Annotated in this window: 120 protein-coding genes and 2 tRNA genes (2 of these 122 cut by a window edge); 84 read left to right on the top strand and 38 right to left on the bottom strand. The window is 62.6% G+C overall.

Annotation, left to right across the window (positions count from 1 at the left end; genetic code table 11):
* The 8 genes from WDB86_RS00510 to WDB86_RS00545 all read left to right on the top strand — a co-directional run.
* Positions 1 to 394: the 3' portion of an NADH-quinone oxidoreductase subunit J gene (locus tag WDB86_RS00510; RefSeq protein WP_339107703.1), read on the top strand. Its footprint begins 209 nt before the window's first position; 394 of the gene's 603 nt are visible here — the last part of the coding sequence; its start codon lies beyond the left edge, outside the window; the stop codon is at positions 392 to 394.
* 124 nt (positions 395 to 518) lie between these two features.
* Positions 519 to 824, top strand: a complete 306-nt coding sequence (nuoK, locus tag WDB86_RS00515; RefSeq protein ID WP_339107702.1) for an NADH-quinone oxidoreductase subunit NuoK — start codon at positions 519 to 521, stop codon at positions 822 to 824.
* A 3-nt stretch (positions 825 to 827) separates the two neighbouring features.
* On the top strand, positions 828 to 2,927 hold the full coding sequence (gene nuoL, locus WDB86_RS00520; RefSeq protein WP_406736290.1) for an NADH-quinone oxidoreductase subunit L: 2,100 nt from the start codon (positions 828 to 830) through the stop codon (positions 2,925 to 2,927).
* Positions 2,927 to 4,456, top strand: coding sequence for an NADH-quinone oxidoreductase subunit M (locus WDB86_RS00525; protein ID WP_339107700.1), 1,530 nt, complete (start codon positions 2,927 to 2,929; stop codon positions 4,454 to 4,456). The genes nuoL and WDB86_RS00525 overlap by 1 nt, the downstream gene beginning before the upstream one ends.
* A gap of 12 nt (positions 4,457 to 4,468) precedes the next feature.
* Positions 4,469 to 5,908: an NADH-quinone oxidoreductase subunit NuoN gene (nuoN, locus tag WDB86_RS00530; protein WP_406736291.1), complete on the top strand. Its 1,440-nt coding sequence runs from the start codon at positions 4,469 to 4,471 to the stop codon at positions 5,906 to 5,908.
* Positions 5,898 to 6,656, top strand: a complete 759-nt coding sequence (locus tag WDB86_RS00535; RefSeq protein WP_406736292.1) for a biotin--[acetyl-CoA-carboxylase] ligase — start codon at positions 5,898 to 5,900, stop codon at positions 6,654 to 6,656. The genes nuoN and WDB86_RS00535 overlap by 11 nt, the downstream gene beginning before the upstream one ends.
* A gap of 12 nt (positions 6,657 to 6,668) precedes the next feature.
* Positions 6,669 to 7,448: a type III pantothenate kinase gene (locus WDB86_RS00540; protein ID WP_339107697.1), complete on the top strand. Its 780-nt coding sequence runs from the start codon at positions 6,669 to 6,671 to the stop codon at positions 7,446 to 7,448.
* On the top strand, positions 7,445 to 9,118 hold the full coding sequence (locus WDB86_RS00545) for a ribonuclease J (protein WP_406721004.1): 1,674 nt from the start codon (positions 7,445 to 7,447) through the stop codon (positions 9,116 to 9,118). Before WDB86_RS00540 ends, WDB86_RS00545 begins: the two co-directional genes overlap by 4 nt.
* A gap of 192 nt (positions 9,119 to 9,310) precedes the next feature.
* Here the strand turns inward: WDB86_RS00545 and WDB86_RS00550 are convergent, their stop codons facing one another.
* Positions 9,311 to 11,419 carry a DEAD/DEAH box helicase gene (locus tag WDB86_RS00550; RefSeq protein WP_406736293.1) on the bottom strand — a complete coding sequence of 703 codons (2,109 nt, stop codon included), beginning with the start codon at positions 11,417 to 11,419 and terminating at the stop codon, positions 9,311 to 9,313.
* A 363-nt stretch (positions 11,420 to 11,782) separates the two neighbouring features.
* Between WDB86_RS00550 and WDB86_RS00555 the strand changes: the two genes are divergently transcribed.
* The 7 genes from WDB86_RS00555 (at position 11,783) to WDB86_RS00585 (ending at position 19,751) form a co-directional block, all read left to right on the top strand.
* Positions 11,783 to 13,720 carry a cation:proton antiporter gene (locus tag WDB86_RS00555; RefSeq protein WP_406736294.1) on the top strand — a complete coding sequence of 646 codons (1,938 nt, stop codon included), beginning with the start codon at positions 11,783 to 11,785 and terminating at the stop codon, positions 13,718 to 13,720.
* 107 nt (positions 13,721 to 13,827) lie between these two features.
* The gene (gene argS / locus WDB86_RS00560) at positions 13,828 to 15,570 is read left to right on the top strand and encodes an arginine--tRNA ligase (protein WP_339107694.1); all 1,743 of its coding nucleotides are present in this window, start codon (positions 13,828 to 13,830) and stop codon (positions 15,568 to 15,570) included.
* 54 nt (positions 15,571 to 15,624) lie between these two features.
* Positions 15,625 to 17,091: an SPOR domain-containing protein gene (locus WDB86_RS00565; protein WP_406736295.1), complete on the top strand. Its 1,467-nt coding sequence runs from the start codon at positions 15,625 to 15,627 to the stop codon at positions 17,089 to 17,091.
* Complete coding sequence (locus tag WDB86_RS00570) at positions 17,091 to 18,083, top strand: glycoside hydrolase family 3 protein (protein ID WP_339107692.1); 993 nt, start codon at positions 17,091 to 17,093, stop codon at positions 18,081 to 18,083. Before WDB86_RS00565 ends, WDB86_RS00570 begins: the two co-directional genes overlap by 1 nt.
* A complete protein-coding gene (locus tag WDB86_RS00575; RefSeq protein WP_339107691.1) occupies positions 18,083 to 18,862 on the top strand; it encodes a ScpA family protein in 780 nt (259 codons plus the stop codon). Before WDB86_RS00570 ends, WDB86_RS00575 begins: the two co-directional genes overlap by 1 nt.
* Positions 18,859 to 19,527: an SMC-Scp complex subunit ScpB gene (gene scpB, locus WDB86_RS00580; RefSeq protein WP_339107690.1), complete on the top strand. Its 669-nt coding sequence runs from the start codon at positions 18,859 to 18,861 to the stop codon at positions 19,525 to 19,527. The genes WDB86_RS00575 and scpB overlap by 4 nt, the downstream gene beginning before the upstream one ends.
* Before the next feature lie 11 nt (positions 19,528 to 19,538).
* Complete coding sequence (locus tag WDB86_RS00585) at positions 19,539 to 19,751, top strand: hypothetical protein (RefSeq protein WP_339107689.1); 213 nt, start codon at positions 19,539 to 19,541, stop codon at positions 19,749 to 19,751.
* Positions 19,752 to 19,933: 182 nt separating this feature from the next.
* Here the strand turns inward: WDB86_RS00585 and WDB86_RS00590 are convergent, their stop codons facing one another.
* The 8 genes from WDB86_RS00590 to WDB86_RS00625 form a co-directional block, all read right to left on the bottom strand.
* A complete protein-coding gene (locus WDB86_RS00590) occupies positions 19,934 to 21,010 on the bottom strand; it encodes a 2'-deoxycytidine 5'-triphosphate deaminase (protein WP_339107688.1) in 1,077 nt (358 codons plus the stop codon).
* Between the two features lie 93 nt (positions 21,011 to 21,103).
* Positions 21,104 to 21,181 (bottom strand) — tRNA-Pro (locus WDB86_RS00595).
* Positions 21,182 to 21,284: 103 nt separating this feature from the next.
* Positions 21,285 to 22,601 (bottom strand): MerR family transcriptional regulator, encoded by a 1,317-nt coding sequence (locus WDB86_RS00600; RefSeq protein ID WP_406736296.1) that lies wholly within the window; start codon positions 22,599 to 22,601, stop codon positions 21,285 to 21,287.
* Between the two features lie 85 nt (positions 22,602 to 22,686).
* Complete coding sequence (gene ihfA, locus WDB86_RS00605) at positions 22,687 to 22,986, bottom strand: integration host factor subunit alpha (RefSeq protein ID WP_339107686.1); 300 nt, start codon at positions 22,984 to 22,986, stop codon at positions 22,687 to 22,689.
* Between the two features lie 125 nt (positions 22,987 to 23,111).
* Complete coding sequence (locus WDB86_RS00610; protein WP_339107685.1) at positions 23,112 to 24,086, bottom strand: beta-ketoacyl-ACP synthase III; 975 nt, start codon at positions 24,084 to 24,086, stop codon at positions 23,112 to 23,114.
* Between the two features lie 4 nt (positions 24,087 to 24,090).
* Positions 24,091 to 25,131, bottom strand: coding sequence for a phosphate acyltransferase PlsX (plsX, locus tag WDB86_RS00615; protein ID WP_406721675.1), 1,041 nt, complete (start codon positions 25,129 to 25,131; stop codon positions 24,091 to 24,093).
* Positions 25,132 to 25,281: 150 nt separating this feature from the next.
* The gene (gene rpmF / locus WDB86_RS00620; RefSeq protein WP_339107683.1) at positions 25,282 to 25,488 is read right to left on the bottom strand and encodes a 50S ribosomal protein L32; all 207 of its coding nucleotides are present in this window, start codon (positions 25,486 to 25,488) and stop codon (positions 25,282 to 25,284) included.
* Between the two features lie 312 nt (positions 25,489 to 25,800).
* Complete coding sequence (locus tag WDB86_RS00625) at positions 25,801 to 26,361, bottom strand: YceD family protein (protein ID WP_406736297.1); 561 nt, start codon at positions 26,359 to 26,361, stop codon at positions 25,801 to 25,803.
* 230 nt (positions 26,362 to 26,591) lie between these two features.
* On the opposite strand from WDB86_RS00625, the gene WDB86_RS00630 reads away from it, so the two are divergent.
* From WDB86_RS00630 to proB, 10 genes are all read left to right on the top strand, one after another.
* Complete coding sequence (locus tag WDB86_RS00630; protein WP_339107681.1) at positions 26,592 to 27,071, top strand: outer membrane protein assembly factor BamE; 480 nt, start codon at positions 26,592 to 26,594, stop codon at positions 27,069 to 27,071.
* A gap of 267 nt (positions 27,072 to 27,338) precedes the next feature.
* Positions 27,339 to 28,076: a GNAT family N-acetyltransferase gene (locus tag WDB86_RS00635; protein ID WP_406736298.1), complete on the top strand. Its 738-nt coding sequence runs from the start codon at positions 27,339 to 27,341 to the stop codon at positions 28,074 to 28,076.
* 119 nt (positions 28,077 to 28,195) lie between these two features.
* A complete protein-coding gene (locus WDB86_RS00640) occupies positions 28,196 to 30,019 on the top strand; it encodes an ATP-binding cassette domain-containing protein (protein ID WP_406736299.1) in 1,824 nt (607 codons plus the stop codon).
* A 127-nt stretch (positions 30,020 to 30,146) separates the two neighbouring features.
* Complete coding sequence (locus WDB86_RS00645; RefSeq protein WP_339107678.1) at positions 30,147 to 31,250, top strand: histidine kinase dimerization/phosphoacceptor domain -containing protein; 1,104 nt, start codon at positions 30,147 to 30,149, stop codon at positions 31,248 to 31,250.
* A gap of 184 nt (positions 31,251 to 31,434) precedes the next feature.
* Positions 31,435 to 31,818 carry a 50S ribosomal protein L21 gene (rplU, locus tag WDB86_RS00650; protein WP_406720996.1) on the top strand — a complete coding sequence of 128 codons (384 nt, stop codon included), beginning with the start codon at positions 31,435 to 31,437 and terminating at the stop codon, positions 31,816 to 31,818.
* An 18-nt stretch (positions 31,819 to 31,836) separates the two neighbouring features.
* Complete coding sequence (gene rpmA / locus WDB86_RS00655; protein WP_339107676.1) at positions 31,837 to 32,106, top strand: 50S ribosomal protein L27; 270 nt, start codon at positions 31,837 to 31,839, stop codon at positions 32,104 to 32,106.
* Between the two features lie 267 nt (positions 32,107 to 32,373).
* Positions 32,374 to 32,913 carry a GNAT family N-acetyltransferase gene (locus WDB86_RS00660; protein WP_339109524.1) on the top strand — a complete coding sequence of 180 codons (540 nt, stop codon included), beginning with the start codon at positions 32,374 to 32,376 and terminating at the stop codon, positions 32,911 to 32,913.
* Positions 32,914 to 32,916: 3 nt separating this feature from the next.
* Entirely contained in the window at positions 32,917 to 33,939 is a 1,023-nt protein-coding gene (locus WDB86_RS00665; RefSeq protein WP_406736300.1) for a GNAT family N-acetyltransferase, read from the top strand.
* Between the two features lie 137 nt (positions 33,940 to 34,076).
* Positions 34,077 to 35,108 (top strand): GTPase ObgE, encoded by a 1,032-nt coding sequence (obgE, locus tag WDB86_RS00670; RefSeq protein WP_406736301.1) that lies wholly within the window; start codon positions 34,077 to 34,079, stop codon positions 35,106 to 35,108.
* Positions 35,109 to 35,119: 11 nt separating this feature from the next.
* On the top strand, positions 35,120 to 36,262 hold the full coding sequence (gene proB, locus WDB86_RS00675) for a glutamate 5-kinase (RefSeq protein ID WP_406737060.1): 1,143 nt from the start codon (positions 35,120 to 35,122) through the stop codon (positions 36,260 to 36,262).
* A 55-nt stretch (positions 36,263 to 36,317) separates the two neighbouring features.
* Here the strand turns inward: proB and WDB86_RS00680 are convergent, their stop codons facing one another.
* From WDB86_RS00680 to WDB86_RS00700, 5 genes are all read right to left on the bottom strand, one after another.
* The gene (locus tag WDB86_RS00680; RefSeq protein ID WP_406720994.1) at positions 36,318 to 37,736 is read right to left on the bottom strand and encodes a hypothetical protein; all 1,419 of its coding nucleotides are present in this window, start codon (positions 37,734 to 37,736) and stop codon (positions 36,318 to 36,320) included.
* A 61-nt stretch (positions 37,737 to 37,797) separates the two neighbouring features.
* Positions 37,798 to 38,604, bottom strand: a complete 807-nt coding sequence (gene xth / locus WDB86_RS00685; protein ID WP_406736302.1) for an exodeoxyribonuclease III — start codon at positions 38,602 to 38,604, stop codon at positions 37,798 to 37,800.
* Positions 38,601 to 39,032: a phosphohydrolase gene (locus tag WDB86_RS00690; RefSeq protein ID WP_339107671.1), complete on the bottom strand. Its 432-nt coding sequence runs from the start codon at positions 39,030 to 39,032 to the stop codon at positions 38,601 to 38,603. The genes xth and WDB86_RS00690 overlap by 4 nt, the downstream gene beginning before the upstream one ends.
* A 30-nt stretch (positions 39,033 to 39,062) precedes the next feature.
* Positions 39,063 to 39,602, bottom strand: a complete 540-nt coding sequence (locus WDB86_RS00695; RefSeq protein ID WP_406736303.1) for an NYN domain-containing protein — start codon at positions 39,600 to 39,602, stop codon at positions 39,063 to 39,065.
* Positions 39,603 to 39,742: 140 nt separating this feature from the next.
* A complete protein-coding gene (locus WDB86_RS00700) occupies positions 39,743 to 40,075 on the bottom strand; it encodes an iron-sulfur cluster assembly accessory protein (protein WP_339107669.1) in 333 nt (110 codons plus the stop codon).
* Between the two features lie 89 nt (positions 40,076 to 40,164).
* On the opposite strand from WDB86_RS00700, the gene WDB86_RS00705 reads away from it, so the two are divergent.
* Entirely contained in the window at positions 40,165 to 41,361 is a 1,197-nt protein-coding gene (locus WDB86_RS00705; protein WP_406737061.1) for a deoxyguanosinetriphosphate triphosphohydrolase, read from the top strand.
* 67 nt (positions 41,362 to 41,428) lie between these two features.
* On the opposite strand, the gene WDB86_RS00710 is transcribed toward WDB86_RS00705, so the two are convergent.
* From WDB86_RS00710 to puuE, 4 genes are all read right to left on the bottom strand, one after another.
* On the bottom strand, positions 41,429 to 41,980 hold the full coding sequence (locus WDB86_RS00710; RefSeq protein ID WP_339107668.1) for a VOC family protein: 552 nt from the start codon (positions 41,978 to 41,980) through the stop codon (positions 41,429 to 41,431).
* Positions 41,981 to 42,219: 239 nt separating this feature from the next.
* Complete coding sequence (locus WDB86_RS00715; protein WP_406736304.1) at positions 42,220 to 42,702, bottom strand: ureidoglycolate lyase; 483 nt, start codon at positions 42,700 to 42,702, stop codon at positions 42,220 to 42,222.
* Entirely contained in the window at positions 42,702 to 43,535 is an 834-nt protein-coding gene (locus WDB86_RS00720) for a bifunctional allantoicase/(S)-ureidoglycine aminohydrolase (protein WP_406736305.1), read from the bottom strand. Before WDB86_RS00720 ends, WDB86_RS00715 begins: the two co-directional genes overlap by 1 nt.
* Positions 43,535 to 44,950: an allantoinase PuuE gene (puuE, locus tag WDB86_RS00725; RefSeq protein WP_406736306.1), complete on the bottom strand. Its 1,416-nt coding sequence runs from the start codon at positions 44,948 to 44,950 to the stop codon at positions 43,535 to 43,537. Before puuE ends, WDB86_RS00720 begins: the two co-directional genes overlap by 1 nt.
* Positions 44,951 to 45,109: 159 nt before the next feature.
* Between puuE and uraH the strand changes: the two genes are divergently transcribed.
* The 5 genes from uraH (at position 45,110) to WDB86_RS00750 (ending at position 48,644) form a co-directional block, all read left to right on the top strand.
* A complete protein-coding gene (uraH, locus tag WDB86_RS00730) occupies positions 45,110 to 45,466 on the top strand; it encodes a hydroxyisourate hydrolase (RefSeq protein WP_339107665.1) in 357 nt (118 codons plus the stop codon).
* 257 nt (positions 45,467 to 45,723) lie between these two features.
* Complete coding sequence (locus WDB86_RS00735) at positions 45,724 to 46,353, top strand: ATP-dependent Clp protease proteolytic subunit (RefSeq protein WP_339107664.1); 630 nt, start codon at positions 45,724 to 45,726, stop codon at positions 46,351 to 46,353.
* Positions 46,354 to 46,479: 126 nt separating this feature from the next.
* Positions 46,480 to 47,745 (top strand): ATP-dependent Clp protease ATP-binding subunit ClpX, encoded by a 1,266-nt coding sequence (gene clpX / locus WDB86_RS00740; RefSeq protein WP_339107663.1) that lies wholly within the window; start codon positions 46,480 to 46,482, stop codon positions 47,743 to 47,745.
* Positions 47,746 to 47,877: 132 nt separating this feature from the next.
* Positions 47,878 to 48,252, top strand: a complete 375-nt coding sequence (locus WDB86_RS00745) for an NADH:ubiquinone oxidoreductase subunit NDUFA12 (protein ID WP_339107662.1) — start codon at positions 47,878 to 47,880, stop codon at positions 48,250 to 48,252.
* A gap of 8 nt (positions 48,253 to 48,260) precedes the next feature.
* A complete protein-coding gene (locus tag WDB86_RS00750) occupies positions 48,261 to 48,644 on the top strand; it encodes a DUF2155 domain-containing protein (RefSeq protein WP_406736307.1) in 384 nt (127 codons plus the stop codon).
* Here the strand turns inward: WDB86_RS00750 and aat are convergent.
* On the bottom strand, positions 48,608 to 49,246 hold the full coding sequence (gene aat, locus WDB86_RS00755) for a leucyl/phenylalanyl-tRNA--protein transferase (RefSeq protein WP_406736308.1): 639 nt from the start codon (positions 49,244 to 49,246) through the stop codon (positions 48,608 to 48,610). The two genes, WDB86_RS00750 and aat, sit on opposite strands and share 37 nt — an antisense overlap.
* Positions 49,247 to 49,318: 72 nt before the next feature.
* Between aat and WDB86_RS00760 the strand changes: the two genes are divergently transcribed.
* Complete coding sequence (locus tag WDB86_RS00760) at positions 49,319 to 50,029, top strand: hypothetical protein (RefSeq protein WP_406736309.1); 711 nt, start codon at positions 49,319 to 49,321, stop codon at positions 50,027 to 50,029.
* A gap of 90 nt (positions 50,030 to 50,119) precedes the next feature.
* On the opposite strand, the gene accC is transcribed toward WDB86_RS00760, so the two are convergent.
* Both accC and accB read right to left on the bottom strand, forming a co-directional pair.
* Entirely contained in the window at positions 50,120 to 51,466 is a 1,347-nt protein-coding gene (accC, locus tag WDB86_RS00765; protein ID WP_339107658.1) for an acetyl-CoA carboxylase biotin carboxylase subunit, read from the bottom strand.
* Positions 51,467 to 51,476: 10 nt separating this feature from the next.
* On the bottom strand, positions 51,477 to 51,968 hold the full coding sequence (gene accB, locus WDB86_RS00770; protein ID WP_339107657.1) for an acetyl-CoA carboxylase biotin carboxyl carrier protein: 492 nt from the start codon (positions 51,966 to 51,968) through the stop codon (positions 51,477 to 51,479).
* 266 nt (positions 51,969 to 52,234) lie between these two features.
* Between accB and WDB86_RS00775 the strand changes: the two genes are divergently transcribed.
* The gene (locus tag WDB86_RS00775; protein ID WP_406736310.1) at positions 52,235 to 53,578 is read left to right on the top strand and encodes an NAD(P)-dependent oxidoreductase; all 1,344 of its coding nucleotides are present in this window, start codon (positions 52,235 to 52,237) and stop codon (positions 53,576 to 53,578) included.
* Positions 53,579 to 53,581: 3 nt separating this feature from the next.
* The gene (preA, locus tag WDB86_RS00780) at positions 53,582 to 54,880 is read left to right on the top strand and encodes an NAD-dependent dihydropyrimidine dehydrogenase subunit PreA (RefSeq protein ID WP_406736311.1); all 1,299 of its coding nucleotides are present in this window, start codon (positions 53,582 to 53,584) and stop codon (positions 54,878 to 54,880) included.
* Between the two features lie 51 nt (positions 54,881 to 54,931).
* Here the strand turns inward: preA and WDB86_RS00785 are convergent, their stop codons facing one another.
* Positions 54,932 to 55,852: a hypothetical protein gene (locus WDB86_RS00785; protein WP_406736312.1), complete on the bottom strand. Its 921-nt coding sequence runs from the start codon at positions 55,850 to 55,852 to the stop codon at positions 54,932 to 54,934.
* A gap of 241 nt (positions 55,853 to 56,093) precedes the next feature.
* On the opposite strand from WDB86_RS00785, the gene WDB86_RS00790 reads away from it, so the two are divergent.
* The 11 genes from WDB86_RS00790 to WDB86_RS00840 all read left to right on the top strand — a co-directional run bounded on the left by WDB86_RS00790 (position 56,094) and on the right by WDB86_RS00840 (position 66,230).
* Positions 56,094 to 56,693, top strand: coding sequence for a TetR family transcriptional regulator C-terminal domain-containing protein (locus WDB86_RS00790; protein WP_339109520.1), 600 nt, complete (start codon positions 56,094 to 56,096; stop codon positions 56,691 to 56,693).
* A 275-nt stretch (positions 56,694 to 56,968) separates the two neighbouring features.
* On the top strand, positions 56,969 to 57,376 hold the full coding sequence (locus tag WDB86_RS00795; protein WP_406736313.1) for a hypothetical protein: 408 nt from the start codon (positions 56,969 to 56,971) through the stop codon (positions 57,374 to 57,376).
* A 116-nt stretch (positions 57,377 to 57,492) separates the two neighbouring features.
* Positions 57,493 to 58,353 carry an alpha/beta hydrolase gene (locus WDB86_RS00800; protein ID WP_406736314.1) on the top strand — a complete coding sequence of 287 codons (861 nt, stop codon included), beginning with the start codon at positions 57,493 to 57,495 and terminating at the stop codon, positions 58,351 to 58,353.
* 287 nt (positions 58,354 to 58,640) lie between these two features.
* Positions 58,641 to 59,891, top strand: a complete 1,251-nt coding sequence (locus tag WDB86_RS00805) for a Zn-dependent hydrolase (protein WP_406736315.1) — start codon at positions 58,641 to 58,643, stop codon at positions 59,889 to 59,891.
* Positions 59,892 to 60,066: 175 nt separating this feature from the next.
* Complete coding sequence (locus WDB86_RS00810) at positions 60,067 to 60,456, top strand: tautomerase family protein (RefSeq protein ID WP_339107650.1); 390 nt, start codon at positions 60,067 to 60,069, stop codon at positions 60,454 to 60,456.
* A 64-nt stretch (positions 60,457 to 60,520) separates the two neighbouring features.
* Positions 60,521 to 61,975 (top strand): dihydropyrimidinase, encoded by a 1,455-nt coding sequence (hydA, locus tag WDB86_RS00815; protein WP_406736316.1) that lies wholly within the window; start codon positions 60,521 to 60,523, stop codon positions 61,973 to 61,975.
* Between the two features lie 87 nt (positions 61,976 to 62,062).
* A complete protein-coding gene (locus WDB86_RS00820; RefSeq protein ID WP_406736317.1) occupies positions 62,063 to 62,842 on the top strand; it encodes an ABC transporter ATP-binding protein in 780 nt (259 codons plus the stop codon).
* Positions 62,843 to 62,926: 84 nt separating this feature from the next.
* Entirely contained in the window at positions 62,927 to 63,790 is an 864-nt protein-coding gene (locus tag WDB86_RS00825) for an ABC transporter permease (RefSeq protein WP_406736318.1), read from the top strand.
* A 44-nt stretch (positions 63,791 to 63,834) separates the two neighbouring features.
* Complete coding sequence (locus WDB86_RS00830) at positions 63,835 to 64,629, top strand: ABC transporter permease (protein ID WP_406737062.1); 795 nt, start codon at positions 63,835 to 63,837, stop codon at positions 64,627 to 64,629.
* Between the two features lie 44 nt (positions 64,630 to 64,673).
* The gene (locus WDB86_RS00835) at positions 64,674 to 65,657 is read left to right on the top strand and encodes an ABC transporter substrate-binding protein (protein ID WP_339107645.1); all 984 of its coding nucleotides are present in this window, start codon (positions 64,674 to 64,676) and stop codon (positions 65,655 to 65,657) included.
* A gap of 117 nt (positions 65,658 to 65,774) precedes the next feature.
* Positions 65,775 to 66,230 carry a hypothetical protein gene (locus WDB86_RS00840; protein WP_339107644.1) on the top strand — a complete coding sequence of 152 codons (456 nt, stop codon included), beginning with the start codon at positions 65,775 to 65,777 and terminating at the stop codon, positions 66,228 to 66,230.
* Between the two features lie 5 nt (positions 66,231 to 66,235).
* Here the strand turns inward: WDB86_RS00840 and WDB86_RS00845 are convergent, their stop codons facing one another.
* Entirely contained in the window at positions 66,236 to 67,474 is a 1,239-nt protein-coding gene (locus WDB86_RS00845) for a mechanosensitive ion channel domain-containing protein (RefSeq protein WP_339107643.1), read from the bottom strand.
* Positions 67,475 to 67,637: 163 nt separating this feature from the next.
* Here WDB86_RS00845 and WDB86_RS00850 point away from each other — a divergent pair, with 163 nt between their 5' ends.
* The 6 genes from WDB86_RS00850 to WDB86_RS00875 all read left to right on the top strand — a co-directional run bounded on the left by WDB86_RS00850 (position 67,638) and on the right by WDB86_RS00875 (position 75,850).
* A complete protein-coding gene (locus tag WDB86_RS00850) occupies positions 67,638 to 68,972 on the top strand; it encodes a short-chain fatty acyl-CoA regulator family protein (RefSeq protein WP_339107642.1) in 1,335 nt (444 codons plus the stop codon).
* Positions 68,973 to 69,071: 99 nt separating this feature from the next.
* Positions 69,072 to 69,485 (top strand): response regulator, encoded by a 414-nt coding sequence (locus WDB86_RS00855; protein WP_339107641.1) that lies wholly within the window; start codon positions 69,072 to 69,074, stop codon positions 69,483 to 69,485.
* The gene (locus WDB86_RS00860; protein WP_406720977.1) at positions 69,472 to 69,741 is read left to right on the top strand and encodes a hypothetical protein; all 270 of its coding nucleotides are present in this window, start codon (positions 69,472 to 69,474) and stop codon (positions 69,739 to 69,741) included. Before WDB86_RS00855 ends, WDB86_RS00860 begins: the two co-directional genes overlap by 14 nt.
* A 29-nt stretch (positions 69,742 to 69,770) precedes the next feature.
* On the top strand, positions 69,771 to 72,464 hold the full coding sequence (locus WDB86_RS00865; protein WP_406737063.1) for an ATP-binding protein: 2,694 nt from the start codon (positions 69,771 to 69,773) through the stop codon (positions 72,462 to 72,464).
* Between the two features lie 116 nt (positions 72,465 to 72,580).
* Positions 72,581 to 73,723 carry a FliM/FliN family flagellar motor switch protein gene (locus WDB86_RS00870; RefSeq protein ID WP_406736319.1) on the top strand — a complete coding sequence of 381 codons (1,143 nt, stop codon included), beginning with the start codon at positions 72,581 to 72,583 and terminating at the stop codon, positions 73,721 to 73,723.
* A gap of 192 nt (positions 73,724 to 73,915) precedes the next feature.
* A complete protein-coding gene (locus WDB86_RS00875; protein WP_406736320.1) occupies positions 73,916 to 75,850 on the top strand; it encodes an enoyl-CoA hydratase-related protein in 1,935 nt (644 codons plus the stop codon).
* A gap of 48 nt (positions 75,851 to 75,898) precedes the next feature.
* On the opposite strand, the gene WDB86_RS00880 is transcribed toward WDB86_RS00875, so the two are convergent.
* Positions 75,899 to 76,114: a hypothetical protein gene (locus tag WDB86_RS00880; RefSeq protein ID WP_339107637.1), complete on the bottom strand. Its 216-nt coding sequence runs from the start codon at positions 76,112 to 76,114 to the stop codon at positions 75,899 to 75,901.
* A 156-nt stretch (positions 76,115 to 76,270) separates the two neighbouring features.
* Between WDB86_RS00880 and WDB86_RS00885 the strand changes: the two genes are divergently transcribed.
* The gene (locus WDB86_RS00885) at positions 76,271 to 76,522 is read left to right on the top strand and encodes a DUF2312 domain-containing protein (RefSeq protein WP_339107636.1); all 252 of its coding nucleotides are present in this window, start codon (positions 76,271 to 76,273) and stop codon (positions 76,520 to 76,522) included.
* 143 nt (positions 76,523 to 76,665) lie between these two features.
* Here the strand turns inward: WDB86_RS00885 and WDB86_RS00890 are convergent, their stop codons facing one another.
* Complete coding sequence (locus WDB86_RS00890) at positions 76,666 to 77,541, bottom strand: hypothetical protein (RefSeq protein ID WP_339107635.1); 876 nt, start codon at positions 77,539 to 77,541, stop codon at positions 76,666 to 76,668.
* Positions 77,542 to 77,659: 118 nt separating this feature from the next.
* On the opposite strand from WDB86_RS00890, the gene WDB86_RS00895 reads away from it, so the two are divergent.
* From WDB86_RS00895 to WDB86_RS00905, 3 genes are all read left to right on the top strand, one after another.
* Complete coding sequence (locus WDB86_RS00895; RefSeq protein WP_406737064.1) at positions 77,660 to 79,321, top strand: ABC transporter permease; 1,662 nt, start codon at positions 77,660 to 77,662, stop codon at positions 79,319 to 79,321.
* Between the two features lie 51 nt (positions 79,322 to 79,372).
* Positions 79,373 to 79,448, top strand: a tRNA-Thr gene (locus WDB86_RS00900).
* A 175-nt stretch (positions 79,449 to 79,623) separates the two neighbouring features.
* Positions 79,624 to 80,553, top strand: coding sequence for a tyrosine-type recombinase/integrase (locus WDB86_RS00905; protein WP_406736321.1), 930 nt, complete (start codon positions 79,624 to 79,626; stop codon positions 80,551 to 80,553).
* Here the strand turns inward: WDB86_RS00905 and WDB86_RS00910 are convergent.
* From WDB86_RS00910 to WDB86_RS00965, 12 genes are all read right to left on the bottom strand, one after another.
* Positions 80,550 to 80,792, bottom strand: coding sequence for a helix-turn-helix domain-containing protein (locus WDB86_RS00910; RefSeq protein ID WP_406736322.1), 243 nt, complete (start codon positions 80,790 to 80,792; stop codon positions 80,550 to 80,552). The two genes, WDB86_RS00905 and WDB86_RS00910, sit on opposite strands and share 4 nt — an antisense overlap.
* The gene (locus WDB86_RS00915; protein ID WP_406736323.1) at positions 80,785 to 81,144 is read right to left on the bottom strand and encodes a hypothetical protein; all 360 of its coding nucleotides are present in this window, start codon (positions 81,142 to 81,144) and stop codon (positions 80,785 to 80,787) included. Before WDB86_RS00915 ends, WDB86_RS00910 begins: the two co-directional genes overlap by 8 nt.
* 315 nt (positions 81,145 to 81,459) lie before the next feature.
* Positions 81,460 to 81,630 carry a hypothetical protein gene (locus tag WDB86_RS00920; RefSeq protein ID WP_406736324.1) on the bottom strand — a complete coding sequence of 57 codons (171 nt, stop codon included), beginning with the start codon at positions 81,628 to 81,630 and terminating at the stop codon, positions 81,460 to 81,462.
* 23 nt (positions 81,631 to 81,653) lie between these two features.
* On the bottom strand, positions 81,654 to 81,845 hold the full coding sequence (locus WDB86_RS00925) for a hypothetical protein (protein WP_406736325.1): 192 nt from the start codon (positions 81,843 to 81,845) through the stop codon (positions 81,654 to 81,656).
* A gap of 42 nt (positions 81,846 to 81,887) precedes the next feature.
* Positions 81,888 to 82,136 carry a hypothetical protein gene (locus WDB86_RS00930; protein WP_406736326.1) on the bottom strand — a complete coding sequence of 83 codons (249 nt, stop codon included), beginning with the start codon at positions 82,134 to 82,136 and terminating at the stop codon, positions 81,888 to 81,890.
* 15 nt (positions 82,137 to 82,151) lie between these two features.
* Positions 82,152 to 82,331, bottom strand: coding sequence for a hypothetical protein (locus WDB86_RS00935; protein ID WP_406736327.1), 180 nt, complete (start codon positions 82,329 to 82,331; stop codon positions 82,152 to 82,154).
* 10 nt (positions 82,332 to 82,341) lie between these two features.
* Positions 82,342 to 82,761 (bottom strand): hypothetical protein, encoded by a 420-nt coding sequence (locus WDB86_RS00940; protein WP_406736328.1) that lies wholly within the window; start codon positions 82,759 to 82,761, stop codon positions 82,342 to 82,344.
* A 317-nt stretch (positions 82,762 to 83,078) separates the two neighbouring features.
* Positions 83,079 to 83,351, bottom strand: a complete 273-nt coding sequence (locus WDB86_RS00945) for a hypothetical protein (RefSeq protein ID WP_406736329.1) — start codon at positions 83,349 to 83,351, stop codon at positions 83,079 to 83,081.
* 53 nt (positions 83,352 to 83,404) lie between these two features.
* Entirely contained in the window at positions 83,405 to 83,563 is a 159-nt protein-coding gene (locus tag WDB86_RS00950) for a hypothetical protein (protein WP_339107127.1), read from the bottom strand.
* Positions 83,563 to 83,997 (bottom strand): tellurite resistance TerB family protein, encoded by a 435-nt coding sequence (locus WDB86_RS00955; RefSeq protein ID WP_406736330.1) that lies wholly within the window; start codon positions 83,995 to 83,997, stop codon positions 83,563 to 83,565. Before WDB86_RS00955 ends, WDB86_RS00950 begins: the two co-directional genes overlap by 1 nt.
* A 187-nt stretch (positions 83,998 to 84,184) precedes the next feature.
* Positions 84,185 to 84,460 carry a DUF2312 domain-containing protein gene (locus WDB86_RS00960; protein ID WP_406721646.1) on the bottom strand — a complete coding sequence of 92 codons (276 nt, stop codon included), beginning with the start codon at positions 84,458 to 84,460 and terminating at the stop codon, positions 84,185 to 84,187.
* A gap of 106 nt (positions 84,461 to 84,566) precedes the next feature.
* A complete protein-coding gene (locus tag WDB86_RS00965) occupies positions 84,567 to 84,836 on the bottom strand; it encodes a hypothetical protein (RefSeq protein ID WP_406736331.1) in 270 nt (89 codons plus the stop codon).
* Here WDB86_RS00965 and WDB86_RS00970 point away from each other — a divergent pair.
* Positions 84,835 to 85,050, top strand: coding sequence for a hypothetical protein (locus tag WDB86_RS00970; protein ID WP_406736332.1), 216 nt, complete (start codon positions 84,835 to 84,837; stop codon positions 85,048 to 85,050). The two genes, WDB86_RS00965 and WDB86_RS00970, sit on opposite strands and share 2 nt — an antisense overlap.
* A gap of 747 nt (positions 85,051 to 85,797) precedes the next feature.
* On the opposite strand, the gene WDB86_RS00975 is transcribed toward WDB86_RS00970, so the two are convergent.
* Entirely contained in the window at positions 85,798 to 86,160 is a 363-nt protein-coding gene (locus tag WDB86_RS00975; RefSeq protein ID WP_406736333.1) for a helix-turn-helix domain-containing protein, read from the bottom strand.
* Between the two features lie 141 nt (positions 86,161 to 86,301).
* On the opposite strand from WDB86_RS00975, the gene WDB86_RS00980 reads away from it, so the two are divergent.
* The 28 genes from WDB86_RS00980 to WDB86_RS01115 form a co-directional block, all read left to right on the top strand.
* Positions 86,302 to 86,472: a hypothetical protein gene (locus tag WDB86_RS00980; RefSeq protein WP_406736334.1), complete on the top strand. Its 171-nt coding sequence runs from the start codon at positions 86,302 to 86,304 to the stop codon at positions 86,470 to 86,472.
* Positions 86,473 to 86,551: 79 nt separating this feature from the next.
* Complete coding sequence (locus WDB86_RS00985; RefSeq protein ID WP_406736335.1) at positions 86,552 to 87,040, top strand: hypothetical protein; 489 nt, start codon at positions 86,552 to 86,554, stop codon at positions 87,038 to 87,040.
* Entirely contained in the window at positions 87,037 to 88,032 is a 996-nt protein-coding gene (locus tag WDB86_RS00990) for a hypothetical protein (protein ID WP_406736336.1), read from the top strand. The genes WDB86_RS00985 and WDB86_RS00990 overlap by 4 nt, the downstream gene beginning before the upstream one ends.
* Complete coding sequence (locus WDB86_RS00995; RefSeq protein WP_406736337.1) at positions 88,032 to 88,286, top strand: hypothetical protein; 255 nt, start codon at positions 88,032 to 88,034, stop codon at positions 88,284 to 88,286. Before WDB86_RS00990 ends, WDB86_RS00995 begins: the two co-directional genes overlap by 1 nt.
* 211 nt (positions 88,287 to 88,497) lie before the next feature.
* Entirely contained in the window at positions 88,498 to 88,956 is a 459-nt protein-coding gene (locus WDB86_RS01000; protein WP_406736338.1) for a DUF1937 family protein, read from the top strand.
* Positions 88,956 to 89,570 (top strand): hypothetical protein, encoded by a 615-nt coding sequence (locus tag WDB86_RS01005; RefSeq protein ID WP_406736339.1) that lies wholly within the window; start codon positions 88,956 to 88,958, stop codon positions 89,568 to 89,570. Before WDB86_RS01000 ends, WDB86_RS01005 begins: the two co-directional genes overlap by 1 nt.
* A gap of 260 nt (positions 89,571 to 89,830) precedes the next feature.
* The gene (locus tag WDB86_RS01010; RefSeq protein WP_406736340.1) at positions 89,831 to 90,409 is read left to right on the top strand and encodes a hypothetical protein; all 579 of its coding nucleotides are present in this window, start codon (positions 89,831 to 89,833) and stop codon (positions 90,407 to 90,409) included.
* A complete protein-coding gene (locus WDB86_RS01015; RefSeq protein WP_406736341.1) occupies positions 90,406 to 91,077 on the top strand; it encodes a hypothetical protein in 672 nt (223 codons plus the stop codon). Before WDB86_RS01010 ends, WDB86_RS01015 begins: the two co-directional genes overlap by 4 nt.
* A 99-nt stretch (positions 91,078 to 91,176) precedes the next feature.
* Complete coding sequence (locus WDB86_RS01020; RefSeq protein ID WP_406736342.1) at positions 91,177 to 91,887, top strand: hypothetical protein; 711 nt, start codon at positions 91,177 to 91,179, stop codon at positions 91,885 to 91,887.
* A 255-nt stretch (positions 91,888 to 92,142) separates the two neighbouring features.
* A complete protein-coding gene (locus WDB86_RS01025; RefSeq protein WP_339109258.1) occupies positions 92,143 to 92,805 on the top strand; it encodes a DUF1441 family protein in 663 nt (220 codons plus the stop codon).
* Between the two features lie 3 nt (positions 92,806 to 92,808).
* On the top strand, positions 92,809 to 95,025 hold the full coding sequence (locus WDB86_RS01030) for a terminase gpA endonuclease subunit (protein WP_406736343.1): 2,217 nt from the start codon (positions 92,809 to 92,811) through the stop codon (positions 95,023 to 95,025).
* A gap of 3 nt (positions 95,026 to 95,028) precedes the next feature.
* Positions 95,029 to 95,232 (top strand): phage head-tail joining protein, encoded by a 204-nt coding sequence (locus WDB86_RS01035; RefSeq protein WP_339109260.1) that lies wholly within the window; start codon positions 95,029 to 95,031, stop codon positions 95,230 to 95,232.
* Positions 95,233 to 95,235: 3 nt separating this feature from the next.
* On the top strand, positions 95,236 to 96,684 hold the full coding sequence (locus tag WDB86_RS01040; protein WP_406736344.1) for a phage portal protein: 1,449 nt from the start codon (positions 95,236 to 95,238) through the stop codon (positions 96,682 to 96,684).
* A complete protein-coding gene (locus tag WDB86_RS01045; protein WP_406736345.1) occupies positions 96,668 to 98,749 on the top strand; it encodes a head maturation protease, ClpP-related in 2,082 nt (693 codons plus the stop codon). The genes WDB86_RS01040 and WDB86_RS01045 overlap by 17 nt, the downstream gene beginning before the upstream one ends.
* Positions 98,750 to 98,842: 93 nt before the next feature.
* A complete protein-coding gene (locus WDB86_RS01050; RefSeq protein WP_406736346.1) occupies positions 98,843 to 99,175 on the top strand; it encodes a DUF2190 family protein in 333 nt (110 codons plus the stop codon).
* Entirely contained in the window at positions 99,172 to 99,498 is a 327-nt protein-coding gene (locus tag WDB86_RS01055) for a hypothetical protein (protein ID WP_406720717.1), read from the top strand. Before WDB86_RS01050 ends, WDB86_RS01055 begins: the two co-directional genes overlap by 4 nt.
* Positions 99,495 to 99,905, top strand: a complete 411-nt coding sequence (locus WDB86_RS01060; RefSeq protein ID WP_406736347.1) for a hypothetical protein — start codon at positions 99,495 to 99,497, stop codon at positions 99,903 to 99,905. Before WDB86_RS01055 ends, WDB86_RS01060 begins: the two co-directional genes overlap by 4 nt.
* Before the next feature lie 38 nt (positions 99,906 to 99,943).
* Positions 99,944 to 100,150, top strand: coding sequence for a hypothetical protein (locus WDB86_RS01065; protein WP_406720430.1), 207 nt, complete (start codon positions 99,944 to 99,946; stop codon positions 100,148 to 100,150).
* Between the two features lie 3 nt (positions 100,151 to 100,153).
* Entirely contained in the window at positions 100,154 to 100,600 is a 447-nt protein-coding gene (locus WDB86_RS01070) for a hypothetical protein (protein WP_339109267.1), read from the top strand.
* 106 nt (positions 100,601 to 100,706) lie between these two features.
* On the top strand, positions 100,707 to 101,159 hold the full coding sequence (locus tag WDB86_RS01075) for a hypothetical protein (RefSeq protein WP_406736348.1): 453 nt from the start codon (positions 100,707 to 100,709) through the stop codon (positions 101,157 to 101,159).
* Between the two features lie 80 nt (positions 101,160 to 101,239).
* Positions 101,240 to 101,503: a hypothetical protein gene (locus tag WDB86_RS01080; protein ID WP_406736349.1), complete on the top strand. Its 264-nt coding sequence runs from the start codon at positions 101,240 to 101,242 to the stop codon at positions 101,501 to 101,503.
* A gap of 350 nt (positions 101,504 to 101,853) precedes the next feature.
* Complete coding sequence (locus tag WDB86_RS01085; RefSeq protein ID WP_406736350.1) at positions 101,854 to 107,004, top strand: hypothetical protein; 5,151 nt, start codon at positions 101,854 to 101,856, stop codon at positions 107,002 to 107,004.
* On the top strand, positions 107,001 to 107,918 hold the full coding sequence (locus WDB86_RS01090) for a hypothetical protein (RefSeq protein WP_339109272.1): 918 nt from the start codon (positions 107,001 to 107,003) through the stop codon (positions 107,916 to 107,918). Before WDB86_RS01085 ends, WDB86_RS01090 begins: the two co-directional genes overlap by 4 nt.
* Positions 107,918 to 108,907, top strand: coding sequence for a hypothetical protein (locus WDB86_RS01095; protein WP_406736351.1), 990 nt, complete (start codon positions 107,918 to 107,920; stop codon positions 108,905 to 108,907). The genes WDB86_RS01090 and WDB86_RS01095 overlap by 1 nt, the downstream gene beginning before the upstream one ends.
* 10 nt (positions 108,908 to 108,917) lie before the next feature.
* Positions 108,918 to 109,259, top strand: coding sequence for a hypothetical protein (locus WDB86_RS01100; protein ID WP_406736352.1), 342 nt, complete (start codon positions 108,918 to 108,920; stop codon positions 109,257 to 109,259).
* 76 nt (positions 109,260 to 109,335) lie between these two features.
* Positions 109,336 to 109,722, top strand: coding sequence for a hypothetical protein (locus WDB86_RS01105; protein ID WP_339109275.1), 387 nt, complete (start codon positions 109,336 to 109,338; stop codon positions 109,720 to 109,722).
* Entirely contained in the window at positions 109,722 to 110,168 is a 447-nt protein-coding gene (locus tag WDB86_RS01110) for a hypothetical protein (RefSeq protein WP_406736353.1), read from the top strand. The genes WDB86_RS01105 and WDB86_RS01110 overlap by 1 nt, the downstream gene beginning before the upstream one ends.
* Positions 110,169 to 110,211: 43 nt before the next feature.
* Positions 110,212 to 110,573: the 5' portion of a glycoside hydrolase family 19 protein gene (locus WDB86_RS01115; RefSeq protein ID WP_406736354.1), read on the top strand. Its footprint extends 292 nt past the window's final position; the window shows 362 of its 654 coding nt (coding positions 1-362); it begins with the start codon at positions 110,212 to 110,214; its stop codon lies off the right edge, out of view.

Here is a 110,573-nt window from a genome sequence, read left to right on the forward strand (position 1 = left end):
TGTGGTGATGATGCTGGATGTCGACTTCTCGGCGCTTAAAAGCGGGATGGTCAAATATCTGCCCATCGCCGTGCTGATCGGCATCGTGATCCTCGTTCAGCTTGGCTGGGCGATTGGCACATGGAAGATTTCGGATCAGGCGACCTCGCTGCGGGCCGCTGTCGCGCCGGAAGGTGTGGATAACACCCGCGCGCTGGGGATGATCATCTATGACCAGTATCTGTATCTCTTCGAGGCCTCGAGCCTTGTGCTTCTGGTCGCGATGATCGGGGCGATCATGCTGACCATGCGCCATCGTGTGGATGTGAAACGGCAGGACCCGATGATGCAGATGCAGCGCGACCCCAAAGCACAGCTGAAGCTTGTTGATGTGAAGCCGGGGCAGGGGCTTTAAGCCTGCCGCGATAAAGATCGGGCGCGGGAACCTGCGCCCCCAAACGCCTGAGCGCGCAAGAATTCGGCAGGCAGGACCTGTCAAAGACGGATGGAGTACGGGACGATGACCCGGAGGGACAACGATGATCGGACTTGAGCATTACCTGGGGGTGGCGGCGATCCTGTTCGTCATCGGCATTTTCGGAATTTTCGTGAACCGGAAGAACGTCATCGTCATTCTGATGTCGATCGAACTGATGCTTCTTTCGGTCAATATCAACCTCGTCGCCTTCTCGACCCATATGGGCGATCTGGTGGGGCAGGTGTTTACCATGTTCGTGTTGACGGTGGCTGCCGCAGAGGCCGCGATCGGCCTTGCCATTCTGGTGGTCTTCTTCCGTAACCGTGGCTCTATCGACGTGTCCGACGTCAATATGATGAAGGGATAAGCGATGCCGACGATCATTCTGTTTGCGCCGCTTCTGGGCGCGCTTATCGCGGGCTTCGGCTGGCGGCTGATCACCGAGAAGGGCGCGATGTATGTCTCGACCGCCCTGCTGATCCTGTCTGCCGTGCTGAGCTGGGTCGTGTTTCTGGGCTTTGACGGTCCGACGCAGCATATCGAACTGTTCCGCTTTATTGAATCGGGCGATATCGACAGCTCCTGGGCGATCCGCCTTGACCGTCTGACCGCGATCATGCTGATCGTGATCAACACCGTCTCGGCGCTGGTGCATGTCTATTCCATCGGGTACATGGCGCATGACGAGAATTTCGGGGAGGGCGAGCATTATAAGGCCCGCTTCTTCGCCTATCTGTCGCTCTTCACCTTCATGATGCTGTCGCTGGTCACTGCCGACAACCTGATCCAGATCTTCTTCGGCTGGGAAGGCGTGGGCTTGGCCTCCTATCTGCTGATCGGGTTCTACTACAAGAAACCCTCGGCAGGGGCCGCCGCGATCAAGGCGTTCATCGTCAACCGTGTGGGCGATTTCGGTTTCCTGATCGGGATTTTCGCGCTGTTCTTCCTGACCTCCTCGGTCGATTTCGACACGATCTTCCAGATGGTGCCGCAACTGGCAGAGCGCCGTCTCGATTTCTGGGGCGTGCAGGTGAATGCAGTCGAGCTGGCCGCGATCTTCCTCTTCATCGGTGCGATGGGCAAATCCGCGCAGCTTCTGCTGCACACCTGGCTGCCCGACGCAATGGAAGGCCCGACGCCCGTTTCGGCGCTGATCCACGCGGCCACGATGGTCACCGCAGGCGTGTTCCTGCTGTGCCGCATGTCGCCGCTTTACGAATTCGCGCCGGAAACCAAATCCTTCATCGTCTTCCTTGGTGCAACCACCGCCTTCTTCGCCGCGACCGTTGGTCTTGTGCAGAACGACATCAAGCGCGTGATCGCCTATTCGACCTGTTCGCAGCTGGGCTATATGTTCGTGGCCGCGGGCGTGGGTGTCTATCCGGTTGCCATGTTCCACCTGCTGACGCATGCCTTCTTCAAGGCGATGCTGTTCCTCAGCGCCGGTTCGGTCATCACTGCGATGCATCACGAGCAGGATATGCGCAACTATGGCGGTCTGCGTAAGAAACTGCCGCTGACCTTCTGGGCGATGGTGGTGGGCACGCTGGCGATCACCGGCGTCGGCATTCCGCTGACCCATATCGGTTTTGCGGGTTTCCTGTCGAAAGACGCGATCGTGGAAAGCGCATGGGCAGGTACTGCGGGCGGTTATGCCTTCTGGATGCTGGTCATCGCCGCGCTCTTCACCTCGTTCTACTCGTGGCGTCTGATGTTCATGACGTTCTTCGGCACCGCACGCGGTGACAAGCACAAGCATGAGCACGCGCATGAAAGCAAAGCCGTTATGACCGTGCCGCTGGGCATCCTTGGTCTGGGGGCCATTCTGGCGGGGATGGTCTGGTATGGTCCGTTCTTCGGAAACGAAGAGAAAATGGCCAAATTCTTCAATATGCCCAGCCATGAAGTGGCCGCTGTCGAGGCGCCTGCCGTCGAGGCCGTGGCAACCGGCACCGGGACGACCGAGGCAGGTCAGGCCGCCGATGGCGCGCATGAGATGCCTGTTGCGGGTCCGACTGGCGAAGCGGCTGTGTATATCTCTCCCGCGAACCATGTGATCCACGAAGCGCATGAGGCCCCCGCATGGGTCAAGGTCTCGCCGTTCATCGCAATGCTGATCGGCTTCGTTGTGGCATGGGTGATGTATATCGCTCAACCCAAACTGCCCGCCAAACTGGCCGCGTCGATGTATCCGCTTTATAAGTTCCTGCTCAACAAGTGGTATTTCGACGAGCTTTATGACTTCCTCTTCCGCCGTCCCGCATTGGGCCTCGCACGTTTCTTCTGGAAGAAAATCGACGAAGCCACGATTGACGGTGCCATCAACGGGCTTGCGTTCAAGGTTATTCCTGCGCTGACCCGCCTCGCTGGCCGGATGCAGTCCGGCTACCTCTTCCACTACGCATTCACCATGGTCATCGGCATCGTGGTGCTCATGTTCTGGGTCGTTCTGGCCGGAGGGTCGCAGTAATGCAGAACCTGCTTTCCATCGTCACCTTTATCCCCGCGCTGTCGGCGATCATCCTTGCGGTGGTCATGCGCGGGGGCACCGAGGCGGCAGACCGTAACGCAAAATGGTTTGCACTGACCGCCACGCTGGTGACGCTTCTTGCGTCCTTCTTCCTGCTGGCAGGCTATGATCCGAAAAACACCGAATTCCAATTTGTCGAGCAGGCAAGCTGGATTCTGGGTATGAACTACAAAGTCGGTATCGACGGGATCTCGCTGATTTTCGTGATGCTGATCACCATCATGATGCCGATCACCATTCTGTCGGCATGGGTCAATGACCGCCGTGTGAAGGAATACATGATTGCCTTCCTCGTGCTGGAAACCTTCATGCTGGGCGTGTTCACCGCGCTGGATATCGTGCTGTTCTACCTCTTCTTCGAGGCGTCGCTGATCCCGATGTTCCTGATCATCGGTGTCTGGGGCGGGCGTCGCCGCGTCTATGCGACCTTCAAGTTCTTCCTCTACACCTTCACGGGCTCGGTGCTCATGCTGGTGGGGATTGCATGGATGTTCGCGATTACCGGCACCACCGATATCCCGAGCCTGATGAGCTACGACTTCTCGTCGGAGGCCTTCAGTGTGCTGGGCATCAATATTCCGGGCGGTGTGCAGACGCTGCTGTTCCTTGCCTTCTTTGCCTCTTTCGCGGTGAAAATCCCGATGTGGCCGGTGCATACATGGTTGCCTGACGCGCACGTGCAGGCCCCGACGGCGGGCTCGGTCGACCTTGCGGCGATCCTGCTGAAAATGGGTGGCTACGGCTTCCTGCGCTTCTCGCTGCCGATGTTCCCTGTCGCCTCCAACCTGATGTCGGATTTCATCCTGTGGATGTCGGTCATCGCGATCATCTATGCCTCGCTGGTGGCGCTGGCGCAGACCGATATGAAAAAGGTCATCGCCTATTCGTCCATCGCGCATATGGGCTTTGTGACGATGGGGATCTTCTCGTTCAACAAGCAGGGCATCGACGGGGCTGTCTATATCATGCTGAGCCACGGCTTCGTTTCGGGCGCGCTGTTCCTTGGCGTGGGGATCATCTATGAACGCCTGCATACCCGCGAGCTGGCCGCTTTCGGCGGGCTGGTCAAGCGGATGCCGACCTACGCGCTGTTCTTCATGTTCTTCACGATGGCCAATCTGGGCCTTCCGGGGACGGGCAGCTTTGTGGGGGAATTCCTCGCGCTGACCGGTGCCTTCAAGGCGCATACGGTTGTTGCCACGCTGGCGACGGTCGGGGTGATCCTTTCGGCGGCCTACGGGTTGTGGATGTATCGCCGGATCTTCTTCGGCGATCTGATCAAGGAGAGCCTGAAAGCGGTGCGTGATCTGGATGCGCGCGAATACGCAATGGTCGTGCCGCTGGTCTTCATCGTGCTGCTTCTCGGGATCTATCCCAGCTTCCTGACCGATATCATCGGACCGACCGTGGCCAAACTGGTCGCTAACTACCATGCCGAACTCGCCGCTGCCGGCGTGCTCGTGCAGTAAGGAGAGCCAACAATGACTTCTACGGATTTCACCACGGTGATACCGGAATTTATGCTGTCGCTTTACGCGATGGCGGCACTTCTGGGTGGCGTCTGGCTTGGCAAGGATAAGGTCGCGGGGTTCATCCTGTGGCTGACGGTGGCGATCCTTGCGCTGTTCGCACTGCTGATCGGCCTTTCCAACGTGAACAATGTGGCCTTTAACGGGCTGTTCATCGAGGACGGGTTCTCGCGCTTTGCCAAAGTGCTTATCCTGCTGTCGGCGGCAGGGGTGCTGGCGATGGGGGCGGATTATCAGGAGCGTCGCGGCCTGATGCGCTTCGAATATCCGGTGCTGATCACGCTGGCGGTCGTCGGGATGATGATGATGGTCTCGGCGGGCAACCTGATGTCGCTCTATATCGGGCTGGAGCTGCAGTCGCTGGCGCTTTATGTGGTTGCCGCGCTGCGCCGTGACAGCACACGGTCCTCCGAAGCCGGTCTGAAATATTTCGTGCTGGGCGCGCTCAGCTCGGGGATCCTGCTTTACGGTGCGTCGCTGACCTATGGCTTCGCCGGTACAACCGATTTCGCAGGGATCCTGTCGGTGGTCCATGCCGGCGAGATCCCCGTCGGCGTGCTCTTCGGGCTGGTCTTCATGATGATCGGTCTGGCCTTCAAAGTGTCGGCAGTGCCGTTCCATATGTGGACGCCGGATGTCTATGAGGGCTCGCCCTCTTCGATCACCGCCTTCTTCGCAACCGCACCGAAAGTGGCGGCGATGGCGCTCTTCGCGCGTCTGCTGTTTGACGCATTCGGCGGCGTTACGGCGCAATGGGGTCAGGTTGTGGCGCTGTTGTCGGTGGCCTCGATCATGCTGGGCTCCATCGGAGCGATCGGTCAGACCAATATCAAACGTCTGATGGCCTATTCCTCGATCACCCATATGGGCTTTGCGCTTCTGGGGCTGATGGCAGGCACGGAGCAGGGCGTCGCGGCGATGCTGCTCTATATGGCGGTGTATGTGACGATGAATATCGGCATGTTCTCCTTTATCCTGTCGATGGAACGCGATGGCCAGCCGGTGACCGATATCAAAGCGCTCAGCATGCTGGCGCGCCGTGGTCCGATGCGGGCATGGGCGCTGTTGATCCTGCTCTTCGCGCTGGCCGGTGTGCCGCCGATGATGGGCTTCTGGGCCAAGTTCTCGGTGCTCGTGGCCGCTGTAGAGGCAGGCTATGTCTGGCCTGCGGTCTTTGCGGTTGTCGGCTCTGCCATTGCGGCCTTCTATTACCTGCGCATCGTCTACTACATGTATTTCGGTGACGAGGAAGAGCTGGGCATCGACAAGCGTATCGCCACGCCGCAGCGCGTGTTGCTGATCGGTTCGGGGATCCTCATGGTGGCCGGTTCGATCAATCTCTTCGGCATCGAGGGCGTCGCGCAAGCGGCAGCGGCAGCACTTGTCCACTGACCTACCGCACTGGCCCGAGGCAGTGGCCCGCAAGACCCTGCCTCGGGTGGACAGCACGATGAGTGAGGCGTCCCGCATGGCTCCGCATCAAGCGGGGCCTGTGTGGATTCTGGCCCATGAACAAACCGCAGGTCACGGGCGGCGTGGTCGCCCGTGGATCGCGCCAGCGGGCAATTTCTCGGCCAGCTACCTGTTCCGTCCGGGCGTCGAACCGGCGCAGGCGGCCCTGTATTCCTTTGTGACGGCCTTGGCGCTGGACGAGGCGCTGTGTCAGGTTGCCGGTCCGCAAGCGCATCTGGCGATCAAATGGCCCAATGACGTGTTGCTGAATGGTGGCAAGGTCTCGGGGATCTTGCTCGAAACCATCGGGCTGGGACCGGAGGCATGGTTGTGCATCGGGGTGGGCGTCAATCTGGCAGGGGCACCGCCCGGCACAAGTGTCGAGCCAGGGGCCATTGCCCCCGTCAGCCTGCGTGAAACGCTGGGATTTGCCCCCACGCCCGACGAGTTCCTCGCCTATCTTGCCCCCGCGTTCGAACGCTTCGCGACCCAGTTCCGCACCTATGGCTTTGCGCCCATCCGCACGGCATGGCTGGCGCGCGCGGCACGGATCGGCACGCAGATCCGCGCCAGAACGGGCACCGAGACCCATGAGGGCATTTTTGAAACGATCGACGAAAGCGGCGCGATGATTCTGGCCGGTGCCGACGGGCGCATGGCCATCTCCGCCGCCGATATCTTTTTCTGAAAGGGGGGCGCGATGCTTCTCTGTATTGATTGCGGGAACACCAATACGGTTTTCTCGATCTGGAACGGCACCGAGTTTCTGAGCACTTGGCGCATCGAGACCAATCACAAGCGCACGGCGGACGAATACTATGTCTGGCTGACCTCGCTGATGATGCTGCATGATATGAAAGTGCGGATCGGGGCGGTGGTGATCTCCTCGACCGTGCCACGGGTGGTCTTCAATCTGCGGGTTCTGGCCAGCCGCTATTTCGATTGTCGCCCGCTGGTGGTGGGCAAGCCCGAATGCCTGTTGCCGGTTGCGCCGCGCGTGGATATCGGCACCACGGTCGGGCCGGACCGGCTGGTGAATACCGTGGCGGGGTTCGACCGGCATGGGGGTGACCTGATTGTTGTCGATTTCGGCACGGCAACCACCTTCGATGTGGTGGCCCCCGATGGGGCCTATATCGGCGGGGTGATCGCGCCCGGCGTGAACCTGTCGCTTGAGGCGTTGCATGCCTCTGCGGCGGCGCTGCCGCATGTCGATGTGACCATGCCGGAAAAGGCCGTAGGCACGAATACGGTCGCCTGTATCCAATCCGGTGTTTTTTGGGGCTATATCGGCCTTGTCGAAGGCATCGTGCGCCAGATCCGGCTGGAACGTGCCCGCCCGATGAAAGTGATCGCCACGGGTGGTCTTGCAGAACTTTTCGAGCAAGGGTTTGATCTCTTTGACAGTGTCGAGTACGACCTAACTATTCACGGGCTGCGACTGATACACGATTATAACAAGGGGCTGGCAACCGCATGAGCGACAGGCTGATCTATCTCCCGCTGGGCGGGGCAGGCGAAATCGGGATGAATGCCTATGTCTATGGCTATGGTCCCGAAGGGGCGGAACGGCTGATCGTTGTCGATCTGGGCGTGACTTTCCCTGATATGGACGGTTCGCCCGGGGTCGATCTGATCATGGCCGATGCGGGCTGGTTGGAAGACAATGCCGACCGGATCGAGGCGATTTTCATCACCCATGCCCATGAGGACCATATCGGCGCGCTGCCCTTCCTCTGGCCGAAACTGCGCAAGCCGGTCTATGCCCGTGCCTTCACCGCAAGCCTCGGCCAGCAGAAGCTGAACGAGAACGGGGTGAACACGCAGGTGACCGTGGTCGAGCCGCGCCCCGAGGTGATCGAGGCAGGCCCCTTCAAGGTGCAATTCGTGCCGATCTCGCATTCGATCCCCGAAAGCTCGGCGCTGATCATCGACACGCCTGCGGGCCGTGTGGTGCATTCGGGCGATTTCAAGCTGGATGCCAATCCCATCGTGGGCGAACCCTTCGATGTGAATATGTGGCACGAGATCGCGCAGGAAGGCGAGGGCATCAAGGTGCTCACCTGTGATTCCACCAATATTTTCAGCCATCTTCCGGGCAAATCCGAAGCCACGCTGATCGAGCCTTTGACCAAGCTGATCCAGATGCAGGAAGGCATGATTGTTGCCACGACCTTTGCATCCAACGTTGCGCGTCTGAAAACGCTGGCGGATGCCGGCGTGGCGGCAGGGCGTTCGGTCTGCCTGCTGGGGCGTTCGATGAAACGCATGGTGCAGACGGCGAAAGAGACCGGCGTGCTGAAAGGGTTCCCTTCGGTGATTCAGCCGGAAGAAGCCGCCGAGATCCCGCGCGAGAACCTGATGCTGATCGTCACCGGCTCGCAGGGCGAGCGGCGCGCGGCTTCGGCGGCACTGTCGCGCGGCAAATATCTGGGGCTGGAGATGAAAGAGGGCGATGCATTCCTCTTCTCTTCGAAAACCATCCCCGGCAACGAGATCGGCGTTATCAAGATCATGAACGCGTTTTCGGAGATGGGGGTCGAGGTGATCGGTGATCGCGGCGGCCTCTATCACGTCTCCGGCCATGCCAACCGCCCCGATCTGGAAGCGGTGCATGACTTGTTGCGCCCGAAGATGCTGATCCCGATGCATGGCGAACACCGGCATCTGCGCGAGCATATGAAACTGGCGCAGTCGAAGGGGATTGCCTCGGAAATTGCGACCAACGGCACCATGCTGGATCTGGCGGGCGACACTCCGAAGGTGGTGGAATATATCGAGACGGGCCGCCTGTATCTGGACGGCACCGTGTTGATTGGCGCGCTGGACGGGGTCGTGCGCGAACGGATCCGAATGGCGCTGAACGGCCATATCATGGTCAACGTGATCATCGACGAGGATGGCGGCCCGCTGGGCGATCCGTGGGTCGAAACGATGGGCCTGCCGCCGAAGGGCCGTTCCGGTATCGCGCTTGAGGAGGTGCTGGAGCAGGAGCTGACCGAGGCGCTGGACCGCGCGCCGGGTAAGGTGCTGGGCGATGACGACAAGATCGAGGATCTGCTGCGTCGTCAGGCCCGTACCTGCTCTTTGGAAGAGATCGGCAAGAAGCCCGAGGTGACGGTTGTGGTCTCGCGGCTGATGGACGAATAATCCCGCATCCCAAAGATGCCCCGCCCGTGCATGGCACGCGGCGGGGTTTTTTATGTCCGCGTGCCGCGCCTCTTTTACCGTTTTCGTAGGGTGGGCATGATGTGGCCTGGCCCGAGACGGCAGGTGCCTTTCCGCCATGAAAAAAGCGACCCCGAAGGGCCGCTTTCTCGTCGTTTCATATTGGGTCGGGCCTCAGGCCTCGCCCCCCGGCACTGTGGTTTCAGCGGCGGGAGCCTCTGCGCCTGTGTCCGTGGCAGGCTCCCCTGCCGCCGCCTCGTCCACTTTTTTCTTGCGCGTGCGCGTCGTGGTCGTTTTGGCCTTGGTGGTCTTCGGCTTTGCGGTTTTGGCGCGGGCACGGGTGGCACGTTTGGGCTTTTCGGGCGCTTCTGCCGCGGCTTCGTCTTCGGCAGTCGAGACGGCCGGAGCGTCGACAGGCGCGGGCTCCTGCGCTGTTGGCGCGTCGTCAGCGGGCACAGACGCCGTTTCGGCGACACCCTCGGGGGCAGGCGCAGCCGATGGCTCGGCTGCGGGCGCCTTGTCGTCCCCTGTGGCGTCAGCCGACACCTCTTCTGCGGGAGGCGCAGCGGTCGCGGCTGCCTCGGTCGAGGCGTCCTCGGCCTTCTTCGCCGGAGATTTGCGACGGCGCGAACGGGCGGGCTTTTCCGCCGGTGCCTCTTTGACCGTTTCGACGGTGTCGGTCGCAGTCTGTGCCACAACCTCGGTCTCGTCCTCGGCATCCTCGGGCGTCGGGCGCGAAATCACGAATTCCCGCAACAGGAATTCCGGCACATGATCGCCCATGCCCACCACATCGGGACCGTCATCCCGACGGTTGCGGCGATAGCGGTCCGAGCCATTGCGATCCGTGTTGGGACGGTCCTGCTCGCGGGGGTGTGCGCGGGGATGTTCGTGGCGCGGGGCGCGGGCCTGCGTATCCTCGATGCGGGGGGCGTCTTCCTTGCGCTCGGCCTTGGCGCGCTCCGGCTTGGCAGAGGCTTCGCCGGATTGCTTGATCGGCTCTTTCGAGGCTTCCTGACCGTGGTCAGGCACCGGACGCTTGCGGTCGCGATCACGTTCGCGGCGCGTGCCGGTGCGGCCCCCGCGGTCATTGCGCGGACGCGGGGCCTGACTTGCGGCTTCCGAAAGTTCGAACCCTTCGGGGATCTCTGCACGGGGCAGGGTCATCTTGACCAGTTCCTCGATCTGGCTGAGGAATTTCTCGTCATAGGGCGTTGCCAGCGACACAGCGGTGCCATGACGGCCCGCGCGGCCCGTGCGCCCGATGCGGTGCACATAGTCTTCGGCATGCATCGGCAGGTCATAGTTGAACACATGGCTGACGCTGGGCACATCCAGACCGCGGGCGGCCACATCCGACGCCACAAGGATCTTCAGCTTGCCATCGCGGAAATTCTCCAGCGTGCGCGTGCGCTGCGACTGGTCCAGATCGCCGTGGATCGGCTGTGCGTCAAACCCGTATTTCTGCAACGATTTCGACACGATATCCACATCTGTCTTGCGGTTGCAGAAGACGATGCCGTTATCCAGCTTATCGCCTTCAGCCGTGATCAGCGCACGCAGCAGCTCGCGTTTGGTCTTGGCGGATTGGTCCTTACGCGGCGGGGTGATTTCCACCAGCTTCTGGGTGATGTTCTGCGAGGTGGTGGCCTGACGGGCCACTTCCACGCGCACCGGCGCCTGCAGGAAGGTATTGGTGATCCGCTCGATCTCGGGGGCCATCGTTGCCGAGAAGAACAGCGTCTGGCGGGTGAAGGGGGTCAGCTGGAAGATGCGCTCGATATCGGGAATGAAGCCCATATCCAGCATGCGGTCGGCCTCGTCGACGACCATCACCTTCACATCGGTCAGAATCAGCTTGCCGCGTTCGAAATGGTCCAGCAGGCGGCCCGGGGTGGCAATCAGCACGTCCACGCCCTTGTCGATCAGCTTGTCCTGTTCCCCAAAGGCCACGCCACCGATCAGCAGGGCGCGGGTCAGTTTGGTGTGCTTGGCGTAAAGGTCGAAATTCTCCGCGACCTGAGCGGCCAGTTCGCGCGTCGGTGCCAGCACCAGCGAACGCGGCATCCGCGCGCGGGCACGGCCACGGCGCAGGCGGGTCAGCATCGGCAGGGTGAAGGACGCGGTCTTGCCGGTACCGGTCTGTGCAATTCCCAGAACATCCTTGCCTTCAAGGGCAGGGGGAATCGCTTTTTCCTGAATCGGGGTGGGCGAGGTATAGCCCGCCTCTTCGATGGCAAGAAGAACCTTGGGGTCGAGTTTCAGCTCGGAAAACTTGGTCATACGCGTCCTGATCACAGCAGAGGAGGTCTGCAGAAAAAAGGGACGCGGTTGTTCAGGCGCCCCGGCTACTGTCCCGCCGGATTGCGGGATGGCGCTGCACTAGCCGAATTTCTGCAAAAGGTCAATGTAAACGGGGTTTGGCATGGCAAATGCCCGCATTTTACCGCAAACGGGCGGCGCGACAGCCCCGAAGCGGCTTTCTTGCCGCGCGGATCGGGGCCGATATTGACCTTTGGCGGGGCGGGTTCAAATGTCGGAAACAGGGCGCGGGGCGGGGTTTACGGCTTTGACAGGGCGCGGCGGTTCTGTCAGCTGTGCCGGTTCTTCGGTTCAGGATGCTTCAGTTTGTAAAGGGCCTAGGGAATGGCGCAAGAGATCGCAACGCAGGCAGCGCATCAGGCCGCCGGTCTGGGGCCTGTCATGGCCTTCGCCCTTGTGGGGATCGTTGGAGTGGGGGCGCAATGGCTGGCGTGGCGTCTGCGCCTGCCCGCCATCGTGTTCATGCTGATTGCAGGGGTTCTGGTCGGGCCGGTGACAGGTCTGATGGACCCGATGCGCGATTTCGGAGACCTGACCGGCCCGCTGATCAGTCTAGCGGTGGCGGTGATCCTCTTTGAGGGGGGCATGTCGCTGGATCTGCACCGGCTGGGCGATGCCCGTGCGGGGGTGATGCGGCTGGTGCTGATCGGCGCGCCTCTGGGCTGGCTGATGTCGACGCTGGCGCTGCGCTTGGCGGCGGATCTGTCATGGGAAAGTGCAGCCGTGTTTGGGGGCATCATGATCGTGACGGGCCCCACGGTGATCGCGCCGCTCTTACGCTCGGCACGGCTGGCGCGGCGACCGGCGCAGCTTCTGCAATGGGAAGCCATCGTGAACGACCCGATCGGGGCGCTGGCGGCGGTGCTGGCCTATGGCGTGGTGCTGGTGTTCCATGCCGATCTGGCATTGTCGAAAGCCGCGCTGGAGACCGGTTTCGGCATTCTGTTCGCTCTGGCGCTGGGGCTTGCGGCGGGGCGCGCGACGGTCTGGGCGTTTCAGGGCGGGAGGGTGCCCGAATTCATGAAGGTGCCGGTGCTGTTTGTGGGGTTGCTGATGACCTTCGCGCTGGCCGATACCATCTTGCATGAAAGCGGGCTTCTGGCGGTGACGGCGATGGGGCTGGTGATCGGCAATGCCGATCTGCCCGCCTATACAGAGCTGCGCCGTTTCAAGGAACATGCCACGGTGCTGCTGGTGTCGGGGGTGTTCATCCTGCTGGCGGCCAGTCTGGACCTGTCGCAGCTGGCGATGCTCGACTGGCGCGCGGCGGGCTTTATCATCGCGGTTGTGGGGATTGCGCGTCCGGCCACGGTGCTTCTGTCGCTCATGGGGACGACGATCGCGTGGAAAGAGCGGCTGTTCATCGCGCTGACCGGTCCGCGCGGGGTGGTTCTGGTGGCGGTGGCGGGGCTGTTTGGCCAGCGCTTGGCCGATGCGGGAGTGGAGGATGGGGCCCTGATCGCGCCTCTGGCTTTCCTGCTGGTGACGGTCACGGTGGTGCTGCATGGCTTTACGCTGGCCCCGCTGGCGCGGTTTCTGGGGCTTGCGGACACCGATAAACCGGGGGTGCTGATCGTGGGCGGCTCGCGGTTTTCCACCCGTCTGGGTGAGGCGTTGCAAAAAGCCGATGTGCCGGTGCTGATTGCCGACCCGAACCACCAGCATCTGATCCGTGCCCGTGCGGCGGGGCTGAAGACCTTCTATGGCGATATTCTGGGCGAGGCGGCGGAAGACACGATTGAACGTCTGGCCTATTCCAACGTTCTGGCGGTCACCGATAACGATGCCTATAACACGCTGGTCTGCACCGACCTTGGCGCCGAGCTTGGCCGCGCCCATGTCTGGCAGGTGGCGCGGCAGAAAGAAGACCAGCGCCGTCATGCGCTGCCCACGCAACTGGGCGGGCAGCCCTTTGGCGGCGGGCGCAGTTTTGAAACCTTCCGCGATATGGAGCGCGAGGGCTGGAGCTTCCGTGTGACCCGCCTGACCGAGGAGTTCACGCTGGCGCAATGGCGCGAACGGCGTCCGATGGCGGTGCCCATCCTGCGGATTTCGCCGCGCGGCGAGATCGGGTTTGTCGATAATGGCGAGGAGATGAAAGCCGATGGGGGGATGCGGATTCTGGCGCTTCTGCCGCCCGATGCCGGATCGCCTGATGCCGGATCGCCCGATGCGGGATCGGAGGGCCCCGCGCGCCAGTCTTTACCCGAGGGGGGCGACCGGCCCGATGCCCCGCCCGGACCGGTGGCACCGTTGCCCTGAGGGCTGTGACGGCCTAAAGATCGCCGCAAAAGCCGCGCGGCCCAGCCGCAGCAGTTGACCTTATGCCCCGCCTCTGGCAGTGGAGAGGCAACCAGAGGAAGACCCAGATGAACCTGTTTGCCAATATCCGCGCGGTCGTGATCAACGCGCTGAACGAGATGTCGAAGGAAGGCACGCTCCCCGAGGGGCTGGACCTGAGCAATGTCACTGTCGAGCCGCCGCGTGATCCGCTGCATGGCGATATGGCGACCAATGCCGCCATGGTGCTGGCCAAGCCCGCAGGCGCCAAGCCCCGCGATCTGGCCGAGGCGCTGGCGGCCAAGCTGCGCGATGAGCCGCGTGTGAGTTCTGCCGAAGTGGCGGGTCCGGGCTTTTTGAACCTGCGTCTTGAGGGATCGGTCTGGGGCGATGTGGCGCGTGCGGCGCTGAAAGCTGGTGCCGATTTCGGGCGTGCCGATCTGGGCAAAGGTCTGAAGGTCAATGTCGAATATGTTTCGGCCAATCCGACCGGCCCGATGCATGTCGGCCATACCCGTGGTGCGATCTTCGGTGATGCGCTTTGCAGCCTGCTGGATTTCGCAGGCTATGATGTGACGCGCGAATATTACATCAACGACGGCGGCGCTCAGGTCGATGTTCTGGCGCGCTCCGCCTATGAGCGTTACCGCGAGGCCTGCGGTCAGGAGCCCGAGATCCGCGAGGGGCTGTATCCCGGCGATTACCTGATCCCCGTGGGGCAGGCGCTGAAGGACAAATACGGCGACAGCCTGCTGGATAAGGGCGAGCAGTACTGGCTTGAGGATATCCGCGAATTCGCCACCGAAGCGATGATGGAGATGATCCGCGGCGATCTGGCGTCGCTGGGTGTGAAGATGGATGTCTTCTATTCGGAAAAATCGCTTTATGGCACGGGGCAGATTGAAGGCGCGTTGAAGCGTCTGGAAGATCTGGGCCTGATCTATGAAGGCGTGCTGGAGCCGCCGAAAGGCAAGCTGCCCGAGGATTGGGAAGAGCGCGAGCAGACGCTGTTCAAATCGACCCAATTCGGGGATGATGTTGACCGTCCGGTGAAGAAATCCGACGGCAGCTGGACCTATTTCGCCCCCGATATCGCCTATCACTGGACCAAGGTCGAGCGTGGCTATGATATGCTGATCGACGTCTTCGGCGCCGATCATGGCGGCTATGTCAAGCGGATGAAGGCGGCTGTGGCCGCGCTGTCCGACCGCAAGGTGCCGCTGGATATCAAGCTGATCCAGCTGGTGAAGCTGTTCAAGAACGGCGAGCCCTTCAAGATGTCCAAACGTGCGGGCACCTTTGTCACCCTGCGCGATGTGGTCGAGCAGGCGGGCGCCGATGTGACCCGCTTCCATATGCTGACCCGCAAGAATGACGCCGCCCTTGATTTCGACTTCGACAAGGTGCTGGAGCAGTCGAAAGACAACCCCGTGTTCTATGTACAATATGCCCATGCGCGGGTGTGCTCGGTGCTGCGTAAGGCGCGTGATGCCGGTTGGGATCTCAATGATGCCAAGCTGGCCGAGGTGGATATCATGCTGGACGATGCCGCCCAGCAAGTGCTGGCGCGCAAGATCGCGGAATGGCCGCGTCTGGTGGAAATCGCGGCGCGTGCCAATGAGCCGCACCGCGTGGCCTTCTTCCTCTACGAGCTGGCCTCCGATCTGCACAGCCTGTGGAACCGTGGCAATGACAAGCCCGAGCTGCGTTTCTTCCAGGAGGGGGACGAGGCCGCAACCGCTGCACGAATCGCATTGGCACGCGCCACGGCGGTTGTGATTTCTGCCGGACTTGGTATCCTTGGCGTCACTCCGGCTGAAGAGATGCGCTAAAACGCACGCCGCCGGAATAGAAGGTAGTGGACCGGGAAACCGGCGGCGAGGCGGATGATGGCAGTCTTTCACAGACCCTTCGAGGGGGAGGATGCGTCCTTTGAAGAGGAGGCATCCGGCAATGAGGGGGGGCGCCCACGGCGGCGCTCGTCCAGCTATCTTGCGCCTTCGGTTGGCAAGAAGCGACGCGATTCCTCCGACCCTTCGGGCGAGTCGAGCTTTTTCATGCCCAGTCAGGCCTTTGTGCCGCGCGGTGATTATGACGTGGAGGACGAGGCACTGGAATTCGGGGCCTATCGCCCGCACCGCCAGCCTGACGATCACGATTTCATCGCGGAAGAAGATCCCGAGGCATGGGCCGAACCCGCACCGGCCTACACGCCAGAAGCCCCTGCCGCAGCGGCTGTTGCCTCCGGCGCATCGGTGGCCGGTTCCGCACGGGGCTTTACCCCGAATTACGCCAATCAGCCGCATCCCTCGACCGCAGGCGGGTTTGATCCGCGTTACGGGGCGGAGGTCTTTGACGATGACGAACCCGCCTTACGCCCCAATCCGTTCCAGCGCTGGGTCAATCTGGCGGGGGCGGCAACATCTGTCGCGCTGATTCTGGGCGTCGTCGTCTGGGGCTACAAGCTGGCGATGCGCGATATTCAGGGCGTGCCGGTCATCAAGGCGATGGAGGGTCCGTCGCGCGTGGCCCCCGAAGATCCGGGTGGCGAACTGGCCGAACATGTGGGGCTTTCGGTCAATGGTGTGGCGGGAACCGGCGTGGCCGCGCCTGCTCCCGAACGGGTGACATTGGCCCCCGCCGAGGCCGGTCTGAGCGATGATGACAAGGCGATGTCCGATCTCAAGCCCATTGATGCCGCGACCGCGCCGATGGAAACCGACGAGACGCCCGAGACCATTGTGGTGCCGGTGCCCGACAGCAATGCCCGGCCCACCCCCGAGATGCAGGGCGCGACTCAATCGCTTGCCGCCCCTGGGGCCGTGGACGAGGCCACTGCCGATAGCCTGACCAATTCCGACAGTAACGCTTTGGTCGTCGATGATGCCGATGGAACGGGCGACGATGGTGCGGTGGCACCGCCTTCGCCAGAGGCGATTTCCCAGACGATTCCGGGCGTGATCCGCTCGCCGCGTCCGATGTTGCGCCCTGCGCGTGATCTGGTGGCGGAGGCGGTGGCAGCCTCGTTTGGTGGCGGGGCCGATGCCTCGACCCCCAGCGAAAGCGAGGGGCCGGTGGAAATCGATGCGGCGAGCCTGCCGGCGGGGACGCGTCTTGTGCAGTTGAACACCTATCAAAGTGCCGATGAGGCGCGGAAGGACTGGGACCGCGTGGTGACCAAATTCGGGCCCCTAATGGATGGCAAGAAACGTGTGATACAGGAAGCGACAGCGGGGGGGCGTACCTTCTACCGCCTGCGTGTGCAGGGCTTTGAGGATCTGGCACAGGCCCGTCAGTTCTGTGCGGCCCTTGTGGCCGAGGGGGCATCCTGTATTCCGGCGACGGTGCGCTGATGAGCTCGGCAACGATTCTCGGTCTGTCGGGGCTGACCCTGACCGCGCGGGAGCGCGCTTTTTTCCGCGCCGTCCAGCCTTGGGGATTTATCCTGTTCGCGCGCAATATCGACACACCCGAACAGCTTCGCCGTCTGACGGCGGATCTGCGCGAGGCCGTGGGGCGGGACGCGCCGGTGCTGATCGACCAGGAGGGCGGGCGGGTGCAACGTCTGCGCGCCCCGCATTGGCGCGAATGGCTGCCGCCTCTGGAACAGGCGCAGCGGCCCGACCCCGAGCGCGGCTTCTGGCTGCGGGCGCGGATCATGGCCGATGAATTGCGCGCCGTGGGGATTGATGCGAATTGCGCGCCCTGCTGCGATATTGCGGGGCCGCAGACCCATCCTTTCCTGCGCAACCGCTGTCTGGGCGAGGATGCCGCAACCGTGGCCCGCAATGCCCGCGCGACCGCTTTGGGGTTTCTGGCGGGGGGCGTGTTGCCGATCATCAAGCATATTCCGGGGCATGGTCGGGCAATGGCGGACAGTCACAAGGATCTGCCGCTGGTCGAGGCCTGCGCCGAGGATCTGCTGACCCATGATTTCGCCGCTTTCCAGCCGCTGCGCGATATGCCGATGGCGATGACCGCCCATATCCGTTTTGCCGCCTTCGATGATGCGCCCGCGACCCAGTCGCCGGTGATGGTGGACCTGATCCGGCAGGTGATCGGCTTTGACGGGCTGCTGATGTCGGATGACCTGTCGATGCAGGCGCTGTCGGGCGGCATCCGCCAGCGGGCCGAGGCCACCATGGCGGCAGGCTGTGATGTGGCGCTGCATTGCAACGGGGATATGGCCGAGATGGAAGACGCCGTTCTCGGGGCGGGGGCAATGTCCGAAGCCGCCTCTGCACGGGCGGCAGCGGCGCTTGCGCGGCGGGGGCCGCCCGAGCCTGCCGATATCGCAGCCCTTGAACGGGAACTGGAAGGCGTATTGCAGGCAAGCGAGGTCTGATGGCCGATCGTCCGAAATCGCAAGATGGCCGCGTGGCTGACCGTCTGGCTGCCGAGGCGCTGATCATTGATGTCAACGGCTTCGAAGGCCCGCTTGATCTGTTGCTGACATTGTCCCGCAGCCAGAAAGTGGATCTGCGCAAGATCTCCGTGCTGGCGCTGGCCGAGCAATATCTGGCCTTTGTCGACCATGCACGCGCGTTACGGATCGAACTGGCCGCCGATTATCTGGTGATGGCGGCGTGGCTGGCCTATCTGAAATCGCGCCTTTTGCTGCCGCCCGAACCCGATGCCGAGGGCCCCTCTGCCGAGGATATGGCCGCGCATCTGGCCTTCCAGTTGGAACGGCTGGAAGCGATGCGCGATGCCGCAGCGCAGTTGATGGCGCGTGACCAACTGGGTCGGGACGTCTTTGCCCGCGGGATTTCCGAAGAGGTGGTGCGGGTGAAAAAGATCACCTATTCCGCCACGCTGATGGATCTGATGCGCGCCTATTCGCGCGTGCGCACCCGCGACGAATTCCGCCCCTATGCCTTTGACCGGCGCAATATCTTTACGATGGAACAGGCGCTTGAACAGCTCCGCGATCTGCTGGGCTATGCGGGCGAGTGGATGGATCTGTCAAGCTACCTGCCCGAAAGCTGGCGGGTGGACCCTGCGCGCAGGCGCTCGGCCACGGCGGCCACCTTTGCGGCGTCGCTGGAACTTGCCAAACAGGGCGTGGTCGAGCTGCGGCAATCCGAAACCTTTTCCCCCATCTCTATCCGGAAAACATCATGAGTGATCCTGTAGAAACCGTTTCCGCCGAAGAGCGCGAGCCGCAGCTGTTTTCCGCCCCCGCGATGGAGGCACAGGAGCGCATGGTGGAGGCGATGCTGTTTGCCACCCCCGAGCCGATCACCACGCGCGAGATGCAATCGCGCATGCCCGTAGGGTCCGACCCGCGCGAGGCGCTGGAAAACGTGCGCGCCCGTTATGAGGGGCGTGGCGTGCAGGTCGTGCGGGTAGGGGAAGGCTGGGCGATGCGCACCGCCCCCGATATGTCCTTCCTGCTGCACAAGGAAACGGTGGAGCAGCGCAAACTCTCGCGGGCCGCTACCGAGACACTGGCGATTATCGCCTATCACCAGCCGGTCACCCGCGCCGAAATCGAGGAGATCAGGGGGGTGGCTGTCTCGCGCGGGACCCTTGATCTGCTGCTGGAGCTCGACTGGATCCGTTTCGGGCGACGGCGGATGACGCCGGGCCGTCCGGTGACATTTGTGGTGACGCAAAGCTTCCTTGACCATTTCAGCCTCGAATCCGCCCGTGATCTGCCCGCTCTTGCGGAACTTCGCAGCGCCGGATTGCTTGATAGCAGACGGATGCCGGGCGAGGAGGTCGAGGATGACGAGGAAGATATCGCCACCGGACAGGCCGGACAAAGCGAGATGTTCGAGGAATAGGAGCCAGAGCGATGCAACAGATCCTGCGGATGATCTTCAACCAGCTTTTGCGGCGTGGCATAAACTACGGGATCAACAAAGGCATCGAAAGGGCGTCGCGCAAGGGCCGCAACGACGATACGCCGTTGACCCCCGAAGAGCGCAGGAAACAGCAACAACTGCGCAAAATGGCCGGAAATGCACGCCGTTTGGCACGCATGACCAAGCTGGGCCGCAGGTTTTAGGATGTTTCACCGCTAGGGGGCATCGCTAAGGGCGGCACCCTCTGTGTGTCATATCCGGTGTGGTACATCCTGCGTCGTTACAAGCGGGGTCGCCAGAGGCGCGCCGCGTGGCGCAAATAACGCGGCACACGCGATATGGAACGCCTCTTCTGGGGCGTGCTCGCTTAGGCCACGGGCCGGACTCATGACTTGAAATGCTTGGCGAGCTTCAGCCCTTGGCCTTGGTAGTTCGATTTCAGATCCGCGCCGTAAAGGCGTTTGGGGCGCTCGGCCATATGTTCATAGACCAGACGGCCCACGATCTGCCCGTGTTCCAGAACAAAGGGGGCCTCGTGGCAACGGACTTCCAGCACCCCGCGCGAGCCGATGCCCCCTGCCGCCCCATGTCCGAACCCCGGGTCGAAGAAGCCCGCGTAATGCACACGGAACTCGCCCACCATCGCCAGATAGGGCGCCATCTCGGCAGCAAAATCGGGAGGAATCGTCACCGATTCGCGCGAGACGAGGATATAGAACGCACCGGGGTCGAGGATGATACGGCCTTCGCTGGTGTGTAGCTCTTCCCAGAACTCGGTCGGATTATAGGCCCCGATCCGGTCCAGATCGATGACGCCGGTATGGGGCTTGGCGCGGTAGCCTACCAGATCGCCCGTCTCGGGACGCAGATCGACCGAGAAGCCCAGGCCGTGGTCGATGACCGCCTGTCCGCTGACCAGCGGCTCGACCATATGCAGCGCGCGCAGCTCGTCATCCGAAAGCGCCGCCTGACCGCCCGAGAAGCGGATCTGGTTGAGCCGCATTCCGGGCCGTACCAGCACCGAAAAACTGCGCGGGCAGATTTCGGCAAAAAGGGGCCCCTGATAGCCATCGGGGATACGGTCGAATTCGGTGCCATGATCGGTGATGACGCGGGTCAGCAGGTCCAGCCGTCCGGTCGAGGATTTCGCATTGGCCACCGCGCTGATGCCTTCGGGCAGGCTGAGCGATTCCATCAAGGGCACCAGATAGACGCAGCCCTTTTCAAGGACCGCTCCGTTGGACAGGTCCATCCGGTGCATCTCGAAATCCGCCAGCTTGTCGGTCACGCAGGTTCCGCGCCCCGCAAGGAAGGAGGCGCGCACGCGATAGGCGACATGGCCCAGTCGCAGGTCAAGGCTGGCGGGCTGGATCTGTTCGGGGATCACCGGCGTTGCGGCACGGATTTCCTGCTTGGAGATCATCGCCTCGATGGCGGTATCGGACAAAACACCAAGGGTCATGGGCGGCTCTCCATCGTCATGCTCGGGCAGGGGGTGGGCCCGTTCGGCAGATCCGGATAAGCGAACACCCACCCCGAAGGGTGGGTGTTTCGGTGGTCGGGCCAGCGAGATTCGAACTCACGGCCTTCCGTCCCCCAGACGGACGCGCTAACCAGGCTGCGCCATGGCCCGACATGAGGCGCATATAGAGGGAAAGCGGCGCGGGGCGCAAGACCGAAATCGAAGATTTTTTCGTCTTTTTTCATCTGCTTTCCCGAAGACGGCGAAAAACCCTTCAGGGCCGGATTTCGCGCGACAATTCACGCCGCAATGCATGCAGTTTATCGACCGCCCGCGACAGGGCGACCTGCTCTGTGCGGGTCATCCGGTCGGGCTTGATGGTCGAGATACGGGCCACCAGCACCGAGATTCGCGTGGGCGGCAAAGCTGCGACCCCGGCACCATCGCTTTGGGGCAGGGTGACCGTGGCAAGGGCTGCGGCGCTTTGCTCGGCACTGGGCCGCGGGGGGGCGGGAGGCTGTGCGATTTGCGGCTCTGCCAGCTCCGGTTCTGCCAGTTCGGGTGCGTCCTGTTCCGGTGCGTCGTGATCCTCGGCCTCCCCCTCCGGTTCCGAGGGTGCAGTTTCCATCGCCTCGGGAAGAACCGCGGGGGAAGAGATGTCTTCTTCGTCCTCGATCAGAGCCGAGATGTCGTCATCGTCATCCGCGTCGGTCTCGTCGGCGAAAAGCGGTGTCTGTTCCCAGACATCGGCAAAGCTCGGCCCGTCCGGCACCTCTGGCTCGGGGACGAGCGATGCGGCGTGCGCGGGCTGGGCAGGGGCGTCGGGAAGCGTGTCCATGACCTCTTCGCCCTCTGCCGGTTCCAGCTCGGGCAGAAAGTCATGCGGCTGCAGCGCGCCTTCGGACGCCGCTTGCGGCTCCGTCTGGCGGGGAGTGTCTGTAGCCGGGTTGAGGTCGGACGCGATAACCTCCGTCTCGGGGGGAGATATCGGGGCGTCCGGAGCCTCTTCTGCCTGCGGCTCCGGTGTGGACGGCGCGTCGTGATCCGGCTCTGCGGTCTTCTCGACAGAAACCGTATGTGCGGGCACCGCGAAGTCCGGGTCCGTCATCGCGTCCGGCAGGCTCCCTGCGGCGGCTGCCAGCGGCGGATGCATGGGGGGCGGGGCCTCGGGGGCAGAAAGCGGCTGCGTCCCGTGCACGGCGCTTTCATCCCACGGCAAGGGCGCATCTGAAGGCAGGGGGGGCGCCGCGCGCGGCATGTCGGAAAGGGGGGGCGCAGGCTGCGCAAAGGGCACGTCTGGGGCGTCGTCCGGCGGAAGATGGAGCCGCCCGAGATCGCAGACATGGCGCACGCCCTGCTCCTTGAGCACTTTTTGCACGCCACGTATGGTCAGCCCGTCTTCGTGCAGAAGCTGGCGGATACCTGACAAAAGCGCGATATCATCGGGGCGGTAATAGCGGCGGTTGCCAGCCCGTTTGGTTGGCTTGACCTGTGGGAATTTCCCCTCCCAAAACCGCAGGACATGCGATGGGACGCCAACGATCTCGGAAGTTTCAGAGATCGTCCGGAAGGCATCGGCAGCTTTTGCCATGACTCGTCAATTCCTTTCCCGGACGCTGCTGGGGCCGGGCTTGTCTAAAGGCACCCCATTCGGGGGCGCAGGTCACCTGATCGGATCAGTTCGAGTTGCCGTCGGCCACACGGTCTTTCATCAGATGGGAGGGGCGGAAGCTCAGCACCCGACGCGGGCTGATCGGAACTTCTTCGCCAGTCTTGGGATTGCGACCCATGCGCGAGGCTTTGTCGCGGATGGAGAATGTGCCGAAGGACGAGATCTTTACCGTCTCGCCTGCGACAAGCGCGTCGGAGATATGTTGTAGCACATCCTCGACCAGTTGGGCCGATTCATTGCGCGACAGGCCGACTTCGCGGAAGACAGCCTCGCTTAGATCCATACGGGTCAGTGTTTTGGACATATCGCCCCCTGAGAAGAATTTTCACTCAAGGATGGGGCTGTCGGTCAGCAAAGTCAATATCGCCAGTGCCTTGGCCGGTCTTTCCCCGGAGATAATGTCGGATTTTGCCGGATTTTGGGCGCGGCTTACCAGCGCAGAACCACCGAACCCCATGCCAGACCGCCGCCAATCGCCTCGACCACGACGATCTCGCCGGTCTTCAGCTTGCCCTCGGAGGCACCGACCGACAGGGCCAGCGGGATGGAGGCAGCCGAGGTGTTGCCATGATCTTGCACGGTGACGACCACGCGCTCCATCGGAACGCCCATTTTTTCCGCCGTAGCGGAAATGATGCGCAGATTGGCCTGATGCGGCACGATCCAGTCCACATCATTGCCCGACAGGCCAAGCTTGTCCAAGGCCGTATGCGCGGTCTGGGCAAGTTTGGTGACCGCATGGCGGAAGACCTGATTGCCCTGCATCCGCAGATGGCCGGTGGTGCCGGTGCTGGACACGCCACCATCGACATAAAGAAGCTCGCGATAGCGCCCATCCGAGTGCAGATCCGAGGCCAGAATGCCACGGTCATTGACCGTGCCGGTGCCTTCGGCCGCTTCCAGAATCAGCGCACCCGCACCATCCCCGAACAGCACGCAGGTCGAGCGGTCTTCCCAGTCCATAATGCGCGAGAAGGTCTCGGCCCCGATCACCAGCACGCGCTCTGCCTGACCCGAGACGATCAGCCCGTTGGCATTGGTCAGCGCGAAGATGAAACCCGCACAGACCGCCTGCACGTCATAGGCAAAACCGCGGGTCGAGCCGAGCCCCGCCTGCACCATTGTCGCCACGGAGGGGAAGGTGAAATCGGGGGTGGAGGTCGCCACGACAATCGCGTCGATATCCTCGACGCTCATGCCCGCATGTTTCAATGCGGCTTCGGCGGCCTTGATCGCCAGTTGCGAGGTGGTCTCGCCTTCGGCGGCGAAATGGCGCCGCTCGATGCCGGTGCGCGAGCGGATCCATTCATCCGACGTTTCAAGCTTGGTCTCGAATTCGGCATTTTCGACAATGCGCTCGGGCAGGTAATGCCCGACACCACGGACCACAGCTCTGATAGTCATTCGATTACTCGTTGTTAGAATTGGCAGCGTCGCCTTGCGCGGCATCCTGCCCAATGGGCATGTCACTTGCAACCCGCGCCGCGAGCCTTTCGGCAAAACCGGACGCCGCAAGACGAGCCGCCAGATCAATCGCTGCGGCAACCCCGAGCGCATCGGCAGAGCCATGCGATTTCACGACCGTGCCGTTCAGGCCAAGGAATACCCCGCCATTGGCGCGGCGCGGATCGATCTTTTCAGACAGGCGTTTGAGCGACTTCATCGCCAGCATCGCCCCCAGCTTCGACAAGACCGAAGAGGTCAGCGCCTCTTTCAGCAGGCGGCCGGCCAGTTTGGCCGTGCCTTCGCCGGTTTTCAGGGCGATATTGCCGGTAAATCCGTCAGTCACAATGACGTCAGCTTTGTTGGAGGACAGGTCACTACCCTCGACGAAGCCCACAAATTCGAAATCACCGCGCTCCTGCGCATCACGGCACAGGCCGTAAGCTTCTTTCAGCTCGGCGCGGCCCTTATGTTCTTCGGTGCCGACATTCAGCAGCCCCACACGCGGGCGCTCGATATTGAGTGCATTGCGGCAGTAGGAACTGCCCATCAGCGCATAGGTCAGCAGGTCGGGCGCATCGGCTTTGATATCGGCGCCCATATCCAGCATGACGCACCAGCCCGCAGAATTCTGCGAGGGCCAGAAGCTGGCAATGGCGGGGCGGTTCACGCCCGGCAGCTTGCGCAGGCGCAGCATCGACAGCGCCATCAGCGCGCCGGTATTGCCGCAGCTCACCGCCACCTGCGCCGATTTCTCGCGCACGGCATCGACGGAGGCCCACATGGAGCTGTCCTTGCCATTGCGCATGACCTGAGAGGGCTTGTCCTCCATCCGCACCACATCACTGGCGTGGCGAATGGTGACAACCTTGCCCAGACCACGTGCATCGACGAGGCTTTTAAGCTCCGCTTCGGGGCCGTTGAGCAGGAAGCGCAGTTCAGGAGACTTCTTGGACGCGCGCGCAACCCCGTCGACCACGACGGAAGGGCCATGATCGCCCCCCATCGCATCGACAGAAATGACGATAGCGCCGGATTGCTCCGGCGCTGCGGTCGCATCGCGACCCTGCGTCACAGCAGTCGTATCCTGCCCTGCGTCCAGCGATTGGTCTTGCCGATTAAGCATGCCGATAGCTGTGTCGTCGGGCAACGCGGCTTATGCCGCGTCGTCGTCCAGATCGACTTCGTCAGCAGCTGCGACGACTTCGCGGTCGTCGTAGTGGCCGCAAGCGCCACAAACGTGGTGCGGGCGCTTCAGTTCGCCGCAGTTCGGGCATTCAGCCGGATTTGCAGCAACAAGTGCGTCATGCGCGCGGCGCATGTTGCGGCGGGAGCGCGTGACTTTATTCTGAGGGACAGCCATGTCTCAACCTCGGATGTTAGGGGGCGCATCGCCCGCGTTGGTGGCCGTAAAGCCGTGATTTTCCTGGTGTTTCACCCGATAGACGCTTGCGGCGACTCTGGTGTGAACCCAAAACTCGAATGAGGCCGGGAACATACTGCGATTTTCCAAAGGTGCAAGCCCTTTCTTGGGGCTTGGGCCTAGATTTTTCGCGGCAAGGTCCGGCCTGCCCGATACGGGGCAAATTGATCGTACGAGATGCCTTCCAAGACGGAGGGTCCCCAAGGGATCTGGCCTTTTGGAAGGGCCGGGATTCGTGCGTTCACCGCCCGCTTACGCGTTTCCGTCCTTCTTGTCCATCAAAGCCTTCAGATTGGCGAAAGGTTTGAGGTCCTCATCGCGCAGCGGCGTTTCACCGGGTTTGGTGATGACCGTCTCGCCCAGCTCTGCGCCGTTCTTGCGCGGATAGAGCGGCAGGCCGAGTTCGAAGGCTTCGAGCGCCACATGGGCAAGGTCGATCACCGCGGGCAGGGCCTCGGCGCTGTCATCCTCGGGGATCTCCGATTCTTCGGCGGTAGGTTCCACCCAGTCGCGCAGGAAGCGACGGCTGACCGATTCTTTCACCTCGCCCGCGACCGGCTCCAGCGTGATGACGCAAGATTGCGTGATGCGTGCGTGGAGCTTGCCGTTGAGAACGAAGTCATGTTTGCCGGCGGGCGTCAGTTCGCCTTTGAAGCTCAGCGCCTCCACCGAGACGATATCGGCCCATTGGGCGATCTCCTTGCGCAGGGCGGGTTCGGGCGAGATGTCGAAGCGCAGAGGCTTGCGTCCGTTGAGGTCTTTCACCGCGACGGGGTGGGACCAGGGCATTTCAAGGGGGGTGCCGTCTGTCATGACGCGTGTCCTTCTGTCTGGGGCTGTCCGGCAGGGGCCGGGCGGGCCTTTGGCTGTGTCAGGGCCCGCAAGATGCGGGTGAAGAGGGGGGCCGCCGCGATGGCGGGTTGTTTTTTCCGGCAATATCCGGCACCAAGCGGGCCAGAACCTACCGGTTCCGGTCTTGAGGGCCGTGTGCAGGTATTGTAATCGGGATAAAAGGCCAGTGGCCGCGAGGCAAGGGGGATACAGTGAGCATTGGTTTCGCACCGCGCCGCCTGATGCAGGGGGTTGCCCTTTGCGCAGTGATCGGGCTTGGCGCTTGTTCGCCTATCTATCGCAATCATGGCTATGTGCCGACGGAAGAAGACCTGTCGCAAGTTCAGGTCGGAAAAACCACCAAAGACGATCTTGACCGGCTGATCGGGCGACCCAGCTCTTCGGGCGTTCTGGAAGGCTCGGACTGGTATTACGTCGGCTCGCGCTGGAAACGTGTGGGCTGGGGGGCCTCGCATGAGATCGACCGTCAGGTTCTGGCTGTCAGCTTCAACAAGGCTGGCGTGGTGTCGGGGGTCGAGCGCTATACCCTCAAGGATGGCCATGTGGTGCCGCTGACCCATCGCGTGACCGAGGCCAATGTGAAGGGCATCGGTCTGATCCGCCAGTTGCTGGGCTCGGTGGGGCGTATGGACGCCGGCACACTTCTGGGGTCGAGCAGCCCCGACAATTAACGGGGGGCCGCCCGTCTGGGCCATATGCATGCCAAGATCGAACGCGCCGTCTTGCGGCGCGTTTTTCATTGGCCGCCCGTTTGCCGCAGGAAAGCTGCCGAAAATTCATGCGCTGGCACGGTGTCGGGCAGGCGGGAGCGGGCGCTGACTTCTTTTTTTCATGAACTGCGCATAGTCTTTCGGCAGGCGGGCTGTCGGGTGGGCCGTCGGGCAGGTTATGGAAGTCGGGCGGGTCGTGAGAGTGGATCGTAGGGCCGGAGGCGACAGATGAGTTTTTCGTTGATACGGGGTCGATATGTGGCGCGCCTTGCCCAGACGGTGCAGGATCTTGAGGCGGTGCAGGCGATTCGGGGACTGTGTTTCCGTGGCGAGGGCTGTGTGGACCGCGATGCGTTTGACGCCCAGTGTCAGCATGTGATGGTGGAAGAATGCGGGAGCGGGCGGCTGGTCTGCTGTTTCCGCCTGCTGCCGCTGGCCTCGGGGGAGGAGATCGGGCGCAGCTACGCAGCGCAGTTCTATGCGCTGGAGGCGCTGGCGGATTATCCCGCACCGATGGTGGAGATGGGGCGGTTCTGTATCCATCCTGCCTGTCACGACGCGGATATCCTGCGGGTGGCATGGGGGGCGATGACGCGTTTTGTCGATGGGGCAGGGGTGGAAATGCTGTTTGGCTGCTCGTCCTTCAGGGGCACGGACTGGCGCGATTATGCGGATAGTTTCACGCTTTTGTCGCAGCGCCATCTGGGGCCGGAGCGCTGGTTGCCACGGGTCAAGGCGCCTGACGTGGTGCGCTATGCGCGTGCGTTGATGGGGGCGCAGGGGAACCCGAAACAGGCGATATTGCGGATGCCGCCCTTGCTGCGCAGCTATCTGGCAATGGGGGGCTGGGTTTCCGATCATGCGGTGGTGGATCCGGATCTGGGAACGTTGCATGTGTTCACGGGGCTTGAAATCGGCCGCATTCCGGCGGCACGGCGGCGGGCCTTGCGTCTGGTGGCGGGGTAGGGGCGCTGCCCCTCTTGGGGCGTTGCCCCAATTCACCCCGGGATATTTCGGGCAGCTGGAAGCGGGGGCCTGTGTGAAGGGTGATTGACCTTTGGGCTGGGCGTGATTAGCTGCGCGTCATGGCACGTGCACCTATTTTACAGCTTTCCGATATTTCGCTGTCCCATGGCGGCGATCCCGTGTTCGACGGTCTCGATCTTGTTGTCCAGCAGGGCGACCGTGTGGCCTTGGTGGGCCGCAACGGCACCGGCAAATCCACCTTGATGAAGGTGATGGCGCGGCTGGTGGAGGCCGATCATGGCGAGGTGGTGATCCCGCCCGGCATTTCGGTGGGCTATATGGAGCAGGAGCCCGATCTGTCTGGCTTTGCGACGCTGGGGGAGTATGCCGCTTCGGGGCTGGATCCTTCCGAGGCCTATAAGGTCGAGATGGTGGCCGAGGGGTTGAAGCTGAATATGGAGGCCTCGCCCGAGACGGCATCAGGCGGCGAGCGGCGGCGTGCGGCTTTGGCCAAGCTTCTGGCGGAGGCGCCGGAGTTGATGCTGCTCGACGAGCCGACCAACCATCTGGACATCGAGGCGATCGGCTGGCTTGAGGCCGAGCTGAAGGCGACGAAGGCGGCCTTTGTGGTGATTTCGCACGACCGGGCGTTTTTGAAGGCTTTGACGCGGGCCACTTTGTGGATTGACCGTGGAAAGGTGCGCCGTCTTGAGCGCGGCTTCGAGCATTTCGAGGAATGGCGCGAGGAGGTTTGGGCCGCCGAGGATGAGGCGCGGGCCAAGCTGGGCAAGAAGATCAAGGTCGAGGCGAAATGGGCCGTGGAGGGCATTTCGGCGCGGCGCAAGCGCAATCAGGGGCGGTTGCGGGCGCTTCAGGATATGCGCGCGGAACGATCAAACCAGATCAAGCGTCAGGGCGTGGCCGCGATGGAGATCGAAACGGGCAAGGCGTCGGGCAAGCGGGTGATCGAGGCGAAGGGGCTGTGCAAGGAGTTCGGCGGCAAGACCATCGTGCAGGATTTCGATCTGCGGGTGCTGCGCGGTGACCGGATTGCGTTTGTGGGCCCCAATGGTGTGGGCAAGACCACGCTTCTGAAGATGTTGATGGGGCAGATGGAGCCGGATGCGGGGACCGTGACCCTTGGCACCAATCTGGAGGTCGCGATTTTCGACCAGACCCGCGCGGCGCTTGATCCCGAGCAGACGCTGTGGGAGGGATTGGTGAATGACCCCGATATGGCGGTGCGCGGGGCCTCGGATCAGGTGATGGTGCGCGGCACGCCCAAGCATGTTGTGGCCTATCTGAAGGATTTCCTTTTTGACGAGGCACAGGCGCGGGCGCCGATCAAGTCGCTGTCGGGCGGCGAGCGGGCGCGGCTTTTGTTGGCGCGGATCATGGCCAAGCCGTCAAACCTTCTGGTGCTGGACGAGCCGACCAACGATCTGGATGTCGAGACGCTGGATCTGTTGCAGGATATTTTGGGCGACTATGATGGCACCGTTTTGCTGGTCAGCCACGATCGGGATTTTATCGACCGTGTGGCCTCGACCACCATTGCGATGGAAGGCAATGGTCGGGCTGTGGTCTATGCCGGCGGCTGGAGCGATTACCGTCATCAGCGGTCCTTAACCGAACCCGAGGACCGGCCTGTGATCAAACCCGCGGGGGAGGCGGTCCGGCCTGCGGCTTCGCCGGTTGTCGCGGCCAAAACCGAGGCAAAGCTGAGCTTTACGGAAAAGCATCGGCTGGAAGCGCTACCTGCGGTGATCGAGCGGCTGGAGGCCGAGATTGCCAAGCTGGAAGAGTTTCTGTCGGTCCCCGATCTTTTCGCCAAGGAACCGGTGAAGTTCCAGAAAGCCACGGAGGCTTTGGTCGAGCGGCAACAGGCGCTGTCGGAGGCTGAAGAAGAGTGGCTGGAGCTGGAAGAAAAGGCGCAGGGATAAAAAGTGAAGCGGGGAGGCTTACTCCCTGCTTGCCTTGCGGCGGAGGCGCTTCTAGATTTCACAAAACGTTGAAATTTCTGAGGGACCTGCGCTTGCGCATGTTCCGGATTGTGTGAACGAGATCCCTATGCAAGCCCCGCTGCATCCCTGCGAAGCCGACCGTCTTCAGGCCCTCCGGTCTTACGATATTGTCGATACCGAATTCGAAGCGGAATTCGATGAGGTTGTCGATTTCGTGCGCGCGGTCTGTGACGTGCCGATCGTGCTGATTTCGCTGGTGGCGGAAGAGCGGCAGTGGTTCAAGGCGCGCCGAGGTCTGGATGTGGACGAGACGCCGCGCGATGTCGCCATATGTGCCTATACGGTCTTGCAGGACGATATTCTGGAAATCGGCGATACCCTGCTTGATCCGCGCACGCGCGACAATCGCCTGTGCACGCAGGACCCCGATCTGCGTTTCTACGCGGGGATGCCGCTGGTGACCAAGGAGGGTTTTGCGATTGGCAGCCTGTGCGCGCTGGATCACCGCCCGCGTGTTCTGACCGATCTGCAACGTCAGACCCTGCGGGTGATGGCGCATCAGGTCATGGCGCGGCTGGAGCTGCGCCGGACCCTGCGTCTGGCGCGCGAGTTGCGCGGCGAGGTGGATCATCGCGTAAAGAACTCCTTGCAATCGCTGGCGGCGCTGGCCTCGATCAAAGCGCGCAATGTGGCTTCCGATGAGGGGCGCGAGGCCTTGCAGGCCATTCAGCGGCGCATCCAGACCGTGGCCATGCTGCACGAACAGCTCTATCGTTCCGATAGCGGTTCTGCGGTCAATCTGGGAGGCTATCTGACGGATGTGGCGCGCTATCTCGAGGGGCAGACGCCGGATCGGGTCAGTATCCTGTGCGAGGCCTGCGATCTGGCCGTCGTGGCCGAGCAATCTGCCGCTATAGGGACGCTGGTGAACGAATTCGTCGCCAATTCGATCAAACATGGCTATCCCGACGGGCGACGCGGCAATATCCGTGTGGGGTTGCGCCAGATCGCGCCCGACGAGGCCTGTCTGGAGCTTTCCGATGACGGAATCGGTCTTCCCGAAGGCGGTGTGACGCGCAAAGGGTTGGGATTGCAGATCATGGAGGCCTCGGCTGCGCAGGCGGCAGGGCAGTATGAGCAGGTGCCCGTCGAGCGGGGATTTGCCGTTGCCGTGCGGTTCCAGCCGCGCGCCAGTCGGGCGATCTTGTGAGCGGGACATCTGGAGATTGACTTTTGTTCTGTGATCACGCATACAGCGCCAACCCGGCGTGATTCTGTCTGCCGGGTTTATCATTGTCACCGCCCTGAAAAGGGCGCGCTGTCCGAAGGCGGTCCCATGAGGGACCACAACACCGTCAGGGGCCAAAGGACGCGGAAGCAAAAAGGAAGACGCGATGTTTGCGGTCCTCAAGACTGGCGGCAAGCAATACAAGGTTCAAGCGGGCGACGTGCTCCGCGTGGAACTGATTGCTGCTGAAGCTGGCGATAAAGTCCAGTTCAATGAAATTCTGATGGTTGGCGGCGACAAGCTTGTCGTTGGCGCGCCCTTCGTTGAAGGTGCTGCCGTGCAAGCCGAAGTCATCGACTCGATCAAAGCCGACAAAGTCATCACCTACCACAAGCGCCGTCGTAAGCACTCGTCGCAGCGTACCCGTGGTCACCGCCAGAAGCTCACGCTGCTGCGCGTCACCGACATCGTCGCCTCGGGCGCAGATGCTTCGGTGAAAGAAGCTGTTGGCACCGCCGTCGCACGTCGTGCGGCTCACGAAACCAAGTAATCAGGGGAGTAACCACCCATGGCACACAAGAAAGCAGGCGGTTCGTCCCGTAACGGTCGCGACTCCGCAGGTCGTCGTCTTGGCGTCAAACTCTATGGCGGTCAGGCGGCTCTCCCGGGCAACATCATCGTGCGTCAGCGCGGCACCAAAGTCTGGGCCGGCGATAACGTCATGATGGGCAAAGACCACACCCTCTTTGCTGTCGCCGAAGGCACTATCGAGTTCAAGAAGGGCCTCAAGGGCCGCACCTTCGTCTCGGTTCTTCCTGTTGCGGAGGCGGCCGAGTAAGCCGACCTTCCCGTCACACGGATAATATGAAGGGGGATCGGCAGCCGCCGGTCCCCCTTTTGCGTGTCGCAGGGTTTGCGTTTGGCGCGAGGAGGAGGGGCCTTGTGCATAATGCAATGCAAAACGCCCATAACGCGATAAATGATCCGGCATCCGGCGCTTCTTTGCGAATTGACGCTAGGTCTTTATACGATTTTTACCTTGGCACATTATCTGCCAGAATTCGCCTCGAAACTGGATTACACTAGAGGCATTACGGAGGACGACATGTTTCAGGAAGCCATCCCTGACCAACCTGTGATCGAAGCTGAAAGGTTCATCCTGCGCCCGCTGCGCAAGTCCGATGCCGGGCTGATGACCATGTATACTTCGGATAAACGTGTCGCTACCGGAACCCGTGCCATTCCGCATCCGCTCCCGCCGGGGGCGTCAGACCAGTTCATCGCGCGTATCCTGTCGGGACAGGGCGATGAGGATGTCTGGGCGATCGACGGTTCTGCGCAGGGCTCGTGCGAGCTGTTGGGCATTGTGTCGCTGACCCGTATCAATGACACCCAGTCCGAGATCGGCTTCTGGGTCGGGGCAGGCTATTGGAATGCGGGCTATGCGTCCGAAGCCGTGCAGGCGATGGTTGCGGCCAATCCGCATGGCTCGCGCACGCTGCTGGCCGAGGTGTTTCAGGATAATCCCGGTTCGGGCCGTGTCCTGACCAATGCCGGTTTCGAATATCTTGGGGATGCCGAAAGCTGGTCCGTGGCGCGCAATGCCTCGGTGCCGACATGGACTTATCTGCGGAAAATGGACTGAGCCATGCTTCTGGCGCGCCATGTCCATACGGCGCGCCTGAGGTTGCGCCCCTTATCTCCGGCGGATGTGCCTGCCATTGTCTCCGCGCTTTCGGGGTTCGAAACAGCGCGCTGGCTGGGGCGGGTGCCGCACCCCTATCGTCTGTCCGATGCACAGGAATTCGTGGCGCGCAGTCAGGACAAGCAGGTCTGGGCCATCGAGGATGGCGCGGGCTTTGCCGGTATGATCGGGATGGTGGGCGAGCTTGGCTACTGGCTCGCGCCGCACGCGCGCGGCAAGGGGTATATTCAGGAGGCGGCGCTGCATCTTGTGGCCTGCCACTTTGCCGACCCGCAGGTGGATCATCTGAAAGCGGGCTATTTTATCGGCAACCATGCATCTGCCAGAATTCTTTACGGGCTCGGGTTTGTCGAGGATGGTCCGGCAGACAGGCGGCCGAGCGTGGCATGGGCGGACCTGCGCCCGCATCAGCCCCTGCGCCTTGACCGCGCAGGCTGGGCGCGGCGCTTTGTTCCACAGATCCGCACGCCGCGCCTGCGGATCGACCCGCTCCGTCCCGAGGATGATGTGGCCTTCCACCGGCTCGTGACCTGTCCGTCTATCGGGCGGATGCTGCAACGGTTTCCTGCCGATTGGACACTGCCGCAGGCACGCGCCTTTCTGGCCGAAGCCCGTTGGCAGGGCGCGCGTCCGTGCCGTCTTGCGCTGCGCCATCAGGGCCGGTTCGTTGGCTCGATCGGGGTGGGGCAGGGCGCGTGCCCCGCTATTTTCTATTTCCTTGATCCGGCGGAGGCGGGGCGGGGGCTGATGTCCGAAGCGTTAGAGGGGTTTATCGGCTGGCTGTCTGAAACTTGGGGGCTGCGGCAACTGACGGCGCGGGTGTTTTGCGACAACCCTGCCTCGCGACATGTGCTGGAAAAGGCGGGCTTCCGTGTGACCGGCACCGGTTCGGGAACGTCGGCGCAGCGCGCTGCCCCTGCACCGGACTGGGGCTTGGACTATGAGGCGCCCGACCCCGCGGCCTGAATTTCGCAAATATCCCCAAGCTGTGGCCGCGCGCCCCACTTCCCACCTTGATCCGCAGGCGCAGGCAGCGTATCCCGTGCCATTGGTATCAACGCCACATCACGCCCGAAACTGCTGCAACCCGAAGGAACAGCCCGATGAAATTTCTCGACCTCGCCAAAGTCTATATCCGTTCCGGCGGCGGCGGTGCCGGCTGTGTGTCTTTCCGTCGCGAGAAATTCATCGAATTCGGTGGCCCTGACGGGGGCGATGGCGGCAAGGGTGGCTCGGTCTATGTCGAGGCGGTCGAAGGGCTGAACACGCTGATCGACTTCCGCTACCAACAGCACTTTTTCGCCAAATCCGGTCAGCATGGTATGGGCAGCCAGCGCACCGGTAAGGATGGCGATGATATCGTGCTGAAAGTGCCGGTCGGCACCGAGATTATCGAAGAGGATGAAGAGACGGTCATTGCCGACCTGACCGAGGTCGGGCAGCGTATCCTGCTGGCCAAGGGGGGCAATGGCGGCTGGGGCAACCTGCGTTTCAAATCCTCGACCAACCGTTCGCCGTCCAAGGCCAATCCCGGTCAGGAAGGGGTGGAGCGCACGATCTGGCTGCGTCTGAAACTGATCGCCGATGCGGGGCTTCTGGGCATGCCGAATGCGGGCAAGTCGACCTTCCTTGCCACAGTGTCGAATGCGCGCCCGAAAATCGCGGATTACCCCTTCACCACGCTGGTGCCGAACCTTGGCGTCGTAGGCGTGGACGGACGCGAATTCGTGATGGCCGATATTCCCGGTCTGATCGAGGGCGCTTCCGAGGGCCGCGGCTTGGGCGACCAGTTTCTGGGCCATGTCGAGCGTTGCTCGGTCCTTCTGCATCTGGTGGATGGCACCTCCGAGACCGTGGTCGAGGATTGGCAGACCATCGTGGGCGAGCTGGAAGCCTATTCCGAGGCGTTGTTCGATAAACCCCGCGTGACCGTTCTCAACAAGATCGACGCGCTGGATGAGGAGACCTTGGCCGAGCGCAAGGCCGAGCTGGAAGAGGCCGTGGGCGGCAAGGTCTATCTGATGTCCAGCGTGGCCAAGAAAAACGTGGATACCGTGCTGCGCGCGCTTTGGGCGCAGATCGTGGAAGACCGCGGTGGCAATGGTGATGGCGAGGACGGATCGTGGCAACCCTGATTGCGGGCCGGATGGCAGGTGCCCCCAGCGTGTCAACCGCCGCACAAAGCCCGCGCCTGTCGCAGGCCAAGCGGGTGGTGATCAAGATCGGTTCGGCGCTTCTGGTCGATCAGGCCGGTCTGCGGGCGGAGTGGTTGCAGGCATTGGCCGAGGATGTGGCGATGCTCAGGGGGCAGGGCACCGATGTGGTGCTGGTGTCCTCGGGCTCGATCGCGCTTGGCCGCCGCATCCTGCGACTGCCCCAAAGTGATCTGCCGCTGGAGCAGTCGCAGGCGGCCGCTGCTGTCGGACAGATCCGGCTGGCGCAGGGCTATCAGGAAATGCTTGCGCCGCATGGGGTGACCACCGCGCAGGTCCTGATGACGCTGGACGATACCGCCAACCGTCGCCGTTATCTGAATTCGCGCGCGACGCTGGAAACCCTGCTGTCGCTGGGCGTCGTGCCGATTGTGAATGAAAACGATACGGTCGCCACGGACGAGATCCGCTTTGGCGATAATGACCGTCTGGCCGCGTCGATTGCGGTGACGATCGGGGCGGACCATCTGGTGCTTCTGTCGGATGTCGACGGGCTCTATTCCGCCAACCCCAAGACCGACCCGACCGCCGAACATTTTCCAGTCGTGCCGCATATCACCCCCGAAATCGAGGCGATGGCGGGCGACCCCATCTCTGGTGTCTCGAAAGGCGGCATGAAGACCAAGCTGCTGGCCGCGAAAGTGGCTGTGGCGGGCGGATGTGCGATGGCCATCATGGACGGTTTCGTTGCACGCCCGCTTCTGGCGCTGGAAGAGGGGGCAAGGGCGAGCTGGTTCCTCCCCGAGGGGGACCCGCGTGTGGCGCGCAAGCGCTGGATTTCGGGCATGAAACCGCAAGGCCAGATGCATGTCGATCAAGGGGCCGTGCAGGCGCTATCGCATGGCAAATCGCTGTTGCCTGCGGGGGTGACGCGGGTCTCGGGCGAGTTCGGTCGCGGCGAGCCGGTGGCCATTCTTGCGCCGGACGGGCAGATCGTGGCCAAGGGGCTTGTGCGCTATACCTCGACCGAGGCGCGCGCGATCGCGGGGCATAAGTCGCAGGAAATTGCCGAGATTCTGGGCTATCCCGGACGGGCGGCGCTGATCCATCGCGATGATATGGTTTCGCTGACTTAAGTCAGGCAATAACCAGATACGAAAAGCGCGCGGCCAAAGTCGCGCGCTTTTTCGATCAGATCCAGAACATCAGCCAGAGCGCAAGCATCACCGCACAGACGGCGCTATAGGCACCGTTCCATCTGAGACTGACGGTCGCGGGCGTCACATCGCCCAGCCGCGCCACAAGCATTACCGAGGCTGTGAAGGGCGAGGTGACCCCCGAAAGCGACCATCCTGCCGTGATCGACAGCACCATCGCGGTGGGCGAGATGCCAAGCGCCTCCGGTGTCGGCAGCAGCGGCCCGAAAAGCGAGACGAACAGGATGGGGTTCATCCCCAACTGCCCGCCGATCGGGATCAGGACGATGGGCAGGATCAGCAGCAGCCAGACCGGCATCGCCGCCAGATCCAGCCCGCTTCCCGCAACGATTGGCGCAAGCATGGTGCCCGCAGACGAGCCGATAAACCCCGCCATCGACAGGAGAACGATCTCGTTGCGATAGGAGGGCAGCTCGATGAAGCCGAATTCGCAGGCGTGCAGCACCGCATGGTTGAGGCGCGTGCGTCTGGGGGCCCCGATCAGCAGCCAGCCCGCAGAGAGCAGCGGAATGATCATCAGGACGGACATGGCAGCGGGCAATCCGGCGGTCAGATCCAGAATGACAGCGGGGATCGCGATCAGCAGGATCAGCCAGAGCACCGGCAGAAGATCGCGGGCGGTGGTGGGCATACTGTCGCGCAGCGGGGTTGCGTGATGGCCTTGCGGGATCACCGGCTTGAACAGTTGGTCCATCGCCCAGCCGACCCCGATCAGGATCGCGGAAGACACGAGGGCGGGCAGGATGATATGGTTCAACTCCGCCCCTTGTACGATCGAGGTCGAGATCACCATCGCAAAGCCCAGCGGAGACCAGCACAGGCTGGCGGCAAAGCCGCGATGGACCGCTTGCAGCATGCGGCGTATGCGGATTTTGCGGATTTCGGGGTCGGGTTCGCGGTCTGAGGAGGCACGCGACATGCCCCCCAGAAGCGAGATCGCGCCGTAGTTCAGCATCGGGGCGAAGGCCTGTGTGCCGATGGTCAGCGCGCTATAGCGCCGTCCGGGAGGCTGGCTGGCCAGATAGACCGCCGCGCGGGTGATTTTTTCCGAGATCCCCGCCACATGGCGCAATGTGGCCAGAGCCGAGAAAAAAGCGATGATGAAGCTCGCACGGCCAAGCGCCTCCGAGATCACCGCCCAGGGTGTGGGATAGAAGAGGAACGCATAGGCGCATAGTGCCAGCGCCACCACCACGAAGATCCGGCGCGAATTCTTGACCGAAGGTGTCAGCGCCAGCACGGCAATGACGCTCAGGACTTTCGCGACGGGCGCGGCAAAGGCGAAGATCTCCCAGTTGGCCAGAATGGTGCAAAGGATGATCAGGCCCAGAATGACCCCGATGGCCCGATCCAGCAATGTGGTCTGTTTGAGCTGCTCGAAGCTCGTTGCCATAGGCGGGGTCCTTTCGAAACGGGAAGCGGGTCTTAGACGCAGACAGGGGAAAAGGTGCGGATCAGGCGTCGAGGGTGATCCAGACCGGCACGTGGTCCGAAGGCTTCTCGCGGCCACGGATGTCACGGTCGATCTGGCAGTCGGTCATCAGGTCGGCGGCTTGCGGGCTCAGGAGCAGGTGGTCGATGCGGATGCCGTTATTGCGCGCCCATGCGCCCGCTTGGTAATCCCAGAAAGAGTAATGGCCGGGGCCTTGGGTGCGGGCGCGGAAGGCCTCGGTGAAGCCAAGGTTCAGGATGCGGCGGAAGGCGGCGCGGCTTTCGGGCAGGGCCAGCGCGTCCTTTTGCCAGCTTTCGGGTTTGGCGGCATCCTCATCCTGCGGGATGATGTTGTAATCGCCCGCTAGAACCAGCGGCTCTTCCAGCGCCAGCAGCTCGGTCGCGCGGGCCTGCATCCGCGCCATCCATGCCAGCTTATAGCCGTATTTGCCTTCGGCAACCGGCGCGCCCTCGGCGTCGAACTCCACCGGATTGCCATTGGGCAGATACAGCCCGCAGACCCGCACCGCGCGCTCGCCGATCACGGTCGCCTCGATCCAGCGGGCCTGTTCGTCGCTGTCATCACCCGGCAGGCCGCGGGTGATGTCCTCTAGCGGCAGTTTCGACAGGATCGCCACCCCGTTGAAGCTTTTCTGCCCGTGGGTTTCAACGCGATAGCCCAGATCCTCGATGATCTCGCGGGGGAAGGCCTCGTCGATGGATTTGATCTCTTGCAGCAGGGCGACATCGGGATCGGCCTCTTTCAGCCAGTCCACCAGCGCATTGATACGGGCCTTGACGCCATTGATATTGAAGGTCGCGATTTTCATGGCCTGTCTCCGCTCTGGTCCAGCATCTTGAGCGCGGCATGATAGCGGGCGATCCGCTGCCTGTCTTCCGGCCCGATATGAGCAATACGCGACAGATCCAGATTGTCCAAGAGGTCGAGGCGCTTGACGACCCGCGCAATCGGGTGGGCGGCGGCGCGCAGAACGAAGGCCTCGTAGGGCTCGCCCATGCGTTTGCTCAGCGCATCGAGGGCTGTGGCCTGAAGGTCGCTCAGCCCTTCGATGCGTAGCGCCGCGAGCGTCCAGTCGCTATCCTCGACCACATCATGCAGCACGGCCACCACGCGGCTGTCATGGTCCTTGGCCCCCAGCATCACCCGTAAAGGATGCAGGATATAGGGCGCGCCGCCCTTATCGGTCTGGCCCTTATGGGCCAGTGCGGCAATACGGATCGCGGTTTCGAGCTGCATCGGGTGTCCGGTGTGGATGGCTGACTCTGGTCAGAGAGAAAGCACAAGTCGCCCGCCGCGGAAATGGCCGCGGATCAGGACATTCTTGCGCTTGGCGTGGGAAAACTGGTCGAGCCAGTCGCGATAACGGTCATTGGTGATGATCTTTGCACCAAGCCGTGTGGCCTGACGCAGGATTTCGGGGTCGGCAGGCAGGCCGCTATCAACAACCTGTATCCGCCTGGGGGGCAGGCCAAGCAGCGGCGCAAGCTCTTCTGGCCCCATGTAATGGTCCGAGAGCTTGTAGCCCACATTGGCATCAAAGATCACGAGGGGCGCGTAACCGGCGGCTTTGGCCCGTGCCAGAACCCGTTGCAGGGCGGTCAGCTCGGGCAGGTTCTTGCGCCAATGCAGGACGTTGGAGCCGTCGATGAGGATGGGCTTCTGTCCGCGCAGATCCCTGTGCGGGGCGGGTGCGGGGGCTTTGCGGCGCAGTTGCCACTGGCGCGGTGGCTTCGATATCCGGAAATTGCGGACCCTTAGCACCAGATAAAGTGCCGCGAGCGAGGAAATCAGGCAGAGGGCCAGCAAATCTGGCTGATCCAGAAAAAAGGCGCAGGCGGCAGCGGCTGCCGATCCGGCGAGAAGTATATCAGGGATCCGCATGGGCGGCTTTCAAAAAGGTCGCAGGCCGCGCCGGTCATGACGAAACGGGCGCGGCCTGTGGCATGTTACATGGAGAAGGAAATCCCGCAGCCGCAGGAGGATACGGCATTGGGATTGTTGACCACAAAGCGCGCGCCGATCAGTTCGTCGGTGAAATCGATCACCGCGTTTTCCAGAAACGGCAGCGAGACGGGGTCGATCAGCACGCGCTGGCCCGCGCCTTGCAGGATCAGGTCATCTTCGGCGGCCTGCTCTTCGAGCTTGATGTCATATTGGAAGCCCGAACAGCCGCCGCCCTCAACGGCCACACGCAGGGCGCGCGGGGTCTCGGCATCTTCGTTGATTTCTGCCAGTCGCGCGAAGGCGCGCTCGGTGACTTTTGGCGGAATTTGCAGCATTTTCACACGCTTTCTGCCCGTTGGGGCCTGTTCTTCCCTAGGCTAGGGGATATAGGATGTCTTATATGCCGCGACAAGAAGAGGTTGCCGTGCTCAAGCCCTATGCCTGCCATCCCGAGAAGACTCGGGGGAGACTTATTCCGGAAAACTATTCCACGTTCCGGACCACGTTTCAACGGGACCGCGACAGGATCATCCATTCTTCGGCCTTTCGGCGGCTGAAACATAAGACCCAGGTGTTTGTCGAACATGAGGGCGATTATTACCGCACCCGTCTGACCCATACAATCGAGGTGGCGCAGGTGGCGCGCACGATTGCCAACCATCTGGGGCTGAACACCGATCTGGCGGAAACCGTGGCACTGGCGCATGATCTGGGGCATCCGCCCTTCGGTCATACCGGCGAGGATGCGCTGCACGAGCTGATGGCGCCCTATGGCGGCTTCGACCATAACGCGCAGGCCTTGCGCATCGTGACCAAGCTTGAACGCCATTACGCCGATTTCGACGGGCTGAACCTGACATGGGAAGCCCTTGAAGGCATTGCCAAACATAATGGTCCGGTGATTTCGGATCGTGGCGGCAGCCATACGGTCGCGCGGCGCGAGGATCTGCCCTACGCACTGGCCGAAGTCGATGCGATGTGGGATCTGGAACTGGCGTCCAATGCCAGTGCCGAGGCACAGGTGGCTGCGGTGGCCGATGATTGCGCCTATAACCACCATGACCTGCATGACGGCTTGCGGGCGGGGCTGTTTACCGAGGATGACCTGTGCGAATTGCCGGTGATCGGCGAGTGTTTCGCGGCGGTCGACAAGCTGTATCCGGGGCTGGACCGCTCGCGTCGCCAGCACGAGGCCTTGCGCCGTGTCTTTGGTGTGATGGTCGAGGATGTGATCGCGGTGGCGCAGAACCGGCTGGAATCTTTGCGCCCCGAGACGGTGGACGATATCCGCTCGATGGAGGGGCCGATCATCCGTTTCTCGAAGCCGCTTTACCAGAACCTCAAGGCGATCAAGCGCTTCCTGTTCACCCGCATGTATCGCGCCCCGACCGTGGTGGTCGAGCGCAAGCGGGTGACGACGATGGTCAACGGGCTATTCCCGTTTTTCATGGAAAACCCGCAGCAGCTTCCGTCTGACTGGCAGGGCGATGTGGGCAAGGCCTTGGCCTCGGGGGGGGATGCCGAAATCCTCTTGGCGCGGGTGGTGCTCGATTATGTGGCGGGCATGACCGACCGTTTCGCCATTCAGGAATATCACCGGCTGATCGATCCGGATCTTTAAGGTGATGGGGGGCTCCCCCGTTCACCCGGAGCCCCCGTTTGCCTGATGTCACAGGCGCGATGGTGTTTTATCGCCCGGTTCTTCCGGGCAGGGGGCGTTCGGCCTGTTTCATGGCCGAGCCGCCCCATTCGGGGTGCTGCTTTTCTTGCTCTTTCACCGCCTGACGGAAGCGTTTCCATGCGCCCAAAGACGGCAGTCGCGGAATATGCGCCAGTTCCCAGTGAATACCGTTGATCGGGTCCTCAAAAAATACCGCATAATACCCCGGTGAATAGACGGGATATTCTGCGGGCGCATCTGTCACGGGGACAGCGTTCGGGCACAGAAATTCCGCATGGAACGCGTCCACCTCGCGCCGGTTGCGGGCCCAGAGCGCGATGTGATGGATGCCCGTCGCGCGAGCTTCATGCGAAAGTTTGCCACCCGATTTGGCGGGTTGCAGCCCGATATAGCTATGCGGGAAGGGAAAACGCGCCATGTAATAGGTCGAGCGATACCCGATATCGAGCGTCCAGAAGCAGCGATATCCCAGCCAGCCGAACATGCGGTCATAGAAGGCGACCGAGGCATCGTAATCGAGAACCGAAAATTCGACATGGTTTATTCCGCGCCAGCGCATTGTGATCCCTCCAGATTTATCCGTTAAGACAGGATCTTGGTCCTTTGCGCGCAAGATCAATCAAAGGCGTCTTTTCCGCTGCGTCACATTGCGGGGCCGTATCTCTGTTCTTGGGGAATTGGGGGCGGCCATCGGCCATAGCAGGGGGGCTTCGGGACCGCACAGAGGGCCCCGAAGATTGTGCCCCCCGGACCGCCCAGATAAGGGCAGGCCCGTGCCGGTTTGGGGAAGCGCTGCTTCTAGCTGGTCCGCACGCGGAAGGGCGGGGCGATCCTTACTTCTTCAAGGTTTTTGCCGTCCCCGATGCGGTCGACCACCGCAAAGAGCCCCGGACCGGCCAGCGGCGTCAGCACACCATGCCAGATGCCGCGGTGGAAGTTGATCGCCTGCGCGCCGTTTGTCACAAAAGCGCGCGGGCTGCCGGGGCGGTCGCCCAGATCGGGAGCCACGATGATCAGGAAAGGATGTTCCGACATCGGGATAAAGCATTGGCTGCCATGAGGATGGCGCTCGAGCAGGTCGCATTCATAGGGCAGGCTGCGCGGTTCGGCCTTGAAGATCGACACACCCGCGCGGCCTTCGAAGAAACTGAGCGCGGCGCGATCATGATAGCGGCCACATTTGCCGGCATTGATCAGACGGTCGGGCGCTCCCTCCGCCGACAGGACATCGCCAAAAGGGGCGAAGGCTTCGGCGTTAAGCGGTTCGGTGGTAATATCCATCAGCGCCCCAGCATTCCGCGCAAGGGCATGTGGCGGTTGACGTCCTTATACAGGAGGTAGCGGAAGGGCTGGGTGCCGCCCGCATAGCAGGCCTGCGGGCAGAAGGCGCGCAGCCACATGAAATCGCCGCCCTCGACCTCGACCCAGTCCTTGTTCAGCAGATAGACCCCGCGCCCCTGTAGCACATATAGCCCGTGCTCCATCACATGGGTCTCGGCAAAGGGAATCGTTGCCCCCGGCTGGATGGTGACGATGTTGACATGCATGTCGTGGCGCATGTCGTCGGGTTCGACGAAACGGGTGGTGGCCCATTTGCCTTCGGTGCCCGCCATCGGGCGCGCCGCTGTCTGCTGGTCCGAGGTCACGAAGCTTTCGGGTTTGGCAATGCCCTCGGCGGGGGTCCAGATCTTGCGTATCCAGACCAGAGTGACAGGTGCCGCGGAGACATTGGCAAGTGACCAGTCCTCGTTCGGGGCAAGGAAGGCATAGCCGCCCTCGGAGAGATCATGGTGCGTGCCCTTGAGCGTCAGGTCAAGGCGGCCCGACAGCACGAAAACCACGCCCTCGGCATCGGGGTCCGGCTCGGGTTTGGTGGCATGGCCACCCGGAGCGATCTCGACAATCAGCTGCGCGAAGGTTTCGGCAAAGCCCGACATGGGGCGGGCCAGAACCCATGCGCGGGCCTTGTCCCATCCCGGCAGGTAGGAGGTGGTGATATCTGACAGCGTATGGGCGGGCAGGAAGGCATAGGCTTCGGTGAAAACCGCGCGATCAACAGTACGGGTGTTCTGGTCACGCAGACCACCCGGCGGGGCGTAATAGGAAGAACTCATCAGATATCCATATCGTTGAGACGGTGGCGCGCGATCCGTTCGACCTGTCGGCAGGCCTCGGTGAATTCGGTCTCGGCGTCATGGGTGAGGCGGGTGTGGAAAGCCTGAAGGATCGAGGCCTTGCTGTGGTCGCGCACGGCAATGATGAAGGGAAAGCCGAATTTGGCGACGTAATCGGCATTGAGCTGCTGGAAGGTCGCGCGTTCGTCATCGGTCAGCGTATCAAGGCCCGCACTGGCCTGTTCGGAGGTGCTTTCGGCGGTCAGGCGTTTGGCCTGTGCCAGCTTGCCTGCCAGATCGGGATGGGCGCGCAGCACGGCCAGTTGCGCCTCGTGGCCTGCGGTGCGGAAGATCCGCGCCAGCACAGAGGCCACCCCTGCCGCGCAATCATGGGCAGGGCCCAGCTCCAGCTCCCAAGCGCGGCCCGCAATCCATTGCGAATGCTCGTAAATTCGGCCAAAGCGGGTGGCGAATTCATCCTGTGTCATCTCGCTCGGGCGGGGGTTGTGGACCGGCGGATGGGTGGCGGCCCAATGCGCGGCAATCTGGCCACGGGTGGCAAACCACACGCCCTCGTGGCTTTGCGCATAGTCGAGAAACCGTGTGAGCCCCGCAATTTTGCCCGGACGCCCGATCAGCCGGTTATGCAGCCCGATCGAGAACATCTTGCCCTGACCGGCCACGCCTTCGGCATAGAGCGTGTCGAATGTGTCTTTGAGATACTGGAAGAACTGCTCGCCCTCGATATAGCCGGGGGCTGTGGCAAAGCGCATGTCATTGGCTTCCAGCGTGTAGGGGATCACCAGCTGGTCGCGCCCCTCGAGCGTCAGCCAATAGGGCAAGTCGTCGTCATAGGTGTCCGAGATCCAGTCGAATGCGCCGGTTTTGGCGGTCAGCGCCACGGTATTGGCCGAGCAGCGCCCCGTATACCAGCCCTTGGGCGGGGTGCCCACGACCTCGGTATGCAGGCGGATGGCTTCGGTGATCTGGCGGGCTTCCTCTTCGGGCGGGATGTCCTTGTGTTCGACCCATTTCAGCCCGTGGCTGGCAATTTCCCACCCCGCCTCCTTCATCGCCTCGACCTGTTCGGGGCTGCGGGCCAGCGCCGTGGCCACGCCATAGATGGTCACCGGCAGGTTCCGGCGGGTGAACAGCCGGTGCAGCCGCCAGAACCCCGCACGCGCGCCATATTCATAGATCGATTCCATGTTCCAATGGCGCTGGCCGGTCCATTGCGCGGCCCCTGCGATATCGGACAAAAACGCCTCGGATGCGGCATCGCCATGCAGGATGTTGTTCTCGCCGCCTTCTTCGTAATTGAGCACGAGCGATATCGCGAGCTTTGCCCCTTCCGGCCAGTGTGCATCGGGTGCGTCGCGACCGTAGCCGCGCATGTTTCTGGGATACCGGTCCATTTTTATCTCTCCTGTCTTAGGTCCGATCAAAAGCCCAAAATGCGGCAACTTCAAGAGCGCGCTCAGGGAATTGCGGTGGCAGGGCATGATCGGCTTGCGCTGCCTTGCCGCTCGGGCCAATCTTGCAGGGCTATATAGGGTTCGAGACGGAGCGATCGCATGTCAGGCTATCTGAGCACACATGTTCTGGACACAGCGCGGGGATGCCCTGCTCAGGGGCTGGAGGTGGTGCTGTTTCGTCTTGCGGGTGAGCAACGCGTTGAACTGGCGCGGATGCGCACCAATGCCGATGGGCGCACGGACCAGCCGATTCTCCCCGCTGCGGATTTTGCCACGGGGATTTACGAGCTGGTCTTCCATGCGGGGGACTATCTGCGCGCAACCGGCCAAGCAGGGGGCGAGCCGCTGTTTCTGGACATCGTGCCGATCCGTTTCGGGATCAATGACGCAAAGTCACATTACCATGTGCCGTTGCTTGTGTCGCCCTATGGCATGTCGACCTATCGCGGCAGCTAGCAGGCGGGGCAGCTCTGATCGAAAGTGCGAAAAATATTTCATACAAACGCGGATTGCGCGGAGCGAGTGTCTCAAAGCGGTTTGGCGATCTGTGTGGAGAGAAACGAACAATCTTATGCAAAATCGAGGAGATTTCTTCGCAATACGCTGAGCAAACCGTGAACGTCCCTTGCGAAGGACGGTGCGCGATCATAAGACTCAAGTAACGATTTTGGCGTTAGACATGTCTGACTAATGACAGGGAAGGGCAGATTTCCATGAAAGACCCGATGGATACCTATATGAACACGCTCGTGCCGATGGTGGTCGAACAGACCTCGCGCGGGGAGCGGTCCTACGATATTTACTCGCGCCTTCTGAAAGAGCGCATCATTTTCCTGTCGGGTCCGGTCCATGATGGCATGGCCACCCTGATCTGTGCGCAGCTTCTGTTCCTCGAGGCCGAGAATCCGTCGAAAGAGATCTCGATGTATATCAACAGCCCCGGCGGTGTGGTGACGGCAGGTCTGTCGATCTATGACACCATGCAATACATCAAGCCGAAGGTCTCGACGCTGGTGATCGGTCAGGCGGCCTCGATGGGCTCGCTCCTGCTGACGGCAGGCGAAAAAGACATGCGGTTCTCGCTGCCTAACTCGCGCGTGATGGTCCACCAGCCGTCCGGTGGCTATCAGGGTCAGGCGACCGATATCATGATCCACGCACAGGAAACGGCAAAACTGAAACGCCGCCTCAACGAGATCTATGTCAAGCATACCGGCAATGACTACGAGACCGTCGAAGCGGCCCTTGAACGCGATAATTTCATGTCGGCAGAGCAGGCCAAAGACTGGGGTCTGATCGACGAAATTCTCGAAAATCGCGGGAAAACCGAAGACAAGAAGTGACCCTCCCTTAACCGGGAGAGGTAATTTGACATTGGCATGACGGTCGGGCTGCCCTAGACTTTGTTTGCGGGTGGCCCGCCGCCCAAAAGGACCGGACCCGCCCGGCCGTTACTGCAGAGGGATATCATGGCGAACACTACAGGCTCCGACAGCAAGAACACCCTTTACTGTTCCTTCTGCGGCAAAAGCCAGCACGAGGTCCGGAAACTGATTGCCGGGCCGACTGTATTCATCTGCGATGAATGCGTTGAACTTTGTATGGACATCATCCGCGAGGAGACGAAATCGGCGGGGCTGAAATCCTCCGAAGGCGTGCCGACGCCGCGCGATATCTGCAAGGTACTGGATGACTATGTCATCGGTCAGGAAAAGGCCAAGCGCGTTCTTTCGGTCGCGGTGCACAACCATTACAAACGTCTGAACCACGGGTCGAAACAGGATATCGAACTGTCGAAGTCGAACATCCTGCTGATCGGTCCGACCGGCTGTGGTAAAACGCTTCTGGCCCAGACGCTGGCGCGCATTCTGGACGTGCCCTTCACGATGGCCGATGCGACCACGCTGACCGAAGCCGGCTATGTCGGTGAGGATGTCGAGAATATCATCCTGAAGCTTCTGCAGGCGTCGGAATATAATGTCGAGCGGGCGCAGCGCGGCATCGTCTATATCGACGAGGTCGACAAGATCACCCGCAAATCCGACAACCCCTCGATCACCCGCGATGTGTCGGGCGAGGGCGTGCAGCAGGCGCTGCTGAAAATCATGGAAGGCACCGTGGCGTCGGTCCCGCCGCAAGGGGGGCGCAAACACCCGCAGCAGGAATTCCTGCAGGTGGATACCACGAACATCCTGTTCATCTGTGGTGGCGCATTCGCGGGCCTCGACCGGATCATCGCGCAGCGCGGCAAAGGTTCGGCCATGGGCTTTGGCGCCGATGTAAAGAACAACGATGACCGTGGCGTGGGCGAGCTGTTTGCCGAGCTCGAGCCGGAAGATCTGCTGAAATTCGGGCTGATCCCCGAATTTGTGGGGCGTTTGCCGGTGATTGCAACGCTGACCGATCTCGACGAGGATGCGCTGGTCATCATTCTGACCCAGCCGAAAAACGCGCTGGTCAAGCAATACCAGCGTCTGTTCGAGATCGAAGGCGTTGACCTGTCCTTCACCGAAGATGCGCTGTCGGCGATTGCGAAACGCGCGATCGAGCGGAAAACCGGTGCACGCGGCCTGAGGTCGATCCTCGAGGATATCCTGCTGGATACGATGTTCGAACTGCCGGGCATGGATGGCGTGAACGAAGTGGTGGTCAATGAAGAGGCGGTCACTCAAGCCAGTGCCAAGCCGCTTCTGATTTATGCAGATGCCAAGAAAGAGGGCAGCTCTGCGAGCTAAGATCCTTGCGCCGCTCCGTTCTTTCGGGGCGGCGTTTTCGTGACCACGGGATCGGTCGCAAAGCCTATCTGCGCACTGGACCTTGTCGTGCGCTGCGATATAAGGGGCTGAGACAGCCTGCGGAGGAATAAGATGAAAACCCTGCTTCAGATTCTGACATGGTGGAATGGTCAGACGCTCAATACGCGCATCTGGTCGGCACGCAATGGCAAGAAAGTCGGCGAAGACGAGCAAGGTAACATCTTTTACCAGACCAAGGACGGCAAGCGTCGCTGGGTGATCTATAATGGCGAGAGCCAGGCAAGCCGCGTGTCGCCCGATTGGCATGGCTGGCTGCATCACACCTTTGCAGAGCCGCCGACCGAACGTCCGATGATCCATAAGACCTGGGAAAAACCGCATGAGGAAAACCTCACCGGGACGCCTGCGGCTTATGCGCCTGCAGGGTCGCTTCGTCGCGTGATGCCGGTCGAGCGTCACGACTACGAGGCATGGCAGCCCGAGTGATCTGATCCATGCGTATCTTCAAGTTTCTTTCCGTGGCGGTGATGGCCATCCTGCCAGCGGCTGTGTATGCGCAGGAAAGCGGTGTTATGACCGGCCTTGCCGATGCCTCGGGGGCGCAGCTGCGCGGGCTCGACAAGATCAATGGCATCGCTTCGGATATTGCATTGAAAACCGGCCAGAGCGTGACCTATGGCACGTTGAAGGTGACTCTGAACGAATGCCGCTACCCTTCGGAAGATCCGAGTTCGAATGCGTTCGCACATCTGACCATTTTCGACAATCAGACCAATAAACAGGCGTTTTCGGGCTGGATGATCGCGTCGAGCCCTGCGCTTTCGGCGCTCGACAATCAGCGTTACGATGTCTGGGTCATCCGCTGCACCAATTCCTGACCCGAGGGCAGGGGGCGTTTTGTGAAATCGCCCTCGCTTTCCAAAGCCCGTGCCAGTTCTGCGCGATATGCTTCGCGGGGAATTTCGATCCCGCCAAGGCTGGCCAGATGCGGCGTCAGGTATTGTGTGTCAAATAATGTGAAGCCAGATAGACGAAGGCGGTCAACCACATAGGCGATCGCGATTTTCGAGGCATTGGTGCGACGCGAGAACATCGATTCGCCAAAAAACGCGCCCCCGAGGGTGATGCCGAACAGCCCACCCACCAGCGTCTTTCCCTCCCAGACCTCCATCGAATGGGCGAATCCGTGGCTGTGCAACTGGTCATAGAGGTCGAACAGTTGCGCGTTGATCCATGTTTCGTCACGGTCGGCGCATCCTTCGACCGTGGCATGGAAAGCGTGATTGACCCTGATATGATAGGGCATGCGGCGGATCTCTCGGGCCAGCGAACGGGAAAGGTGGAAGCCCTCAAGCGGCATCACGCCGCGCAGCTTGGGTTCGAACCAGTACAGGCGCGGATCCTCGCGGCTTTCGGCCATCGGGAAGATGCCATTTGCATAGCCGCTCAGAAGGAGCTCGGCTGTTAGCGTTTGTGCCATTTTCTTGCCCGTATTATCCTTTTAGGGTCTGCCTAGTGCGAGAATGGACCGAATTGGGGGCGAGCGCAAATCATGGGTTTCTTTGATTTTTTGCCGGAGATTGATCGATATTCCGAAGATCCCGGAACTGTGGCCCGAATGAATGCCCGCCATAAGATGGTGATCAAACCGCTGGCGGAGGAGATCGCGGGCAAGCGGGTGCTGGATCTGGCGGCCCATGACGGTCGTTGGGCCTATGCCTTTGCCGCGGCAGGGGCCGCAGAGGTGGTGGGGATCGAGGGGCGCCAGAGCCTGATCGACCGCTTCGCCGAGTTTCCGCGCGAGCATCTGAAGAAGAAGGTCAGCCTGAAATGTGGCGATCTCTTTGCGGGAATGCAGGCCGAGATTGGGGCGGGGCAACGCTATGATGTGGTTGGGGTTCTGGGCATTCTTTACCATGTGATGGACCATATGCGCCTGTTCGATCTGGTGCGTCAGTTGGGGCCGAAACTGGTGGTGGTGGATAGCGAATTTCTGGACCGTCCGGGGGCGGTGATCGCGCTCCAGCGCGAGCGGACCCATAAGGACCTGAACGCGATTGCCCAGTTCGAGGGGCAGGAGGTGACGGCCATCGGCATTCCCTCGCGCAAGGCGATGGAGTTGATTGCCGAGGTGCAGGGCTTTGATATCGACTGGCTGGACTGGGAGGGGCTGCCCGTGGCGCAACGGGAGCATGTCGGGGATTACTACCGCAAGGGCGAGAAGCGGCGCTATAGCTGCTTGCTGCGCCCGAAAACCGTCTGAGGCGCCGTTTGCCAAAAGGAAAGGCCGCCTGATCGGCGGCCTTGCTGCTTTTTCTGGAGCATGTGGCAGCGTCTCGGACGCGGTTTGCCGTTATGCGTATTTGGCTTTCAGCCATTTCTCGAGCCAGTGGATCGAGTAGTTGCCGGCCTGAATATCGGGTTCTTCCAGCAGGGCGTTGAACAGCGGGATCGTGGTATCGACACCGTCGATGATCATTTCGCCAAGCGCGCGGTGCAGGCGGGCCAGTGCCTCCTGACGGTCGGCGCCATGCACGATCAGCTTGCCGATGAGGCTGTCGTAATAGGGCGGGATCTTGTAGCCCGCATAAAGCGCGCTATCGATGCGCACGCCCAGACCACCTGGCGCATGGAAGGCCGTGACCTTGCCGGGGCAGGGGGCGAAGTTGGGGATGCGTTCGGCATTGATCCGCACTTCGATGGCATGACCGTTGATCTTGAGATCGTCCTGCGTGAACTCCATGCCGAGCCCTGCGGCCACACGGATTTGCTGGCGCACGAGATCGACGCCGAAGATGGCCTCGGTGACGGGGTGTTCCACCTGCAGGCGGGTGTTCATCTCGATGAAATAGAACTCGCCATCCTCATAGAGGAATTCGATGGTGCCGGCACCGGCATAGCCCAGTTCGCCAATCGCATCGGCGCAGATCTTGCCGATACGGGCACGCTCTTCCGGGGTGATGCAGGGGCCGGGGGCCTCTTCGAGCACTTTCTGGTGACGGCGCTGGAGCGAGCAGTCGCGCTCGCCCAGATGGACGCCGCGGCCCTTGCCGTCGCCAAAGACCTGAATTTCGATATGGCGCGGTTTTTCGAGATATTTCTCGATATAGACCTCGTCATTGCCGAAAGCGGCTTTGGCTTCCGAACGGGCGGTGCGGAAAGCGACTTCGAGATCTTCGAGCGAGGTCGCGACTTTCATGCCGCGCCCGCCGCCGCCTGCGGTGGCCTTGATGATCACCGGAAAGCCCATTTCGCTGGCCACGGCCTGCGCGGTTTCGATATCGGGCACGCCACCGGCCGAACCCGGCACGACCGGAATGCCGAGACGTTTCGCGGTTTCCTTGGCGGTGATCTTGTCCCCCATCATGCGGATATGTTCCGCCGAGGGGCCGATGAAGGTGATGCCGTGATCTTCCAGCGCCTGCACGAAGCCCGCGTTTTCCGAGAGGAACCCGTAGCCCGGATGGATCGCCTGCGCGCCGGTGACTTCACAGGCGGCGATGATCTGGCTGACCTTCAGGTAGCTTTCGGACGAGGGGTTCGGGCCGATGCAGACCGATTCATCGGCCATGCGCACATGCATGGCATCGGCATCGGCGGTCGAGTGGACAGCGACAGAGGCGATGCCCATCTCGCGGCAGGCACGGATCACGCGTAGCGCGATTTCGCCCCGGTTCGCGATAAGGATCTTGTCAAACATGGGTCCGGCCTTACTCGATGATCATCAAGGGCGAGCCGAACTCGACCGGCTGCGCATCATCGATCAGGATGCGTTTCACGGTCCCTGCTTTCGGGGCGGGAATGTGGTTCATGGTTTTCATCGCTTCGATGATCATCAGCGTCTGGCCTTCCTTGACCTGCGCGCCAACGGTGACAAAAGCGGCAGCCCCCGGTTCGGGCGACAGATAGGCGGTGCCGACCATCGGCGAGGTCACAGCCCCCGGATGGGCGGCGAGGTCTTCGCTGGCCGGTGCAGCGGCAGGAGCGGCGGCAGCAGGGGCCGCGCTAGGTGCGGGCGTCGCAACAGGTGCCGCAGCTGCGATCTGGGTCACAACAGTCGACTGTTTCGAGACGCGCACCTTCAGGCTGTCATCTTCGCCATATTCACGGGTGACCGAAATTTCGGCCAGATCGTTTGTATTCAGCAGCTCGGCAAGCGCCTGAATGAAGGCGACATCGGTTTCACGGATATTATTGCTCATAGGGTCCTCGAAAGGTGCGTGTTGTGGCCTGTCAAGAATGCCAATGTTCCTTGTCCACAGGCGTTCTGGCCGTGCTTATACGCCAGGTATAGCGCAGTGAAAAGCATCAAGAGCCGTTCGGGGGGTGCTGAAAATCACGGCACAGAGAGGGTCATCGATCTGTTCTTGGGCAATGATCAGTTTTTTCGGCACTTCCTATATTTTACCATTTGATAAAAAAATTTTCGGTGGCACTGTGGAAAAAAGACGCAAGCAGGGAGGACATCATGTCCAACAGCCAGCTCACAGCCGGAATAGTGGCGGGGCGCATTGATCCGGAGGCTCTTGGGGCCAATTTTACCGATCTTCATCCGCCGCTCGATGGGCATGAGGCACGGGTGGCGGCAGATCGCTGCTATTTCTGCCATGATGCGCCTTGTGTGACGGCCTGTCCGACCTCGATCGACATTCCGTTATTTATCCGTCAGGTGTCGACCGGCACTCCCGAGGCTGCGGCCAAGACCATCTTTGATAGCAATATCCTGGGCGGCATGTGCGCGCGTGTCTGCCCGACGGAAAACCTGTGCGAAGGCTCTTGTGTGCGCGAGACGGCGGAGGGCAAGCCGGTGGAGATCGGGCTGTTGCAGCGCCATGCGACCGATACGCTGATGGCCAAGCAGAGCCACCCCTATGTGCGCGCCGACATCACGGGGCGTTCGGTGGCCGTGGTGGGGGCAGGGCCTGCGGGTCTGGCCTGTGCGCATCGGCTGGCGATGAAGGGCCATGAGGTCACCATCTATGATGCGCGCCGCAAGCCGGGGGGGCTGAATGAATATGGCATTGCCTCATACAAGGCGCCGGATGATTTCGCGCAGAAGGAAGTCGCGTGGCTGATGCAGATCGGCGGGATCACTCTGGTGGAAAACTGGATGTTGGGCCGTGCGGGTGATGGCGATCTGGCCGAGTTGCTGGAGGACTATGATGCGGTCTTCCTTGGCATGGGCCTGTCGGGGGTGAATGCGCTGCGTCTGACGGGCGAAGAGAAAGACGGCCTTCTTCCGGCAACCGATTTTATTGCTGACCTTCGTCAGGCATCCGATCTGGCCGCTTTGCCGATTGGTCGCGATGTGGTGGTGATCGGCGGCGGCATGACAGCGGTGGATGCGGCGGTGCAGGCGAAACTGCTGGGCGCGTTGAATGTGACCATCGTCTATCGCCGCTCGCGGGCCGAGATGCCGGCCTCGGGCTTTGAACAGGATCTGGCGCTTTCGAAAGGCGTGCGGATCATCGAACATGCCGCCCCTGTGGGGATTATCGGCAATGGAGCGGTGCGCGAGGTGGAATTCGCCTATACCAAGGCGGGCCCTGAGGGGCTTGAGGTGACCGAAGACACCTTCCGGCTGAGCGCGGATCAATGCTTCAAGGCGATCGGCCAGACGCTGGGGGACACGCCCGAAGAGGTCAAAGTGGCAGGTGGCAAGATCATCACTGATGGCATCGGCCGCACCAGCATGGCGCGTGTCTGGGCGGGGGGCGATTGCACCCATGCGGGCGAGGATCTGACCGTGACGGCGGTCGCGCAAGGGCGCGATGCGGCTGAAGATATTCACTCTTTCCTGATGGAGGGCTGAGACATGGCCGATCTGTCGAGCAATTTTCTCGGTATCAAATCCCCCAATCCCTTCTGGCTGGCCTCTGCACCGCCGACCGATAAGGAATATAACGTCCGCCGTGCCTATGAGGCCGGATGGGGCGGGGTGGTCTGGAAGACTTTGGGCATGGAAGGCCCGCCGGTGGTCAATGTGTCGGGCCCGCGTTACGGCGTGGTCTATGGGGCCGATCGTCGCGTGTTGGGGATCAACAATATCGAGCTGATCACCGACCGTGACCTGCAGACCAATCTCGACGAGATGACCCGCGTCAAGAAGGACTATCCCGACCGTGCGCTGATTGCCTCGATCATGGTGCCCTGCGAGGAAGAGGCATGGAAGGCGATCCTGCCGCGGGTGATGGAAACCGGCGCTGACGGGATCGAGCTGAACTTCGGTTGTCCGCATGGGATGGCCGAACGCGGGATGGGCTCGGCCGTGGGGCAGGTGCCGGAATACATCGAGATGGTCACCCGCTGGTGTAAACAGTATTACGACAAGCCGGTGATCGTGAAGCTGACCCCCAATATCACCGATATCCGCAAACCCGCCGAGGCCGCCAAACGTGGCGGTGCCGATGCGGTGAGCCTGATCAACACGATCAACTCGATCACCTCTGTCGATCTGGACAGTTTCGCGCCGCAACCCACGATTGACGGTAAGGGTAGCCACGGTGGCTATTGCGGCCCTGCGGTGAAGCCGATCGCGCTGAATATGGTAGCGGAAATCGCGCGTAGCCCCGAAACCGCAGGCCTGCCGATTTCTGGCATCGGTGGCGTGACCACTTGGCGCGATGCCGCCGAGTTCATGGCGCTGGGGGCGGGCAATGTGCAGGTTTGCACGGCGGCGATGACCTATGGGTTCAAGGTCGTGCAGGAGATGATCTCGGGGCTGTCGCAATATATGGACGAGAAAGGGTTCACCTCGATCGAGGATCTGGTGGGCCGCGCGGTGCCCAATACGACCGACTGGCAGTATCTCAACCTCAACTATGTCACCAAGGCCGAGATCAATCAGGACGATTGCATCAAATGCGGGCGTTGCTATGCGGCCTGCGAAGACACCAGCCACCAGGCCATCGCCGTGTCTGAAGACCGTGTCTATTCGGTGAAAGACGAGGAATGCGTGGCCTGTAATCTTTGCGTGGATGTCTGTCCGGTGGATTGCATCACCATGCGCGAGCTGGAATTGGGCGAGGTTGATCCCCGCACGGGGCGCAAGGTCGCAGCCTATGCGAATTGGACGACCCATCCCAACAATCCCGCCTCTCAGGCGGCGGAATAAAGGAAGGGGCCGGATGTTCCGGCCCCTTTTATCGTTTCGAAAGGCAGCAGGTCAGTGCTTGTTCTTGTTCGACATGTCGTCTTCGGCCGCGCCCTGAACGCCGATCCCCGTCTCGGGATTGATCGCATTCAGCGGCGCTTCCTCGACAGGTTGCGTGACAGGCGGGGTGACGGCCTCGGGGTCGGTGAAGACCGGAAGCTCCGACCCGAGAAGCTCTGCCCCGTCATTGGCATTGACCGTCGCATCGACATTCGCGCCATCGGGCAACTGGTTTGTGGTGCCCTCGACATCCGCGCCCTTCGCCCCCTTATCCGAGCAGACATACATCGTGCCGCCCACAGCCACCGCAGTCACCGCGACTGCGGCCAGACCTGCCGGAGAGGCTGCGGCAATAGCGGCCACGCCTGCATCCTTCAGCCGGCCTTTCAGCTTGTCCCCTGTCGTTTTGACAACGACCGAACCGATCTTCTTGCCCACCACCTTGCCGGTGACATCCTTGGCAAACCCGTTGGTATTCTCGGTCATCTGTTTGGCGGCATCGCCCGAGCCGTTCACCCGCTCGCAAAAGCTTTTGGACGCCTCGATACAATGGCCGAACCCGTCGCGCTCGCCCTGCGCATAGCCGATATAGGTGTCCTCGTCCTTGTCCCATTGCAGGCAGAAGGGCGCGCGGCCCTGATCGTCAAGCTCGGGGGTCATCGCGCGCAGGGTGACCTGACCGGGGCAGGTGACCTTGCCGCGTGATCCGAAGATCTTTTCGCGCAGGCTCAGGCTTTCTTTCACCTGCGGATTATCGGCATCGAAGACGAACTGGTTCTGCTGGCCGCGAATCGAGGTCTGGCAGCTTTGCAGCTCTGCATGGGCGGGGAAGGCGGGAAATGTTGCAGGCAAGGCCGCGACCAGGGCACTTGTCAGCAGGCAGGGCAGGGAGAGTGATCTCATCATATGCACCGAAAAGGAATAGCGCGACATATCCTATCAGCTTGGCTATTGCCGCGCCAATGACAGTTTCGCGCGCATCTATGGTTTCTTGCGGGGAAATCCGGCCCTTTCACCGGCGCAAACTTGATGAAAACCGGATTGCTGGATATGCAAAATAAAGCTTCGGAGGAATTCTGTGACCGATACACGCCCATCCGCCCCCCAGAATGCGCAGCACAACGGCGTGCAGACCGCTGTCCAGACCGCAGCAGGGAAGACATCGGGCAAACCCCTGACCCGCATCCAGCGCCGGAATCGCCAGACCATTCTGGAAGCGGCGCTTGAGGTGTTCTCGGCGCATGGGTTCCGCGGATCGACACTGGACCAGATTGCCACCGAGGCGGGGTTGTCCAAGCCCAATCTGCTTTATTACTTCCCCTCGAAAGAGGCGATCCATGTCGAATTGCTGTCGGGGCTGCTGGATGTCTGGCTGGCTCCGCTGCATGCGATGACCGCCGAGGGGGACCCGAAAACCGAGATTATGGCCTATATGCGCCGCAAGCTGGAGATGTCGCGCGAGATGCCACGCGAATCGCGGCTCTTCGCAAATGAGGTGCTTCAGGGGGCGCCGCGCTTCCATGACGGTCTGGCGGGGCAGTTGAAGACGCTGGTCGAGGAGAAAGCGTTAATTATCCAGCAGTGGATCGATGCCGGTCAGCTGGCCAAGGTTGACCCGTATCACCTGATCTTCTCGATATGGTCGCTGACACAACATTATGCTGATTTCGATGTGCAGGTCCGCACCATCTTGGGGTCCGAACGCGATCCCTTCGCCGAGGCCGAGCGTTTTCTGGAGTTTCTGTTCGGCAGGCTGCTGTCTGTCGACCCCTGAGATCCTGTGCCGAGGCTCGCCGGAATAGCCCTTAAGGCGTTAACTATAGCATGTCTTTATCGGCATGGTTAGGGCTTCGGTAACGACTCGCGCCCAAGCTTGATCTGTGGGGGCTCTTTGGGGAAAGGGCTGTGGTGATGGATCGTTTTTCGGGGTTCTTGCCCTCAATCGGTTGGTCGCCGTTGTTGATGCCGGCTTTGGCAAAATCCGCTCCGGCGACAACAGTCGAGGCGGCGGCTGCCTTGTCGTCGAGCAATAGCGGACAGGGGGCAAATGTGGACACGCAAAGCGGGTCCGGCACGGGAACGGGTACGGGTGTGGCACTGGCGCGGCAGGCGGAAAGCAGCACCGCCGAAACCGTATCGGCCAGCTATGTCGATAGCGAGATCCTGGCTCTGCCTGCGGGGCCAAGCCCTGCCTTCCGCGTCTCCTTGCTGGAACAACAGGCGGCGCGTGTGCGGGCCGGTGTCAGCAGCGCCGAGACGGTGACACCGGAACTGATGACCGAAGCCTATGCCAGTCTGACGCATGATCTGACGCAGACAGACACGGGCTGGGTCGCCGGTGGTACGGCCACGCAGGGCACCGCGCCGGAGGCGACGAATCAGGTGGCGGCGGTGCCGGAGACGGCGCCGCAAACCGGTGCAGATGCGGAGATCGTGACGCTGGATATGACGCGTTGACAGGGTTAACTTTGATTTAAGGGCGTTTTGGCGTCGTGGAAGATCTTAAAAATTGCTTTTGAGGTCCGTGACGGTATGGTCGGGGAAGTTCCCTCCCTGCATCGATCCGTTCCGCCATGTCTTCTTTCGATTGTTCCACGCATGTCTACACAACCTCCTCCCATAAGAAGGGAGAGGTTGATCTGCATGTCGATCTGTATCGCCCGAAAGAGTCCTCCGGGCCGGTGCCGCTTGTCGTGTGGCTGCATGCGGGCGGATTTCGTACGGGAAGCCGTCAAAGCTGGACCCATGCCAAGATCGCCCAGATCTTTGTCGATGAGGGCTATGCCTTTGCCGCGCTGGATTACCGTCTGGCGCGCCCGCCAGCGGTTCTGTCTTGGCCAACCCAGCAGAAATTATCCGAACTTCTGAACGATGGGCAAACCCATTGCCCGGGGCTGAACGAGTCTTTCCGTGGCCGTCGTCCGATGGCAGTGGTCGAGGATGTCTGCGCGTTCTTCGGCTGGATCACGGCGCGCGAGGCCGAGTTCGGCCTGTCGGGGGAATATCTGCTGGCAGGGGCCTCTGCCGGTGGGATTTCGGTGCTCAATACCCTGTTTCTGGCCGAGCATCTTGGCCGCACGCTGCCGCCGATCCGCGCAGCCTTCGTGCTATCGGGCGGATTTGCCTTCCCGAGTTTCATGGGCGCGACCCGCACCCCCATTCTGGCAATCCATAATCCGGCGGATGAGCGCGTCGATTTCTCGGCCATCATGCTGCTCAAGGAAAAGCGCCCCGAGCAGGTCGAACTGATTGTCGCGCACCGGCAAAAGCATGGCTTCCCGATGGTGATCCCCGAAGAGCCGATGGCGGCGGGGATTGGCCGTTTTATTACGTTCGACCGGCGGATGCAGAACGGCCTTCCGTTGCGCCGTATGCCGCTGATCCTTGATGCGCCCGGCACCTATGCGGCGGATTCGCTGATTGCCGTGTCCTGAGATCCGCTCGGGCGGGTGCCACTCCAGCAAAGCGGAGTTGCGTTAAGCGACTGGCTCGGCCCCGATTTTCCTGACCATTTTACTTGTCCCGCCCCGCCATCCGGAGCTTGTGCGTAAAATTTAGGCGCAGGCTTCAGGTTTCTACGCTCCGGTTAGGGCGGACCCTGTCAGGCCCTTGACCCGTTTCGGCTTGGGGTGTCTCAATATTCTTGACCAGTTGGTCAGAAACGAATTCGTCACAAAGAGGACGCCCGCGAAGACGTTCCGGTGACAGGGAGTATTTGAATATGTCCGCACCCGGAGAAAACCTCCGCATCAATTCCGCACGCCTTTGGGATAGTCTTATGGAAATGGCCAAAATCGGGCCAGGGGTTGCAGGCGGAAATAACCGACAGACCCTGACCGATGAAGATGCCGAAGGGCGCGCGCTGTTCCAGAGCTGGTGCGAGGCGGCGGGCATGTCGATGGGCGTCGACAAGATGGGCACCATGTTTGCCACCCGCGCGGGCGAGGACCCCGAGGCGCTGCCCGTCTATATCGGCAGCCATCTTGATACCCAGCCCACGGGCGGGAAATATGACGGGGTGCTGGGGGTGCTGGCCGCGCTTGAGGTTGTGCGCACCTTGAACGACCTCAATATCAAGACCAGACATCCGATCGTGGTGACCAACTGGGCCAATGAGGAGGGCGCGCGTTTCGCCCCTGCCATGCTGGCCTCTGGGGTTTTCGCGGGCGAGATCGATCTGGATTACGCCTATTCGCGCGAAGATCTTGAGGGCAAGACCTATGGGGCCGAGCTTGAGCGTATCGGCTGGAAGGGCGTCGAAGAGGTCGGCGCGCGCAAGATGCATGCCTATTACGAATATCATATCGAACAGGGGCCGATCCTTGAGGCCGCCGAGAAATCCATTGGCGTTGTGACCCATTGTCAGGGGTTGTGGTGGCTGGAATTCACGCTGACCGGCAAGGATGCGCATACCGGCTCCACGCCGATGGCGATGCGGGTGAATGCGGGTCTTGCCATGAGCCGGATTTTCGAGATGGTTCAGGATGTTGCCATGAAGAACCAGCCGGGAGCTGTGGGCGGTGTGGGGCAGGTGACCTTCACCCCGAACTCGCGCAATGTGCTACCGGGCAAAGTGGTGTTTACCGTCGATATCCGCACGCCCGATCAGGCCAAGCTGGATGCGATGCGCGCCGAGATCGAGACCCGCGCTGCCGGAATCTGTGCTGAGCTTGGTGTGGGCTGCGTCATTGATCCGGTGGGGCACTTTGATCCTGTGACCTTCGCGCCGGAGCTGGTGGCCAATGTCCGCACTGCCGCCGAGCGTCTGGGCTACAGCCATATGGATATTATCTCGGGGGCGGGCCATGACGCTTGCTGGGCGGCGAAAGTGGCGCCGACGACGATGATCATGTGCCCCTGTGTCGATGGGCTGTCGCATAACGAGGCCGAGGAAATCAGCCCCGAATGGGCGGCGGCGGGCTGTGATGTTCTGTGTCATGCCGTTCTGGAAACCGCGCAGATCGTGGGGTGATGTATTTTGCGGATAATTCGGTTCATGGAGGTATTACCTCAATGCATACCGGCATTTTCGCAAATCGAACCTTGCAACAAGGATGCTTGAAACATGGGCGTGATGGGTCAATTTCACTGTCAAGACGGCGCACCTTCTTTGGGAGTGCCGGATGCGACAATGAAGGAGATCACAGATGCCGCTTATCCAGTTTCATGTCATCGAAGGGCGCCCCGAGGCCGAGATCAAAGCGATGCTCGATGCCGGTCACGAGGCCGTTCTGGAGGCCTTCGCTGTGCCGCAGGACGACCGCTACCAGCTGGTGACCGAATACAAACCCGGTCGCATGGTGCTGCTGGATACGGGGCTGGGCTTTACCCGCGGCCCGAGCCCGATCCTTGTGCAGGTCTTCTCCTCGCCGCGCAGCGAAGAACAAAAACAGGCCTTCTACGACATTCTTTGCCGCAAGCTGGAAACAGCGATCGGTCTGGATCCGAAAGATCTGATGGTGTCGGTGATGTCCAACACACGCGCGGATTGGAGCTTCGGCTTCGGTCGCGCGCAATTCCTGACGGGCGAACTCTGATCTCTGTTGCGGCTTCGGGCGTAGCACAGATCTGCTGCGCCCCTGCCACAATAGGGAGACACCCATGACGAAAACGGTCATCAAGGGCGGCACGATTGTCACCGCCGATCTGACCTACAAGGCGGATGTTCTGGTCGAGGGCGGCCAGATCATCGAAATCGGGCCTGACCTTGCAGGCGACAAGGTTCTGGACGCCAAGGGCTGCTATGTGATGCCCGGCGGGATCGACCCGCATACCCATCTGGAAATGCCCTTCATGGGCACCTATTCCGCCGATGATTTTGACGCGGGGACAGCTGCGGCGGTCTCGGGCGGCACCACGATGGTGATCGATTTCGCCCTGCCCAATCCGGGCGAGAGTATGCTCGATGCGCTGAAGAAATGGGACAATAAAGCCGCCCGCGCGCATTGCGATTACAGTTTCCATATGGCGGTGACATGGTGGGGTGAGCAGGTCTTTGACGAGATGAAGACCATCACCGAGCGCGGCATCAATTCCTTCAAGCATTTCATGGCCTATAAGGGCAGCCTGATGGTCAATGATGACGAGCTGTTTGCCTCGTTCAAACGTTGCGCCGAGCTGGGCGCGCTGCCGATGGTCCATGCCGAGAATGGCGATGTGGTGGCCGAGATGTCGGCACGCCTTCTGGCCCAAGGCAATACCGGCCCCGAGGCCCATGCCTATTCCCGCCCGACGATTGTGGAGGGCGAGGCCACCAACCGCGCGATCATGATCGCCGATATGGCGGGCGTTCCGCTGTATGTGGTGCATACCTCCTGCGAGGAAAGCCATGAGGCGATCCGCCGTGCCAAGATTCTGGGCAAGCGCGTCTATGGCGAGCCGCTGATCCAACATCTGGTGCTCGATGAAAGCGAGTATTTCGACAAGGATTGGGACCATTCGGCACGGCGCGTGATGTCGCCACCCTTCCGTAACAAGCAACATCAGGACAGTCTTTGGGCGGGTCTCGCTTCGGGCACGCTGTCTTGTGTGGCGACCGACCACTGCGCCTTTACGACCGAACAGAAGCGCTATGGGGTGGGCGATTTCACCAAGATCCCCAATGGGACGGGCGGGCTTGAGGACCGGATGCCGATGCTTTGGACCTACGGGGTGAATACGGGCCGCATCACGATGAATGAGTTTGTCGCCGTGACCTCGACCAATATTGCCAAGATCATGAACATCTATCCCAAGAAGGGCGCGGTTCTGGTGGGCGCGGACGCCGATCTGGTCGTCTGGGACCCCGAGGCCAGCAAGGTGGTCTCCGCCAAGACGCAGGTGTCGTCGATCGATTACAATGTTTTCGAGGGCAAAGAGGTCAAGGGCCTGCCGCGCTATACGCTGTCTCGTGGCGTGGTTGCGGCCGTCGAGGGCCGTGTCGAGGCGCCCGAGGGACATGGGCAATTTGTCGCCCGCCCGCCGGGAACGGCGGTGTCGAAAGCGCTGTCGACATGGAAAGAGCTGACCGCGCCGCGCCCTGTCGTGCGCGCCGGTATTCCGGCCAGCGGCGTCTGAGACGTCAACTCTTGCGGGGTGCCCGCCTTCTGGGCATCCTCAACCCACAGAGCCCGGAAAACGGGTCATTAGGGAAAAACGGGGAAGATGAAGAAACCGATTATCAATGCGCGCGATGTCAATCTGGTGTTTGAAACCAATGACGGGCCGGTGCAGGCGCTGAAGGATGTGAACCTGTCCATCGAGCGCGGGGAGTTCGTGTCGTTTATCGGGCCTTCGGGCTGTGGCAAAACGACCTTTCTGCGCTGTATCGCGGCGCTCGAGACGCCCACGGGGGGCGCGTTGACCGTTAACGGGATTCCTCCCGATGAGGCGCGTAAGGCGCGAAGCTATGGCTATGTGTTTCAGGCGGCGGGGCTGTATCCTTGGCGGACGATTGCGGGAAATATCAAGCTGCCCTTGGAGATCATGGGCTATCCCAAGGCCGAGATGGATGCGCGGGTCGAGAAGGTTCTGGAGCTGGTGGACCTCAAGGGCTTTGGCCGGAAGTTTCCGTGGCAGCTGTCGGGCGGCATGCAGCAGCGCGCCTCTATCGCGCGGGCGTTGTCCTTTGATGCCGATATTCTCTTGATGGACGAGCCTTTCGGGGCGCTTGACGAGATCGTGCGCGACAAGCTGAATGAGGAGCTGTTGGCGCTTTGGGCGCGGACCGGCAAGACGATTGGCTTTGTGACCCATTCGATCCCCGAGGCGGTCTATCTTTCGACCAAGATTGTGGTGATGAGCCCGCGTCCCGGACGGATCACCGATGTGATCGATAGCCCTTTGCCGAAGGAGCGTCCCTTGGAGATCCGTGATAGTCCAGAGTTTCTGGAGATTGCGCATCGGGTGCGTGAGGGGCTGCATGCGGGGCATGCCCATGTGTGAGTCTGTTTGGGTAGGAAGGGGGGCGCTGCCCCCCAAACCCCCCGGGATATTTAGGGCAGCTGGAACTGTGATCGGGGGGGACTCATGACGCGGGTTGGTCCGGTATTGGTTGTGGTTTGTGCCATTATCGCGGTCTGGTATGGCGCGACGGTCTGGCTGAACAGTGCCTGGGTTTATGATCAGGCGGCGCGTTCGGGGCAGGCGGTTGGATTTTGGGATATGGTTGGTCAGACGATGGCGCTGGACAGGCCCGTATTGCCTGCGCCGCATCAGGTTGTGATGGGGCTTTGGGACGGGGTCACGGGACAGAAAGTAACGTCGAAGCGGTCTTTGGTCTATCATGGCTGGATTACGCTGGAGGCCACGGGGCTCGGGTTTATCATCGGGACCGTGGCGGGGCTGTTGCTGGCCGTGGCGCTGGTGCATAACAAGGCGCTGGATATGAGTTTCATGCCTTGGGCGATTGCAAGCCAGACGATCCCCGTGCTGGCGATTGCGCCGATGGTGATTGTGGTTCTGGCCTCGCTGGGGGTGAAGGGGCTTTTGCCGAAGGCGCTGATTGCGGCTTATCTGAGTTTCTTCCCTGTCCTGGTGGGGATGGTGAAGGGTTTGCGCGCACCTGATGCGATGCAGATTGATCTGTTGCGCACCTATGGCGCGCCGAAGACGGCGATTTTCTGGAAGCTGCGGTTGCCGTCCTCGATGGCCTATTTCTTTGCCTCGCTGAAGGTCGGGGTGGCGGCGGCTTTGGTGGGCACCATTGTGGCCGAATTGCCCGCAGGGGCTGTGGCGGGGCTTGGTGCGCGTCTGTTGCAGGGCAGCTATTACGGGCAGACGATCCAGATCTGGGCGGCACTGATTGCGGCAGCCTGTCTGGCAGCGGTGCTGGTGGGGCTGGTGGGGCTGATCGAGACGGTCGTGTTGAAACGGATGGGGTTGGTAAGATGAGCTTTCTGATCTTTGCGATCCTGTTCTGGGCCGTGGCCTTCTGGATGAATGCAACCATCGCGGCCCGTTGGTCCGAGACAGGATGGGCGCGCTATTTTGTGCCTGCGCTCTTTGGCGTGACGCTTCTGGTGCTGTGGGAGGGGATCGTGCGCGGCTTTGCGGTGCCACAGGTGATCCTGCCTGCGCCAAGCCAGATTGCGATGCGCTTTGTGGCCTCGACCGGTGTGCTTTGGGTCGATTTCCGCCAGACCATTCTGAAGGGGGCGCTTTCGGGCTATGTGATGGGCTGTGCTGCGGCCTTTGTGATGGCGGTGCTGGTGGACCGTTCGGCCTTTCTGGAACGGGGGCTGATGCCGGTGGGGAACTTCCTTGCCGCGCTGCCTATCGTGGGGATCGCGCCGATTTTCGTCATGTGGTTCGGCTTTGACTGGCAGTCGAAGGCGGCGGTGGTGATTGTCACCGTGTTCTTTCCGGTGCTGGTCAATATGGTCGCGGGGTTGAAGGCCACCGATCCGCTGCAGCGCGATCTGATGCGCACCTATTCGGCCAGCTATCTGCAGACGCTGATAAAAATGCGCCTGCCTGCGGCTTTGCCCTTCCTGTTCAACGGGCTGAAGATTGCCACCACTCTGGCGCTGATCGGGGCGATTGTTGCTGAATTTTTCGGCTCTCCGACGCGGGGGATGGGGTTTCGGATCTCGACCGCGGTGGGGCAACTCGACATGGCACTGGTTTGGTCTGAAATTACGGTAGCGGCGTTGGCTGGCACCGGATTCTACGGGCTGATTGCGCTGGCCGAAAAAGTGCTGACCTTCTGGCATCCGTCGCAAAGGGGATGAGGCGGGCCAAGAGACGGCAAGATAAAAACCAACAGGAGAGTAAGATGAAGAACTGGATGATGGGCGCGGCGCTGGCGGCTTTGGCGACGGCAAGCCCTGCCTTTGCGGCGGATGTGACGCTGCAGCTGAAATGGGTCACGCAGGCGCAGTTTGCAGGCTATTACGTGGCGAAGGACAAAGGGTTTTACGAGGATGAGGGCATTGATGTGGATATCCTGCCCGGTGGTCCCGATATCTCGCCCACGCAGGTGATGGCCGGTGGTGGGGCCGATGTGACGGTGGACTGGATGCCCTCGGCCTTGGCCGCGCGCGAGAAGGGGCTGCCGCTTGTGAATATCGCGCAGCCGTTCAAATCCTCGGGCATGATGCTGACCTGCCTGAAGGAAAGCGGCATCAAGAGCCCCGAGGATTTCAAGGGCAAGACGCTGGGCGTGTGGTTTGGCGGCAATGAATACCCGTTTTTGAGCTGGATGAGCACCTTGGGCATCCCCACAGATGGTTCCCCCGAGGGGGTGACGGTGCTCAAGCAGGGCTTCAATGTCGATCCGCTTTTGCAAAAGCAGGCCTCCTGCATTTCGACCATGACCTATAATGAATACTGGCAGATCATCGAGGCGGGGATTTCCCCCGATGATCTGGTGACGTTCAAATACGAGGACGAGGGTGTGGCGACGCTTGAGGACGGTCTTTACGTCATGCAGGACAAGCTGGAAGATCCGGACTTCAAGGCGAAGATGGTCAAATTTGTCCGTGCGTCGATGAAGGGCTGGAAATGGGCCGAGGAAAACCCCGATGAGGCCGCCGAGATCGTGCTGGACAACGATATGACCGGGGCGCAGACCGAAGAGCACCAGAAGCGCATGATGGAAGAGGTCGCCAAGCTGACGGCAGGGTCCAATGGCGCGCTGGATCCGGCAGATTACCAGCGCACCGTGAAGGTGCTGATGAATGGCGGCTCGGATCCGGTGATCACCAAAGAGCCGGAAGGCGCCTATACGCTGGAGATTACCGACGAGGCGCTGAAGTAAGCCTTTGGCATGACAGGGAGGGCGCGCGGGCAGAGGATCGCGCGCCCTTCCGGTTTTAATCGAAATTTCACCGCCCTCTGGCAGTCTGTATGTGGACGAGGCCCGGAGGAGGGCGGTATGAGTAAAGCGACAGTACATAAAGAGATCGTCAAGGAAGACGGGCTGCCGGCATGGGTGAAATGGGGCCTGTTTCCGGTCATGATCGGCGGCTTTGGCTGGGCGTTCTTTGCGGTGTCCCAAAGCCAGTTTGCGGCCCCTGCGTCATTTCTGTTCAACACACCCACGCAAGAGGTCGAGGCGGCCTATTGCATGGTCGTCGCCGAAGAGATCCATCCCAATCTGGTGCCGCCCGGCTCGTATATCAGCGAGGCGCGCAATTTCTGGATGGAGCGGTTGCGCAAGATCGCGGGGCCGACAATGGGCGAGGCGCTTCTCAAGGCGCGGGTTCAGCTGACGCGCGATATCGAACAGGTCACGAAACCCAACCCGAAACGCGAATGGCTGGAATTTACGGTCAGCGAATGCAGCCATAAGGCCACAAGCTACGGTATGCGCTTCCGCGAATTCCAGTAACGTCGCTATCCAAGGGGCCCGCGGGTCTGGCCCTGTGCTCCGGCATCTGTCTCGGGCAGCGCGCGCCCGGGCCCGGGTTCGGTGTTCAGCATGGCTTCGGCGCGGGTCTTGGGCAGGGCCGAGGGGATTTCGCGCTGGATATAGTCGATCAGCCCCTCGCGCATCTCGCAGCGCAGATCGAAGACGCGTGGCGCGGTGCGGGCCGATACCAGAACGCGCACCTCCATCACCCGTTCACGGAAATCGGTGACCTGCATCGCATAGACCTTGCCATCCCAGAGCCGGTTGTCCTCGGCGATTTTCTGGCCCGCCTTGCGCAGATCGGCAATCGGGGCGGAATGGTCGAGATAGAACATACAGGTGCCGATCAGTTCGGCATTCTCGCGGGTCCAGTTCTGGAAGGGTTGCTCGATGAAATAGCTCAGCGGCACCACAAGCCGGCGCCAGTCCCAGAGTTTGAGCACGACATAGGTCGAAGTGATTTCCTCGACCCATCCCCATTCCCCCTCCACGATCAGCGCATCATCGATACGGATCGGCTGGGTCAGGGCAAGCTGGATACCGGCAATCAGGTTTTTGAGGATGGGTTGCAGGGCAAGGCCCACCACAATCCCCGCAGCTCCACCCGCCGCCAGCAGCGAGACCCCATATTGGCGCACGGCAGGCACCGTCATCAGGGCGGCGGCGACCGCCAGAACCACGATGGCAACATTTGCCACACGGAGCAGGATGCGCGCCTGCGTCACATGCTTGCGCGCCAGAAGATTGTCTTCGGCATCCAGCTTGAAACGGCGCATATGCAGCGTCGTCCAGATGTAAAGCGCGGTATGCGCGATCCATGCCAGACAGAGGATGAAGGCAATCAGCAGCAGGTGACTGATCAGCCGTGCCGCTCCCTCGGACAGGGGCGCGACGCTGATCCCTATGCCAAGCGCCAGCACGATCATCAGAAGACGCAGCGGTCGGGTAGAGCGCCCGACCAGCGAACGCCAGAACAGATCACGGTTGCGCACCATCCGGTCCAGCATGCTGCGCACCACCCGATGCAGCGCCAATGCCAGCAGCAGGCACATCGCCAGCACCAGCGTTGAAACCGCCCAATCCGGCAGGTAGCGGCTGGCATGATCCACCGCCGTGCTGACCGCATCATTCACCGCGGTTTCAAGGTCCTGCAACCCTTCCGGCAGGGTCTCATGCGCCCCTTCGAGGGTCTGTCCGGTATCGGGGGTGGTCTGGGAGGCCATCTTTGTCTCCGATCTCTTACGCGCCCTCTTATGCTGCGTTGCGGCGCGAAGAAGTCAAGCCGAGCAGTCCCGATCTGCGGCATTTTGCTTCCGTGACGGGATGTTTCGCGCTATCCCTTTGACAGGACTGTCTGATTGGCGGCTTTTGGGCGAGAGGACTGGCATGGTGCGCGCGGCGCTTACCGGCACCCGCATCCGCGAAAGACGGATGGCGATGGGCATGCGGCAGGCCGAGCTTGCCAATCGTATCGGCATGTCTGCGGCCTATATCAACCTGATCGAACATAACCGGCGTCGGGTGGCCGATAGCCTGCTGGAGCAGATTGCCGCCGCGTTGGAGGTCGATCCGATGGCGCTGGCCGAAGGGGCCGAGGGCGTCTTGTTCGACAATCTGCGCGAGGCGGCGGCGCAGGCGCCTGCCGATATCGCCACGCAGATCGAGAGCGACCGGATCGAGGAATTCGTCAGCCGTTTTCCGGGCTGGGCGGCGCTCCTGTCCGAGCGCCAGCGGCAGGTCGGGGCGCTGAACCGGCTGGTGGAGCAGCTCTCCGAGCGGCTGTCGGAGGACCCGTTTCTGCTGGATGGTCTGCACGAGGTCATCTCGGCGGTTACCAGTCTGCGCTCGACGGCGGCGATCCTCACCGACGAGCCGCAGATCGAACCGGAATGGCAGGCGCGGTTCTTGCAGACGATTTCGGGGGAAAGCCTGCGTCTGTCGGGGGCGGCAGAGGCGCTGGTGGGCTATCTGGATGCACAAAGCGGGGCGGATCTCGGGCAGTCCGGCCCGTTCGAGCAGATGGAGGCATGGCTGCGCGATCAGGGTTGGTCGGTGGCCGAGCTGGAGGCCAATCCCCGTGCCAGGGTGGCCGATATTGTCCAGAATGCGCCCGAGCTTGCCTCGGATGCGGCCCGTGCTTTGGTGCGCGACTGGCTGGAGCGGATGCGCAATGATATCCGCGCCTTTCCGATGGCACGGCTGGAAGAGGGGCTCGCGCGGTTCGGAATGTCTCCGGGCGAGATCGCGGCGGCCTATCAGTTGCCCGCCGATCTGGTTCTGCGCCGTCTGGCGCAACTGCCAGCGGGGCATCCGGTGCTGCCCGATCTGGGGCTGGTGATCTGCGATGCTTCGGGGGCGGTGATTTTCCGCAGGCCGTGCAGCGGCTTTGCCCTGCCGCGTTACGGGGCGGGATGTGCCTTGTGGCCGATCTATGATGCGCTGCGCCAGCCGATGCAGCCGTTGCGCCATGATGTGGAAATTGCCGGTCGGGTCAGCCAGAGCTTTACCACCTATGCGATTTCCGTGCCGCAGGTGGTGGGGGCTGGCTTTGGTCAGCCGGTTGCGGTGCAGGCCTATATGCTGATCGTGCCGCTGGATCCGGCAGCGCTGTTGCAGCCGCGCAGGCCGATTGGCGTGACCTGCCGGATCTGTCCGCGCAGTGCCTGCAGCGCGCGGCGCGAGCCCTCGATTCTGGGGGCGGTGCGCGCCGAGCTGGGATAGGCTCCGCTTTAAGACCAATCGGCAGCAAGATCTTGAGCGCAGAATTTGACACAACCCCTCCGGCAAGAGATAGTCGAGACGGGAGAAGGAGAGACGGGCATGCCGCAAGACCATGTTCTTCTGATCGAGGATGAACCGAATATTGTCGAGGCGCTGCGCTTTATCCTGTCGCGGCGTGGTTTTGTTGTGTCGAGTGAATCCGATGGGGCAAAGGCGTTGGGGGCCATAGAGACCACCCGACCCGATGCCGTGATTCTGGATATGATGCTGCCCGGCCTGTCGGGGCTGGAGATCCTGACGCAGATGCGCGCGCATCCGGCCTTGCGGGCAATCCCCGTGCTGATGCTGACCGCGCGCGGGCAGGCGCGTGACCGTGCCGCGGCAGACCAGGCGGGCGCGACGGCCTTTCTGGCCAAGCCCTTCGCCAATGCCGATCTGGTCGCGGCGCTGGATGGTATGCTGGCCGCGTGCCGCGCGCCTGCGGCGCAGGGGGTGCGTCATGGCACCGGCTAGAGCGCCGCTTTTTCTGGCTAGGCGGTCCTACCGGCTGCGGCGGGTAATGGATGCGCTGCGCCTGCTTCCGCTGTTCGGGCTGATCCTGTTCGTGTTGCCCGCGATGTTTGTGGTGGAGCCGTCGCAGGTGGCGCGGTTCGGGCTGTATATCTTTGCGGTCTGGGGGGCGGTGATTGCCGTGACGGCCTATCTGTCGCGCAGGCTCGATCGGGCGCTGGATCCCGGCGAACCGCTGGCCGAAATTCGCGATGACTGAGCGATCGAATGACTGAAACACCCGTCGGTATGACGTTCGACAGCCTGATCCTTGTCTGCCTGCTTTATGTCGTCTTGCTGTTCGGCGTGGCCTTCTGGGCCGAGGGGCGCGCGCGTTCGGGGCGGATGCGGGTCTTGCAAAGCCCGTGGGTCTATACGCTGTCCTTGTCGATCTACTGCACGGCATGGACCTTTTACGGTGCCGTCGGCTATGCGGCCCGTTCGGGGCTGGAATTTGTGACGATCTATCTGGGGCCGAGCCTTGTCTTCTGTGGCTGGTGGTGGTTCTTGCGCAAGCTTGTGCGGGTAGGGCGGGCCCAAAGGGCCACCTCTGTCGCAGACCTGATCTCGGCACGCTACGGAAAATCCAACAGTCTGGGCGTGGTGCTGACGCTTCTGGCAGTGCTGGCAGCCACCCCCTATATCGCGTTGCAGCTGCAATCGGTGACCGAAAGCCTGAGCGCCTTCGCGACCCCCGGTTTTGCGCCCCCAGCGGAAGGGGCCCAGCAGAACTGGGCGCTGTGGATCGCCGTCGGGCTGGCCGCGTTTGCGATTTTGTTCGGGACGCGCAATCTGGATGCCAACGAGCGCCATCATGGCGTGGTCATGGCCGTGGCGCTTGAGGCGGTGGTCAAGCTGGTGGCGGTTCTGGCGGTCGGCAGCTTCGTGGTCTGGGGGCTGGGCGGCGGCTGGGGGGCCGTGATGGACCGTATCGACCATTTCGCCACGCAGGACTGGGTGCCCCAACCCGGGCGTTTCATGGGGCTGACACTGCTTTCGGCGGCGGCGATCCTGACGCTGCCGCGCATGTTTCAGGTTCTGGTGGTCGAGAATGTCGAAGAGCGTCATCTGGCCATCGCCTCCTGGGCCTTTCCGGCCTATCTGGCGCTGATCAGCGTTTTCGTGCTGCCGATTGCGGTGATCGGGCTGGAGCTTCTGCCCGAGGGCGCCAATCCCGATCTTTTCGTGCTGACCCTGCCGCTGTCGCAGCATCACGACTGGCTGGCTTTGCTGGCCTTTCTGGGGGGCTTCTCCTCGGCCACATCGATGGTGATCGTTGCGGCTATCGCCTTGGCGACCATGATCTCGAACCAGATCGTCACGCCGCTCTGGCTGGCTTTATGGCCGTCGCATAACAGCAATCTGCGCCATGTGGTGCTGATGTCGCGGCGCTTCTCCATCGCCTTGGTGCTGGCGCTGGGCTATGGCTATTACCGGCTGTCAGGGCAGGGGGCGCTGGCCGAGATCGGGCTGATCGCTTTTGTTGGGGCCGCGCAGACCCTACCGGCGTTGCTGGGCGGGCTGTACTGGCGCGGTGGCACCCATCACGGGGCGATGGGCGGGGTGCTGCTGGGCGGCGGGATCTGGATCTATACGCTGTTTCTGCCCTCGCTGGGGATCGACGGGTTGATGTCGCCGCAGATGCTGGCGGAAGGGCCGTGGGGGATCGGCTGGCTGCGTCCGGAGGCCCTTTTCGGGCTCAGCGGGATGGACCCGCTGCTGCATGCGCTGTTCTGGTCGTTGTTTGCCAATGTGACGGCCTATATCGGCCTGTCGCTTCGGGCCTTTCCGCCGCCGCTCGAACGGCTGCAGGGGGTGGCGTTCGTCAATATCTATGACGAGGGGCCCGGGCCGCGGGGCTGGCATATGGCGGTGGCCGAATCCGAGGATTACCTGTCGACGGCGCAGCGTATTCTGGGGGCGCAGACCGCGCAGAAGTTCTTCCAGAGCGAGGCGGCGCGGCAGGGCAAAACCGGCTGGCTGCCGGACCCGACCCCCGATTTTCTGGCCGCTCTCGAACGGAAATTTGCCGGTTCTGTCGGCTCGGCCACCGCCCATGCGATGCTGGCACAACTGTCGGGCGGGCGGGTGATCTCGGTCGGGGATCTTATCAATATGGCCAGCGAAGCCGCTGATATGAAAGAGCATTCCTCCCAGCTTGAGGCGAAGTCCGAAGAGCTTGCACAGGTGGCACGTCAGTTGCGGCTGGCCAATGAGAAGCTGACGCAGATCTCGGTGCAAAAGGATGCGTTTCTGGGCCAGATCAGCCACGAACTGCGCACGCCGATGACCTCGATCCGCGCTTTTTCAGAGATCCTGATGGAGCCGGACCTGCCCGACGAAATGCGCCAGAGCTATGCCAAGATCATCCTTGAGGAAGCGCGCCGCCTGACCCGGCTGCTTGACGATCTTCTGGATCTTTCCGTGTTGGAGCATCGCAAGGTGCAGTTGCATATCGGCCTGAGCAATCTGCATGAGCTGCTCAACCGGGCGGTGCAGTCCGCCGCCCATAGTGGCAATGCGGCGCAGTGCCGTATCGAGCGAGATTTCCCCAATGAACATGTGGCATTGTTTACCGATGGGGACAGGCTGGTGCAGGTTTTTATTAACCTTATCACCAATGCCCAGAAATACTGCGATGCGGAGAAACCCGTGCTGCGAATCGAGGTGCAACGGCAGGATGATCAGGCGCAGATCGATTTCGTCGATAATGGTGCAGGTATCCCGAAGTCGGCTCAGGATTTAATCTTTGAGAAATTTTCAAGGCTTACAGATATGTCTAGGGCAGGCGGAGCGGGGCTTGGTCTTGCCATCTGTCGGGAGATTCTCACCAATCTCGGGGGACGTATTGATTATCTGCCGGGTCAGGGAGGGGCGGCATTTCGTGTTTTGATACCGCTGCGGCGCGGAAAAATGGTTCACGAGGGCGCGGAAGAGACGTAAATCGGGACGGGATTAAATGTTTTGTAAACCCTGATCTGCGAGTCTGACGGAAGCGACCCTCAGTCGGGTACAAATGGGATAGTATGGTGGATCAGAAGCCTTCGACAATCTTGCGTATGAAGACCGATGCAGCCAAGGCGGCGGCGTCGGGCGGTCCGGTCTCGCCCGAGCGTGCGATCCGCCATGTCTTCGCGAAAGTCGCACAGGATACATTGGGGCTGCCGCTTCAGGTGCTGGATGTGCATCAGTCTCAGGTCTCCTTGACCGAACTGATGGAGTCTTTCCCCGAACAGCCGATGCTCTGCGTGATCGAGGGGCCGAAAGACGCTTTTGGGGTTGTGGCATTGCCGCCAATCACCTTTTCCTCCCTGATCGAGGTGCAGACGATGGGGGTGCTCTCGCGCATCCAGCCTGCGCCGCGCAGGCCGACGCGCGTGGATGCCTCTATGGTGCAGGGGGTGCTCGATTCGCTTCTGGCGGGGCTGGAGGACGCGCTGGCGGAAAGCGATGACATCATCTGGGCTGGCGGGTTCCGCTATCTGTCCTTCTTCGATGATCCGCGCCCGCTTTCGCTGATCCTCGAGGAAATCACCTATCGCATGTTCCGCATCACGATGCAGATCGGCAGCGCGATGGACCGCGAGGTCTCGCTGCTTTGGGCCGTGCCTGCGCGCGGACGCGGGGAGCGTGTTCTGCCGCAAAGCGATGCCGATAACCGCGCTCCCGAGGCAGAGGCGCTGTGGGCGCAGCAGATGGAAAGCACCGTTATGAGCACCCGCGCCGAACTGACGGCGGTACTGCATCGCTGGAGCATGCCGCTTTCGGGGGTGATGAATTTCAAACCGGGGGTCGAGATCCCGATCCCGCGCGAGGCGCTCGAGAAGCTGCGTGTCGAGGGGGTGGATGGCCGCCGGATGGGGATGGCCAAGCTGGGCCAGCATAGCGGACGCCGCGCTTTGCGACTGACCGCCAGTGAAGCCGAGAGCGCGGAAATCAACGAACTGGACGAGATGCAGACCCGCCCCGATCTGGGCGCTATGGCCATTGGCAACACGCCCTTTGGCGAAGAGGGGACCAGCGGCGACGGATTTCCGGCAATGGGTGGCTTCGACATGGGCGGGGAGGCCGATGCTGGCGGCTTTCCGGCGATGGATATGGGCGGTCTGGGCGGTGATGACGCCGCAGAAGGCGGCTTCCCCGCGATGGATTTCAGCGCCTTCGAAGAGGATGACGCCCAACGCACCGGAACGGGTGGCTAGGCCCGCCCGCCGGGCAGGGCTTTGCATGATTTTCACCAAATTCCCCCCGTGCGACTTGCGAGACGCCTATGGCTTGCCGTAAGCGGTGAGAAGGCGGGCCTGCGCGGGCCTGCCATGTGCAGTTTAGCGGGGCGGGGTCGTATGGTCAGGCGGATCAGGGTTCAGCGATGTGATGGGGTCACTTTTCTGACTTTGCCGGAGACAGGCGGTGAAGGCTTCGATGCGGTGCTGCGCCGCTCTTTGGGGGGCGCGATCGGCCTGTGCCGACAGGAGGCCGACCTGCGGGGCGTTGTTATCCGCGCGACCGGCGCATGGCCTTGCGCCGACACTCCCGAAACGGATTTCGCCGATGAGGCCGAGACCCCGTCGATGACGGCGCTTGCGCAAAGCCTGTCCGATCTGCCCTGTCCGGTGGTTGTCGTGCTTGAGGGGCGTATCCGCGCGGGGGCTTTTGCTCTGGCACAGGCGGCACGTCTGCGTCTGGCGCTAGAGACCGCCAGCTTCGATCCGGTCGAACCGAGCCTTGGCTATCTTCCGGCAGGGGGGAGCCTGATCCGCTTCCTACGCCGGAGCGGGCCGCGCAAACTTCTGTCTTTCCTGAAGGCCGGGCGTGCGCTTTCGGCGGCGCAGGCGGTCGAGCTGGGGGGCTGCGATGCGGTCGTTCCGGCAGATGCGCTGGATATGCCCGCTCTGGCTGATACCTTGCAGCAGGCCTTTGCCGAAGAGGGGCTGGTGCCCGATCCGGAAGGAGCCAGCCGCGAGACCGGACGCTATTTCACCGAACTCGATGCGCTGCGCGACACGCTTGAGGCCGGGCCGCAGCACGCGGTTTGGGAAAAGGCGCTGAGCATTGCCGAGGCGGCGGTTCTGCTGCCCTTCCCCGAGGCGCTGGATTTCGAGGCGGTGGCGCATAGCGATCTGCTGTCTTCGCCTGCCTCGCGGGCGCTTCGCCATCTGCGCGCGTCCGCGGCGCGGGTGCATGCGCAGGAGGCACAGCCGGTGGGGGCGGGCGAGATCGGCGCAAGGACCTTTGCCGTCTGGAACCCGCCCGAGGGTCTGGTCTATGCGCTGGCCGGTGCCGGTCATCGGGTGATCTGGGCCGAGGCACAACAGGACCGTTTGGAGGCAGGGCTGTCGGGGCTGGCGCGGGCGCAGGAAGCGGCTGTGCTGTTGGGCCGGATGAGCGCGGCAGAGCGCGACGCCGCATGGGATCGTGTCAGCGCCACGACCGACGCGGCGCAGGCCTTTGCCAAGGCCGATATCATCCTTGCCGACTCTGCGCCGCAAGAGCGCGCCGAGATCGTCGGGGCGCTACAGGCGGTCTCGGCGGCGGCGCTGGTGGCAACGAACCAGCCCGAGGCCGCCATCCGGATCGAACGCTATGGCCGCCATGTCGAAGTGCATGGCAAAGCGGTCGAGGATGTCTATTTTCTGGCCGCGATCCTGCGGGCAGGCGGTGATCTGGCGATCGGCCTGCCGGGGATGGATCCGGGGCTGGTCGCGCGTCTTCAGGCTGCGCTATGGGCTGCGGCGGAACAGTCGGTGCTTTCGGGGGCGACGCCGGTACAGGTGGATCAGGCCTGTCAGGCCTTCGGCTTGCAGCCTCCCTTCCAGCAGATCGACCGGCTTGGCGTCGAGACCGTGGCGCATTGTCTGCGTCGTGCCGGTTTCGTGCCCGGCCCGCTTCTGACCTATCTTCTGGTCGAGGGCTATGGGGGGATCCGCAAAGGGCGCGGCGTCTATCTTTACAGTGACGGGGTGGCGCGGCCCGACCCGCTCGAGCCTGCGCTGCTGGACGCATTGCGCGCCGAGGCGGACCGTGTGGCACGTCCGCTGGATGCCGAGCGGATTGTCGAGCGGATCTGGCTGGCAATGGCGGCAGAGGGGGCGAAGCTTTTGCAGCTGGGGGCGGTGGACAGGCCCGGTGATCTTGATCTGAGCGCCGTGCACGGGCTGGGCTTCCCGCGCCACGAGGGCGGGCCGATGTTCATGGCCGACCAGCGCGGTCTGCTGGCCTGCCGCGAACAACTGGCGCAGCTTGCCGCAGGGGGCGCGCCGGAGCCTGTTACGCTGTGGGATGTGCTGATCCGCAACGGGCGCAGCTTCGGGGATCTTGATCGCGCCTGAGCGCTCATGCCCCCGACGCGCCTCTGTCGCGGTCTGGGGGTCGCCCGCCTAGCGCAGGAAGATCCCGACCACCACCATCATCAGCCCGATCACCGACACGAAAAGCGCGGCCAGATTGACCGCCACGATGCGTTGCAGCCTGAGCCGCATTTCGTCTTCGGAAAGACCCGCGCGTTTGGCTTTGGCGACGGTCAGAATGCACCATGCAAGGCCCGCCAGCCCCAAAACGGAAATGATCGCGCCGGTCCAGATGAGGAATTGCATCGCGCTGCCCTTTTCAAAGAATTGCTGTTATGCCTGCGCTTAGCGATTTCGCGCCAATGTGACAAGCATTCAGGCGGTTCGCGCCCCCCGAGAGTGCTTGCTCCGCAGGCGCGGCTGGCTTAGGGAACAGGGCAAGACGAATAAGAGGAACATGTCATGCCCAATGATGCCGCCTATCAGGTAACCGCCGACGAGCTGCGCCAGTTCATCGAGCAGTTCGAAAGTCTCGAAGCCGAGAAAAAGGATATTGCCGAGCAGCAGAAGGACATCATGTCCGAAGCCAAAGCGCGCGGCTATGATACCAAGGTGATCAAGAAGATCATTGCCCTGCGCAAGCGCGACAAGAACGATGTCGCGGAAGAAGAGGCGATCATGGATATCTACAAGCAGGCGCTGGGGATGGAATGATCCCCGCCAGCTATGGCGCCCTGAAAAGGCCTCTCCTTGCGGGGGGCCTTTTGTCTATGCGGGCAATTGGGGCCTTCTGTCGGAGCCTTCTGCCGCGTCAGTCCTCCGCTTCCGGCGTGGCCTGACGGCGGCCCGAACCGTGGTCAGGGCGCGAGGAAGGTGACATTCGGCATGGCGGCAATGGCGTCGATATCGGCCTCGTAGAGGGCGGTGACCTCGTCGATCAGGGCCTCGTCCCAGCCGGGGAGGGCCACATCCATTTCCAGCTCGTCCGGCTTGGCGAATTTGTCGAGAAAGGCCATCGTGATCTTGCGCCGTTGCTCGACGGTTTTGGGCGGGTTGTTCAGAATGTAATCGGCATAGCGGCGGAAGCCGCCCTCGGTCATGATCGTCTTCAGGATCATCTGTTCGCCGTTAAGTGTGACATCCCCGCTGATGCCGCTCAGGCTATGCAGGATTTCCGGCCAGATCAGCGGCGCGTCCTCATTGCACCAGACCACGATTTTATGGCCCTGCGCGGCCTCGACCATCCGTTCGAGGACAGGGCGCCAGCGCAGATCCCGGGGGTCGACCCCCTGCATGAGATCGTCATAGCTGCGCTCGGGCAGGCGCGTGGCCAAAGCGGGGATCAGGGTGGCGGGGTTGATCAGTGCCAGATGGAATTCGATCTCGGCATCGGGGAAGATATTGGCCAATGGCTCCAGCTTGCCCGGAACCATCGTATAGAAGCCCTTATCGGTGACCACACGCTCGGGAATGCACATGAAGTATTCATGGCTGAAGATGATGCGGTTGATCTCTTCCTTATCGGTCACCGCAGCCAGCACGGCATCGGCGGTCTCGGGATCGGCTTCCCCGCCCTTCAGCGCCAGAAGCGTGTCGCGCAGCACCATCCGGTAACGGCGCGGATGCGGGACAATCACCCCGTTCTCGTCCAGCACGCGCGGGTTTCTTGCCAGACAGCGCACCAGACTATCCTCGTCGGTTGCATGGGCGCCAAGATGGAAGACAACCTGCATGTTTTTTCTCCGCTCTCATTATGGGGTTAGATTAAAGGAGCTTTGCTTTACAGGCAAACGGCTTTCGGTCTATGCGGGAAGGGTGTTCCTGATGGATAAACTCGGAATTGGGCAGGATATGGGCAAGCTAAAGGCGCATCTCGAACGGGGCAGGGCGGCAGGTACGGCGGGCTGGTCGGCGGTGGCCGTGCTGTTTGCCCTGCTGATCCTTGCGCCGATCGGGGCGGTGGGCTGGCTTGCCGCGCATCCGGTGGAAAATATCTGGCCGCATCTTCTGGCCACGACCCTGCCGCGCTATCTTGCGAATTCGGCCATTCTGACGGGCGGCGTTGGCGTGCTGACTGCGGTGGTGGGGACGGGGGCCGCTTGGCTGGTGGCGATGTACCGCTTTCCGGGGCATCGCTGGCTGGAATGGGCGCTGCTGTTTCCGCTGGCCATTCCGGCCTATGTGACAGCCTATGCGCTGGTGGATTTTCTGGACTATTCCGGTCCGCTGCAGACGCTGGCCCGCGGGGTTTTCGGCTGGCAGGGGGCGCAGGCCTACTGGTTTCCGCAAGTGCGCTCGCGTTGGGCGGCGGTTATCGTGCTGGCGGCAAGTTTCTATCCCTATGCCTATCTTCTGGCGCGCAATGCCTTCCGCGAGCAATCCGGTGCCAGCTACGAGGTGGCCCGCGCCTTGGGGGCGGGGCCTTGGGCGCTGTTCTGGCGGGTGGGGCTGCCGCTGGCGCGTCCGGCCATTGTTGCGGGCGCGGCGATTGCCATGATGGAGACGGTCGCCGATTTCGGTGTCGTGGACTATTTCGGCGTGCAGACCCTGACCACGGGGATCTTTACCACATGGCTCGAGGCCGGAAATGCCGGAGGCGCGGCGCAGATCGCGCTGGTTATTCTTGCGGTGATCTTTGCTCTTTTTGCGGCCGAAACGCTGGGGCGCAGACGGTCGCGCTATTACCAGTCGGCGCGGCAGAGCCGCCCCGTGACGCCGGTCACCCTGCATGGGGCGGCGGGATGGCTGGCCTTCGGGCTGTGCTGCATTCCTTTTGCGGCGGGGTTCGTCCTGCCGGTTCTGGTGATCGGCGGCCATGCGCTGGCCAATCCCGAGGCCTGGGCCGGATCGGGATTGCTGCTTGCGGTCTGGCATAGCCTGCTGACGGGGGGGCTGGCCTCTGTCATCTGTGTGCTGGCGGCTCTGGTGATGGTCTACGGGATGCGCCTGTCGGGGCAGGGACTGCCGCGTCTGGTCATTCCGTTGACGGCACTTGGGTACGCCGCGCCGGGCGCGGTGCTGGCGGTGGGGATCTTGATACCTCTGGCGGCGCTTGATAACTGGCAGGCCGATACGATCTGGGCGCTGACCGGCCATGATCCGGGGCTGATCCTGACCGGAACGGGCATGGCGATCATTCTGGCCTATGTGGTGCGGTTCTTTGCCATCGCGCAGGCCTCGACCGATGCCGCTTTCGGGCGGGTGGCCCCGTCCTTGCCAATGGCCGCCCGCTCGCTGGGGCGGTCCTTGGGGCAGGTTCTGTGCACGGTCTATCTGCCGTTGATGCGTGGATCTGTCGGCTCGGCGCTGCTTCTGGTCTTTGTCGAATGCGTGAAAGAACTGCCTGCGACATTGCTGCTGCGGCCTTTCAATTACGAGACGCTGGCAACGCGGGTGCACGAAAAAGCGAGCCTCGAAAACCTTGGCGATGCCGCGCCGCCCGCCCTTCTGGTGATGGCGGTCGGATTGCTGGCGGTGGTGGTTCTGGCCAAAGCCAATCTTTCGAGACGTTAAGTGCCGCAAGGACTTGCAAGCGCCCGAACAAGTTTGTATCTGAACGGGAGTGCCTCCATAGCTCAGTTGGTAGAGCTGCGATTTTGTAAGTCGAGGGTCGGGAGTTCGAGTCTCTCTGGGGGCACCACCTTTGAAATCCCTTGATAGCGTAAAGTCGAAAAGCCCTTGTGTTTACGGGGTTTCGTGCTTTGCCCGTTGTGCTATGACTGCGTAATTCTTCCAGAAATGTGCATCCGACTACGCACAAACTACGCATGGGATTACGCATGGCTTCTATCGCGAAATCTGCCAATGGCTGGCGGGTGCAGGTTTTCAAGCGCGGAATCAGAAAAAGCAAAGTCCTGCCGACTAAGCAAGCGGCAAAAGACTGGGCTGCGCGGACCGAATGGGAACTGGAAAACTCGGAGGCCGTGGCATCAGCGCAGCCCTTTGGCGAGATTATGGACCGCTATGCCCGCGAGGTTTCGCCCTTAAAGCGTGGTCATCGATGGGAGTTTGTGCGGTTGGAAAAGCTCCAGCGCGACAGTCTGGCGAAGATTCGCATGGGAGACCTTCGGGCCAGCGATCTGGCCGACTGGCGCGACAGGCGTCTTTCTGAGGTTTCTGCCGGATCTGTGCGGCGGGAAATGACGTTGCTCGGGGCGGTGCTGACACAGGCTGCACGCGAATGGGGCTTGATTAAGGAAAGCCCACTCAAAGATGTGCGCAAGCCCGCGCAACCCAAGGCGAGGGACCGTCTGCCGACCAATGAGGAATTTGAGAGGCTGGCGCTGGTTGCTGGGGATGATCTGAGCCACGCGACAGCGCGGGCTTATCATGCATTCCGTTTCGCCTGCGAGACGGCTATGCGGGCAGGCGAAATTGTCGGGTTGCGTCGCGAGGATATCGATCTGGAGAACCGTGTCTGCCGCCTCCACATGACCAAGAACGGCTCGGCCAGAGAGGTGCCGCTATCCACGGCTGCTGTGGAACTATTGCGCATGCTGCCGGATCTGGATCCGGTGTTCGGCCTGAACTCGCAGCAGATTGATGTGCTCTGGCGGAAGGTTCGAACCAAGGCCGTGATTGAGGGCCTCAATTTCCATGACAGCCGCGCCTATGCGCTGACCAAGCTATCGCGGAAGGTGGATGTGATGACGCTGGCCAAGATTTCCGGCCATCGTGATCTGTCGATATTGCTCAATACTTATTATCGAGAGGGCGCGGCAGATATCGCGCGGCGGCTCGATTAGAGCCGATACCGCCGCGCTTTGCCTGTGCCCTTCGCCTCGATCTCGCCACTTGTGGCTTTGCGCCAGATCGTCTGAGTGCTCACGCCGAGCTGCTCTGCGGCCTGTGCGGCTGTGAGCCATTCATCCTTGGGCTTAATGTTCGAGGCTTCCAGAAGCCTGCAGAGGTTGCGCAGCTGTGCCTCCATTGCATTCAGCCGGCTCTCGTCCACCATGACCATCATGCGGGGTTGCTCACCCATCGTTCCCTTCCTTCCTCACGACCCGATTGGCGGGTGCGCTGTCCTCGTGGTGGCCGGTGGCGCGCTGGCGCTCGGCCTGTTCGTCTTTGGCGTTGGCTTCGGCGGGGCTGGTGTCCTGTGTGGTGGGGGCGTGCAGGCGTTGGTGCGCAGCGAGGCGCGGCATTCCGGCATCATCGATTAAGTGCTTGGGTGCGAAGTCTTCTCGCATGCAGGCGGGCGGGTTTATTTGTGCCGCCCATGCCCCGCAGGCATGACAGCGAGCACCAAAACAGGCTGCGTTTACCGGGAATCCATCACGGCAAACTTGCTGCCCTGGTTCATAGGATTGGCATTTATGCTGTTCCTCGGTCATGGGGTGGTGTCCTGTGTGGTGGGGACTGGTTCAGCCTGCATCCGATCGATAATGTCGGCTGTTTCGCGGAGCATTGCGGTAAACCTATGCACGGAAGAGATGCGCATAGGTTCTTGCAAATCCTCTGGCAGCGTTAGGCAACCGCCGGCCCAGCTTGATGCGCGGCTCGCGAGGTATGCGGCCTGCATCGAAAATTGTGCGTGGGTAAGAGGCATCTCTTTCTCTCTCCTTCATTCGCTTGTCGGGGGGGGTACGCGAGATCGGGGTTAGGTGGTCGGGCGCGCATGTCATTTGGTGGTGACCTGGGGAGCTGGATTACTTGATGACGATGGCTTCCGCCGGAACGGCATACGACTTCATGTCGGAGGTGAGGGGGTAGAAGAAATCGACCTCTCGCACCGGCTGGCCGCTATCAAGCTGGACTGGCATGTCGCCGTTCTGGTCGAGTAGGTCCTCAAGCTGGGAAATCAATTCTGTGAGGTGCATTGAGCCTCCGAGGGGTGTCTGGATCAGTCGATCAGGCCAAGCCGATCGGCCAGAGCAAAGGCGAACAAAATCATCCAGATCACCGCCATAGGCGAATAGATCGCAGCCATCATGGCCTTGTCCTTTGCCACCGCCTCAACTGTAAACGCACAGAGCATCACTATCGTTGCAACGGCGCCGATGATATCGGCATAGCTTCCGATCGCTTCTTTCATTGGGTAGGTCCTCCTTGGACTGGGAAACGGGATTTTTAGGTTTCAGTAGCTGAAAAGGCCAAGGTCACGGGCTTCGGCCCATGCCTCTGCGCGGATACGGCGACTCGCCGCGTCAGGTGTTTCTGGCATCGGCGGGTGGTCGGTGAAGTGGGTATGATACCCCGGCCAGTCGCTGTCATTTGGGGTGCCGATCCATGCAGGTTCACCCAGCCATTCGCCATCAGGGCCGAGCGCCCACCACGTCTTGTTGCCCATGTCTTCATGCCAGCTTTCGATCGGTCGAGCAGTCATAGTTTCCTCTAGGGGTTAGCTGGCTTTGGACATTTCGGCGTCTATGCGCCGGTCAAGATCGTCGCCGTTCAGGACGACATTTTCCGGCGTTAGACCGGCGAAGACGCCCCCGCTGCGAATGGTGTCCAGGTCGCGAGATTTGAGCCACCTGTAGCGGGCGGCATCGCGCTCTGTGTTGGTCTGTTTCTCGGCCATATCGGCCTCCTTATCTCTGCTGTTCTGAGCGGGGCCGGTGGCCCGCGCTGGGGGGAAGGCTGTAAAGTCTGGAGATGGTGTCGACGGCTGCCTCTTGGCCGCGCAGTTGAGCCTCAAGGGCCTCTATCCTTGCGTTGGCATCCGCGAGAGCTTGTGACAGCCATTCCTTCCCGCTGCGCAGGTCGTCAAGCTCGGCGGTCAATTCATGGATGCGCATGGCATCATCGCAGTTACTGCCCGCCTGCACCTCGCATTGGTGGCGGAAGGTCAATCCATCGCGCGGGCCGGTGTGGCCATTGGGGTGCGAGTAGCTGACGGCCTCGGCGTGGGTAAAGCGGCCAGCCTCATCGACGCGGCTGGTGTATCCCTGCGCTTTCGGGCGATACCAGCCGCGCCCAGCTTTATGGATCAGGTATTCTGCCTTCTCCATCACAGCTACACCCAAGCGGCCAGCCCGCCCCCGATCATGACGCCACTGAGACACAGGGCGGGGATGATCCACCAGCCGGACGGGGCGCGGCGGGGCTGCATGGGGTCATTCATCGGTCATACCTCTTGCGGCGGCGATGGTAAGGGCGGCAGCGATGGCCGCGCCTGCGATGATGGCGATCAGCATGTGGCCTCCTGAATGACTGGATCTGCGGGGGCGCGTCGGACAGCATTGCCCCCGCAGATCATCCGCGCGACCGCCGCGCGAATTCCTGTTCTTCGGGATGCCGCCCCGGCACGGGGGCGGGCACCGGAAGATCAGGTGCTTGGCAGAAGCTTGGGGCCGGCGGGCAGGGCAGCGGTGCCCGAGGGTTTGTGGCCCTTGCACTTGCCGCGCGTGCAGGCCCCGACATGCGGGCAGAGATCGTCCATCGTCAGATTATGCGCGCGGGCGGCGAGGCGCAGCGCGCCGATCCGGTCGGCACGGCTCGGCAGGCCCATCAGGAAGAAGGGCCGGTTTTTCGCCAGATGGTCGAGATAGGTGATCTTCGCGGCGCGAATGGCGTTGGACTTGCGGCGGGATGTAAACATGGCAACCTCTTCGGGGGAAGGGCGCAGCCCGCGCGAGAGGCGGGCTGGCAGGGTCAGGGCAGGCGGGACAGGCGCGCGGCCAGCCAGACAAGACCCACGATCATCGCGCGCAGGATCCAGTCGAGGATGGACGGGGTGATTGCCTGCAACAGCGTCAGGGTCAGCGCGGCGGACGTGGTCCAGCTGATGACGTGGGATTTCAGCCAGTCCATCAGAGGTAATTGGACAGGTTGAAGCCGAGGCGCTTGGCCAGATCGGTCAGCACGATCTTCTCTTCCGGCTCCAGCTCGCCATCGGCCATCGCGATATCGATGCCGACCATCAGCGCCATTTCAAGCTCGTCGCTGGCGTTTTTGGACTTCATCTCCTCGATCTCGCGCTTCAGGGCGAGCTTGCCGGTCATCGAGCCGTTTGCGCGCTTCAACTGCTTGTCGAGCGCCTGCTCGATCTGCGTCCCGCTGAAGGCATCAGCCAGCGTCGGATGGTTCTGCAGGGCATCCAGCGCCCCGGCAACTTCCGAGTCCTCGATCTCGCCATCGGCGCAGGCGACAAGGGCGCTGATCGCGCAGATGCCTTCCAGAAGATCGGTCTTTCCGGACAGCTTTTTGGAGCCGCCCGAGAGGCGTTCTTTCAGTTTTCCAAACATGGGTCTTCCTTGGTTCTTGGTGAAAGGGCGGCGGAAGCTGCGATGCACAAACAGGGTACGGGTTACGCGCGGCTTCCGCCTATCATCCGAGTGGGATCGGACGAATTCGGGTCTCGGGGCGGCGCGGGGTGAATTTGCGCCGCCCCATATCTGGCCCCCGAAACAGGGAGGATGGGGCCAAATCTCGCTATTCCATGCCGAGCGCTTCCTTGTAGATCGCCATGATGGCCTCTTCCTCGGCCACGTCGTTCTTGTCGCGCTTGCGCAGGGCGATGATTTTCCGGATCACCTTGGTGTCGTAGCCGCGGGCTTTGGCCTCGGCCATCACGTCCTTCTGTTGTTCGGCGATATCGGCCTTTTCGGCGGCAAGGCTTTCGAACTGTTCGATGAACTGGCGCAGCTCGTCGGCAGTGACCTGATAGGCCTTCTCGGCGGCGGCCTTGAAGTCGGCATCCTCTTTCATCGGCGGCTTGCCAGCCTTTGCGCGGCTGATGCTATGGGCGGCTTTGGCGAGGAAAGCGGGCGTGTTCTCGGTGATCGGGATGGTCGGCATGGCGTTCATGGGCGGGCTAGTGGACATGGTCTGTGAGGTCATGCATGCTTTCAGGGTCGATCAGTTCGACCCGCACGGTGCCGTGAATGCGCTGGGTTGCGACCTGATAACGGCTCTTCTCCTCGTGCCAATAAACGTAGCCCTGACCGCATAGGGTGGTCCGCGCCTGCACGACATAGCCCTCGTCGGTGTCCGCTTCGAACGGCGTCTTTACCTCGATCTCATTGCAGAAAACGCGGATCGGCTGACCGACCATAACCGTGTTCTCGGGGGTGTATTTGGGCATGTGGATCATCCTGAAAGAAGAAAAGGCCGGGCGGCGGCGAGCAGCGCACCGCCCGGCAGTTGGGTTGCGAGCAGTCATCAGGCAACCGATCTCAGAAAGCGGGGTGCTCGACCTGCCAATGTGCGTGGGAAATCTGCGCGACGGGGTCGAGGTGGATCATCAGAGCAAGGAGAGCCGCGCCAATGCCGACGGCGGCCCAGAGGGGCATCCGTGAGTTGGTGGTTCGTGACATCGTCTGCATTGCGCGGCTCCATCCTGAGGGGGCGGCAGGCTCATGTGTCGCTGCCGATGGGATGGAGCGTAGTGACCCGTTTGGTCACTTGCAATATAAAAAATGACCGGAATGGTCATTTTCTGGTTTGAGGAGAGGCTTCCTGACGCCGTCATTATTTCGGGATGTTCCGAAATTAGCCGGAGTGCTCGAGGAAAGAGCAAGGGTTTCAGGGCGCCTGTCTGATGATGATGCGGATTTCGGTGACTTGTCTCACTTCCACCATTTCTATCCGTTGCGATGGATGCCCGGTGGAGCTCGTGGCTGGGTTTGCGCGACTGGCGAGAAGGGTGGGTCTCCGTTCCTCGCGATGGGTCGCGGGCCTGCGGATTACGTTAGGTGTTGATGCGTTAGGGCACCATGTGGCTATCAATGATGGCCGTCATTAATGCGCATAACGGGATGCGTTTTGAATTTGGACGCTAAATATCATTTTTTTATATTTAGCGTCCCAAAATGGCGTGACGTGAGATCGGGACTCTGATACTAAAATTGAAGATTGAGTATTCTTGCTTAATCTTAATAGGTAATTTTGAGTTGGGTCATGGGCGCACGTAGCTGGAAAGGTCCCGCTTGGGTGGGATTGATCTCGCCGTTTTTTGATTATGAGGAAGAAATGGCGTCTCAAAATGGCCGCTCGGACTTGTTTTCTCTCGCGATGCGCGCGGCAGCTACAGGAGAAAGTCTGGATCAGCTGGTGCGAAGCTTCGCTTCGACTGAGCGCATTTTTGTGGCCAATTCGAGCGGCAACGTGTTCCATCTTCCGAGGATCAAGAAATCCAATGTTACGCCGTATCGCTCGCATAATAGGGCTGCGGTCGTATCTGATATCGGGCGCTTGCCATTCTCGAAGCGCGACCAGTAAGTGCGCTCAATGCCCAAGGCATCAGCTATCTCGGCCTTCTCGAGGCCCAGGGCCTCGCGTAGAATGGTGAGGCGCCGACCAATATTCTCGGGGCGCATCTCCGTGTAGGTGTGGGTCGAGAGGAGTTTTTCTTGGGCATTTGTCATGGGCTGATCATGGCCTGTGACCAATTTGGTCGCAATTTCCATTATGGCATCCTTGACCAATGACCGAATTGGTCATAATCGTGGCGTATGGAACACGATTTGACCGTCTTGCAAATTCTCAATCTCTGGCCCTCACGACGGGCTATTCTCGAAGATGCGCGTCTCCTCCGCCCAGAGATCGAGATGGTAGCGATTCATCGCTGGTTTCAGCGGGGTGTGGTGCCGGGGGCCTATGACATCGCGCTTTTGAGCGGAGCCGCCAAGCGCGGGATTGCGCTCACGGCGGATGATCTCCTTCGCGCCAGATCCGAGATGGTGCTGCGCGAGGAATGTCCTGCGGGACCGGAAAATTGATGCAGTCAAATGTTCCATGTCCCGTTTATCGCCCCCGCTGTCTTGCTGGGGAAATCAAAACTCTTGGCAAGGTGAACTGATGATGAAGGCCAGCAAGATCCGAGAAGACATTTCTGAAATCATGTCCGAGCTGCTTGTGACAGATCGCGGGCCTGCGCGGTTTCAGCCTGCTTACGAGCAATTCTCGGGGCAGATGACCGATCCGGCGCAGTTCTCGCGCCGTCGCAATGGTTCGCTAGATTGGACGGTGATGGACATCATCGTGATCCAGCATGTGACCAAGTCGGACCGTTTGAACGATTACCTGCGCAGCCTTCGCCGCAATCAGGTGGCGATGACGCCGATGGCCGAAGCGGCCAGCATGATCGAGATTGCGGCGCAAGTGTACAAGGAAAGCGGCGAGGCGGCGTCCGAGCTGGCCAAATGCGGCGACGAGGTCGACGCGCGGACGCATGCAGAGACGCTGCGCGAGCTTCGTGAGGCGAAGGCCGTCATCGAACGGGCGATTGCGCGGGTGGAGGCGATGCCGATCACGCCGGTCTTGGTGCAACGGGAGGCGCGGGCATGAGCGACGGAATGATGACGCTGGAAGAGCTTCACCGTAGCGTGCAGGCGCAGCGCAAGAGCCTGAGCAATCTGGCTTCGCTGGTAGATATTGGCGATGCGATGTCGAAAGAGGGCTGGGACGTAGCGTTCCAGCTTTCGGGCGTCACGGGGGCCTCGATCCATGTGGCTTTCGAGGGGCCGCGCGAGGAGCGGGGCGCGGCTGATGTGCCCTTGTTCGAGACGCGCCGCTTTTCGGAGGGGGATGTGGCGGGCTGTTTCAATGTCTCGCCCGAGGATTTGGATGTGCCGCGCGAGGATGCGTCAGCTGTTTTTCAGAGGGCGGTGGAGGATGTAGGCCGGTGCCTGCCTGAGGCGCTTGGTGCTTTTGCGCGGGCCGTTGTAGAACAACGCGGCCCTGAGATTGTCGATCTGCCTGCCGCGCCTGTGGCTGATGCGGATGAGGCAGAAGAGGCTGCGCCCGTGTCTGCTGTCGAGACGATGCCAGCCGATGCTGAGGATTACCGGACTGGCGCTTATACGGATGGCGAGCTGGAGAAGCTGCGCCAGCTTTATGGCGCGGGCAAGGCGGTGGCGGAGATCGCCACGGTGCTGGGGCGCCGCAATCAGTCGGTTGGTTCGAAGATCAAATACATGATCGCGAACGGTCAGTTGGAGGAGCGCGAGGCGGCACCCGCGCCCGCGCCCGCGTCTGTCGTGTCCGAGGCCAAGCAGGATCTTTCGCCTATCGCGGCCAAGTGTTTCGGGCATGTGCGGGGCCTCCGGCCTGATCCGGCGTTTGACCCTGCGACCGAGGCGGCCATGTGCAAGGCGCTGCTGGACGGCCAGTTGCAGAACATGGTTGCCGCTGACCTTGGTGTTGATGGCAAGGCCATGATGAAACGGTTCCGCCTGATCTGCGGGCCGGTGATCGGCATGGGCAAGGGGATGACCGATGCCATGATCGAGGCGCTGCAATACCGCGCGGATATGGCCAAGTCGGGCGGGGTGGCGTGATGGTCGAAAGAACAGTTGGCCCGCCGTCCCGCGTGGAAGTCCGGCCGAAACCCCGCCCGCAGGAAGTCGTCCTTTCGACGCGGCTGGCTGGCCTGAGCGGTAGTAAGGCGGTCGAGGTGGTGGCGCAGGGTGGTTGCAGCCTGTCACTGCGGGTTATCGAGGCGGGCGGCGCGGTTGACGCGGTGGTTGATCTTAGCCCGGCGATGGCGCGGGTGGTCGCGCAGAGCATCCTGAATTTCGTGGGGGATGAATGATGGGGGCGATGGTCTCAGCGGTGCGTCTCCTTAGGTTTTGCCATGAAAATATCCTTTCAGTGGCAAAGCGCGCGGCACCTCTTTTGAGTGGTGGGTGTCGTGCAAGTGCTTCCCGGCTATTGGGCGTGGTCGGGCGGCGCTATGGGGCGGTTTGCGTCAACAAACCGTCCCGCATCTTTCTTCGCTCGCATGGGTGCAAGGCGGTGATGTCTTGACCTCTACATTTGAAAACTGGGCCGCACTGTCGCGTTCGGCCAAGCCGCTGGATTGGTCCGGCCCGATTGTCTTCGGGGTCGGGCCTGCGGATGTGGTGGGCCATGCGGGCGGGAAGTCTGTCTATGTCAGTTCGCCCGTCCGTCTCAAGCTGTGCCAGGTGCCGGAAGCGGCCACGCTTTTCGCCGCACGGGCATGTGCGGAGCTGTCGCGCGTAGGCATCTGGGCGGCTTCGCCCGTAATCCTCGGGGCTGCGATGCTCGAGGTCGATATGCATCTCAAAATCAATGAGCCGGTCGGGTGGGCCAAGCAGGTCGCAGGTCTCCGCAATGCGGCTGGCGCGATCTGGGTTCCTGCCTGCCGTGGCTGGGCAAGCTGCCCGCAAATCTGGGCCGATGTGCAATGGGCCGTCTCGCATGGGGTGCCCGTCATGGTCGAAGCGAAAGGGGTAATGTGATGGGTGCGGAACGCAGCTTTACGGTGGTGGGCGATAACAGCATGCCCTTCTATCCGATCTCCGCCGAAGAACGGCTCGACAGCCACTTCTTCATCCAGTGGAACCTCAAGCGCTGGCGCAAGAGCGAGTTCCGGCAGCTGGCCGAGCCCGACGTGGGCTGGTATGGCTTCCAGCTCTTTTGCGAGGCGCATGACGAGACGCCGGTTGGCACCTTACCGACGAATGAGCGGCTGCTGGCCAAGGCACTGGGGATCACGCTTGAGCGCTGGCAGCAGCTTTGCGAACGCGAAATCACCCCGCTTCACGGCTGGTACAAGGTGCGCTGCGATAATGGCGAGGTGCGCTATGCCCATAATGTGGTGACTGAGGTGGCCGAAGAGGCGCTAAAGTCGAAGCGTCGCAACGCTGTGGAGGCCGAGAACCGGAAGGTGGCAAAGCAGCTCAAGGATCTCGAGGCGATGATCAAGGATCGGATCGGGGCAGGGCAGTTGCTGAATAACCCGATGTTCCTCGACCGGTTCAACGAGTTTCTGGAAGATCGCTACACCGGCAAGCAGCGGCGCGAGGCGTTGGTGCGCCAAGCTCTTAACGAGTTCATGGAGGTTCACGGGTGATGCGAGGCTTCTGTGTAATCAGTGATATTCTGTTACGGTTACAGAATATTCCGGAATGGTTACGGAAAATCACAGATCAAAACGGAAATGACACGGAATTTTCCGTGAATATCCGCCTGTCTTCCCTTTTTTTGCGCGGTTTCTGTAACCGCCGAAAGGAAAAGAGAAGAGATGAAAAGAAAAGAGAAATACCGGATCGCACCGCCCTGAGCCTCTTGCTTGCGGCGGGCTGCGGCCATTGCTGAGAAAGGAGCGGTGACATGGACAGTGCAGAACAAGCCAGTGGCGAGAAGCGTGTGCAGGCGATGCTGATCGAGCCGCTTTTGCGGCAGGGGCTGGCCAAGCCCTCGACCCTGACCAAGGCGGGGTTCGAGGAGATGCAGGCGGGGCTGCGCGAGCGGCTGGCCTATATGAGCGAGCTGTCGCTTTCGGCGCTGGCCGAACAGGTGGCGGCCAATCCGGGCGGCAAGGCGGGGGACCGGTTCCCGATCGCGGTGAAGATCCTCGAATGGGCCGCCGAGATCCAGCCGCCCTCCGATGATGGTAGCCCGCTTCTGCGCGCGGTCTTTGCCAACGGGATCGGGCAGGAGGCGCTGCGCGATGGCTGGGCCCCCGAGCTGCGCTTCTGGCTGAAACAGAATCGGCGCTGGCCGAATGCCTTTGTGGCCAGCCAGTTGCGCGAACAGGCGCGCGAGAACCTGCGCCGCCTGACGGTGATCGAAGAGAACCTCGCGGCGGGCCGGATGGTCAGTGATGATGATCTGGGCTTTCGCCAGCGGCGGCGGGCGGCAATGGGCAAATGCGAGACAATCGCGCGGTTGGCAGAGGCAGAGCAATGATGATGGCGGATGTGCGGCGGGACCGGATCGTGGCGGCGGGGCCTCGGGTGATGAGCGTGCGCTCGGCGCTGGAATGGGCCTTCGGGCCGGAGAACGCGCGGATGGACTTCGATCATAGCGGGGCGCATGAGTTCGATCGCGTGGGCGTCTCGCCCGAGTGGCGGATGATGCAACAGGCCAAGCTGGGCTGCCGGATCGATGGCGGCGGCGCTGGCCCCGCGCCACAGATCCACCCCGATGCGGCAATGATTGCGGCGGCGGTCGAGGCGCTGGAGCTGAACCCGATGTTCGGGCGCGAGATGGCGGTGCTGGTGGCCACGCATGCGCGGGCAGGGACCGCGCCGGATTGGCGGGGATCGCGTGTGCGGCGGGTGGTGCCGATGGCGTGGGAATTCGGTGATGATGGCCAGCAGATCGCGTCCGCTGTCGAGGGTGAAGAATGGGAGTATTTGTCGACCTGCCGGCATCGCCGAAAGGTGCGCAGTTGCTTCTGCCCGATCAGGTTTGTCGGTGGAGCAGGTGACGTTGCGCGGCGACGCCGAGCCTATCTCAACTGGTGTGGTGCGCTTCTGGAGGTGGCTTCGCAGTTGCGCGTTCCGGGCTACCTCGACACGATCATTGTCACCAGTGCGCAGCCTGTGCTCTCTCCTTGGCAAAATATCAGTTGACTGCGGCAGTCCGATTTGACATTTTGCAGTCACCACACGAGCGCCCGAAGGTTGAAAGACCTTGCGGGCGTTTTGCATTTCCAGACATTGGTGCCCCTCATGCCCCAGCCCATCCTCGACGTGTCGGGCTTCACCACGGCGCTCAACACGCTGGCCACGCGGGATGTGGTGATCGCCTCGACCTGGGCGCTCAATGACACGGTGGAGGAGGCGCGGGCGCAGGTGGCCGACCGGATGACGGTGGTCTTCGACCGGCCCACGCGGTTCACGCAGAACGCCTTTCGGGTGAAGAAAGCGCGGGCCTCGGATCTGGAAGCGGCGGTGGAGGAGCGGGCCACGATTGGCCGGCGCCATTACCTGAAGGTGCAGGAAGAGGGCGGGCCGCGCGGCCAGACGGGCTTCGAAAAGCTGCTGGCGCAGAACCTCGCCTTCGAGGGTATCATCCAGTCGGTGATCCCTGCCGAGGGCGCGCGGCTCGACGCCTATGGCAACTGGTCGACGGGCGAGCGCAATCAGGTGCTCTCGGCGCTGAATGCCCAGCGGGACCGGAGCGCCAACGAGACCACGGCCTCGCGCAAGCGCCGCCCCAAGCGGGCGCGCTACTTCGTGCCCAAGGCGGGGCTGACGCAGGACATCTACAAGCGCGGGCCGTCGGGCATTGCCGAGCGGGTGGCGATCCTGTCGGACAAGGTGCCGGTCTACCAGAAGCGCCTCGGCTTCTTCGCCGAGGCCGAACGGATCTACGAGACGCGGCTGCCCGCGCATCTGGGCCGGACGCTGGCCAAGATGATCGCCAAGCGGTTCGGCTGACCCCGCCATCCGCGCCGGATCGGCCACGGGTCCTTCCGCGGGCCTGCCCGCATGCGGGTAATTCGCACCCCGTGACTTTCGCCTGTTCGGGATCTTCCGGCAGGGGAGGTTGGGGTTGTTGTTGTTATTCTTTTCAAGGGGATGGGCCATGAGCGCCACGACGCTTGAGCAGGTGTTGCGCGATCTGGCCACCCGACGGCTGGCGACCTTCGGGGCGGGTGCCTCGTTGATCGCGCTCTAATCAGGAGAGAGTTTATGGATACCCTTGTCACGCTATCCGACGGGAGCGTGCTCGATGTCGCGCGCTTTCCGCTGCCCGAGGGGCTGACGGATGGCGTGATGAACCGCGCGCAACTGGCGGTGGCCTTTAATGTCTCCGAGAACACGGTGACCAAATGGGTGGGGCAGGGCATGCCGGTGGAAACGGCAGGCCAGAACGGCGTCAGCTACGAGTTCCAGCTGTCGCATTGCTATGCCTGGCGGCGCGCCCGCGAACAGCAGTCGCGCGAGAGCAAGGCGCGCGGCGATGCGCTGGCCATGCAGGCGTCGCTCGCCTTCCGCAATCTCGACGAAGAGCAGGAGGAAGAGGAGGGCGGGCTGACCGCCAAGCAGCTGCGCGAATGGTCGGAGGCCGAATATCACCGCAACCGCGTGGCCGAACAGCGCGGCGAGCTGGTGCGGGCCGCCAAGGTCTCGGAGCTGCTGGAAGACCTGATCGGGGTGGTGGCCACGGCCCTGGGCACGATGCCCGACCACCTCGAGCGCGATCTGGGGCTGGGGGTCGAAGAGGTCGCCAAGGTCGAGGCGCGCTGCGATCAGGTGGTGATGAAGATGCGCAATATGATCGAGCTGTCGATCATGGGCACGGCGCAGGTGACGCAGCTTGCCGATTACGAACAGCAGGATATGGGGCTTTGAGATATGGTCGAGATGATGGATCGCGGGGCCTCGGTGCTGAGCATCCCGCCGCTTCCGGCATGGATCCAGCCGCGCGAGCTCCTGGCCGATGCGCTGCCGCTGCTGGACCCACCCTCGCGGATCTCGGTCACCGATGCCGCCGAAGCCTACATGCATGTGCCGATCGGCACGGACTGGTCGCGCTTCGACCGCGCGGTGGCGCCCTATATGGTCGAGCCCGCCGATATCACCCAGTCGCGCAAGTTCAAATCGGTCTGTTTCGTGGGCCCGTCGCAATCGGCCAAGACCACGATGCTGATCACGGTGGCGGTGCATTCGGTGATGTGCGCGCCCGCGCCGGTGCAGATCATCCATATGTCGAAGCCCGATGCGGATGCATGGGTCGAGGAGAAGCTCGATCCGATGATCGAGAATTCGCGTTCGGTGCGCGACCGGCTGGGCCGCGCGCGTGATGACAGCACCTTCTCGCGCAAGCGTTTCAAGGGGATGCGGCTGACCATCGGCTATCCGGTGGCACGCCAGCTGTCCTCGCGCTCGCAGCGGCTGGTGCTGCTGACCGATTACGACCACATGCCGCAGGTTCTGGGGCCGAAGGACGCGCCCGAAGGCAGCCCCTACGGGATGGCGCGCCAGCGGATCCGCACCTTCATGTCGCGCGGCTGTGTCCTTCTGGAAAGCACGCCCGCCTTTCCGGTCACCGACGAGACCTGGAAGGCGGGGCCGCAGAACCCGCATGAGCTGCCGCCCGTCTCGGGCGGGATCGTGCGGATCTATAACGAGGGCACGCGCGGGCGGTTCTACTGGCAATGCCGCGACTGTGGCCAGCTGTTCGAGCCGCATTTCAAGCTCCTGCGTTATGACGCGACACTCGAGCCTGCCGTGGCGGGCGCGCGCGCCGAGATGGGCTGCCCGCATTGCGGCGCGCTTTACAGCCATCGCCACAAGAACGAGATGAACCGCCAGATCCTCAGGGGGCGGGGCGGCTGGCTGCATGAGGGCAGCACGGTCGGGGAGGATGGCAAACGGGCGCTGGTCACCATCGACGATCCCGATCTGCGCGCCACCGATGTGGCGAGCTATTCGCTCAACGGGGCGGCGGCGGCCTTTGCCAGCTGGGAAGGCATCGTGACCTCTTACGAGCTGGCGCTGCGACAGGCCGAGCAGTTCGGCGATTATACCGAGCTCAGCCGTGTCTACTTTACCGAACGCGGCGAGTCCTATGTGCCGCATGGGGGGCAGGTCGAGGGCGAGCTGACCACGGCCATGCTGGCCGATCATGCCGTGCGCCTCGATCAGCGCACAGCCCCCGGCTGGACACGCTTCATCACCACCTCGGTCGATGTGCAGGGCAACCGTTTCGAGGCGCTGGTCATGGCCTGGGGCGCGCAGGGCGAGCGGGTGATCATCGACCGCTTCGCGCTGGCGCAACCGCCCGAGGACGCCCCGAAGGCCAAAAACGAGGATGGCCAGTTCCGCGCGCTCGATCCCGGTCGCTATGCCGAGGATGCGGGCGTGCTGGTCGGGCTGGCGGCGCGAACCTATCCGGTGGCGGGCCAGCCCTGGGCACTCGCGCCCTGCGCGCTGGTGGTGGATTTCAACGGGCCTGCCGGATGGTCCGATCATGCCGAACGGTTCTGGCGCGCGCGCCGGCGTGCGGGCGAGGGGGATCTGTGGTTCCTCTCGATCGGGCGGGGCGGTCTCAAGCATAGCGACAGGGTCTGGTATGCCTCGCCCGAACGCGGCTCGAACGGCAAGAAGGCGCGGGCGATCAGGCTGTTGAACATGGCCACCGACCGGCTGAAGGATTCGGTTCTGGCAGCGCTGGGGCGGTTCGAACGCGGCCCCGGGGCCCAGCACACGCCCGACTGGCTGGACGAGGAACACCGCGCCGAGCTGCTGGCCGAACGCAAGGGCCCCAAAGGCTACGAGCTGAAGACCGGCGTCAAACGTAACGAGACGCTCGACCTGTCGGTGCAGGCGCTGGCGGTTGCCGAGCATAAGGGGATCAGCCGGATCAACTGGGACGCCCCGCCCGACTGGGCGCTTCTGGGGGCCGTCAATCCCTTCGCGCAGGCCTATGGGCCGGATCGGACGCCACCGGCGGATCCGGCTTCCGGCGCAGGCGCGGCCACCGGTGCGGGGGAGGCCCCCGTGCCCTCCCAATCATCCGCGCCCCCGCCGCCTGCGCGGATGGGGATCCGCTATCTTCGAGGACGCTAGAGCATGGCCTGGACCGAGGCAGACATCACCCGCATGGAACGTGCGATCGCCACCGGCGCGCGGGTGGTGCAGATCAATGGCGAGCGGGTGGAATACCGCTCGCTCGACGAGATGCGCGCCACATTGGTGCTGATGAAGGATGCGCTGCGCGGCGCGCGGCCCGGCGCCTTCAGCGTGAGCTACCCCAAGACCTTGCGAGGCCTCTGACCTATGAACCCCATTGATCGTGTGGTGACCTTCTTCAGTCCTGAAGCGGGTCTCAAACGCATGCGCGCCCGTGCGGGGGCGGCGCAGCTGATGAACTATGACGCCGCCTCGCGTGGGCGGCGCACCTATGGCTGGAAAGCGCCGGGGGCTGCGGCGGATGCGGCGGCCTTCGGCCATCGCGCGCGGCTGCGCAATCTCTCGCGCGATATGATCCGCAACCGCCCCTATGCGGCGCGCGGGCGCGATGTGGTGGTCGCCAATGTGGTGGGCGAAGGGATCACCCCCTCGATCCGTGCGCAAAGCGACCGCGAGCGCGGCCTTGTGGCCGAGGCCCTGCAGCATCTGCTGACCCCCGATATCGACAGCCTCGGCGAATATGACCTCTACGAGATGCAGGGTATCGTGATGGGGACGGTCTTTGGCGATGGCGAGGTGCTGGTGCGCAGGCGGATGCGCAACCCGCGCCATGATCCGCATCTGCGTCTGCCCTATCAGGTCGAGCTGATCGAGGCCGATTACCTCGACCAGACGGTGCAATCGTACGGGCAGAACCTCGTGGTGGAGGGCATCGAATACGGCCCCACCGGCGCGATCGAGGCCTATCACCTCTATAACGAGCATCCCGGTGCCGTGCAGAACCGCAAGGCGCTGTCCTCGACGCGGGTGCATTGGTCCGATGTCCTGCATATCCGGCGCTTCGATCGGGCGGGCCAGTTGCGCGGGGTGCCGTGGCTGGCACCTGTCATGATGACGCTGGGCGAGCTGGGCGATTATCAGGAGGCGCAGATCCTCAAACAGCGCATGGCGGCACTGATGGCCGTGGTGATCGAATGGGAGGACGCGGCCACGCGGCCCGCCAATGCGGGGGCGGGGCTGGAAGAGCTGGCCCCGGGCGCGGTGGTCAACCTCCCCGCGGGGGCCAAGCCCAACTTCACCGATCCGCCGAAGGTCGATGGCTATGACGAGTTCATGCGCCGTGGCCTTGGCATGGTCGCGATGGGGTTGGGGATCAGCTACGAGTCGCTGGCCGGTGACCTCAAGGGGGTGAACTTCTCCTCGGGGCGGATGGGCCGGATGGAGATGGACCGGCTGGTGCGCATGTGGCAGCGCAACCTGATGATCGGCCAGTTCTGTCGCGGCATGGAACGCTGGTTCCGCGAGGGGCTGGCGATGGCGGGCCAGACGGGCCTTGCCTTCACGTTGGACTGGACCCCGCCGCGCCGGATCCTTGTCGACCCCACCAAAGAGATCCCCGCCATGATCGACGAGGTCGAGGCGGGGCTGAACTCGCGCCAGCGCACCCAGCGCGAGCTGGGCCGCGATCCCGATACGATCCGCGCCGAACGGGCGCAGGATCAGGCCGAAGACAGGGCGGCGGGCCTCGCGCCGGTCCAGCCCAAAGGGGCCGAGCCGCCCGCAAAGACAGTGGAGAGTGATGATGAAGGCGACTGACCTGATTGTGGGCGGCGAGCTGATCCTGAGCGGGACGGTGCTGCTGGACGATTATGTGGGGTATATGTGGGAGGAAGATGTGTTCTTCGCCCCGCGTATGGTCCGCGAGGCACTGCAGATCCTGGGCGAGGGGCCGGTGACGGCGCGCGTCAATTCGGGCGGCGGCCATGTCTGGGCGGGCGAGCAGATCCGCGCGATCCTTGCCGCCCATCCGGGGGGCGTGACCATCGTGGTCGAGGGGCTGGCCGCCTCTGCCGCCTCGCTGCTGCTGATGGCCGGACGCACGCGCCTGATGTCGGCAGGCTCGCAGCTGATGATCCATGACCCGTCGGGATGCGTCTTCGGCACCGAGGCCGATATGCGCCGCGAGGCCGATGTGATCGGGGCCTCGGCCAATACCTATGCCGCCGTCTATGCCAGCGCCTCCGGCAAGACCCCCGAAGAGATGCGCGAGATCATGAAGGCAGAGACCTGGTACGGCCCCGAAGAGGCCGTGGCGCAGGGCTTTGCCGATGCGGTTGCGGGCGAGGAGAGCCCCACCGCGCGCCTGACACGATTTACCACGATGGAGGCGGCCCGTGCGGCCTTCATGAGCGCGGGCGCCACCTATGAGCGCCTGCTGTCCCGTCTTCCCCGATTGTCCATTGCAAAGGATGCAACCATGACCACCCCCACCGCACAAACCACCTCCCCGACGCCCGCGCCGGTCCCGCCCGCGCCGCAACCGGCACCGGTGATGGCGACCCCGCCGCAACCGGCCCCCGCGCTGCAACCGGCCCCCGATCCGGTCGCCGCCGAGCGCGCCCGCGTGAAGGGCATCCGCGAGATGGCGGCGCCGTTTCTGACCTCGGGCCGGTTGATGCAGGCCGATATCGACGCGCTTGTCGATGACGGCACGCAGGTGGCAGAGGCCGGTCTGCGGCTGATGGCGCAGATGGCGGCGGCAGAGGCCCCCACCCGCAGCCATGCACCGGCGCAGATCACCCGCGACGAGACCGACACCCGCATGGAAGGGATGATCGGCGCGCTGATGAAGAAGACCGACGGTCCGGCAGCGGACTATCGCGGGCTGCGCCTCAAGCGCATGGCGATGGATCTCGCGGGTGGCTCGCGCGGCTATGACGAGGCCGCACAGGTCAAGCGCGGCATGATGGCCACCACCATGACGGGCGGCGCATTGGGCGTCAGCGATTTCGCCTATATCACCACCGAGGTGATGAAGCGCACCCTGATCGAGGCCTATAACCGCCGCGCGGCCAGCTGGCAGCTGGTGACCGGCGCGCCGATCTCGGCGGCCGATTTCCGCGAGCTGCATGCGGTGCGCTTCGGCGGGGACTTCCAGCTCAAGCCCGTGGGCGAGAACGGCGAATATAAACAGGCCCGTCTGGTCGATGAGGCCGAAGGCCTGAAGGTCGAACGTCGGGGCCGCACCATCAACCTGACCTTCGAGGCGGTGATCAATGACGATATGGGGGCCTTCCAGCGCATCCCGACCGAGTTCGCCACCGCCGCGCGGCTGATGGAGGCGTCGATGGTCTGGACGCTGTTCCGCACCAATGCCAAGCTCAAATCCGACGGCAAGACGCTGTTCCATGCCGATCACGGCAATCTCGCGGCGCAGGCGGCGGCGATCTCGGTCACCTCGGTGGCCGCCGCGCGCAAGGCGATGTGGGAACAGCGGGCCTTCGGCTCGAAAGACAGCGATGACTTCCTGTCGATCGAGCCCGACCGGCTGATCGTGCCGCCGGCGCTGGAGCTGCCCGCCATGCAGTTCGCCGCTGCCATCACGCCGGCCAAGAATGCCGATGCCAACCCGTTCTCGAACTCGCTCACCCCCTCGACCGTGGGCAATCTCGGCGCGGCGGCGGGCGGCTCGGATACGGCCTGGTATCTTGTCTCTAGCGATATGCCCCCGATCCAGCACGCCTATCTCGAAGGCTACGAGGCCCCCACCGTCGAGACGCTCGATGGCATGAACCCCGATGTGGTGACGATGAATGCCCGCCACATCTTCGGGGCGGCGGCGGTGGAATATCGCGGCGTCTACAAGAATGCGGGCCAATAAGCGGGTCGCATAGACCGGTTTCCATGATCGGGCGAACGGGCATCCATGACGGGTGCCCGTCGCCGTTTTGACGTTAAGCGACAGGAGCTTGTGATGAAGAACTATGTAGCACCGGGCGAGCATATCACCCTGACGGCAGAGGCTGCGGTGACCGCAGGCCAGCTGGTGAAGATCGGCGCGGTGACGGGGGTGGCGCAGCACGATGCCGCTCTGGGCGATCCGGTGACGCTGGTCCGCCGTGGCGTGTTCGAGCTGCCCAAGACGGAGGCGCAGGCCTGGACGGCAGGGGCCAAGGTCTATCTGGCGGCAGAGGGCGATGTGCTGACCACCACCGCCTCGGGCAATACGCTGGTGGGGGTCGCGCTCGAGGCGACGGTCGATCCGTCCGCCGTCGGTGTGGTGCTACTGGACGGCGCGATCCGGTGACGGGGGTCTTCGAGGGCATGGCGGGGGTGCTGGCCGATGTGCTGGGCGGGCCGGTGCTCTACACGCCCAAAGGCGGGGCCCCGCGCGAGATCCGCTCGATCTTCCGCACCGAACCGATCGAGGCGGAAGATCAGGACGGCCACCCGATCGTCATCATCGCCCCCAGCTGGCGGGTGGGCCGCGATCTGGTGCCGGAGCTGGCTAGGGGCGACCGGATCGATCCGCAGACGGGGACGCTTTACACCGTCGAGCTGATCCGCCCCTCGGGCTCGCCCGCAGGGGATGCCTTTGTCATCTGCGAGCTGCGCAAGGTGCAGCCATGAGCTGCGCCCTCTATCGCGCGCGGGCCAAGGCCGCCCTTGCCAGCGCCCCCGATCTTGCGGGGGTCACGCTGGTCTCGGCCTGGGCGGGCAACTTCTCGGCCAGTGACCTGCCGGTGATGGGGGTCGCCACCCCGCGCGAGCGGGGGCGTCCGGGCACGCTCAATGCCTTCGAGCGCGAGGTGCTGTTGCAGGTGGTGATCAAACGCCTCGGCGGTGCCGAGATCGAGGATCAGCTCGACCGCGATGCGGCGGCGATCGAGGCGGCGGTGATGGGGGCCTTCGGGGCCGAGCGGCTGACGCTGACCCCCGAAGAGGTCACCACCACGCTCAATGGCGAGGGCGAGGCGGTGATCGGCACCGCCGTGGTCAGCTTCACCCTCAACTATCTCAAACCCCTGCGCGGCTAAGGCGCGGGGATCTTTCCTCATAGCAAAGGAGCTTCGCGATGCCGAAGGTCAAGAATACCGGGGCCAGTGATCTGACCCTGCCCAGCGGTCACGTCCTGCCTGCGGGCAAAGAGACCGAGATCGCGCAATCGGTGCTCGATCTGATCGACAACCGCAATGTGCTGGGCGGGCGGATCCGCTCTGGCGCGATCACCCTTGCGGCGGAGGCCAAACCCGCCACCACCACCCCCGAGAAGAAAGGCTAAGCGATGACCCAACGCACCTATATCGGCGCCACCGTGGAAGTGGCCGAAGGCAAACCGGCCACGCTGGATGCGGCGGGCTTCGGCGCGATGACCGGCTTTGCCGAGGTGGGCGAGATCCTCGAGTTCGGGGAGATCGGCGACACCTCGGAAGACACCACCGAGACCACGCTCAAGGGCCGCACGCTCCACGTCAACGGCGCGCTCGATGGCGGCACCTGCGATTTTACCTTCCTCGTGACCGGCAACACGGATGCGGGGCAGGAGATCCTGAAGGCCAAATCGAACAGCAATGACGACGTCTCGGTGAAGATCACCGACCCCGATGGCGAGGTGGTCTATCTGCACGCCAAGGTCGCCAATGTCCGCGACCGTTCGCGCACGGCCTCCACCGCCAAGGGCATGACCGGCCAGTTCCGCATCAACTCGGCGCTGGTGCGCGTGGCGCCCTAACCCCTGATCCACGCCGGGAGACTGGCGTGGCTATACGGCCCGGGGCGCGCGTGGTTCACGCGTTCCGGGCCGTTTCTTCTGAACCGGAACCACAGGGATTTACCTCATGGACTTTACCAAATTCGACAGCCGCTCTGCCGCGGACACCCCCGCCCGCCTGCATCTGAAGGACCCCGCCAATGGCGAGCCGCTCTTTGCCGATGCCGGGCGCACCAAGCCCTGCATCGTGCTGGTGCGCGGCACCGAAAGCCGCAGCGTGCAGGCGGCGCTGCGGGCGCTGCAGCGCGCCAAGCTGAAGGATAAGCCCAAGAAGGACGAGGAGGTCCGCTCGCTCGAGGATCTGCACGGCCAGATGGTCGATAGCGCCGTGCCGCTGGTCACCGGCTTCGAGAATATCGCGCGGGGCGAAGTGGCGCTGACCACCTCCGAGGACGATCTGCGCTGGTTTTTGAACCTGCAGATGATCAACGGGCAGGAGGGCGAGAAGAGCTTTGTCGAACAGGTGCTGGCCTTCGCCTCCACCCGCGAGAGCTATCTGGGAAACGCAAACGCGCGCTGATCCGCTATGCCCGCCAGCTGGGCCATCTCCATTCCACGCCCCGCTCGTGGAAGGAGACCCGGCTGGCCTTTGCGCGCCGGATGGGGCGGCCTCTGGGGCTGCCCGATCTGGACGCGGGGGCCTATCTGGTCGAGGCGATGATCCGCCTCGATCCGGTGCGCTCCACGGGGCTGGATCTGCGCGCCACCGACTGGCCCGAGATCAGCGCCTTCATGCAGGCCACGGGCCGGATCACCGAAGGCTGGGAGGCGGAACTCCTGTTCGACATGTGCGCGGGGTATTTCGAGGCAAGGCAGGCGGGGGAGGATCCGCTGGCGTTGGGATTAACGAGTTTGGACGAATAGACCTAGGCAATCAGTATATTGGTGATATTTTTGGGTTACTTAATAAGTTTCTCTTTTGCCAATGCCGATCTCATTCATTTTACGTTGGAATGCTCCTATGAAGTTCTCTGCCCTGATTGCAGTCTCGCTCTATGTCTTATCGCTTTCGGCCAGCGTAGCCGAAGCACATGGGGGTGGTTGCCGTAAATCATCCCCACCGGGCCAATGCTGCCACGCTGACAATAGCAATGGCGGGCGTGTCCATTGTCACTGAGCAAGGAATGAGCATCCGATAGCGATCATTCCTCCAACCAATCCCCCAGGGGCGGACCTTACGGTCTGCCCCTTTTTCTATGCGAATGAGGTGCGTTATGGCGATGGGCCAAGCGGGTGCGATGCAGGCGAAGCTGGGGCTGGACCTGAGCCAGTTCCAGTCCGGAGCGCGGGCGGCGAGTGCCGAGGCGCAGAAGATGGCGGGCAATATCAATCAGGCCTGGGCGGGGGTGCGCGCCTCGGTCGAGGGGAAGGCGGCGCGGTCCTTCGACCAGCTGCGCGCCTCGATCGATCCGGCCTTTGCGGCCAGCCAGCGCTATGCCGATATCCAGCGTCAGGTGGCGGGCTTTGTCGAAAGCGGCGTGGCCAGCCAGCGCGCGGCCAATCAGGTGCTCGAACAGGCGGCGGCCAAATATCTGGGCGTGGCGACCGCTGCCGATCGCGCGGCGCAGGCGGTGCGGGCGGGGGAGGCGGCGCAGGCCGAACAGGCGCGCAGCGCGGCCAATGCGGCGCGCGCCTATGAGAGCCTGCGCGCCTCGGTCGACCCGCTCTATGCCAGCTCGCAGCGCTACAAACAGGCGGTCGAGGTGCTCAATGCGGCGCAGGCGGCGGGGGTCATCGATGACCGCGCGCGGGCCAATACGCTGAAGCTTCTGGGCCAGCAGCTTTCGGCCACCAATGGCGTGATGCAGAAGGCGGGCGGGATTTCGGGGCGGATGTCCTCGGCCTTCTCGAACGCCTCGTTCCAGGTGCAGGACTTCTTCGTGCAGATCGCGGGCGGCACCGATGCGATGCGCGCCTTCGCGATGCAGGCGCCGCAGCTTCTGGGGGCGCTGGGGTTCTCGGGCAAGCTCGCGATGGTGGGCTCGGCGCTCGGCACGATCGTGGCCGTGGGGGCGGTCGTGCTGCCCCTGCTGACCGATTTTGGCAAGAAGGCAAAAGACCTCGATACCGCGACCAGCGATCTGGAAAGCTCGCTCGGGGATCTGCGTTCGGCGCTTGAGACCGCGACCACCCCCTTGGCCGCGCTGCGCAAGGAGTTCGGGGACAATGCCGAGGCCGCGCGCGAGATGAACATCGCCATCCTCGATGCCAAGAAGATCGAGGGGTTCGACCAGATCGGAGAAAAAACCAAGGCCATCCAGAACAGTCTGAAAGGCGTGATCGGGAGCTTGCAGGACTATGATGATGCCATCACGCAGACCGGCACGTCCTTCATGCTCTACGATCAGGCCGGTGCGGCGGTCGATGAGCTGAACAGGAAATACGGCCTGACGATCGATCAGGCGCGCAAGGTCAAAACCGCGATGGACGAGATGGCCAAAGCCAAAAGCCCGCAGGAGGTCGCGGCGGCCACGCAGGAACTCTACCGCCTTCTGGGCCTGACCGTGGACGAGACGGGCAAGATCCCCAAGGGTCTGCGCGAGGCACGGCTGGCGGCGGCCCAGACGACGGTCGAGGCGTTCCAGATGCGCAACCTCTTCGAGCTGTCCGATAAGCTGGCGGCGGGGCTGCCCGTGAGCCTCGATAGCGCCGCCGATGCCGCCCAGCGTCTGGCCTCGGCGATGGCGGCGGCTTCGGGGTTCTCGGCCAATCTCGACAACCAGATCGCCATGCTCGATGTGCAGATCGAGGCCACGCGCAACAAGCAGAACGTGGCCAATGCCACGCGCATCGCGGGGCTTCGGCTTGAGGCGCAGGCGCTGCGCGACAAGTCGGTGGCGGAAGGGGTGGATCTGGCTTTGGCCGATGCACAGCTTCTGAGCCATAACCAGAAGATCGACACGATGGAGAAGGATCTGGCCACGCTCGACCGGCTGACGGCGGCGCAAAAGGCGGCGACCAAGGCGGGCACGGCAGGTGCGAAGGCCGCCGAGCGGCTCGAGAAGGCACAGGCGAAAGAGGCCGAACGCTGGCGCGATCTGATCGATCCGCTCAACAAATACCGCCGCGAGCTGGCCGAGCTGAACACGCTGGCCACGAAGGGCCTGCTGACCCCGCAAGAGGTGCACAAGGCAATGGCGCAGCTCAATGCCGGGCTGGCCGATAGCCTGCCGCTGGCGGGCGAGCTGACCGACACGCTGGTCGACGGGCTGTTTGCGGGCTTCCGCGGCACATTGGGAGATATCGGGGATATGTTCAAAACCTGGCTCAAACAGATGATCGCCACGGCGGCCAAGAACCGCATCGTGGTGGCGATGGGGCTGACCGGCTCGCTCACCGGCGTGGCCGGAACGGCGGCGGCGGGCTCTGGTGCGACGGCTTCGGGCGGGGCGGCCTCGGCCAACGGGCTGGGGCTTGCGGGCACGATCGGCGGTCTGGGGTCGTCCGCGCTGTCGGGGGCGGCGGGGCTCTGGACCAGCCTCACCGGCGCAGGCGGCGGCTTCGGGGCGGCGGGCACCTATCTCAGCTCGGTGCTGGGCGGGGCCACCTCCAGCCTGTCGGGCTTTGCCGCAGCCGTCGGGGCGATTGCCCTGCCGGTTGCCGCCGTCAGCCTGCTGATCTCGGGGCTGATCGGCAAGACCAAGGTGCTCGATACCGGCATCCGCGCGCTGATCTCGGGCAGCGATGTCACCGTGCAGACCTACCAGCTGATCGAGAAATCCAGATTCTGGGGGCTGTCCAAGTCCACGAAGACCAAATATAGCGCGGCCTCTGCCGATCTGGCCGATCCGGTCACCCGCGCGGTCTATGACGTGCAGGCCTCGATCGTGGCGGCGGCGGACAGTCTCGAGATCGGGGCCGAGGCCTTTGACGGTTTCACCTATGCGCTGAAGTTCTCGACCAAGGGCCTGTCGAAAGACGAGGCGCTCGAGGTGCTGGAAGAGAAGCTGACCGGTCTGGGCGATGCCTATGCCGGCCAGATCGAGGGGCTGGCGGCGTTCCAGGCGGAAGGCGAGGGCGCGATGGCCACGATCACCCGTCTGGCCTCGGCGCTGGCCACGGTCAATGCGGCGATGGACACTCTGGGCAATACGTTCCGCGCCACGGGGCTGGTGGGGGCCGATATGGCCAGCCAGCTGACCCAGCTTCTGGGCGGCGACGAGGCGTTCGGCACGGCGGTCAGCAGCTATTATCAGGCCGTCTATTCCGAGAGCGAACGGCTGGCCACCACCACGCGCCAGACCACCGAGGCGCTGGCGGAACTGGGGCTGAGCATGCCCGCCTCGCGCGCGCAATACCGCGCGCTGGTCGAGGCGCTGGATCTTGGCACGGCGGGCGGGCGCAGCCTCTGGGCGGCGCTGGTCGGCATGGCGGGGGTGTTCGACGAGATCCTGCCGCAGGTCGCCAGTTTCACCGCGCAGATCGAGGCGCTGTCGGGCACAGTCTCGACCTCGCTCGACAGCTCGATCTCGGCCTATACCGCCGCCCAGCAGGCCTCGGCGCAGGCCGCCACCAACTGGTACAAGGCCGCCGATACAATCGCGGCCTTTATCGCCGAGATGCGCGGCACCTCCTCGGCGATGACCTCGCCCGGGGCGGCGCTGTCCTATGCGCAGGGGCGCTACCAGATGACGCTGGCCGCCGCTCAGGCGGGGGATCTGGACGCGGTCACCGGTCTGACGCAGGTGGCGCAGGCCTATCTCGACCGGATGGGCGATCAGGCGGGCACGGCGCTTGAGCTGGCGCGGGCACAGGCGCGGGTGGCCGCCGATCTGGGCCAGACGCAGGGCATCGCGCAGATCGAGGGCGCACGCGCCGAGGCGATGGCCAGCCTGAGCCAGAGCCAGGTCGATCTGCTGACCGAGGCCCGCGATTATCTGGCGGCGGGCAATGCGCTGAGCGATGCGCAGATCGGGGTGCTCGAGACGCAGCTGGGCGCGCTGGACGAGGCGATCACCGCCGCTGCCGCGCTCAATTATGCGGGGCTGCGCAAGCAGATCGATCTGGCCATCGATGTGGTCGAGGACGCGCAGATCCCCGCCTATCTCAAGGCGATGCTGGCCGATAGCGCCACGGGGGTGAGCCGCTATGTGGATTTCATCGCCCGCTCGGATCTGAGCGCCGAGCAGAAATGGCTGGCGCTGACGGGGGCCTCGGAACATGTGAAGACGGTCACCTATCTGGCGCAGAACGATCTGGGCGCGGATCTGACCGCGCTGGCACTGGCGACCACTTCGAGCCTGCAGAAACAGGTGCGGCTCTGGGCGGTCAACAGCCTCGATGCGCAGGAGATGGCGCTGGCGCTGGCGGGCAATTCCACACTGGCGCGCGGGGTGCGGGTCTATCTGGCGCAGGGGCTCGAGGCCGATCTGCGCGCAGCCCTTCTGGCCACCGACCGCGCGATGACCCGCACGGTGGCGGTGGCGGTCGACCAGTCGGGGCTGAGTGCGGCGCAAAAGACGCTGGTGGCGGCGCTTTCGGGCGGGGCCTCGGCCACGATCCGGCTGGGCGGCAGCTTCAGCTTCGATCCGGGCGCGGCCTTTGCCAGCCTTCTGGGCAGCACGGTCGAGGCGCCGCTACAGGCCGCGCGCGAGACGATGGTGCAGCTGCGCAACCATCTCAACGCGCTGCGGGTCGCGGTGCAGGCGCAGACCGCCTTCGCCCAGGCCCAGGCGCAGGAGGTGAAGCTGGCGCAGGCGCAGGCCAGCTATGCGGCGCTGGCCGAAGAGCTGGCCGCGTTCTCGCCCGCGCAGGCGGTGGCGCTGCCGGTCTATAGCGCGGTGACGCAGCTGATGAAGCTGGGCTCCTATGTCAGCACGGGGCTGCAAAGCTATGTGGTGGCGGGCCAGACCTTCAAGGCCAGCGCCAGCGACCCCTCGCTGGCCGGTCTCAGCCGCTCCGATGGCAGCGAGGCCTATCTGACGGCGGTCAATGCGCTCAACCGCTCGGCCTATGAGAAAGCGCTGGCCTATGCGCAGACGCTCAATGCCGATGCCGCCGCCGAACAGCTCAAGCAATCGGGGCTGCAGGAGGCGCTGGTGGCGGCGGCGCAGGAGCTGCAGGCGATGGGGGTCGATATCGAGATCCCGCAATTCGCGCGCGGCGGGCTGCATGGCGGCGGGCTGCGGTTGGTGGGCGAGAACGGCCCCGAGCTGGAGGCCACCGGTGCCAGCCGGATCTGGACGGCGGACCAGACCCGCAGGATGCTTTCGGGCGGGGAGGGCGCGCAGGACGGGCTTCTGCGCGAGGTGATCGCCGAGCTGAAGAGCCTGCGGCAGGAGAACCGCCAGCTGCAGCTCAATGGCAATAGCGATCTGCGCAAGATCCGCACCCTTGAAGAACGGCGGGAGGCCGAGGCGCAATGACCCAAGCTCTGATGATCATCCCCGTGGCGATTGGCGCGGGGGCGATGCAGGCCACGAATGTGACCGAGGAAGACCATCCCGAATGGGACGCCGCTGCGGTCTATCAGACGGGCGAGCGGGTCATTCTGGCCGCCCGTCACCAGATCTACGAAAGTCTGGCGGACGAGAACTCCGGCATTGCCCCCGAGGGCGCGGATCTGTCGGCGCAATATTGGGTGGCGGCGGGCTCGACCAATCGCTGGCGGGCTTTTGACGCGACGCTCGGGCTGGTCACCAGCTGGCCCGAGGCGATCACCTATCGCATCGGCCTGCCGGCGCGGGTCGATGCGGTGGCCTTTATCGGGCTGGTGGCGGTGTCGCTGCAGCTGGTGATCCGCGACAGTGGCGGCAGTGTGGTCTATGACCGCACCGCCAATCTGCTGGACACGGGCGCGATCCAGAGCTGGCTGGATTTCTTCACCTATGAGGACAGCTTCGACCCCGAACAGATCTTTGCCGATCTGGGCGCGCTGTCGGGTTTCACGCTCGAGATCACCATCGCCAATCCCGGCGGCACGGCCTCGGTCTCCGAGATCGTGATGGGGCGGGGCGAATTGCTGGGCGAGGTGCTGGAAGGGTCCAAATCGGGCTTCACCGATTACTCGCGCCGCGAGGTGGATGATTTCGGCAATATCTCGATCGTCAAACGCGCCACCGCCCGCAAGGCCGAATGGCAGCTCTCGTTCGAGGCCACCGCCAACCGCCGCATCCAGCGCGCGCTCGAACAGGCACGCGGGGCGCCGGCCTATTTCTACCCGGGCGATGACATGACGCCCTTCGCCCTCGCCGTCTATGGCGTGGCCGATGACTTCTTCCCCGCGCTTTCGGGCGGCGGGCATACGATTGCAACCCTTTCCCTGACAGGAGTCGCCTGATGGCAAAACCCACCCTCACCCCCGCGCCCAATGACCCGCCGATCCTTGGCAGCCCGACCTTCGCCGCCGATGCCCAAGGCTTTCTGGGCTGGTTTCCGGTGATGGGCCAGTACATGCAGGACATGGGCGACTGGATCGAGACCATGATCGGCGATGTGCCCTCCGAGAATATCGCAGCCTTCGCCCATCTGACCGGCGCCGCCAACAAGCTGCCCTATTTCACCGGCGCGGGCGCAATGGCGATGACGGATCTGAGCGCGGACGGGCGGTCCCTTATGAGCCAGTCCGGCGCGCTGAAGGTGGCCGGTGGCCTGGCAAGCGGTACGGCGGTCACGCAGAGCAAGTTCGACACCACCAGTGGCCGGCTGTTGAAGACGGGTGATAACGGCATATTGGGACCGGTGGTCAATGCGACCGCAGTTGGCATCACAAGTCTCGATGATGCCCCGATAGGCTCGCTGATCAACTGCTATCCCATTACTACAAATCTGCCCGGATCGGCCTCGATCGGTTTCGTGAGAACGATGGCGATTGATAACGGAAATATTTGTCAGGAATTCACCCCGATCTATCCGACATCCGCACTCAGGCAGCGGTATTTCCGTCATCGTATGTTCGGCGTCTGGACGGGGTGGACGGCGATGCATCCTGAATATGGCTCGAATGCGAATGGCAATTATGTCCGTCTTCCGGATGGGACGCAAATTTGTCATGCAAGGATAAGCGCTGCGGACGCTGCGTGGGCCACGGCGCAGGGCGCTGTATATCGCCAGGATACCAGCAACACTTGGACATATCCCGCAGCGTTCTTTGACAATAGTAACCTGACGATTACGGGGTCAATCGAGACGGGCACGACCGTCGTCGGTGGCATGACCTTCAATGGTGTCGGAGCAACTTCTGCCAATTACAGGGCTTGGTCCGTTGTCGCAATGGCAGCGGGAAGCGCAAAAATCATCCACCTGAAGGCCATTGGTCGCTGGAAATAAGGGTCACCTCATGAACATCATCTTCTCACCAATCGTCCGCCGCCCCGGTACGGATGACGCCCTTGATACGCTCTCGGTTTCCGGCTCCACGCTGACCCTCAACGGTCAGGCACAGGATCTCGCCGCGCTGGCCGTGGATCCCGAGACGGGCCTTGCGCTCGACGCCGGCTACATCCAGAGCGCCGTCCACGATGGCGATGACTGGACCGTCACGCTTCTCCTGCCGATCGGGGACAGTGCCTCCGAGGCGCAGCGGTTCCCTGTGCCGGTGACGGTGGCCAGCGGGCCGGTGCCCTTGCCCGAGCCGCCCGAGGCCCCGCCCGAAGATCCCGCCCCTGAAGACACGCTCTGACCCGCCCCCGAGGCGGGCTTTTTTATGAGGAAACCTGCGCATCCCGATATGCGCGGCCAACCGGAAAGACGAGACAATGCCCGAAAAAGACCCCAGCCTCTGGGAAAATATCTGGCTCTACCTGTCATTGATCATCACATGGGCGACCGGCGCGGCGGGTCAGATCTATGTGTCGGGCGGGGTCGGCGGCGCGGTGCGCTGGATCATGGAGATCAAGGGCAAGAGCCCGATCAGCTTTCTGCGGATCCTCCTCGACGGGGTCACCGCCGTGATCACGGGGGCGATCTTTGCCCGCTATCTGGGGCCGGTCATCGCGAACTGGCTGGCGGGCGTTGGCATGTGGCCCGATGCCGGAGACGCCACCACGGCGGGCTTTCTGGCGGGGGTGGGCGGTATGTCGGTTGCCAAGGTCGTGATCGCCATGATCGACGCGCAGAGCCATAAGTTCACGGGGAAGAAGTGATGTTCGAGGCGCTATGGCGGCAGCTTCTGCGGGAGCGCGAGATCTGGTTCCGGCTGGTTGTGGGCTATCTGGTCTTCGTGACGGTGCCGCCCTGGGTGGAAAGCCAGCTCTGGCCGGTCTCGGGGCCGTTGCACATTACGCAGGTCACCGAGACCGAAGAGGGGGTGCGGATCAGAGGCTGGGCCGAGCGGTATCGCTCGGGCTGCGATTTCCTCGGCCTTGTCTGGTGGCTGGGCGATCGCCACGGTCAGGCGGTGCGGGTGCCCGCGCGGTTCGATGACAGGCCGCAGATCCGCGCGGTCGGGCGCATGGAGTTCGAGGCGCTGGTGGTCGGCCTGTCCGAGGACCAGCTGAACGATAGCTACGCCGATGTGCGCCACGCCTGCCACGGGCGGATCGGCGAGAAAGCCTTCCTCTGGGCCACAGGGTCCAAATTCTGGAACTGACACACCCCGCCCTTTGGGCGGGGTTTTTTCATGGAGAAACCACATGCTGAGCACAGCACATCTGGCGGCCATCGCAGGCCGTCGGGAAACCCCGCTTATGCGGTCGGTGGTGGCCGGTCTGGCCGATCCCCGCGCGCGGGATATGGCCCCGCCGCACCGGCTGGCGCAGTTTATCGCGCAGATCGCGCATGAAAGCGCGCGCTTCCGCTATGCCGCCGAAGCCTGGGGCCCGACGCGCGCGCAGCGCCGCTATGAGGGGCGGCGCGATCTGGGCAATCTGCAGGCGGGCGATGGCTACCGCTTTCGCGGGCGCGGGCCGATCCAGATCACGGGGCGGGCGAACTATGCCCGCTTCACCGCCTGGGCCGAGGGGCCGGATTTCGAGGCGGTGCCCGATGCGGTCAT

This window comes from Thioclava sp. GXIMD4215 (genome assembly GCF_045291555.1).
Classification (GTDB): domain Bacteria; phylum Pseudomonadota; class Alphaproteobacteria; order Rhodobacterales; family Rhodobacteraceae; genus Thioclava; species Thioclava litoralis.

Bases quoted from the DNA above. Each gene is read 5' to 3' on its own strand.
- WDB86_RS01020 (WP_406736342.1), top strand. From the start codon at position 91,177: ATGCCCCAGCCCATCCTCGACGTGTCGGGCTTCACCACGGCGCTCAAC.
- WDB86_RS01065 (WP_406720430.1), top strand. From the start codon at position 99,944: ATGCCGAAGGTCAAGAATACCGGGGCCAGTGATCTGACCCTGCCCAGC.
- hydA (WP_406736316.1), top strand. From the start codon at position 60,521: ATGACGAAAACGGTCATCAAGGGCGGCACGATTGTCACCGCCGATCTG.
- WDB86_RS01010 (WP_406736340.1), top strand. From the start codon at position 89,831: ATGGACAGTGCAGAACAAGCCAGTGGCGAGAAGCGTGTGCAGGCGATG.
- WDB86_RS00555 (WP_406736294.1), top strand. From the start codon at position 11,783: ATGGCGCAAGAGATCGCAACGCAGGCAGCGCATCAGGCCGCCGGTCTG.
- WDB86_RS00935 (WP_406736327.1), bottom strand. From the start codon at position 82,331: ATGGCCGAGAAACAGACCAACACAGAGCGCGATGCCGCCCGCTACAGG.
- nuoN (WP_406736291.1), top strand. From the start codon at position 4,469: ATGACTTCTACGGATTTCACCACGGTGATACCGGAATTTATGCTGTCG.
- WDB86_RS01085 (WP_406736350.1), top strand. From the start codon at position 101,854: ATGGCGATGGGCCAAGCGGGTGCGATGCAGGCGAAGCTGGGGCTGGAC.
- WDB86_RS01015 (WP_406736341.1), top strand. From the start codon at position 90,406: ATGATGATGGCGGATGTGCGGCGGGACCGGATCGTGGCGGCGGGGCCT.
- WDB86_RS01025 (WP_339109258.1), top strand. From the start codon at position 92,143: ATGGATACCCTTGTCACGCTATCCGACGGGAGCGTGCTCGATGTCGCG.
- WDB86_RS00545 (WP_406721004.1), top strand. From the start codon at position 7,445: ATGAGCGACAGGCTGATCTATCTCCCGCTGGGCGGGGCAGGCGAAATC.
- WDB86_RS00775 (WP_406736310.1), top strand. From the start codon at position 52,235: ATGTCCAACAGCCAGCTCACAGCCGGAATAGTGGCGGGGCGCATTGAT.
- WDB86_RS00985 (WP_406736335.1), top strand. From the start codon at position 86,552: ATGATGAAGGCCAGCAAGATCCGAGAAGACATTTCTGAAATCATGTCC.
- preA (WP_406736311.1), top strand. From the start codon at position 53,582: ATGGCCGATCTGTCGAGCAATTTTCTCGGTATCAAATCCCCCAATCCC.
- WDB86_RS00975 (WP_406736333.1), bottom strand. From the start codon at position 86,160: ATGGAAATTGCGACCAAATTGGTCACAGGCCATGATCAGCCCATGACA.
- WDB86_RS00585 (WP_339107689.1), top strand. From the start codon at position 19,539: ATGCAACAGATCCTGCGGATGATCTTCAACCAGCTTTTGCGGCGTGGC.
- WDB86_RS00820 (WP_406736317.1), top strand. From the start codon at position 62,063: ATGAAGAAACCGATTATCAATGCGCGCGATGTCAATCTGGTGTTTGAA.
- WDB86_RS00700 (WP_339107669.1), bottom strand. From the start codon at position 40,075: ATGCTGCAAATTCCGCCAAAAGTCACCGAGCGCGCCTTCGCGCGACTG.
- WDB86_RS00660 (WP_339109524.1), top strand. From the start codon at position 32,374: ATGTTTCAGGAAGCCATCCCTGACCAACCTGTGATCGAAGCTGAAAGG.
- WDB86_RS00910 (WP_406736322.1), bottom strand. From the start codon at position 80,792: ATGGGTGAGCAACCCCGCATGATGGTCATGGTGGACGAGAGCCGGCTG.
- WDB86_RS00920 (WP_406736324.1), bottom strand. From the start codon at position 81,630: ATGCACCTCACAGAATTGATTTCCCAGCTTGAGGACCTACTCGACCAG.
- WDB86_RS00980 (WP_406736334.1), top strand. From the start codon at position 86,302: ATGGTAGCGATTCATCGCTGGTTTCAGCGGGGTGTGGTGCCGGGGGCC.
- rplU (WP_406720996.1), top strand. From the start codon at position 31,435: ATGTTTGCGGTCCTCAAGACTGGCGGCAAGCAATACAAGGTTCAAGCG.
- WDB86_RS00835 (WP_339107645.1), top strand. From the start codon at position 64,674: ATGAAGAACTGGATGATGGGCGCGGCGCTGGCGGCTTTGGCGACGGCA.
- scpB (WP_339107690.1), top strand. From the start codon at position 18,859: ATGAGTGATCCTGTAGAAACCGTTTCCGCCGAAGAGCGCGAGCCGCAG.
- WDB86_RS01070 (WP_339109267.1), top strand. From the start codon at position 100,154: ATGACCCAACGCACCTATATCGGCGCCACCGTGGAAGTGGCCGAAGGC.
- obgE (WP_406736301.1), top strand. From the start codon at position 34,077: ATGAAATTTCTCGACCTCGCCAAAGTCTATATCCGTTCCGGCGGCGGC.
- accC (WP_339107658.1), bottom strand. From the start codon at position 51,466: ATGTTTGACAAGATCCTTATCGCGAACCGGGGCGAAATCGCGCTACGC.
- WDB86_RS00805 (WP_406736315.1), top strand. From the start codon at position 58,641: ATGTCCGCACCCGGAGAAAACCTCCGCATCAATTCCGCACGCCTTTGG.
- WDB86_RS00890 (WP_339107635.1), bottom strand. From the start codon at position 77,541: ATGCAGGTTGTCTTCCATCTTGGCGCCCATGCAACCGACGAGGATAGT.
- WDB86_RS01005 (WP_406736339.1), top strand. From the start codon at position 88,956: ATGGGTGCGGAACGCAGCTTTACGGTGGTGGGCGATAACAGCATGCCC.
- WDB86_RS00680 (WP_406720994.1), bottom strand. From the start codon at position 37,736: ATGGCAACGAGCTTCGAGCAGCTCAAACAGACCACATTGCTGGATCGG.
- clpX (WP_339107663.1), top strand. From the start codon at position 46,480: ATGGCGAACACTACAGGCTCCGACAGCAAGAACACCCTTTACTGTTCC.
- WDB86_RS00990 (WP_406736336.1), top strand. From the start codon at position 87,037: ATGAGCGACGGAATGATGACGCTGGAAGAGCTTCACCGTAGCGTGCAG.
- WDB86_RS00735 (WP_339107664.1), top strand. From the start codon at position 45,724: ATGAAAGACCCGATGGATACCTATATGAACACGCTCGTGCCGATGGTG.
- argS (WP_339107694.1), top strand. From the start codon at position 13,828: ATGAACCTGTTTGCCAATATCCGCGCGGTCGTGATCAACGCGCTGAAC.
- WDB86_RS00635 (WP_406736298.1), top strand. From the start codon at position 27,339: ATGAGTTTTTCGTTGATACGGGGTCGATATGTGGCGCGCCTTGCCCAG.
- WDB86_RS00540 (WP_339107697.1), top strand. From the start codon at position 6,669: ATGCTTCTCTGTATTGATTGCGGGAACACCAATACGGTTTTCTCGATC.
- WDB86_RS00590 (WP_339107688.1), bottom strand. From the start codon at position 21,010: ATGACCCTTGGTGTTTTGTCCGATACCGCCATCGAGGCGATGATCTCC.
- WDB86_RS00745 (WP_339107662.1), top strand. From the start codon at position 47,878: ATGAAAACCCTGCTTCAGATTCTGACATGGTGGAATGGTCAGACGCTC.
- WDB86_RS00690 (WP_339107671.1), bottom strand. From the start codon at position 39,032: ATGCAGCTCGAAACCGCGATCCGTATTGCCGCACTGGCCCATAAGGGC.
- WDB86_RS00955 (WP_406736330.1), bottom strand. From the start codon at position 83,997: ATGTTTGGAAAACTGAAAGAACGCCTCTCGGGCGGCTCCAAAAAGCTG.
- WDB86_RS00645 (WP_339107678.1), top strand. From the start codon at position 30,147: ATGCAAGCCCCGCTGCATCCCTGCGAAGCCGACCGTCTTCAGGCCCTC.
- rpmA (WP_339107676.1), top strand. From the start codon at position 31,837: ATGGCACACAAGAAAGCAGGCGGTTCGTCCCGTAACGGTCGCGACTCC.
- WDB86_RS00840 (WP_339107644.1), top strand. From the start codon at position 65,775: ATGAGTAAAGCGACAGTACATAAAGAGATCGTCAAGGAAGACGGGCTG.
- WDB86_RS00570 (WP_339107692.1), top strand. From the start codon at position 17,091: ATGAGCTCGGCAACGATTCTCGGTCTGTCGGGGCTGACCCTGACCGCG.
- xth (WP_406736302.1), bottom strand. From the start codon at position 38,604: ATGAAAATCGCGACCTTCAATATCAATGGCGTCAAGGCCCGTATCAAT.
- WDB86_RS00950 (WP_339107127.1), bottom strand. From the start codon at position 83,563: ATGGACTGGCTGAAATCCCACGTCATCAGCTGGACCACGTCCGCCGCG.
- WDB86_RS00665 (WP_406736300.1), top strand. From the start codon at position 32,917: ATGCTTCTGGCGCGCCATGTCCATACGGCGCGCCTGAGGTTGCGCCCC.
- nuoL (WP_406736290.1), top strand. From the start codon at position 828: ATGCCGACGATCATTCTGTTTGCGCCGCTTCTGGGCGCGCTTATCGCG.
- WDB86_RS00710 (WP_339107668.1), bottom strand. From the start codon at position 41,980: ATGCGCTGGCGCGGAATAAACCATGTCGAATTTTCGGTTCTCGATTAC.
- WDB86_RS00970 (WP_406736332.1), top strand. From the start codon at position 84,835: ATGTGGATCATCCTGAAAGAAGAAAAGGCCGGGCGGCGGCGAGCAGCG.
- WDB86_RS00640 (WP_406736299.1), top strand. From the start codon at position 28,196: ATGGCACGTGCACCTATTTTACAGCTTTCCGATATTTCGCTGTCCCAT.
- WDB86_RS01110 (WP_406736353.1), top strand. From the start codon at position 109,722: ATGTTCGAGGCGCTATGGCGGCAGCTTCTGCGGGAGCGCGAGATCTGG.
- ihfA (WP_339107686.1), bottom strand. From the start codon at position 22,986: ATGTCCAAAACACTGACCCGTATGGATCTAAGCGAGGCTGTCTTCCGC.
- WDB86_RS00810 (WP_339107650.1), top strand. From the start codon at position 60,067: ATGCCGCTTATCCAGTTTCATGTCATCGAAGGGCGCCCCGAGGCCGAG.
- nuoK (WP_339107702.1), top strand. From the start codon at position 519: ATGATCGGACTTGAGCATTACCTGGGGGTGGCGGCGATCCTGTTCGTC.
- WDB86_RS01105 (WP_339109275.1), top strand. From the start codon at position 109,336: ATGCCCGAAAAAGACCCCAGCCTCTGGGAAAATATCTGGCTCTACCTG.
- WDB86_RS00600 (WP_406736296.1), bottom strand. From the start codon at position 22,601: ATGGCAAAAGCTGCCGATGCCTTCCGGACGATCTCTGAAACTTCCGAG.
- WDB86_RS01030 (WP_406736343.1), top strand. From the start codon at position 92,809: ATGGTCGAGATGATGGATCGCGGGGCCTCGGTGCTGAGCATCCCGCCG.
- WDB86_RS00845 (WP_339107643.1), bottom strand. From the start codon at position 67,474: ATGGCCTCCCAGACCACCCCCGATACCGGACAGACCCTCGAAGGGGCG.
- aat (WP_406736308.1), bottom strand. From the start codon at position 49,246: ATGGCACAAACGCTAACAGCCGAGCTCCTTCTGAGCGGCTATGCAAAT.
- WDB86_RS00760 (WP_406736309.1), top strand. From the start codon at position 49,319: ATGGGTTTCTTTGATTTTTTGCCGGAGATTGATCGATATTCCGAAGAT.
- WDB86_RS00860 (WP_406720977.1), top strand. From the start codon at position 69,472: ATGGCACCGGCTAGAGCGCCGCTTTTTCTGGCTAGGCGGTCCTACCGG.
- WDB86_RS00855 (WP_339107641.1), top strand. From the start codon at position 69,072: ATGCCGCAAGACCATGTTCTTCTGATCGAGGATGAACCGAATATTGTC.
- WDB86_RS00885 (WP_339107636.1), top strand. From the start codon at position 76,271: ATGCCCAATGATGCCGCCTATCAGGTAACCGCCGACGAGCTGCGCCAG.
- WDB86_RS01090 (WP_339109272.1), top strand. From the start codon at position 107,001: ATGACCCAAGCTCTGATGATCATCCCCGTGGCGATTGGCGCGGGGGCG.
- WDB86_RS00565 (WP_406736295.1), top strand. From the start codon at position 15,625: ATGATGGCAGTCTTTCACAGACCCTTCGAGGGGGAGGATGCGTCCTTT.
- WDB86_RS00800 (WP_406736314.1), top strand. From the start codon at position 57,493: ATGTCTTCTTTCGATTGTTCCACGCATGTCTACACAACCTCCTCCCAT.
- WDB86_RS00995 (WP_406736337.1), top strand. From the start codon at position 88,032: ATGGTCGAAAGAACAGTTGGCCCGCCGTCCCGCGTGGAAGTCCGGCCG.
- WDB86_RS00960 (WP_406721646.1), bottom strand. From the start codon at position 84,460: ATGAAAGAGGATGCCGACTTCAAGGCCGCCGCCGAGAAGGCCTATCAG.
- WDB86_RS00830 (WP_406737062.1), top strand. From the start codon at position 63,835: ATGAATGCAACCATCGCGGCCCGTTGGTCCGAGACAGGATGGGCGCGC.
- WDB86_RS00945 (WP_406736329.1), bottom strand. From the start codon at position 83,351: ATGTTTACATCCCGCCGCAAGTCCAACGCCATTCGCGCCGCGAAGATC.
- WDB86_RS01080 (WP_406736349.1), top strand. From the start codon at position 101,240: ATGGGGCGGCCTCTGGGGCTGCCCGATCTGGACGCGGGGGCCTATCTG.
- WDB86_RS00525 (WP_339107700.1), top strand. From the start codon at position 2,927: ATGCAGAACCTGCTTTCCATCGTCACCTTTATCCCCGCGCTGTCGGCG.
- WDB86_RS00915 (WP_406736323.1), bottom strand. From the start codon at position 81,144: ATGACCGAGGAACAGCATAAATGCCAATCCTATGAACCAGGGCAGCAA.
- WDB86_RS00925 (WP_406736325.1), bottom strand. From the start codon at position 81,845: ATGAAAGAAGCGATCGGAAGCTATGCCGATATCATCGGCGCCGTTGCA.
- WDB86_RS00850 (WP_339107642.1), top strand. From the start codon at position 67,638: ATGGTGCGCGCGGCGCTTACCGGCACCCGCATCCGCGAAAGACGGATG.
- WDB86_RS01035 (WP_339109260.1), top strand. From the start codon at position 95,029: ATGGCCTGGACCGAGGCAGACATCACCCGCATGGAACGTGCGATCGCC.
- WDB86_RS01095 (WP_406736351.1), top strand. From the start codon at position 107,918: ATGGCAAAACCCACCCTCACCCCCGCGCCCAATGACCCGCCGATCCTT.
- WDB86_RS01100 (WP_406736352.1), top strand. From the start codon at position 108,918: ATGAACATCATCTTCTCACCAATCGTCCGCCGCCCCGGTACGGATGAC.
- WDB86_RS00720 (WP_406736305.1), bottom strand. From the start codon at position 43,535: ATGAGTTCTTCCTATTACGCCCCGCCGGGTGGTCTGCGTGACCAGAAC.
- proB (WP_406737060.1), top strand. From the start codon at position 35,120: ATGGCAGGTGCCCCCAGCGTGTCAACCGCCGCACAAAGCCCGCGCCTG.
- puuE (WP_406736306.1), bottom strand. From the start codon at position 44,950: ATGGACCGGTATCCCAGAAACATGCGCGGCTACGGTCGCGACGCACCC.
- WDB86_RS00930 (WP_406736326.1), bottom strand. From the start codon at position 82,136: ATGACTGCTCGACCGATCGAAAGCTGGCATGAAGACATGGGCAACAAG.
- WDB86_RS00610 (WP_339107685.1), bottom strand. From the start codon at position 24,086: ATGACTATCAGAGCTGTGGTCCGTGGTGTCGGGCATTACCTGCCCGAG.
- WDB86_RS00865 (WP_406737063.1), top strand. From the start codon at position 69,771: ATGACGTTCGACAGCCTGATCCTTGTCTGCCTGCTTTATGTCGTCTTG.
- WDB86_RS01060 (WP_406736347.1), top strand. From the start codon at position 99,495: ATGAGCTGCGCCCTCTATCGCGCGCGGGCCAAGGCCGCCCTTGCCAGC.
- WDB86_RS01050 (WP_406736346.1), top strand. From the start codon at position 98,843: ATGAAGAACTATGTAGCACCGGGCGAGCATATCACCCTGACGGCAGAG.
- WDB86_RS00715 (WP_406736304.1), bottom strand. From the start codon at position 42,702: ATGGATATTACCACCGAACCGCTTAACGCCGAAGCCTTCGCCCCTTTT.
- uraH (WP_339107665.1), top strand. From the start codon at position 45,110: ATGTCAGGCTATCTGAGCACACATGTTCTGGACACAGCGCGGGGATGC.
- WDB86_RS00965 (WP_406736331.1), bottom strand. From the start codon at position 84,836: ATGCCCAAATACACCCCCGAGAACACGGTTATGGTCGGTCAGCCGATC.
- WDB86_RS01040 (WP_406736344.1), top strand. From the start codon at position 95,236: ATGAACCCCATTGATCGTGTGGTGACCTTCTTCAGTCCTGAAGCGGGT.
- plsX (WP_406721675.1), bottom strand. From the start codon at position 25,131: ATGGGGGGCGATCATGGCCCTTCCGTCGTGGTCGACGGGGTTGCGCGC.
- WDB86_RS00785 (WP_406736312.1), bottom strand. From the start codon at position 55,852: ATGTCGCGCTATTCCTTTTCGGTGCATATGATGAGATCACTCTCCCTG.
- WDB86_RS00625 (WP_406736297.1), bottom strand. From the start codon at position 26,361: ATGACAGACGGCACCCCCCTTGAAATGCCCTGGTCCCACCCCGTCGCG.
- WDB86_RS00575 (WP_339107691.1), top strand. From the start codon at position 18,083: ATGGCCGATCGTCCGAAATCGCAAGATGGCCGCGTGGCTGACCGTCTG.
- WDB86_RS01075 (WP_406736348.1), top strand. From the start codon at position 100,707: ATGGACTTTACCAAATTCGACAGCCGCTCTGCCGCGGACACCCCCGCC.
- WDB86_RS00870 (WP_406736319.1), top strand. From the start codon at position 72,581: ATGAAGACCGATGCAGCCAAGGCGGCGGCGTCGGGCGGTCCGGTCTCG.
- WDB86_RS00550 (WP_406736293.1), bottom strand. From the start codon at position 11,419: ATGACCAAGTTTTCCGAGCTGAAACTCGACCCCAAGGTTCTTCTTGCC.
- WDB86_RS00825 (WP_406736318.1), top strand. From the start codon at position 62,927: ATGACGCGGGTTGGTCCGGTATTGGTTGTGGTTTGTGCCATTATCGCG.
- WDB86_RS00895 (WP_406737064.1), top strand. From the start codon at position 77,660: ATGGGCAAGCTAAAGGCGCATCTCGAACGGGGCAGGGCGGCAGGTACG.
- WDB86_RS00880 (WP_339107637.1), bottom strand. From the start codon at position 76,114: ATGCAATTCCTCATCTGGACCGGCGCGATCATTTCCGTTTTGGGGCTG.
- rpmF (WP_339107683.1), bottom strand. From the start codon at position 25,488: ATGGCTGTCCCTCAGAATAAAGTCACGCGCTCCCGCCGCAACATGCGC.
- accB (WP_339107657.1), bottom strand. From the start codon at position 51,968: ATGAGCAATAATATCCGTGAAACCGATGTCGCCTTCATTCAGGCGCTT.
- WDB86_RS00750 (WP_406736307.1), top strand. From the start codon at position 48,261: ATGCGTATCTTCAAGTTTCTTTCCGTGGCGGTGATGGCCATCCTGCCA.
- WDB86_RS00940 (WP_406736328.1), bottom strand. From the start codon at position 82,761: ATGGAGAAGGCAGAATACCTGATCCATAAAGCTGGGCGCGGCTGGTAT.
- WDB86_RS01045 (WP_406736345.1), top strand. From the start codon at position 96,668: ATGATGAAGGCGACTGACCTGATTGTGGGCGGCGAGCTGATCCTGAGC.